Source organism: Peloplasma aerotolerans (genome assembly GCF_030012175.1).
GTDB classification, from domain to species: domain Bacteria; phylum Bacillota_I; class Bacilli_A; order Acholeplasmatales; family Acholeplasmataceae; genus Peloplasma; species Peloplasma aerotolerans.
This window is the reverse complement of the sequence record NZ_JASCXW010000003.1, coordinates 1-115,343: the sequence shown is the minus strand read 5'-3', so window position 1 is coordinate 115,343 and position 115,343 is coordinate 1. Positions and strand designations below refer to the sequence as shown.

Here is a 115,343-nt window from a genome sequence, read left to right as displayed (position 1 = left end):
TTCCCAAATCATTAACCAAAATCTTTTCCAAAAACAAATGAATTTTCTCATACTCTATAAAAAAAGAAACACGCTTGTGTTACTTTTTTTGTACCTCTGGTTTTAGTTTACCTTGTTCGATTGCTTCAGGATATGGGTATGCGTCTTCTCTCATTCTCTTGTAGAGAACATAGATCAAACCGCGTTCTTTATCGATACGCGTAATAACGCCGTGTCCTTTTTCTCCTTCAACCTTAACTTTTTCACCAATTAGATATGTTTCATTGCTCCAAGCCATGCTTTTCACCTCATCAAAAATATTATACCATATGAATGTATAATTCAGTTAGCTTTTTGGTCTATAGCTTCTCAATATGGAACCTATCAAATAAACTTTAGAATCATCGTTAGCCTGTTTTATAAATTTAAGTAATTTGGCAGCATCCTTTGGTGGGTTTAATCCAATTAACGCTGATATATCACTTTGATGAAGTGGGTGCGAATAATCATGCATATTTTTCAACAATGGTAATCCGATTTCTTCATTTTTTCTCATAAACTTATAAAATGAACTGAGCAATTTAGGAATCGGCGTATACAAGTCTTGTCCTTTTCTATTTTCCATATCTAAAGCAATAGCATAAAGTTTAGATGCTTGCAATTTACTCATATAAGTAACAATATCTTTCAACTCTTTGTCTTCTTCATCCCAATGAATTAGTTTTTCTAAAAAATCAATTCTCCATAAAAATCTATGGCTTGATTTTTCATCAATCCCATATTCTTTCATAAAGTCTTTTTTTACAACCTGTAGTTGCTCATAATTCAATGTTTCATATAAAACAAATACTTTTTCCGGAATATTAGTCTCAGTTTCCTCGTGTGTTAGATATACATAGATGTCGTTTAAAATAATATCTTTCTCATGGCGATATGCGTCAATAAGTTCTTTAAATAAAACTTCCTTACTTTTGATTTCTAAACTATTTTTATCGTAAATGTATGTTTGATAAACGAGTTTATCTTTACTTAATTGGTCTGTGTCTAAAATCGAAAAACCCATTCCACCTTCAGGATATGTACGATGCGTTGGATGCCCAACGATATCGTTCCTAATATATTTTAGTTCATGAAGAATTGGATTAGAGTTTACGTTAATATGATACTTATATTGTGTTAACCCAATTGCAAGATCATATAATGCATCGATTGCGACAAACAAAGCTTGTAACAACCCAAATACATCGAGTAGTACAGCTCCTTTTTCAGTTTGGTTCTCACTTAAATATCGATCAATCATTAATTCAACATGTTCAAGCATTCTAAAAGATGCATCAGCACGATAACCATGACTATTTCTCTCATCTTTTACTGAACTCTCAACATATTGCTTAAGATTAATCAAACTCATAGTGACTCCTTAATTTTTTTAATTAATGTTGGAGCAGGTAGTTGCTTGTATATTTGACCTTCTACATACATTATACCCAAACGCTCTAATGCTTCTTTCTGATCCTTCGTTTTAACACCTCGAATGACTAAAGCCATTTGAAACCCTTCCAACAACTCTTTGATCTTGTGTAGATAGCTATTCCATTTTAAGCTTTCTTTTTTAATATCAATATGAACAGCATGAAATGGATAACTAAGTGCCATTTCTAAAGACGTTGTGTCTAATGAAATTCCATGGTCAATGAGTTCTTGAATTTGCGTTGAATAGTGACTAGCTCTTAAATCCATATCGCATTTCAATCTAATGAACTCCGCTGGAATACCATATTGTTTAAATAATCCTAAGAGATAGGGGTTAAAAGTAGGGTCCAAAAATGTTTCTTTTGAAATTGGTATGGTTAGCTTAATTAAACGTTCTGTGCTCTTTTCTAGTTCAACTAAGAACTCGCATACCTTTTTGATATGAAATCGCTCTAAATCAACTAAACGGTTGCGCTTACGTGCGATGGTAGTTAAGTACTTGCTATCAATTGCTAAATTGAATAAAGCTAGTTCACTTTCGTATTGCCATACTCTATTTTTCTTAATATCCGTAATCTGATTGAATATTAATCCCAAATTTTTCGTTTCAATCGCAACGTTCAAGTGATCTATAACTTGTTGCTCAAAAAGTTCATCTTCATAATCACGATAAACAAAGAAAACATATTTATCTTCCTTATCTCTTTTTGCACGTTCTAATGCAATATCAAGATATCTCATCAATTTGTCTTTTTGCTTTTCAACAGTAACAACAGGGTATCTTAAAATACCCATATTCGCACTAAATTTTTCGTATTTTAAAATTTTGGATTCATATTGCTCAAGATACTTAAAATAATCTTTAACGATTTTCGTTACACTACGAATATCGTTAAACGGAATGATAACGAGAAGTTGATTAAAATCACATCGATAAGTCGTTCCATCATTAAAAAACTTTTTCGTATTTTGTGCAAACTCTTTGAAATAATGTGTGATTTTCTCGCTACCATAAATATGCTTTAAGTTCTGATCTAGTTCGATGAGTAACAAACTCGCTTTATCTTTAAGTAAGTCTTCTAAATCATTGGTTAATGCATAATCATTTGATAAACCCGTTTCAGGATCAACAGTTGCCTTTTCTATCAAGTCTTTTGTTTGATTAACTTCTTTCGTTTGATCAAAAAATAGACTCATAACAATATTTTCATCTCCTGTTTTTAAACTATACAGTTTTTCCAGGATATCTTTTTCTTGATATCGGTAGAGTATTTCCTGGGATTCACCTGATTTATTTAATAATCTTTGGACAATTTCTTTATATCTATGAACATGCTCATATGACATATCACGCAAAAACAATTCTAAATGGTGGTGTTTATCAACATGAAATAGTTCCATTGCTTCATCATTATAAGTCGATTTTGTATCTGTCAACTCTCTATATGCTATGATTGGAGCATTCAAAACTTGAGAATAATACCTATTTTGTTTCTTAAGTTTTGTTAATTTCTTTTCATCCAAAATGTGTGCATAAAGAATTGCACTCATCAATTTGAATAAATCATAGTATTTTCCAGGATCTTTTATTTCCTCTTCTAAATGTATCGTTAAAACACCTTCATCCCCTAAAGGATAAATAAATACAAAAGATATATCATTTTCAAAATCTTTTTGCGTGATGACATTTTTAGGCCAACGAATTGTTTTCGTATCTTCAATTATCTCATCACCAGAGATGAGTGTTTGATTGATTGCAGTATCTTCAAGAAATGTAGTTGCAATCGTTTTGTCATACAATCTTTCTTTTTTATAATGAAAGAAATTTGGTGATTCATCTTTTAGATAAATGACATATTCTTTGACTTGTACAAACGCATCAACATGCATGAAGAATACACGTAAATAATCCCGTAATAATAATTTATCATCAATTAGATGAGAAAACTGTAATAACTCATGACCTATTTCTAGGTGTTTAAATATGTTTTCATGAGATACTTTTTTTGACTCAACTTTTTCTACATAAACAATTTCTGGTTTTTGCTCTGGTTCTGATTTAATCTTTTTATCTATAACTTTTTGCAAACTTTTCAACTTGCGTTGATATAAATCTAGAGATGGTTTATTATCCATTTGATGATATAAATTGATAATAATTTCATATGCCTTTTTCTTTAACTCATCGCTTTCAGAATCAATTTGTTCTTCATATTCAGCTTCTAATGTTGATGCCTTATGAAAGTCATGTTTCTTTAAATATGCTTCTAATAAACATATAACTGCTTCCGTATTTTTCTTGTTGTGTTTTAGTTCTTCCAGCGACTTACTAATCGTCTCATCATAACGTTCCAATAGAAATAGTAGTCTTAATTCCTCATTTATATACATTGATTTTAGATCAAAATTATACAGCTCATAAAGGCTATTTAAAGCCATTTCATACTGATGGTCATTTTTGTATAATTTATATAATTCTTGATGACAATATATTTTCGTCTGGTCTGGTATGACATCTGTTAAAACTTTCAATACGTCATTAAGATACGGCAATTGTAAAGCTTGTTTATATTTGATTTCATCTAATATTCCTAAATATTGTTTTAAGATTGGTAAAGCTTGTTTTCTTAGTTCAATATACTTTTTAGCTTCATCATATTTTTCAAGATGAATTGCAGCATTGATTAGATGTCTTAATATTTTTTCGAAATATGGTGTTTCTGCTTGATTTGATATTTCTTTAAATATCTTTTCTCCTTCTTCAAAAACCATATCGTATAACTCAAGTTCAATCGCGATATCGAAATAATGGCTAAAAGCCGCTTGATAGTCAGTATGACTAAGCGGTTGTTCCAAAAAATCTTTAATGATTGAAAGACTGTGTGGTTGTTTGGTAAGTTTTAAGACATCACTAAGACGCATATTATCATCCTTTTATTTGTTGATATAACGTGTTTGCTAAATTCAAATATTTCAATGCTAGCACTTTGAAATCGAATTGGAGAACTTCAGATAAGCCAATCATTTCTTTTCTTAAAGCAACTTGGTGCCATTGAAGCGCTTGAAACATACGATAGAATCGAACTGAGTTTTTTTCATCTAGAGTTGCCTCTCTATTTAAGTATACATCCAAAAGAACTAAAGCATCTTCGAATTTTACATTCCCGAAACTTGCAATATCATAATAAAATTCATTAAGACCAGCATATTCCCAATCTAATAAATATATCCGATCATTTCCAACAACAATATTAGATCGTTGTGCATCATTATGACAAAATACTTTTTGTTGATTTTGATGCTTTTCCTGATATAATGAAATCCATTTTTCTTTTAACTCCTGATATAAAGGCGTTCTCATATTGGTGTAAGATTCATACAACTCTAAACGTTGAATGAGTCCATAATCAGAAGCTGGAGAAACATCTGAGTGATGTAGTTTTTTCAATGTTTTTGCTACTTCTTCTAAATAAGGGTGAAAATCGACCGTCGATAAAACAGTGCCTTCTACATATTTAGCAGCTTTTTCTCCTGTTTCGATGTCAAAATATACTGTTTCATTATTCAATTCTAAAGATTCAATTATTTTTAAATTTTGATATTCAACTTCACGATCCACAAATAGATTTCCGTCTTTGCCTATAATACGATATGTATAATCAATATCGCGAATTCGAATATGGTATGTTAAATGACTCATTCCGCCCATCAAGCGATTGATAACATTAACATCTTCTTTTTTAACATGAAATGCCTTGGCGGCTTGTGTTTTAATTAACTGCTCATATTCCACATCTTCTACCTTGTGTAAAAAGTGACCTGTTCATTTTCATAGATGGCATAACTTCTATGGTGATCACCTAATGCCCCTGGATTTATAAATAGTATTTCTTCATCAACCATCATATATCTTTCATGTGTATGACCGAAGATGCATATGTTAGCTTCATTCATTTTCGCTTTTAACTTAAGTCGGTCTAGCCCAAATTTAACATGTTCGTAATGGCCATGTGTTAATAAAATACGTTTCCCTTCAATATCTAGCAGTCTAAAATAAGGAATATCAACACCGAAATCATTGTTGCCTTTAACCGTTATGATATGGTATTTTTCATATTTTTTAGGACTCATGCACATATCTCCAGCATTGATATGATGCGTGATGTCCTGATGCTTTTTTACAATTTCATTTAAAGCTTCTTCATTGGCATGAACATCACTTGTTATTAACAATTTCATCGATATCCTCCTTTAATAGTTTTAAAGCGTTTGCTCGATGAGATATTTGATTTTTTATAGATGATTCAAGTTCTCCGAATGTCTTTTGATATTCAGGTACATAAAAAATCGAATCATATCCAAAACCATTCAAACCTCGTTCACTTTGTGCTAGGTAACCGAATACTTTGCCTTCATAACTTTTAACTCTACCATTAGGATAACATAAAACAATTACAGATACGAAGTGTGATTTTCGATTTTCCATATTTTCCATTTCTTTTAATACTTTTAAGTTATTTTCATGATCTCCACCATTTGAATAACGTGCTGAATGAATACCCGGTCTTCCATTTAATGCTTCAACAACCAAACCGGAATCATCAGATATGGTAATCATTTGATGTTTTTTCGCGAAATAGCATGCCTTTAATGTTGCATTTTCCAAAAAGGATGTACCATCCTCGATGACATCATCCTTATCATTCAAATCTTTTAATGAAACGAGTTTGATTTGTTCGTGATTTAATATTTTGTTAAACTCTTTGAGTTTATGTTCATTTTGAGTAGCCACTAACATCTTAGTCATATACATCATCCTTTTCTCTATCTACTTCTATTATATATTATCACATTTTTTAATTTAGGGTATTTTTTTAAACCTATTTACGCTATAATAAAGAAAGGTGATTAAGATGGCAAAAGAAAACGAAATAATCAAATTCGAGGACTTATTTAAAGAAGAAATTGTTGAAAGAAAAACTAAAACCAATCCAACAGAAAGAAAAAACTACGGTTATTCTATTTTGGTTTATATATTGATTATGTACATTTTTGCAACTGTACTATTTCTTGTTTTTTCTCAAATTTCCGAGTTCAAAGTAACCTATACAGAAACCGAACTCGTTTTAAATGAGGTTAGTGCAGACTTAGGTGGTTTAGCTTTTATTGACGAACAATCTTTTCACTTATATGCAAACAATTATGCAAACGAAGTTGTATCTGCTGGCATATATGAGAATTTTCACGTCATTGTTAATATACACAACGAGTATTATAAAAGTTTATTGGTAAAAAGTGATGAAACATTAAGGATTGAAACACTTGAAGGTATGATTCAAAGTAATCAAATCATAAAACAATGGTCATCTGGAATATATATCAATATCTATGTGGCTGAAAATCAAGACTTACCAGATACACTCAGTGCAGATGTTTATATATTAACTGGACCTGTTACACAAATGACTAATTTTGCAATGTCATTGATGAATTTCGTGGTTTACGCAGCATTACTTCCTTTTATTGTATACTTTTTGAAGAATGACTTAATCTATGATTTTAAAGAAGCAAAAGCAATGAAAGGTCAATTTACTGTAGCTTTAGTCATTGGTTATTTATACTTAATATTTGGTAACATCATCGCAAATTATTTATCAAGATTATTTAGTTCTTTGTTTAATTTACCAGCTGTTGAAGCTGTAAACCAAACCATTATTTCTAATGCATTAAGATCAAATGGTGCAGTTCTTATGATTATTTCAGCTGTAATTTTAGGTCCTATTGTTGAAGAACTTATTTTTAGAAAAGCAATTTTTGGTTTAATGAAGAGCGATAAATGGGCTTTATTTGTTTCAACATTTATTTTTGGATCGATACACCTTATTGGTGAGGGTTCTATATCTGCTGCATTAGTTAATGGAACTGCATATTTTGTTATGGGGTTCGTATTTGGTTATATATATATAAAGAACAATAAAAATATTTGGGTTCCAATTACAATTCATGTAATCTCAAATTTAATATCAGTTGTTGCCATCATGTTTTTCATATAAAAATTAAAGGAGATTAAATAGATGATTCCATATGCTAAAGCTATATGTTATTCAGGTTATAGAGAGGATCAAAGTCCTCATGCAGATGTTTATCCTTCTTATGAAGAAGTCTTAGAAGATTTAAATATATTATCTAAGCATTTTGATTATATTAGAATGTATGATGTTTCAGAACATCCAAGAACAGTATTAAAAGTGATATCTGAAAATAATATACCTCTAAAAGTGATGCTTGGTGTTGAACCTAAAGGTGAGATATCAAATCCAAACTGTTCATGGGGTGGTCTTCATTCTGATGAAGAAATCGAAGTGAATAAAGTTAAAAACTATGAGCAATTAGACGAATTAGCAAATTTATGTAATCGTTATAAAGATGTTGTTTTGGCTGCATCTGTAGGCAATGAAAACACATCAGACTGGCATGGTAACTTGATGCCAGTTTCTACTATAGCAATGCATGCTAAATATTTAAAGACAAAAACAGAGGTTCCTGTGACTTTTTGTGAAGGTGCTCATAATTGGGTAGATAAAGGTCATGAAATTGCTAAGGAAGTTGATTTTATCAGCATTCATTCATATCCAGTATGGTTAAAGACACCATTAAAGGATGCTTATGAGTTAACAACCAATGATTACTATAAGAACAAGAGTTTATATCCAGACAAGCAAATTATTTTCACAGAGTATGGGTGGACTACAAAAGCTAATGATAAAATGAATACGGAAGAAACCAACGAAATCAATCAAAAGATATATCTAGAACAAATGGATCTATGGAGTGAAGAAAACAAAGTCACAATGTTTATATTTGAAGCATTTGATGAGCCATGGAAGGGTTCAAAAGACCCTGATGAACCAGAAAAACATTGGGGTATCATGGATATTAAAAGAAAACCAAAATTATACGCAACCAAATATTTTAAATAAACGTTTTAATAAATGTTTTAAGGGGGTTATTATATGATATGTGAAAAATGTAAAAGTGTTATTAATGATGGTTCTATAGAGTGTCCTCATTGTGGATATATGCATGACTCTAACACGAAGAGTCAAAATCATGGTGATACTTCTTTGAGAGAAAGACGCTTAAGAGCTTTTACGCGTTACCCAAAAAGATATCCTTATAAAGGAAAAAGAGGTTTTTCTGCAATTACTCATTTATACAAAGAATCATTTAACTTTAGTGGGGAATCTGATTTAAAAGAATATTTGACACAACAGTTCTATATCATGTTTTTATTTGCTGCTTTTGCTATTCCTGGGAAATTTTTTCTAGATTCTCCAAGCAGCTTCCCAAGAATTGGGATTGTCATTTTAATTATTTTATTCATTTTAATTGTAATATCTAGTTTTTCAAGTTTATCTGCAACACAAAGAAGACTTAGAAATGCAGGATATCCTAAAAACACATATTTTTTAAGTTATATTCCAGTACTTGGAGGTATAATACTTTTACTTATGACATTTGCACCAGCTGAATAAAACATTGGAAATATTTGGAAACTAATTAGTCTTATCAAAAAAATACAAGCTCAGTTCATTTTGAACTGAGCTTTTTTTTATGCCCGTTTTGTATAAATGTAAAACTGTTGTTATGAACTACCGTTTATTTCTATATCTCTTAATAATCCGACGCATAACGATAAATTATACTCTTTTGCATAATCTAATGCAGTTTTTTGTAATCTATCTTTTTTCATTGGTGTCTCTTTTTCAATCAATTTTCGTAAATATACATGATCCCTATTCAATACTGCCAAAGCTAAAGCTTGTTTTTGTACAAGTCTTTCATATTTTGGTGTAACCATATAATCCTGCAAGTATTTCAATACATCATGTTTATCAAAAATCATTGCTGTATCGACAGGAGTTTCATACCTTCTATTATGAATATCAATATATGCATCGCTTGCAAGTAATAATCTTACGGTTTCAATGGTTCCAAAACGAACTGCATTAAATATTGGTGATTCGAATTGATCATTTAATGCATTAGGATCCAAATTCTGATTTAGCAATAAATCAAGAATTGGAACACTACTTGTTTTAGCTGCATGATGCAATAGTGTATTTCCATAAGTATCTTTGATAAACCAATTTTGTTTGCTTTCCTTAAGTAAAAACTGGATGATATCACTTCTACCACCTGCAATTGCATAATGAACAGGTAATTTATCTTCACTCGTTTTCTTATTTAAATATGAACCGGACTCAATCAAGAGTTTAATCATATCCATGTCACCTTTAAAAGCAGCAAGATGAATTGGTAACTCCCCATGTCTATTAGCAATATTGACAGTTGCAAATTTGCTGATTAGTAATTTTGCAATCTCTAGTTTACCTTTTCTTGCACAGTCAAAAAGAGGTGTCTCTCCGTGAGCATCCACCATATTAACATTGATATCCAAATCCAACAAATACTTAATCACATCCATTGCAGATCCTATAACTGCATAGTGTAACAAAGTCTTCTTTTTTTCATCTGCCATTTCCAAATGAGAAAAATGAAGTTTAACAAACTCAAGGTCATTTTCAGTAGCTTTCAAGAATATACTCATCTAATCACCACCTTCTACCCTTATTTTATCTTAAAATAGTTAAAAATAAACAAAAAAAGTACTTATCCATCGACAAGTACCTTTTCATTTGACTTATTTTACTGCTTCTTTTAATAATTTTCCTGCTCTAAATGCTGGTGATTTTTGTTCTGGAACAGTGATAAGTTCGCCAGTTCTTGGGTTCTTACCAGTTCTCTTTACACGATTTCTAACTTCAAAAGTTCCAAATCCTGTAACTACTACTTTTTCTCCACGTCTACCTAATGTTTCAGATACTGTGTCAGTGAATGCTTTTAAAACGTCTTCTGTCACTTTTTGTGTGACTCCTGCGCGATTTGCCATAACTGCTATCAATTCTGTTTTATTCATTCGATATCCTCCTTAAAGTGATTATATTTTAACAAATATTTGTCAATATTGCAAACTTTTAGCGTTTTTTCCTACTTATTGTTGGCTTAATAAAGCAAATTTATCAAAAATCCTCTGATTTCAAGTCCCTTGAGAGCAAATTTTGTAATGCTTCTTTGACTGGTAAATCGTTAAAAATGATGTCATATGCAGCATTTATCATTGGTAATTCAACATTGTATTCTTTAGCAAGATGATACATAGCTTCTATCGTTCTAATACCCTCTATGGTTTGTTTTTGTTCAGCATATATTTGATCAACTGGAATCCCTTGACCAATCTTTTTACCAGCTGTAAAGTTTCTAGAATTCTCTGATGATGCAGTAACGATTAAATCACCGATACCAGTTAATCCATAAGCTGTTTCTTTTTTACCACCCATAATCTCTACAACTCTAATAATTTCAATAATACCCCGCGTAATGACAGCAGCTCTTGCGTTCTCACCTAATCCTAGGCCTGTACAGGCTCCTGATATGACAGCTATAGCGTTTTTAACAGCTCCGCCTACCTCACAACCTATGAGATCATTAGATGTATATACCCTCAAATATTGCTCATTTGAAAAAATGAGTTGAATTTGTTCTGAAAGCTTTTGATCCTTACTTGAACTAACAAGTAAAGTAAGTTTCCTTAAAATCACTTCTTCGGCATGTGACGGCCCAGTTAAAACGACAAATCCTTCTAAATTTTTCTTATCTATTTCTTCTTCAACAATTTCACTAACACGCTTTAAAGTTTGTGGTTCAATACCTTTAGAAACGTTGATAAAAACACTTGGTTTATTCAGGACTTCGTTGATTTCCTTTAGTACTGAACGAACAGCCTTTGTAGGTACACTTAGAATGAAATAATTAGAAAAATCAATAACTTCTTTTAAACTCGTGGTTGCTACAACTTCATCTGGTAATATCGTATCAAAAAAAGGATGAAAATGATTGTTTATTTTTTCAACCGCTTTTGGATTGATATCATATATAAGCACACGATGTCCGTTATCATGTAGTGTCTGGCCTAAAGTTGTCCCCCACGCACCACCACCAATAATACTGATGTTCATATTATGCCTTCTTTCTTAATATTAATTTAATAGGTGTTCCTGTGAAATCAATTGCACTTCTAAATTGATTATTTAAATATCTTAAATATGAGAAATGGACAAAATCTGGGTTATTAACGAATAAAATAAATGTTGGTGGTTTGGTCGCAACTTGTGTTACATAATTAAATTGCGCTTTACCGTGATTAAATATTGGTGTTGGATTCATTGCAACCGCATCACTTAATAAATCATTAAGTATACTCGTTTGAACAGATTTTTTGTAATTATCAAATGCAGTATTGATTGCTGGAAATATCGTGTTTAAACGTTCGCTATACTTCGCTGAAACAAAAACGATTTGTGCATAATCAAGAAATTTAAATTCTTCTTTAATTTTCTCTTCCATTTTCTTCATCGTTTTGTCGTTTTTTTCGACTGCATCCCATTTATTAACTACGATAACAACAGCTTTACCATAATCAGAGATATAACCTGCTACGTGTTTATCTTGTTCGATAATACCTTCTACACCATCGATAATCAAGAGTGATACATCACTACGCTCAATTGCACTTAATGCTCTTAATACGCTATATTTATCTGTATTCTCATAAACTTTACCGCGTTTTTTGATGCCTGCAGTATCAATAACAACATATTGATTTCTATCTTTTTTGAATTGTGTGTCAATAGCATCAGTTGTTGTTCCTGAAATTTCACTAACAATAACTCTTTCTTCTCCTAGTATAGCATTGGTCAATGATGATTTTCCAACATTTGGTCTTCCAACAATAGAAAAAGAGATAACATCTTCTTCGTATATAACATCTTCTTCAGTCATATAACTAATTACTTTATCTAATAAATCACCAATACCAATACCATGATGACTACTAATTGCGATTGGATCACCTAAACCTAATGCATAAAACTCATATGTATTATTCATTTGATTAACATCATCAATCTTGTTAACAACTAAAATCACAGGTTTGTTCGAACTATACAGCAATTTAGCGATATAATAATCACTATCAACTAAACCATTTTTGCCATCAACGACAAAAATGATGGTATCTGCTTCATCCATCGCAACTTGTGCTTGTGCTTTGATTTGATTTAAAAAAGGAGCATCGCCGATGTCGATGCCCCCTGTGTCAATGACTCTAAAATTCTTGGTCAACCATTCAGCTCTGGCATAAATACGATCTCGTGTGACGCCAGCTTCATCATCGGTAATCGATAGTCTGGATCCAACCAAACGGTTGAATAAACTTGACTTACCGACGTTAGGACGGCCAACAATTGCTACCTTATAAGGCATAATTAAAACCTACTTTTTACTGTTCTTTTTTTTCTTTTTTCCGTCATCTTCTAACTCATCAGCAAATAAATCGCCAATAGTTGGGTTATCCGTTGATTCTTCATCTTCTAGATATTGTTCGAATGTTGCACGTTCTGCTTTTTCTAATACTCTACGAATTGACATTCTAACAAACCATTGATCTCTGTTAACATCAATAACAACTGCTTGTACTTCATCACCTTCAGCAAAATAATCTTCTACTTTTCCAATGCGTTCATTTGATAACTCATTAAATGGGATATCTCCTTCAACGCCTTGAACTTCGACTTTTAGTCCATCTTTAGAAATAGACTTGACAGTTGCTTTTACAACATCACCACGTTTAATTGATACATTCTTCCATGGGTTGTCTTCTAGAGCTTTTCTTGAAAGTGCAATTCTTTCTTTCTTTAAATCCATTTGAATAATGCTTAATGATACTTCATCACCAATTTTTACATAACTATCAAAGTTATCATTTGGATTCCATGAGAATTCATTTTTGTGGAGTAATCCTCTAACATCTTTTGCGACTTCAACAATAATACCAAAAGGTAATTTTTGGAATACTGTACCTGTTACAGTATCACCAATTTTGTGATCATGATAAAATGCTTCATAAGGTGTTTTTTCAAGTGCTTTCATTGATAAATCAAGGCGATTACCTTCTTTTTTAATGACTTTAACTTGAATTTCTTGTCCTAGAGTTAAAACATCATCAATTTTTTCGATACGATAATGACTAACTTGAGATATTCTTAAAAGACCAACAACATGATCAAAACGGATGGTTGCTGCATGAGGTTCGATTTTGTCGACCACACCAGTGACTACATCACCTGTATTGATTTGTTCTAGTTCTTCTTGTCTTGCTTGAATACGCTTTTCGTAGGCTTCTTGTCTTTCTCTTTCAAAAATTACTTTTCTAGAAGCAACTATCCTTTTGCTTCTACCACGTTGAGTTGCCTCAATGATTTGAATTTCTAATATTTTACCTTTTAAAGTCTCTTTTTCTTTAACTAAATCAAAGTCTAATAGACTATAAGGAAGGAAAACTTCGTTATCCATATAATTTAAAACGATACCTTTATCAACTATTTGTTTAACTTTAGCTTTTACAGTTTCACCTGAATCAACTAAATCTTTTATTTTCTCGAATTTTTCTTCAATTAAAAGAGGAAGACGTGATAAAAGAATTTGTGTTGGTTCATCAGTAATCTTTTGAACTTTTGCTTTTACTTTTTGGCCTTCTTTGACAAACCCTATAAAAGTTTCAGGTGCAGGTCTATCATAGTTGTCTAAATGTATTTTTCCCTCTGTTCGATCTTGGATGTCTAGATAAATCGTATTCTCTTCTACTTTGATGACGGTACCCTCTACGATTTGGCCCACCTTCAATAACTTAAACTCCATGTTAATTCTCCTTTTTGTCGGTTAATTCTATAATTTTATTAACCACTTCTTCAATGGTTAAATAAGTTGTATCTAATAATATTGCATCACTTGCTATACGCAGTGGTGATTCTTTTCTTGTTGAATCTTTTTGGTCTCGTTTCAAAATATCTTCTATGACTTTAGACATTTCTGATGTCTTTCCTTTTTTTAATTGCTCATTATGGCGACGTTGTGCACGCTCTTCAACATTTGCAGTTAAAAAAATTTTTAAATCAGCATTTGGTAGAACAACCGTTCCGATATCTCTACCATCCATGACAATGTTTCCTTTTTGAGCTGCATTTTTTTGAAGCTCAACAAGTTTTTTTCTAACATAAGGAAAACTTGATACTAAAGAAACATTATTTGTCACTGCTTCATTACGAATGGCTTCAGTAACATCTCTATCATCAATATATATGCGATTATTGTCATAATGAATATTGGAGGTTTCTAAAAAATGATACGACGCTTCATTGTTTAAATCGATATTGAGTTCAATAGCCTGAAGTGTCACCGCTCGATACATTGCTCCAGTATCGATATGCGTCCATCCCAATTTTTTAGCGATTAAAGAACTAATTGTGCTTTTGCCTGATCCTGCAGGTCCATCAATGGCTAATTTGTATCCTGGCATGTCATTCCTCCATACATCATAATTATAACATAGATTGATATGATATTATTACGATTTCCTATTTTTTTGATTGTGTATTTCCGTATAATTTTTTAACTTCATGAATACGTAATGGACGGTATGTCCCGCGCTCAACACCATCAAGTGTTAAGAAATCATATCTTACACGGGTTAGTTTTTTTACTGGATGGCCAATAGCTTCAAACATTTTTCTAACTTGTTTGTTTCTTCCTTCGGTCAAGGTTATGCTAAGTAATGTTGATTGATGAACTTTGTTCAATTCAACAAGTTGAACAGCTTTTGGTATGGCTAAATAATTGTCATCAATTCTAACACCTTTTCTTAGTTGAACGATTTTTTTACGAATAACGATGCCTTCAACGCGAGCGAGATATTCCTTTTCAACTTCATGTTCAGGATGTGTCAAACGATTGGTAAAATCACCATCATTAGTCAAAAGTAAAAGTCCAGCTGTATCAAAATCTAGGCGTCCTACTGGATACAATCTAATATTTTTGTGTTCATCATCTAAGAGATCGATGACTGTTTTTCGATTTTTCTCATCTGATGTTGTTGAGACATAACCGGTTGGCTTATTTAACAAAAAATAAAGATGTTCTGCCAATTCAATTGGTTTTCCATCTACTTCAATTTTGTCTTTTTTATCTACTTTAAAACCCAACTCACTGACAACGACACCATTGACTTTGACGCGACCTTCTAAAATGATTTCTTCAGATTTACGTCTAGATGCGATGTTTGCTTGAGCTAATACTTTTTGCAAACGTTCCATATTTATTCACCTGTATTATTATAGCATACTTTTCTAAAAGAAACATGCGTTATAAATAAGAAAAAATGAAAAAAGATATTTGAGAATGGATTTTTCTCGAAACATCTTTTTTTATTTGTGATATTGAGTTTAGTTGTTATTTATCTCTTGAAACGTATGAACCATCTTGTGTACTAACAATAATCTTTTCGCCTTCTTCAATAAACATTGGAACTTTGACTAAGAGTCCTGTTTGCATAATTGCGTCTTTCATTGCGTTTGTTTTTGTATCACCTTTAACACCTGGAACTGTTTCTCTAACTTCGAGAACAACTTTATCTGGTAATGAAACACCTAAAATTTCGGTATTGTTATAAAACATAACTTCTACTTCCATACCTTCAAAAATATAGTTTAACTCTTTTTCAAGTTGTGCACCTGGTATTTCAAGTTGTTCATAGTTTTCAGTATTCATGAAAACATGATTTTCGCCTGAAATATATAGATACTGCATTTGAATTTTATCAATTTGTGCACGTTCAATTTTGGTTCCTGCATTAAATGTATAATCTGTAACTGCTCCGGTTCTCAAATTTCTAAGTTTAGTTCTAACGAATGCTGCCCCTTTACCTGGTTTAACATGCATAAATTCGATCACTGAATAAATGTTACCTTCGTGTAATATAGTTTGTCCTGTTTTAAATTCATTTGTACTAATCATAGGTTTAACTCCTTAAGTTTTTTTGCCGTTTTTATTATACATGAAAATATTGAGATTAACAAGATTAATATGCTTAACCGAGTCATTATGTTATGAACAAAAAGAAAAGACTAACAATAATGCTAGTCTTCAAGATTAAGTAAATATTGAATGGCTTCTAAATAACTATCTATTTTTTTACCCATAAAACGTTCATTACAAACATCTTTGATATAATCAACTTTTCTAAAACTTTCTCTATTTTCAACATCAGAAATATGAACTTCAACTTTTGGTATTTCCAATAGTTCTAGTGCATCACGAATTGCTATTGAAGTATGAGAGTATGCTCCTGGATTGATGAGTAAAGCATCATATGATTCTTCAAGTGATTGTTGGATGACTTCAATGATTTCACCTTCAAAATTAGATTGAAAGAACGTAAAATTGATTTCAGGAAAATGATTCGTGGATAGTTCTTCATATAGGTGCTCCAATGTGAAAGCACCGTATAATTTAGGATCTCTTTTTCCAAGCATATTAAGATTGGGTCCATGAATGACTAAAATGTTCATTTGTTTACCTCATTTCTTAAATAATTTTTTATGACTTTGACAGTCATGTCAACATCATAATTATTAGAGACAACTGCATCTGCGAAATCTTGATATTTTAAATATCTTTCATCGAAAAGTTGTTCTAAAGTCTTTTGTTTTAATAGTGGTCTTTGATAATCTGTTTCTAATCTTTCTTTAATCATATCAAGATCAGTATCTAGGTAAAAATTGATACCATCCATTAATGCTTTGTTTGACTTTTTGATGACAATACCCCCACCACAAGCAACAACAAGATCACCTTTTGGAAGCTTAGTTAGAGCTTCAGACTCCAATTCTCTAAATTTATCTTCACCATATTTCTCAATAATATCTTCACAAAACATCTTAGCATCTTTTTCGATGATACCATCTAGATCAACATATTGATAACCAATTTCTTTCGCTAGATTTCTTGCTATTGTTGATTTGCCAGATCCTGGCATTCCAATTAGAAATATTCTCATTATTTATTAATCCTCCTTAAGAAATGCTTTGATTATGCGATAAGTATCATCTTCTAATGATGGACTTAAAGCATCAAGCATAACTGGACTCATTTGATTCTTGAAAAACGTTTTCTGTTTTTTGGCAAGACGTTTGCTTGCTTTTATAATGAGTTCTTTTGCTTCATCTAATGTTATTATACCATCAAGATATTGATTAAGTTCACGATAACCGATAGCATTTATTCTTATGTTTTGCTGATCTAGTTTTATAACTTCTTCAATAAAGCCTTCTTCGAGTTGTCGCTCTAGTCGTTTTTTCAGTCGTTCTTCTTGAAGATTTCTGTCGAGATCTAAATAAATAATAAGAGGGTTATATAATAGATTATCTTTTTTTGTTTTTGATGATCTTGGGTGACCTAAAACTGCTTGTTCTAGAGCTCTTAAAATGCGTCTTCTATTTTGAATATCAATGACGACATCAGGATCCAGATCAATCAACATTTGATATAATTCCTCATTCGAATAACTTGAATATTGGTCGTCAAAATCTTGACTTCTACCTTTTTCAATAAATTCGTATTGATATAGAGCAGCTTTAATGTATAACCCTGTTCCGCCAACAATCATTGGAACTTTAATTTGATTAATCTTTTTTCTTACATCTTTTTGAAAGTTATAGACACTATATGGTTTGCCAGGTTTAACAATGTCAAACAAATGATGCGGAATATTTTCTTTTTCATTTTCCTTGATTTTGGCAGAGCCAATATCAAGCCCTTGATAAACTTGAACTGAATCTCCATTGATTATCTCTGCATTTATTTTTTTCGCTAGACGAATTGACAAACTGGTTTTACCAGATCCCGTTGGTCCAACGATAACAATAACTTTTTTCATTAAACCACCCGCTTAAACATGCGTTCAACATCATAATGAGATAGTTTTATAACCGTAGGTCTACCATGTGGACATGTATAAGGATTCTTACATTGTCTTAAATCCTTTAATATATTATTAATTTCGTTTTGATTTAAAGATTTATTTGCCTTAATTGCACCTTTACAACTGATATCTTTTGCAAGACTATCTCTTAAAACGGCTAAATCTATTTTACTGTTTTCAGCAAGCATTGAAACCATCGTTTCAATTGCTAAGTCAACTTCTGTATCTAATATCCATACAGGAAGCCCAATCAAATCTGTATCCTCATTAAAAATAAACCCATATGATTCAAAAGATTTCGTATGTTGAGAAATAACTTCCATATCTTCTATTGTTAGATCAAGTGATCTTGGCATTAACAAACTTCTTATCGTATGATTTGGATTTGCTAATGAGTTGTAATAATGTTCATAACGAATTCTTTCGGCTGCAGCATGCTGATCCATCATAAACAAACCATCTTCATTTTGAAACAATAAATATGTTCCTGAAAAAACACCAACAAAATCAAAATCAGGTATCTTTTGAATTTTCTGATAATCATTTCCATCATTTTTCTCTTGAACTAAATTCTCTCCAAATTCTAGAGATTGAGGTGTATATTTTTCATTTTCATCTTTTCTAATTCGGTTTAATGCTTCTGGGATTTGATGAGTTTTCTTGTTTAATGCTTCCTTAATTAAAGTTTCAATATGGTATGAAAGCATCGATTCATTAACGAATTTGACTTCATACTTTTGAGGATGCACATTGACATCTAGTAGGCTTGGATCCATTTCCATATGAATTAAAGCAATCGGGTATTTACCAACCATCATATAGCTGTGATATCCATCAATTACAGCTTGAATTAATCGGTAGTTTTTTATGTATCGCCCATTGACAAAAATAGAAATATCTTTTTTTCTTGATCTTGCGATTTGAGGACTTAACAAATATCCAATAATCTTAATCTTTTGCACTGTCTCTTCAAAAATCGTCATATCTTTTGTCATTTTTGAACCATAAATTTGATCGATTAGATGATAAAAATCACTTGTACCATAAGTCTCCTTAATTGTTTTATCATCCATTTTTAAAGTAAACCGAATCTTTGGGTTCGCTAGAGCAAGCCGATCAAAAATATCTATGATTGCTGCTCTTTCTGCATAGTCAGACTTGATATATTTAAATCTTGCTGGTGTATTAAAAAATAGTTCTTTGACTTCTACAACTGTTCCTTTATTTAAAGTTGCACTACCTTCCGAGATTAGATGACTACCATGATATTCAACTTGAATACCTTCTTGATTTTCTTGTCTCGTGCGCAGTGTAACTTTAGATACAGCAGATATTGCAGCCAGTGCTTCACCTCTAAAACCTAAAGTATTGATATGACTTAAATCACTTTCATCCTTGATTTTGCTTGTTGCATGTCTATTAAATGCCAAATGAGCATCCGTAAAATCCATACCATCACCGTTATCAGTGACAATAATGGATTGCATTCCCATATCCAAAACTTCTATGGTAATGATTGTTGCATTTGCATCGATTGAATTTTCTACAAGCTCTTTGATAACGGATGCTGGTCTATCTACAACTTCTCCAGCAGCAATCATATTCGCAAGCTTGCTGTCCATTTGTTTAATAATTGACATATTTTTCCCTTTATTTTTTCGGTTTAATAAGGCTTTGATAATGTTTGAGTAATAATAATGCGTCTATCGGTGTCATTTGATCAGTATTTAACTTTTCTATCTCATCTAATACACTTGCTTTATCTGGATTAATCGTTTGAACATCCTCTGCTTCAAACTTTTCATAGTTAAATAAATCTAAAACAACTTTGTTTTCTTTATCTTCAAGTTTTTCTAAAATTTGTTTGCTTCTTGCAATCAAACTTTTAGGGAGGTGTGCAAGATTTGCAACTTGAATACCATATGACTTATCGGTTGTCCCTTTTTCAACATGATGCAAGAATACCATAGTGTCGTTTTCTTCTTTTGCCTTTACACATAGGTTTGTTAAACGCTCTAAACTGTTTTCTAATACCGTTAATTCATGATAATGGGTAGAAAATAATGTTTGTGCTTTTATTTTTTCATGAATATATTCAATCATCCCTTGAGCTAATGCCATACCATCATATGTCGCGGTTCCACGACCAATTTCATCGAACAAAATCAAACTCTTTTCAGTGGCTTTTGTTAAAGCTTCATTAGATTCAACCATCTCAACCATAAATGTTGATTTGCCCCCAGATAAATCATCTGAAGAACCGATTCTTGTGAATATAGCATCATAAACTGGAAGTCGTGCTTTTTCTGCAGGTACAAATGAACCGATTTGGGCAAGATAAACAATCATTGCATACATTCTCATATAAGTTGATTTACCACTCATATTCGGACCTGTGATAAGAAAAATTTCTCCTTCTTTCATAATAACGTCATTAGCAACAAATTTTGTGAATCTTTCAACAACGGGATGTCTACCTTGAATGACTTCTACATCTCTCCCGTTTTGAAGTGTCGGACGAACAAAATTATGTTTTTCTGAAACAATTGCTAAAGCAAGATAGACATCTACGCTTGCAATTTTAGTTGAAAGCTCTTGTAAACTGAATGTAAAGCTTTCAGCAAACTCACGTATTTCTTTAAATAATTCATATTCTAAAGTCATACTTCTTTCTTTAGCGTGAAGTAAATCGTCTTCTTTTTCTTTTAGAATCGGTGTAATATATCTTTCACTATTTGCGAGTGTTTGTTTTCTTTCATATCCAAATTCTTCTTTGACTAATGATGCATTACCTTTTGAAACTTCAATATAGTAGCCAAAAACTCGATTATAACCAACACGAAGATTTTTGATTCCAGTTCTATCTCTTTCTGTTTTTTCAAATTCAGACAGCCATGTTTTACCATGTAAATCTATATCTCTTAGTTCGTCTAGTTTTTGATGATATCCTTTTTTGATGATCCCACCATCTTTCAATGTAATCGGTGGATCATCGTGTATCGATTGCTCGAGATGATCAAATAATGTTTGATGTTCATCCATTTGGCTGACCATTTCATCTAATTTGGGATTTTGATAACGTTTAATTGTCTCTTTTAAATCAGGAACTTGTCTTAAAGTCTCCTTGAGTTGATATAAATCTCTTGCATTCACTGTTTGGAATGCAATACGACCAACGATTCTGTTGATGTCGTAGATATATCTTAAATGCCCAATCATTTGTTCTCTTGGTTGATATGGTGTAAATGCCTCTATTAAATCGTAACGCTCATTGAGAGCTTTAATGTCGTATAACGGATGATTGAGCATTGACTTTAACATGCGTGAACCCATAGCTGTTTGACACTCATTCAGCCAATGCAATAATGTAGTTTGAGAGTTGTTAACTAAAGATTCATCAATCTCTAGATGTTTTTTAACACGATAATCAATATGCATATGTCCAACTCTTTGGATAACTTTAAATGGCATTAAATGGTTAATCATTTGCTTTTGTGTATTCACTAGATAATTTAATAAGTGTGAAGCAGCTCTTTTTTGTTCTCTTTCCAAATGATTTAAATTTTTGTTATCGATAATTTGAAATTGATCACTAAATGAGACAAGCAACTCGTTATCGTTTAGGGAATTGATTATATACTCATCAAAATGCATAGGTAAAACTACTTCTTTGATACCTAAACTCAAAACAAGGTCTAATGCTTGCTTTTTTTCTAGACCGTCAGTAATAAATGATTCACCAGTTGAAATATCAACATAAGTAAGTGCATAACCTTTTTCGGTTAATAGTATTGATCCAATAAAATTATTCGTCTTTGCATCTAAAATACCATCTTCTAAGACTGTACCTGGAGTGATTAAGCGAATGACTTCTCTTTTCACTAATCCTTTACCAGCTTCTGTAACCTGTTCAACGATAGCAATCTTAAACCCTTTTTCAATTAGTTTTTGAATATATGGTTTAACTGAATGGTAAGGAACTCCGCACATTGGAACCTTAGCACCAGCATCTCTTGAAGTTAAAGCAATTTCTAGTACTTTTGATGCAACAATTGCGTCATCAAAAAACATTTCATAAAAATCGCCTAATCTAAAAAAGACTATCGCATCTGCGTAGTCTTCTTTAATTTCAAGGTATTGTTGCATCATTGGGGTGTACTTTTGTTTGTCCATGGGTGATCCCCCTAATTTATTTGAATTATCTATCCAAAGATACTTGCAAGAATATCATGTAGATGCTGCAAGATACCTTTACCAGCAATTTGAATACCATTTAGTGTGTCATTGAATCCAGCTAAGAATGGGATATCAACAAAATATGTAATCGCTCCATAAATAACGAATAAGATTATCGCAATTGAAGCTGCGATTAAGAAGACTTTGAACAAGACTTTTAGTAACTTCCATAAAAATTTGCCTAACCCTTTAAACATTTTACCAAAGAAACGGAGTTCACCGGGTAACTGCTCATCCTTGTTGATTAATCTATTATCTTTGTCAACCCCAATAGATGATGCAGCTTTTTTATCTTCAATAAATTGTTCTCTTTCATTCGCTTCATCGTCTTTTATAATCTTCTTTAATGATTTGGGTTCACCATAAAACTCTGCTGAATTAAGTATGACAGGTTCTCCAGTTGGTGATGATTCTGTTAATTTTTTTACAGCATGAAGATCTTTTTGTTCAACTTTACCATCTTGCTGCAAAGCATGCTCGACAACTTCTCTTAACATTTTGATTTCATGAACAAGTTCACTCATATCTAAGCTTTGTTGAACGTATTGAACAGTTTCTTTTTGTGGAACTTCGACTTTTGGTTCATCTTTTACTTCAACTTTTGTTTTAACTTCTTCTATAGGCTCATCAATTTTAGCATCCTCAACAACTTCAGCATGTTCTTTTTTCTCTTCAAAAATTGGTTTTGCTACCGGTTCTTCTTCAACATGTTTTTGGACTTCTTCAATTTCTTTTTCGTAAACCTCTGGTGACTCTGGTACGAAATATGATTCTTTTGTTTCTTTTGCATTTGCTAGAATATATTCAATAATTTCTTCTTTTTTAAGTTCTGTAGAAGCTTTAATGTCATGATCGATTGCAAATCTTTGCATAATTAAAACAGACATACCTCTAATTTGAGTTTCTAATTCTGGAGTATGTTCACCTCGATCTTGAAGTTCATCGATAATGATATCAGCAAGTTCAGATTTCTTTAATCGTCTTGGAACATTAACATCATATTTCGTTCCCAAATCTCTAATCTCACCTAATGTGGAACTCTTATATAAAACCGGTCTAAACTTTCCAGGCGGAACACCATCAATTCTTCCGAAACTATCAAAGAATAAATCTTTAATTTCACGATTATATTCCTTCATATCTGGAAGTTCTAAGCCAACAGATTTAACATAACTTATTGAATTATCTAAAAGCTTTTTAATATCGTTTGAAGTGACTTTCTTATCAATCATATATGATAATAAATCAGTCCAAAAATCTTCAAGAAAAACTCGATCCAACTGAGGATCATCAAAAAATACCAATAAGTTTTCTAGTTGTGTTTCTGTAAACTCAGTAAACCATGATAAACGGTAATTCAACTCATCTGCTAAAGTCAACCTTGTTTTTCTAGTTTGAATAACTTTTTCCCTGAGCGTTTCTCTTAGAACAAACATTCTTAATTCTCGTGGAATAGTTAATCCTATTTCAGTGAAAAAAGATTTAACTTGGCTACCAGGTAAATAGATGATTGTTTTTAGAATTTCTTCAATCTTTAATTCCTTATTACCCACTAGAATTTCGCTTTCACGTGTTAACCTAGGCATATAATACCTCCATTAGAACTCTTTGTATTAATAATACAATGATTTCGGTTTTTTATCAAGTTTTTTCACTTTTTTTATAGAAAAAGGCCTTATTTAGACCTTTATCATTCGAAATCCTTTTCAATACCATCTTCAATTATAGAAATTATAGACTGCATCATGTCATTGATATCGCCTTGCAAAGCCAAATAATCCGACATGAGAGGGTAGTCCTCTATTTCACTTAAACGCTCTTGATATCGTTTTTCAAACTCCTTAACAGCTTCTGTTTTTCCAATCTCTTTTGCATTAACCAACTGTTTTTGAATTGCTTTAAGTTCATTTATTTTTCTTTTTAATTCCTTGTTTTTATTAATGTGTTCTTCAATTCTTTTATATCTCTGGATTTCCTCATCTTCTAAAATCATTTGAATCAGTTTTTCTTTTTCAGTCATACTGCTTCACCTAATAAAAACCATGTTTTAGCCTGTGTTATTTTTACCTCAACGATTTGTCCAATCATATCGCGATTGCCCCTGAAATTAACAAGCTTGTTATGTTCTGAATACCCTGCTAAAACTTGATCATCATGTTTAGATACTCCATCAACTAAAACCTTGACAGTTTGATTAAGGAATCTTTGATTACCTCTTAAATATCCATCATTAATTTTCTCATTGAGTAAATATAGCCTTTGCTTCTTGATTTCTTCTGGTGTATCATCTTCAAATTTCGCTGCTGGAGTACCTTCTCTTTTTGAAAAGATAAAAGTAAAAGCTCCTTCGAAATTTGCTTGATCGACCATATCTAGAGTTTCAAAAAAATCCTCTTCATTTTCTGTTGGGAATCCAACAATGATGTCTGTAGTAATTGAAATACCTGGAACAATTTCTTTCAACTCATTCAATACTTTTAAGTACGATTCTTTTGTATAATGCCGATTCATTTTCTTAAGTACAGGATTGCTGCCCGATTGAACAGGTAAATGGAAGTGTGGCATAATATGTTTTCCATCACGCATCGCCTCCATCGTTTTTCGATCCAAATCATGAGGATGGCTTGTTGTAAAACGAATTCGTTCAATTCCTACTTTGTCCAAATCTTTTAATAAGTCACCGAACGTATATTCAACATCTTTAAAATCTTTTCCGTAAGCATTAACGTTTTGACCAAGCAATGTAACTTCTTTATATCCTTGGTCTACAAGCTCACTTACCTCTTTTATTATTTCTTCTTTCGATCTAGATCTTTCTTTACCTCTAGTGTAAGGAACGATGCAGTAAGTGCAAAACTCATCACAACCAAACATAATATTAACCCAAGCCTTAAATCGATGATTTCTAACTTTTGGGAGATTTTCTATAATGTCTCCTTCTTGTGAGTAAACCTCGATAACTCTTTCTTTGGAGAACATTGCTGTTTCAACATACTCAGGTAGTTTATAGATGTTGTGTGTACCAAAAACAAGGTCAACGTGTTGATATTTTTTCATAACTCGATCAACGACATTTACTTCTTGAGCCATACATCCTGCTAATCCTAAAATTAAATTAGGATTTTGTCTTTTAAGTTTCTTTAATCTTCCTAATTCGCCCCAAATACGATTTTCAGCGTTTTCTCTAATCGCACACGTATTAATAATAATAACATCACTATTTTCTTCTGTGCTTGAATTTGCAAAACCCATCAACTCTAAAATACCCGCCATGGTTTCACTGTCAGCTTCATTCCCCTGACATCCATACGTGTGGATTGAATATGTTTTATCGACACCTATTTTATGATGAGCGTCGCTTAGATTAAATTGTAATTCTTCAATTGTTTGCTTACTTCTTTTTCTAGCCTTGTTTAAATCAGGCTTAAAATACTTCTCAATATCTACATTGTTGTTCATAAAATCACCTGTTCTTATTATACATGAAAAAACAGTATAAACTATACTGTTTCGCTTTCAATATGAATATGTTTTATTGTTTTATTTGCAAAATCCATGATGACTGCATTGAGTTGTCTAGCGCCTGGTGCAACTTCATTTGGTGTTGAAAAACCATTTAAAAATCTATTAATCACAATCTCTTTGGTCACACCAATAACCCCATTTAAAGGTCCTGTCATGCCAACATCGGTTATATATAAAGTACCATTAGGTAATTTTCTTGAATCAGCAGTAGGTACATGTGTGTGTGTTCCAACAACAGCATCCACTCGACCATCTAGATAAAGACCAATGGCAACTTTCTCTGAGGTCGCTTCTGCGTGCATATCTACTAATACATAGTCTGCTTTTTCTTTTTCAAGAATCTTATCTATACCTGTAAATGGATCTTCCATATTTGCATTCATAAAAGTTCTCCCCAAAGCATTAATAACCATAAGGGTTGCCCCATTATAATTGATTTTTAAATATCCTTTACCAGGAGCTTCTCGATAATTAAAGGGTCTAACAATATTTGATTCATCAATGAAATCAAATAATTCTTTATTCCCCCATACCCAGTTACCCATAGTAATCATATGAATACCCATACTCATGAGTTCTTTATAAATCTTCAAACTGATACCTCTTCCATAAGAAGCATTTTCAGCATTTGCTACAATTAAATTGGGACGGTATTCCTTTTTTAAATCAGTCAAATATTCACTGACCATTTCTATTCCAGGTTTACCATAAATATCACCAATAAATAAAACTTTCATCAAATCATCTCTTTCTAAAGAAAAGAGGCAAAAGCCTCTTATTTTGCAATATCTGTTGCTCGTGTTTCTCGAATGACAGTAACCTTAATTGTTCCAGGATATGTCATCTTTTCTTCAATTTGTTCTTTGATTTCACGAGCTACCTTGAAGGTTGATAAATCATCGATTTGATCCGCTTTAACAATAACACGAATCTCACGTCCTGCTTGAATAGCATAGGATTTCTCAACTCCAGGAATTTCATTAGAAATGGCTTCTAATTGTTCTAAACGTTTGATATAATTTTCCATTGATTCGCTACGTGCACCAGGACGTGCTGCAGATAATGCATCTGCTGCTGCAACTAAGACTGCAATAACACTCTCAGCTGGTTTATCGCCATGATGTGATGCAATTGCATCTACGACTTCTTTAGGCTCCTTATAACGATTTACAATGTTAACGCCAATTTCTACATGTCCACCTTCTACTTCATGATCTACGGCTTTACCGATGTCATGTAATAATCCAGCACGACGAGTAAGAATTTCATCTTCTCCAATTTCAGCTGCTAATTTTCCTGCTAGGAATGCTGCCTCAATTGAATGCTTTAATACATTTTGTCCATAACTTGTTCTAAAACTTAAACGTCCTAATAATTTAACTAAATCTGGATGGATTTTACCAATACCAGTGGTGAAAACTGCGTCCTCACCAGCCTCGCGGATAAACATATCCACTTCGACTCTAGCTTTTTCTACGACTTCTTCGATTCTACCTGGATGAATACGACCATCAGATACTAACGTCGTTAATGCACGTTTGGCAATTTCTCTTCTAATCGGATCAAATCCACTTAATACGACTGCTTCAGGAGTATCATCAATAATTAGGTCAACACCGGTTAACGCCTCAATTGTGCGAATATTCCGACCTTCTCTACCGATAATGCGTCCTTTCATTTCATCGTTAGGTAAATCAACAACAGATACCGTTCTTTCTGTTGTTGTCTCGCTGGCATACTTTTGTATAGCCAATGACAACAATTCCTTAGAACGTGTTTGTACCTCGTCTTTTGCCTTTTCTTCTTCTTCCTTAATATAAGTTGCAATTTCATCTGACATGCTTTCTCTGACTCTGTCCATAATAATTTCTTTAGCTTGTTCAGTATTCAGACCGGAAATTTCAACTAATTTTATTTCTTGTTGTTTTAAGACTTCTTCCGCTTTGCTATTTAATTGTTCGAGTTGTTCTTTCTTTTCATCGAGCTTCTCTTCACGTAGTGCTAACGTTTCTTCACGTTTGTCTAAATGAATCACACGACGATTCAATGTGTCTTCACGTTGTGATACTTTATTTTCAAGATTAACCACAACTTGTCTACGTTCACGTATATCATTATCAAACTCTTTACGTAACGCAAATATTTCTTGCTTTGCTTCTAAAACACTTTCTCTCTTTGATTTTTCTGCTTCTTTTCTTCCATCATCAACAATTTTTTGGGCCAAATCACGACTTTCTTTAAGGTTTTTTTCGCGCTGCCAAACACGAACAAAATATCCTATGATAAAAGCTATGACGGCTAGCAAAACGGAGATGACTGCCTCAATAACATTTAATGCTACTGGTAACATTATTACACCTCCATTTTATTTTATTTTTAACAATTGATAAAATCAAATTGTCACATACTAGTTGTACTAAATCATTATACCTTATTTTTTGTTATCAAGTCAATGAAGAAACCATTAAAGATTTTGGTTTTCATTTTTATTTTTTTGATTTTAAGGTATAATAAGATGTGAAAACAAGATGAAGGAGCATTCTTATATTATGATAAAAAATAAACCAGTAGCTGCAGAATTTAATTTTTGGAAATGGCTACACAAAAATCGAATAAAAGTTGTAACATATTCTTTCTTAATTATTATACCTTTAACACTCTTATTGACTGCCTATGTAGGAACTTATACAACACATCGAAAAGTTCATTTTGATCAACAAGTAACTGATTCAACTGAGTATATCTCTAAATTCACTGATATGGATGCTATTGATGCTTTTGAACTGACTATTGATTGGAAAGAACTTAAATATCCAGTCCTTAATGATGAAGATGAGTTAACTGGTGGGTATTACATGTTTTCTATGTTTTATACAGCAAGACAAAACTATTCAGTTAGTTCTATGACTGTAACGCCAGTTCTTAAAACAGATTGGACTGATATTCGATCTATCGGCAACCCTGTTACATTAACTCAGACTGCACGAAACGTACAAATTCCATTTAATTATGAACTCCCGGTTAAACCTTTATGGTTCGTTACTGTTGAAGAACCTATTTTATATTTAAAAATAGAATATACATTTGTAACTGCGTCAAATCAAATTACAAAAACTGTTTATTTGCAATATATCTTAAGTGATATTAACCCAGATAAAGTTGTTGTATAATAAAAAAATTAGACTTTATGTCATCATGCTGATGATATCAAAGTCTTTTTTTATGATTACCCTTATATTAACTATAAATAATAACTGGGTAACTATGTTATAATTTAGGTAATAAAATTGATTAAAGGAGAAATAATCATGGGATTACTTTTTCATCAATTAACAAGTCAATTCAGTAGAGTTGCTGATGTCGTTTATAAAAAACATTTTGAGGTTGATCAAAAACTTGAAAGCGAATATGATGAATATCGAAAAAGAAAGATGTATGAGGATATTTTACATAATCTAAGTTTTTTGCAAGTTGCCTATCAACTAGATGATGAAAAAGTTTTCAAAGACTATGCATTATGGTTAATTCAACTCATGGTTAGTTTAATGCCTGAATTAACCCCAGCGAGAATTAAAGAACACATGTATCTACACTATCAATTATTAGCTGATACATTAAAAGATGTTCTAGAACCAAGTGATTTTGTAAATGTTAAGAAGCACTTAGATAACGCGTTGATCATCACCAGGGACGTGACGTTTGATAATCTAGACTCAACTTTTGACAAGGGAAAGTATGGCGTAATCCGCAAGACATATTTAGATTATTTATTGAACCATGATTCTAAAAGTGCAGTATTATATATGACTAGCATTGCTGATTTGGGTTATTCTATTGAAGAAATTTATGTTGATGTTCTTCAAGAAGTGATGAAGGAAATTGGCGAAATGTGGCATCAATGCAAAATATCTGTTGATCAAGAGCATTATATGACGTCAATTACCCAAGTAGTATTGTCACAATTTTATACAAAAATATTTGACACAGATAAAAATGGATTAAAAATTTTAGCTTGCAGCGTTGGTAGCGAACTTCATGAAATAGGCGGTAGAATGATTTCAGATTTATTTGAGTATCATGGCTGGGATAGTACCTATTTAGGTGCCTCAGTACCTAAAGCATCTATTTTAAAAAGTATCAAAATACATCAACCTGATTTGATTGCTTTATCTGTTACAATGCCCCAGCATTTAATAGAATGCAAAGATATAGTTGTGGCTATAAAAAAGGATTACCCAAAATTAAAGATTGCTGTAGGTGGTCGAGCATTTCAAATGACTAATCAAGTATGGAAAAAATGGGCAGTTGATATTTCAACCAATGATGCGAATTCTTTAATTAAATGGGCAGATCAGACATTTAGAGGTAAAACATGAAAGATTTGTTAATACGCATTAGCGAACTTGGCATCATCCAAAAAAAGTATGTTGATGAGTTTAACTGTATAGGTCCAAACAATCATTCTATTTTCAGCATGTTTGACGATAAAACAGTTGATCAATTACAAAAAACAATGAAGCAGCATAAAAAAGTTTTTGAAATGAAGTCTGATTTTTGTAACGCTCATGTTTGGTTATATTTAAGACCAGCTGGCGGACAGTTCTTTTTGTTTATGACGAATAAGTTGTTATCGAATACATCAAAAAAAACCTTTTTAAACATGTTGGATGCACTCGTTTCAGAATACTTAAAAAATACATTGACAACAGCTGATTCAACACAAAGCTTGTTTGAAAACATGCAGCGGCTGAATAATGAACTTCTGAACAAATCTAGACAAATAGAAAAAATGAACCAGCAACTTAACAAATACAATACTTTACTTAATGATCGTTTAGTCTCAGACCCGTTAACCAGCTTAGTTAGCCGTTATCAATATCGTGATGAAATTATGTTAGCTGTTAAAAATAATCCAAATAAAAAAGGTGTTTTTATGTTTATAGACATTGATGATTTTAAAGATATCAATGATTCTTATGGACATAGTATTGGTGATCAATATCTTGTTGAATTCGCCAATAGATTAAAAAGTTTGCCCTTTTCAAATTCAGTAAAAATGAGAATTGCTGGTGATGAATTTGGTATATTTTTATATAACCTTGATGAACTTGGCAAATCTTTTTATGATGACATCTGGGAAACATTTAAAACCGAGGTTATTCACCCTATAAAAATTAGTGATATTGAGCTTGATTTAGCTATTAGTTTAGGATTCGCTGAATATCCTAAAGATTCTGATGAAATCCATGTTCTCATTGATCAAGCCGATGATGCTATGTATAATGCCAAAAAATCAGGGAAAAATAGATATTTCGTTTATCGAAATCAAGAAGATTAAATATAAAAACAAAAAGATACACCAACAAATTGATTTGTTATGATGTATCTTTTTTTATTATTCAACGTTTTTGTTAAAAATTTTGAAGATTTCAGGATTTGATTTTTCAATATTTGTTGGCTTAAATTGTTCATTTAACCAAACAAGTCTTGTTTCTCCAATATGAATCAACTCGTTATCCTTGTTAAACAACTCATATCTAAAGTTCATTTGAACACCTGACAATGCAATTAATAATGTTCTTTGTGTTAGTGTTTCTCCGAATTTAGAAGGTTTTCTAAATGTAGATTTCATCTCTACCATTGCTAACCGAATATTTTGATCTTCTATTTTAGAAAATGGTATACCAATATCATCACAAAATTTAACCCTACCCATTTCATACCATATTGGATATACAGAATGATGAATAACACCCATTTGATCGGTCTCTTGATATCTTGGTTCAATTGTCATAACTGATTTCATACTCATACCTCCTATTTCTATTATAACTTATGATTCATTATTTGACTTTTTAATATCAAAGTTAATTCTTCCATCTTTAATTTCGATAATGCGATCTGCTTTCTCAGCTATATGTCTGTCATGCGTTATAATAATGAAAGTTGTTTTGTATTTTTTATTGATTTCTCTTAACAACTCGTAAACTTGTTCAGTTGTATCACTATCCAAGTTTCCTGTAGGTTCATCAGCTAGAATGATTTTAGGATTATTGATTAAACTTCTTGCAATAGCAACTCTTTGTTGCTGTCCACCAGACATGTTGATTGATAAATTATCTTTAACTTTCGTTAATCCAACAATTTCCAACAACTCAATCGCTCTATCTTGAACTTCTTTTGTAATTGGTCTTTTTGATATTCTATATGGTAATAAGACATTTTCTAATGCTGTAAACTCTGGTAAGAGATAATGAAATTGGAAGATAAAACCGATGGTTTCATTTCTTAACATTGATAGTTCGTTTTTCTTCATTTCTTGTGTATTAGTTCCATTGATGAAAACATCCCCACTCGTAGCTTTATCAAGAGTTCCCAAAATGTTTAGGAGTGTGCTCTTTCCACTACCTGACTGTCCAATAATAGAGTTAAATGTATGTTCTTCAAAGCTGAGATTTAAATCGAACAGGACTTGTGTTGGATTAGATGTTTTTGACCCATATGTTTTATTTATATTTTTTAGTTCAATAATGTTAGGCATTTCTAATCACCTCAATAACTGTCAGTTTTGATGACTTAATTGCTGGTATAAGCGCAGCTAGAGTTGATGCAATCAATGCAATTGCTGCTGATAAAGCAATAAAACCTGAATCTATATTTAAAGGTACCACAGGTGATCCATCAGGATTCAATGCAAATGTCGTAAAGGTATATGATAAACCTAATCCAATCATCACACCACCGAGAGCTCCAAAAATCCCCAAAATAAATCCTTCAAATAAAAATACATATGATGCATCTTTGTCTTGAATACCCATTGCTTTTAGTATGCCTATTTGTCTAGATTTTTGCATCACTGTAATCGCAAGCACTGAAGAAATACCTAAAACCACTGAAATGATAACAAATACTTGAATCATGAGTGACGATATACTTTGTCCTTGCAAGCCACTTAGTAGTTCTTGATTTTCATTCATCCAATTGGTCGTTGTTAGACTTCTTGATATAAGCATCTGGTCTAGTGATGTTGATATAGACACAGCTTCAAACACTTCTTGAATTTGCAGTTCAATTGAACTAACAAGACTAGTATCATTTAAGATATCTTGAAGCGTTGATAACGTGCTAATCCCCCAAGTTCTATTAATTTGAGCAACGTTAAAATCAAAGAAACCGACAACGTTTAATGTCCTAAAATCACCATTGATCTCAATGGTAATAGGATCACCAATTGACAAGTTTAATTCATCTTTTAAGCCAATACCGAGTAGTATATCATTTATATTTACTGGTAATGTGCTTCCCATAGATAACTTTGAGTTAAAATCATATATTTCATTAGCTCTATCTAAATCAAAACCTCTAAAGAATATCTCTTTTTTAACACTTTCATTCTCTAAAATGCCACCTAAGTTGATTGTTGGGGATACTGCAATGATCATCTCATTTGATGCCTCAATTTCTGATACTGTTGTCATGTAGTCATTTATGAATTCATTATCTTCTTGATGAACAACAGTAATATGTGAAGATGAACCTATTGTTGAATCTACTAAGCTTTTTTGCAACCCTAATATTAATGACCCAATAAAAACTTGAACCGAAACACCTATTGATATACCTAGAATAATAATTAAAGTCTGTCTTTTCGCAGATGTCAAAAAACGCCAAGCTATTTGTAATGCTAGTCTCATGATTTTACCTCTTTTCCAAATAACTTGATATCTTCATAACTATGTAATATGTAATCGTAGGTTAGTGACCGATTCGTCTCTTCATTTGAAAAGGCTTGACCACCCAAAATAATTTTTATCTCGGGAAAAAATCTTTTAATTTCTTCGGTAATTTGCTTTGTTATAACCAAATTATATGAGTTGGTCACTGATAGTGCTATATAATCAGGATGATAGGCACGTATAGCGGATAATATTTCATTTTTAGGGGTGTTTGCGCCAATATATGAAGCATCAAATCCTTCAAGAAGAAAATAGTGTGTATTAATGATTGCTCCAATCTCATGGTATTCAAATGTTGGTGTTAAAACAACAATTTTTTTCCCGTATTTTTTTGTTCTTTCTGTTTGTTCTATGATATACATATAACTTGATTCCAATATTGTTCTGATGATTGATGTTCGAAAGTGTTCTTTCCAAATGCAAACTTCTAGATCGTCAGTTTTACACTCAAAATGAATCAGTGATGGTGTAAGAAAATCTTGATAAAGTTCATCAATAGTTACAGTTTTCGAGTCTAACAATCCAATCGCATACCTAACAGCTTGATCTTTTTGTTCTTGTTCAAGATATTTATAAAATTCATCATATAATTGCTGTTTCATATTCTTCCCTCATTTCATTTAATACTTATAATAGATTAACATATTTATTTATATATTTTATGAGATTTGCTTATACAAAAGTATATAAAAAATGCCATACTCTCGTATGACATCTAATTTACTTTTTTGTGTATGAAATATTGTGATGATCTAAAACCTGTTGATTAACTTTTTTCATAAGGTCAGGATGATCAGTTAAGTACTGTTTCGCATTCTCTCTACCTTGACCAATTTTTTCTCCATCATAGGCAAACCATGCTCCACTTTTTTGAATAATATCAAGATCTGATGCTAAATCAACGAGTTCTCCAACTCTAGATATACCTTTACCATAAATAATATCAACACTTACAACCTTAAATGGTGGTGCTACTTTGTTTTTTACAACCTTGATATTCGCTTTGTTACCAACGATGTCGGTTGCATTTTTAATTTGCTCACTACGTCTAATTTCTAGTCTTACAGAAGAGTAGAACTTTAACGCTCTACCGCCTGGTGTTGTTTCAGGTGAACCAAACATTACACCAACTTTTTCACGAATTTGATTAATAAAAATAGCTGTAGAATTAGCTTTTGAAATAACACCTGATAGTTTTCTCATTGCTTGACTCATTAGTCTAGCTTGTAAACCTACATGAGAATCACCCATTTCACCATTGATTTCAGCTTCAGGTACTAATGCTGCAACTGAGTCAATAACAATCATATCTACAGAACCACTACGAATCAATGCTTCAGCGATTTCTAATGCTTGTTCTCCAGTGTCTGGTTGTGATAACAATAGATTATCTACATCAACACCAAGAGCTCTTGCATATTGTGGATCAAGTGCATGCTCAGCATCTATAAACGCCACATATCCACCTAATTTTTGAACTTCAGAAATTGCGTGAAGTGCCAGTGTTGTTTTACCTGAACTTTCAGGTCCATAAATTTCTATAATTCTTCCTTTTGGATATCCACCGATACCTAATGCTATATCTAACCCTAAAGATCCTGTTGGATGTGCTTCAATATGACGATCAGGTTCATCACCTAATCTCATAATTGAACCTTTACCATATTGTTTTTCAATTTGTTTCATTGCGACCTCTAGGGCCTGCGCTCTTTTATCTTTATCCATTGAGTCTACCTCCGACTTATAATAGTTGTTTTTTTATTGATTTACTTTAAATACTCTCAAATATTGTACTTCTATTTTTGATAAGATAATCCAAACCACTAATGACTGTAAAAAATATTGCTATCCAGAAAATAACATTACCTATAATTGGGTGAAACCCAAAGTCATTAAATAACAAAATAATTAATGCAACCATCGTAGAAGCGGTTTTAAACTTCCCATAAGGAGATGCAGCAATCACATTTCCTTTTTCAATGGCTAACAATCGAATACCTGTAACAGCAAACTCACGTATGATAACAATCATTACAGCCCACAAAGGTACCCTAGATGGATCTAAAGCCATTAAATATAAAAATGCTGCTAAGACCAATATTTTATCTGCTATTGGGTCTAAAAACTTTCCAAATGTTGTAATTTGATTATATTTTCTTGCAACATAACCATCTAACATATCTGTCAATGCAGCCAACACAAATAGTATCGCAAACACAAATTGATTGATATTCATAGCAAAAAAGCCAATTGGAATTTGCAAAGGCTTTAAATAAATAAAGACAATCATTATTGGAATCATCAAGACTCGAAGCATAGTAAGTTTATTTGCGGTCGTCATTTTGTTACTTCCTTTAACTTTATAAGTTTATTTTACCATAAATATGCGTTTCCTGTTGCAATTTTAATATGCATTTGATACAATGGTTATGCGCATATGGGAGGTGAAATTGTGGCAAATATTAAACAACAAATTAAACGTAATAAAACTAATGAAAAACGTCGTTTACACAACGCTTCTTTTAAATCATCCGTAAAAACTGCGATTAAAGCTGTCGAAACTGCTGTAGCAGCTAATGAAAAAGAAAAAGCAATCGAATCATTATCTTTCGCACATAAGAAGTTAGATAAAGGATTAGCTAAAGGCATCTTTCATAAGAACTTTGTCGCTAGACATAAATCAAGTTTAGCTCTTATGGTTAATAACCTAGAAAATTAGGACACGATGTGTCTTTTTTTTTTAGCTATATTCGATTTCTCTTCTTCCACCTTTTTGTGCAATATATTTTACATGTGGTAATCGAACACCAGATACACCATATTTATGGTTATATCCGATAACATTAATATACTTTTCAATATTATCTTTTTCAAGACTCATTTTCTTTAAAGCTTCAAGGGTTGCTTTTATATCGTCTAAAGCTCTATGTGTATTAGGAACATCCACTTGATAAGTCTCCACGGCTTGATCTAAGCGATGTGGATAAGGATGACGATCTTTGTAAACTGCCATGACATCCAAGATGTCATTTGTAATTTGAAAATTACGATCCCAAAACTTTTTGAAAAATTGGGTTAAAAATGATAAATCAAATTGAATGTTATAAGCAACCAATAATGTGCGATCATCTTGATACATTTTGAAAAATTGATGAAATGCTTCTTCCTGAGATAAACCATCTCTAAGCAACATTTCATCAGTAATCTTCGTTATTTCTGTTATTTTTAATGGTAATGGACGATCTGCCATCACGAGTGCAGACATTTCATCTGTAATTTTATATTTTCCATCGACTCGCTCTAATACAATCGCTCCAATTTCAATAATTTGATCACGATCTGCATAAAGTCCTGTTGTTTCAAAGTCAAATAGCAAGATTCTATCATGTATTAACATATCATGCTCCTAACAAATAAAGTTCTAATCCTAGTTTTTTGTCTATTTTTCCGGATTTAATATCATAATCAAGTTTTGACAATTTCTTCAAATGATTCTCTAAAGCTTGAAAATTGACTGATGTTGCATTTTTAACCAAATAATAAGCACGTCCACTCTTTATATGAAAATGCTCAGCAATCTGATCTTGACGATAACCTTTGTCGATTAAGAGTTTTGTATGCATTAATTCTCTAACTTTACCGACGATATTATTTAAGATGCGTAGAGGATCTTCATTACGTGCTACGAGATCATAAAAAATCTCAATCGTTTTTGTTTGATTTTTAGAAAGCAATGCATTGGTTAACTCAAAAATGTTTTCTTCTAGATTTCTACTAACTAGTAAGACAACTGCTTTTTCAGTTATTTCTTTTGTATCATAGGCAAACAACATTAACTTTTCAGCTTCTTGATTAATTAAGTTAAAATCTAGATTTGTTCTTTCTAACAATGCATCAACAGCATCATCAGTTATACTGTATTGATATTTTTTAAACATGTTCTTAATAAAGTCAGGATAATCCTTTTTGTCCATATCCTTAACTTTCTCGATAAATGCATATTTAAATAATGCTGCCCCTAAAACTGATGTATCAGGTAGAAGTTGTGCTACAGCAATAATTAATATGACATCGGGGTTTGGTTTCTCAAAATAAGAAATCCAGCTATTAATGACATATTCATCTTCTTTTTCTAACTCTTCAATGTTTCGAATAACAATGACTTTTGTTTCAGCAAAAAAAGAAACTGTTTGTAAATCCTCAAGGATATCATCACTTGGATTTTCTAATAAATCATATTTAATGATATTGAATGGATCGACATTAAATTCTTTTATTTTATCTTCAATTGTATGGTTTAATAAAAACTCATTTGTGCAATGATATAAATAAATGGCTTCGGCCATAATCATGCCCCCTGACTGTTACTATCATTATACTAAAAATCACTTTAAAATGGTAGATGAAACGACCATTTTGATTTCTTTTTTGAATCTTGATTCAAGATGGTACCATGAAGATCTGTTCGATATATCATGACTTGATATCTATGGAGTCTTTCAATAACTTCATGATTCGGAAATCCATATCTATTTTGGTGACCTAATGAAATAATTGCTAGATGGGGCATTACATAGGACAAAAAAATTTCTGATGTTGATGTAGAAGAACCGTGATGTCCAACTTTAAGGACATCACTTTTTAGTCTATATTGATAACGATTGACTAAATCGATTTCAGCATTGTATTCGATATCACCGGTAAAAAGATATGTTGTTTGATTAATTTTAGTTTGGATGACGATTGAGTTATCGTTAGGGTTATCATATTGCCTAATTGGTCCTAGTATATCAAACTGTATTTCACCACAAGATAGTTGGTCTGAAGATTTTACATATTGTATATTGGGGTGTGCTATTTGGTATTGATCATACGATGATAAAATAACAGTTTCTACATAGATATTATTTATGATATCCATCGCTTCAAGTGTATGATCAAGATGACTGTGTGTTAATATCAAATAATCCAATTGATATACACCATGATTGTTCAAGAATTGAAGAACATTTCGATAACTATCAATTGCTGCATGACAACCATTAGATGAGATGAAAATAGAGTCTCCTTGTCCAACGTCTAGAAAATATATTTTGTCTGATTGCTGAAAATCAAGAATAGCAATAAAAAAAATGGAAGGTAAAACAATGAATCTTAGAATTAAGGATTTTACGTTTCTCGATCTGAATAAAATTATAAGCATTATAAAATATGAAACTATAAAATAAGGATTTAAAGCAGGTAGTTGAATGCTGATATTTTTATCTTGAATCGCTAATAATATACCTTCAAATATTTGTGTTAACTTGAAAAAGTATAAATCAAATTCAGGAAATATCCATGTGCACAATGCAAGCAAAAATAAAGGTGATGAAATGAAAAACACTAATACTGGTAAAACTAAAATAAGCAAAAAAGATATCTGTAAATTAAACGGTAATACAACAAGATAAATAACCGTAGTCATCATCAATCTTTTAAGATATCCCTGATATCCTCTAAATCTAAATTCCATTAAATACATAAAATTGAGAATAAGATATGTGATTAAAAACCCTAAATGGTAAATCCAATGAATATGCGTAACAAGCATCATAAAAAATGCAATATTCAAAATATCCATTTTACTGAAATTAAGTTCAAGTTTATCATTTAACCACCTTATGGAGAAGACTAAAACAAGTCTTAAAACCCCCATAGAAAAAGCATTTAAGTATAAGAATAAAATGTAAATTAAACATGTTAATAAATCTTGTTTCTGCTGAGTAAGACTCAAATAAAAAAAGATTTTCTTGCAAAACAAAATAAGCGCATACAAATGTAGACCAGAAACAGTAAACAAATAAATAATGTTTAAATCTCTAAATAGGTTTTTTTGTTCAGAATTAAAGCTCTTTTCTCCAAGAATGAAACTTTTTAAATAGCTGTTAGATTGCATTGTTGAGAGATTTTGACTAATTAGATCCCTAAGTGAGTAAAAGGAGTTGTTTTCTGCAATCTTTTCAATTTCATAAACAGAAATATATCCTAAAACATTTTGAGAATAGTGAAATTGCTGCTCGTTAAACCCATATGGAATGGTCTGTTTTTTATAAGCATTTATTTTTCCATGTATATAAATGGAATCTCCTAATTGATACTGAAATTTGCTTGCTCTTAAATTGAATTTTTGATACTTATATTTTATTGTTATTTGATCATGATATTCATAGTTAATAACATGAACAACTTTAACTTCACCTTGAATAATCTCAGGTATGTTTTGAGTCGAATAATGAAAAAATAGAATTGATGTCAAACTCATAGATATAATGAGAAGCATCATTCTAATTCTTCTTCTTAGCATAAAAAAATATAAAACAAAACCAAGCCAAATCCACGGAAAAAATAAACCAAGCAGAAATAAAAACAGAGCATAACCTTCGATATATAGGTTATCCCAGTTTGATATACGGTCTAATATTTTCAAGCGTAACTACACCTATATTTTTAACATTAATCAGTTCATCAATCGTATTAAAATATCCATGAGCTTCTCGATATATAATAAGTGATGCCGCCCTTATCTCTGTCATATGGGGAATTTCTAGAAGTTCTTTAAAACTAGCTTTATTTACATTAACCATAATTTTTGAGTCTACTTGTTCAAGATGAACACTTGGGACTGTTACTTGTCTACTAGAATGTATAACTTCTGTGTACATGATGCTTGAGGTATCTGCATCATTCGACAGTGGTTTAGCTTTTTTCAAAACATCACCAATTGTTATTGGCTCAAAATACCGATATGTTCTAGGAAACTCTACTGCTCCTTTAACTTCAATATCAATAGGTGTTAAAACAACTGGACCTTGATTGATATACTCAATTTCTTCATCTTTTGGGAATAACCAGACCCATCCTAAAACCGTTAAAATAATCGTCATTATCATTGCTTGTCTCATTATAAACACTCCTCTATCTTATACTAGAGAAGTCTCTTCATTTTTACTATAAAAAAAACGCCTATTTAAAGGCGATGATTAAATGCTTTCTTGAATCGATTGAATCTTTTACTTCATATGTAAATCCTAATGTCTTTAGTTCATCTAAATAATAATCTAAAGGGTATACATATTGTTTAATGAAGTCTGTTTCATCTAAAACTTTAACCTTATGATGAAGCGTCTCACCCTTAGAAATAATCGACCACTCATATGTTATGGGTTCGGTTTCTTTTTCTTCGTACTGATGATATTCATCTAAAACTTCATACTTATATATGTCAAAAATAAATCTTCCACCTTGATTCAATGCCTGATAGATATTTTGAAATACTTTTTTTATACCTTTGAAATAATTCATCACATCAAACATTGCAAGTATAACATCGGCTGAAGTATATATTTTATTTCTTAGATCATGCTCATACAATCCTGCAGCAAACTGATTGGTTCTTAGTCTATCAAAAGCAATAGATAACATTTCAGTGTCATGGTCAAACCCAATAGCGTAATGATCATGTCTTAAAAATTCTAATAATAGATATCCAGAACCGCACCCTGCGTCAATGATTGTATCTTCTTTTTTTAAATAGAGTTTTATTTGTTGATAGATTGCATCATAATCAACATCTGACATTAAGATATCATAAACTTTTGCAAACATTATTTAATCCTTTTGATTCCCATAAGTCTTTGATCAAAGCCATAAAACTTACGGTCTTCTTCTCTAAATAAATGTACAATGACATCGTGACAGTCGATTAAGACCCAAGTTCCACCTTTGCCTTCAACATGTCTTATATCGTCAGCTAGCAAGTTTTTCTTTAAATAATTGATTGCTGCATTTGCTTGTCTTTCATTGCTTGTTGCTATGACGAAATAGTCATAAAATGGCGATGTTTTTTCAAAATCGAAAACAGCGAGATCTTTGACTTTAATGTCCTCAAGTGTCGTAATAATTTTATTAAGTTTTTCCACTATTTACCTCCTTATAGTATGCGTAAGCACCAAATTGTTCTTCACTTGGTGTTAATTGTTTTTTATAAACATGTTCAATGCTGATCTTCATGCAATGTTCAACTGCTAAATCTAAGTCTTTAGTTGCCATTTCATAAATCATATCACAATCTTTAAATTTGCGATTTGGTTCGCATGAATCACTAATAAAAATAATTTTTTCAATATCTGTCATGTTTGGTCTTCCCCATACATGATATTTGATAGCATTTAATATTTCTTTATCTCTAATCTTAAAATCGTATTCAAGCTGCGCAGCAGCAGATAGTGCATGATAAATAACCGGATAATCAACATATTCTTTAATTGATTTTAGATCCAAATATTGAATTTGTTCTTCAATTGTGTCATATTTTGAGTAATCATGATAAAGTGCAGCGATTGCAACTTTTTTTTCATCAACACCATGAATTTTTGCAAGTTTAACTGCAGTTTCATAAACTCCAAAAACATGTTGTAGTCTTTTCTTATGATGTTTTAATTTTTCTGTTACTTTTTCCTTGATTTGTTCAATCATTGAAATAGTGCCTCCGTGATACTGATATGCATATTTTTTGGAACATTCATTTTAACCGTTATGGGTCCAACAATATGAACAAAACCCATATCTGCAATTGTTAATTGGTGTTTACCCTTTGGTATTTTAAATGACTTTTCTTCATATTTATCGGTATATATTTTAAACATCTTGTCTTTGTTCAACAATAATTCTTTGACTCTTGTCTCATTTGTTTTGTGAATGTTTATATTCCTATCCACATATAAAACAACTGTAGGATCTACTCCTTGAAAAGTCATTGAGACTAAACCTTCTAAAAAGAGTGATTGGTTGTTTTTAAGTTGATAGATTTTTGGTCGAATTTCTACATCGGGAATTAACTTTTTGTAAATCTCATATGGTAATAAATGATGTAGATATCCCTCTTGGTAAAGACCTGGCATGTCCCAAATGATATGATTTTCAAATGGTGCAGATAAAGCTTCTTGTGTAAGCCCAGCTTTTTTAAATGCTAGTGCTTTTTCTTGATTGGTTAATGTTTTAAAAATGGTTGTTTTCCCACTATTTTGAACACCTAATAAATAGATGTTTTTTTGTCTAAATGTTTTTAAATATTTTTTAAGATTATCTATATCGAATTTATTTTTTGAAGACATTAAAATAATATCTATAAATGGAATGCCCATTTGTTTCGCTTTTTTGGTGACATTTTGAATTAACAAGTCTAAATTCGTATCTATAGGTAATAAATCGATTTGATTAATGATATAAACATACTTCGCATCAGGTTGATAACGATAGACTGGATAATTAAACAATAAATCTAAGTGAAGAACCGAACTAACCATAACAATCAAAGAATCTGCAGGTAAAGATGGCAAATCCTCAGGATGAAAATGCGTATTGGCTTCTCCGTAATGCAATAGTCGATAACATGCTTGACAATAATCATGATCTAATGATAGTGCATATCCCACTTTATTAATATCATCAGATTGAAGAACTGCTCCACAGCCTTGACACTTAATGGTCGTCGACATATGCTTTCAGCCTCTCTTCATAAAGATCTGGCAATTTTCTTTTAATTTTCTTTATGATAATTTTTTCGACTTTCCGATTGAATTGTGTAATCTTATGATCTGATTTCCTCTTAACTGATCGAATTAAAATAGATTTGATTCCAAATCGTGTTCCACCATAAATATCAGTCATTAATTGATCGCCAATAACAATGGTCTCTTCTTTGGTTGAATCAACCATTTTCATCGCTTTTTTAAATCCGAATTTCAATGGTTTTTTTGCGTACCAAATATAAGGAACATCTAAATTGGTTAAAGCTTTTGTTACACGTTTATAATTTGTATTTGATATGACAACAATTTGAAAATCTTTTTTCAATTTGTTGAGTAAATCAATATGTTTTTTCTTCAACTCTTGATCATCATAAGCAATAATGGTATTGTCCAAGTCAAAAAACAAGGACTTAATACCTTGTTGTTTTAGGTTTTGGTATGGTATTTCAAAAATGGATGCATGATATGCATGCGGTATGCATTTTTGATAAACCGCCATTATTTTACATCCATTATTTCAATTGAAAAAATACGTCCTGTTTCGGTTTTCACTTCAACAACTTCGCCTTCACCTTTGTTTAGCATTGCTTTGCCAATTGGTGATTCAACTGAAATCTTTCTTTGTCTTGGGTCTGCTTCAATACTTCCGACCAAATAGAATTCTTTTTCTTCTTTAGATTCTAGAAACCTAACAACTACTGTTTTACCAATATTGACGATATCATCTGTAGTCGTTTTTATAATCTTGACGTTTTTTAAGATATTCTCGATTTCAGAGATTCTTGATTCTATTCTAGCTTGTTCATTTCGTGCAGCATCGTAATCCGCATTTTCCGATAAATCCCCTTGTGCTCTAGCTTCTTTAAGAGCTTCTAGGTTTTCTCCGCGTTTCACATCTTTTAAATGCGTGAGTTCACTTTTTAAATTATCGACACCTTCTTGAGTTAATTGAAATACTTGTTTTACAGCCATTGGTGACCCTCCTTAAATTTCTTCATTATTATACAACATTTTTCAAATAATTGCTATTTTTCGTAAGTCTTTTTGATAAACTTTGTGATTCGGCATGAATTTACTTAAAAGATTATAAAAATCTTTTGAATGATTAAAAATAAGCGCATGCGCGTATTCATGATAAATAACATAAGTTAAATAGATTGGATTGAGTCTTGCTAAAAATGTATTAAGTGTTATTTCACGATGTTTTCTATGGTAACTACCAAACTTTGACTTTAAGTATTTAAGTTTATAGTCAAGTGGAGTTAACCCATGGTTTCTTAATTTCTCTTCAATACTAGATTCCATTATTTGTAAACGATTGTTTAATTCGTTTTTATAGATAAGTTGTTTGATTTTTTTGATATCATCTAAATTGGAATAAACAATAACTCGATCAATATCAATATCATATCTAAATTTTCCTTTTAAAACAATCAATTGATAATGGATGTCCCATAACATGATTTCATCATCACGCTCAATAATACATGCACTTTCTAATTTTCGGTGAAAGTGATCAAACTTTTGATCTATATAATTCATAATTGTTTCTTTAGATGTGAAATGATTTGTTGTGATAAGTAGGTGTTGATCACGAACTCTAAAGTATGTATTTTTTATTCTTTTTCTTTGGATTTGATAATTTAAAATTTTACCGTTTTTTTCGAATTGATGAATCATCTTTTTCTTAACATCGCGTATGGTTCTACACCAAACGGTATTTTTATTTTTAGAATTTGCTTAGGATGTCTTGCGATAGGCGTATCTATACCTTCTAAATCTTTCATATCATTTACGGTAAAAGTTTTTATCTCTCCATTTGGACTAAACACTTCAACTTCTGTGCCATTTTCAAAATAATTTCTTTGCTCAATGGTTGCGATTTGAGTTTTTTCATCATAATCTTGAACCAAACCAATGAATAGCTGGGTTGGTTGTTCACTGCGTTGATTGTATAATTGTTGTTCAACGCCTGGTAATCCTTCTAGATATCCATGAGATGCAAGTCTATTCTCTGCTTTTTGAAGATCAATCATATATGGCTTAAAATTCTTAATTTCATGAGCTTTTTCATATTCATCGATTAATTTTCGATATGTTGATACGACGGTTGCAATATAGTGAAGACTTTTCATTCTACCTTCAATTTTTAGAGACGAAACGCCTGAATCAATAAGATGTGGAATTTGTTCTAATGCCTCTAAATCTTTCGAAGACATTGAAAATGATAAGTCACTAACACTTTCACCTTTTACTGTCAAATCATAGTTCCATCTACATGAGTGTGCACAACCTCCACGATTTGCATCACGATCAGTCATGTTATTTGATAAACTGCATCTTCCGGAATAAGACATGCACATACCACCATGAATGAAGACTTCTAAATCTGCATCTGTTTTCTTTTTTAATTTTCTTATTTGGTGTTTGTCAAGTTCTCTAGCTAAGACAATTCGTTTAATACCTTTTTGATGCCAAAAATTCACTGATTCTGCATTACTTGCTGATTGTTGAGTCGATAAATGAACTTCTAAGCTAGTATGTTTTATTGCCATATCAATAATAAATGGAGATGCAGAAATGATTGCATCCACATTTCTTTGTTCCAAAGCCTTTAAATATTCGATCAAACCATCCATATCCTCATTGTGAGGTATGATATTGGTCGTTACATAGACTTTTTTGTTACGTTCATGTGCGAATGTGGTTGCATCCAATATGTCGTCTAAAGTGAAATTAGAAGCTCTAGCGCGTAGCGAAAAATTCTGTCCTCCAATAAAGACAGCATCAGCTCCATACATTAAAGCTATTTTCAATTTTTCTAAATCACCTGCCGGTGCGAGTAATTCAACCATCATATTATCCTTTTTGTTTATAGATTGTTTTCTTGAAGAAAAATCCTTCATCCCATATTTCTTGATAATCTTTTTGAATTTGGTCAATAACCAATTGATCAGGCTTTCTATTTTGATACATAGGAAGAATCGATAATGCGTATGCATCATCTTTGAATAAAGTATCTACAACTAAATAATCGAGATAGGGTTCTAATGTTTTAATTTGAGTTAGGCTTTGCAGCACATGACTTCTGAAAACATGAGTTCCTGCTGTATCTTCTAAAACTGGATAAGCTTCTTCTCTGGTTTCTTCAATAATTTTTAAATCTTGTCGATTATGATAGATATGATCATCTTCATTGTATTGCATAAAATTATCAATTAATTGTCTTTTAGAATAAAACATGTTCAAATGTCCATGGCCAACCATAAACATTTTATATTTTTTATTTTTAGCAATATACATAACATCATCTAGTGTTATTTCTTTAGCTACATAAACGCCTTGTATATTAAATTCTGCTAAAAAATTGAAATCATAAATATTTGTCATTAATGTCTCAGGGTTATAAATTGCCTTATCTGAAAAGCCTAGTTTTTCTATAGTTTTAAATGCTCCTAAATCAGCAACAACAATACCCGTTATATCTTGGATAGGTAACTTGTGTAAAAATTGAATTAACTCATCTAGTTGATCATCATTAAAGATTTGATTGACTTGTAAGAAAAGTTCTTTTTTTAATGTCTTAACTTCTTGGGTTATTTCTTTGATTTCTTCAATTGAAAAGCTTTTTGTTAATCTTGTTCCAAATTGATCATTCCCAACTAAAAAACCATCAGCATAAACTGATAACTTTTTAAGTTGATTTAAATCATAGATGGTTGTTAAGATCTTCATATGCGCTTCCTTTGACTAACACTCATACCATCACCTTGATCATAAAATGTTGTTTCAAAATCAGGGTTTTCAATAAGAAATGTTTTAAATGCATTAATTTTTCCAATTAATTGTCTTGTATTACGATTGACGAGTTCAGGCTTTAAATGGTGAAATGATAAATTATCACAAACCACGATACCATTAGGTTTTAGATATGGTACAAACTTTTCGAAAAAGTTTTGATATTGAGCTTTGGCAGCATCAATAAAAATCATATCATATGTCTTAAGTTCACCTTGATAGTCTAAAGCATCATAGGGGAATAGATGAATTTGATTTTTGTGATCATATTGATTGAAGTGTTCTTTTGCGTGTTCAATCATTTTTATGTTTCGCTCAAATGTATCTATCTTACAACCAAAAGAAGCCATAGCAAGTGCGCTATAGCCAATGGCAGTACCAATTTCTAAGACATCTTTAACCTGGTATTTTTTAATCGTAACATCTAAAAACAATAGACCTTCATCGCAAATAATCGGTATGTGATGGTCCATTGCATATTGCTTCAGTTGTTCCAGCATTACGCTTTTTCTTCTGTTTCTTCTTCGTCTTCGTCTTCTTCGACATCATCTTCATGCTCATCGTAATAAGCTTGAAGAACGCCATCTAACATATCCCACTCTTCATCTGTTTCGATATCTTCAAAAGATCCTTCGTCATCAGTTGCTCCTGGAACATAAATTGCTGCACTGACTTCGTGAGTATCAACGAACTCAAATACAACATAATTCTTTCCGTTTTCTTCGTGTGTAAACAGTATTTCACATACTGCTTCATCACCTTCTTCATTTGTTACAATCATTTGGTTGTCCTTTAACATAAACTTGCTCCTTTATAATCTAAATAATTTTGTAATATTATCACAGCTGCGAGCTCATCCTTTTTTTGTTTCTGTGACTTTCGACGCTCTGAGCCTTTAATCATTGTACGAATTGCTGTTTGTGTTGACATTCTTTCATCCCACAAAACAACTTCAACATCTTTTCTCTTTAAGATGTGTTCTTTGAAATCTTCACTAATTTTACCGCGAATACCAATATCGTTATTCATATGCTTAGGATAGCCTAAGACAACTACATCAATCTTGTATTCATCAATGAGTTTTACGACATAATCTGCAGCATTTTCATATTGATTTTCACTAAAACGATGTGTTGTTAAAGCATATGCAATAACACCGGATTCGCTTAGGGATACACCAATTGTTTTACTTCCTAAATCGAGACCTAAATATTTTTTCATAAACGTTCTCTTATTTTACTCAGTGCATCATCAAGACTAGTTATATCTTGAGAACCACCTTGTGCAAGATTTGGTCTTCCACCACCAGAACCATTGGTTAGCTGAGCAGCAAGTTTGATCAAATCATTTGCATTGTTTAACTCACTCTTACATACATATGTAACTTTGTCTTCTTGGATGTTAGCAATAAATAATGTTTGTGCCTTTATTTTATCATAAAGTGCATCTAATAATTGCTTTAAAACCTTTGAATCAACATCATGTGTTACAATCACTTGTTTTTTAGATGTTTCATCGGTGATGAAATCATCAAGTCTTTTTAATACATCTTGTGATTTTTGTTTGTTCAATTCTTTTTCATGATTTTTGATAAACTCTTTAAGTTCAAAAATATATTGTCTTAAATGAATAATATCTTGATAACTTCCAATAATTTTAGGTTCTTTTGGTAAATGTTTGGTTGGATCTAAGCGACTCATTTTATCTTTAAGTGTTTGGATTTCCAAGTGTAGTGGTTCAAGATATTCGTTGACTTGAGCAACTATATCCATTCCAGTAACACCTTCCATTCTAAAAATACCCGAACCAATAGATTCATATGAAGTGATTGCAAAATCAATGATTTCTTTGGTGTTATTGACATGAGTTCCACCACAAAGTTCTTTACTCCAACCCATATCTACAACACGAACAACATCACCATATTTTTCCCCAAATAATGCCATTGCTCCAATTTTTTTAGCTTCTTCTAATGGCATTTGACGAATGATTACATCTAGTGGGTTTTCTTTTATATAATGTTTGACAATTGATTCAATTTTTAATACTTTTTCATCAGATTCGGTTTCATAATGATTGAAATCGAATCTCCAGCTTTTTGGAGATACTTGCGAACCTTGTTGGTTTGCATGTTTTCCAAAAGTATCTTTAATTGCTTGATGAAATAAATGTGCAGCACTATGGTTTCTAATTGTTTTTAATCTTTGATATGCATCAACGATTGCTAAGACCTCATCACCTTCGACAAAATCACCTTCAACCTGATGGAGTGTCTGCCCGTTCGGTAATTTGGTAACATCAGTGACTTCTAGTCCATTGATTGTTCCTTGATCAGCAACTTGTCCACCAGATGTTGCATAAAATGGTGTTTGATCTAAAACAATGCCGTTATCAAAAACTTTAATAACTTTTGATTCGGTTTGTAAAGTTTCATATCCAACGAATACTGATAGCTCATTAAAGTTTAAATACGCTTCTTCTTGAGTTTTCATTGACCCATGTTTTGTGCGCGCTTTTCTTGAACGTTCTTTTTGCTCCTCGAGTGCTTCATAAAACGCTTGTTCATCTACTGAAACATATAATTCTTCAGCGATCTCAACTGTGAGTTCAATAGGAAATCCATAAGTATCATATAGTTTAAATGCTGTTTGTCCTGAAATGGTTTTTCCTTCTTTTTCGATAGCCTCATGTAGATGTTTTTCTCCTTCGTTAATCGTTTCAAGAAATTTTTGTTCTTCCTTTAAAACGATTTTTTTCACGATTGCTTTGGTCTCATGTAGGTTTGTGTAAAATACTCCCATTGTTGAAACAACATCGTCAACTAATAAATGTAAAAATGGTTCAGTTAAGCCTAGTGAACGTCCATATTTAACAGCTCTTCTAAGCAATCTTCTAAGGACGTAACCTCTACCTTCATTCGATAAAATCGCACCATCACTAATTGCAAAAGTTAAAGCCTTAATATGGTCAGCAATTACTTTGAAAGCCATTTGTCCTTCATACTTGATATGTGCTAATTGCTCAGTATGCTTAATCGTTGGATAAAATAAATCCGTTTCAAAGTTCGTTTTTGTTTCTTGAATGACACATGCCCAGCGTTCTAATCCTGCACCAGTATCAATATTTTTATTTGGTAATTCAGGATATTGTTCTCTTAACAATCCCGGTTTTGAATTAAATTGTGAGAAGACAATATTCCATATTTCAATATATCTTTCATTTTCTAAATCTTCAGCAATCAGTTCGACACCTCTTTTGTCATAGGATTCTCCTCTGTCAAAAAAGATCTCTGTGTCTGGACCACAAGGACCAGATCCGATTTCCCAAAAATTACCTTCAACAGGAATCAAATGTGAAGGATCAACGCCAACAGATAACCACAAACCTCTAGCTTCTACATCATCAGGATAATATGTCATATATAATTTTTCAGCAGGAAAACCGAACCACTTTGGATCCGTTAGAATTTCATATCCCCATTCGATTGCTTCTTTTTTAAAGTAGTCTCCAATCGAAAAATTCCCAAGCATTTCAAAAAATGTTTGGTGTCTTGCTGTTTTTCCCACATTGTCAATGTCATTGGTACGTATACATTTTTGCACATTAACAATTCTAGGACTTGCAGGCTTTTCTGTACCATCGAAATATTTCTTCAATGGTGTGACTCCTGCGTTAATCCATAGCAAAGTTGGATCATTTTGCGGAATGAGAGATGATGATGCTTCGATTTTATGATTTTTGCTTTTGAAAAAATCTAACCACATTTCTCTTATTTCTTTTGCTGACATATACTTCATAATTCATCCTCCAAATAATAAAACGCCCTTAGAATCATCTAAGGACGTAAAATATACGCGGTACCACCTTAGTTCTAGAGATAACTCTAGCACTCTTGAAGTCGTTACGGCCGACATACCTTTTGCTCCCAAAATAGCGTTCATAAGCTTCATTCTTCGTTTTCACCAACCACGAAGTCTCTATCAATGAGTGACTTACTACTCGTTTTGTTCATTGCGCTTATATTTTAGCATATACATTAAATAATGTAAAGACGTAATCAAAAGGATTATTGATTGTCATGGTACATTTCATAATGCAAAATATCTTCTTCGATATAAGGACCTTTTACAACCTTAAATCCTAATTTTTCATAATAATCTTTTAAATACGCTTGACCAGATATTCTTATGGGCTGTCCTTTGACATCATTCATGGACACTCTAATCAATTCTGTAGCAAGTCCTTTTAAACGATAATCTGGGTCTGTTGCAATTCTACTTAAGGCATATTCTTTATACTTAAACCCAGGTAAAACTAACCTTAAGTATGAGACAAGTTGATCATCTTCAAAGATCATATAATGAATACTATTTTGATCTTTAAAATCAGTGTCTAAATATAAAATTTTTTGCTCCATGACAAAAACTTTAAATCTTAGGTCAAATATACGATACAATTCTTCATTTGTCAGTTCATTAAATGATTTTTTTACGATTTTTGAAAGCATGTTTAAATACATAGGGAGCTCCAAGAGCTGCCCAAACTCCAATCAGTAAATATCTAACAAAATCAAAGAAAAGGACATCTGGAAAAATCATTTTGAATCCTTCTTTAATTGCTAAAGCAATGATTAACCCAATCACTACTTTTAAAACTTGAATCCACAAAATGTTTTTGACTTCATAACTTACATATTTTTTCTCAAGGTAATACCCGCATGCAAACCCTACAAAGCCACCAGCTGCAATATATAAATCATGATTCTTAACAAAAAATAATAAAGCTATAAAAATCGGTGCAAGCATTAATGTATAGATATGTTCATCATCACCCATTTTATCAACAAGTTTAAATACAAAGTGAGCAATAACAAAGCTTAAAACAACACCTACAATGACATCACTTAAATAATGTTGACCAAGATATACTCTTGATAGTGGCACTAAAATCAAAATCGCTATCCCGATGTACCATACCCATTTCTTCTGAGTTTTTTTGGATACATCATAAAGCGTATAACCTAAAACCCCTGCTGCTTGAGCATGTCCGCTTGGGAATGCGTAACCATCGGTATTCCAATGTGGTTCTGTTTCAACACCTGGTAAATAAAATGGTCTAACTCTTTTGAATAACTCTTTGATACCTGAATTCACAATAGCACTCACCATAAAGGTAAAAACAAATTTATGAGCAAACTTTTTATCGATGGTCCAATAAATGATGACTGCAGCCGCAATAAACACATATTGATCACCAATTTGTGTAATGATATAAAATAACCAATCAAAAACTGGGTTCCTAAATGATTGTATCCATTTTACAATATCTAAATCCATTAGTTATTCACCTCTTTTATTATTTTTTTCTCTTCATCTTTTGTTATGGAAATCAAAGTGTGTCCTTCTGGTCTATTCCAACTACCACGTTGATTAAGATATTTTAAATCAATTAATTTTTGAATCATCATATTTCCCATTTGATATCCATACTCAACTTTATTTTTCACAACTTCTGGTTTGAAGTCTAAAATATCATATGGGATGGTGTGAAATAATTTTCTGGTTTCAATATCAATTAATAATATATCTTCTTTCTTAAACTTTTTAGGATGAAATCTACCATCAATTGGAACTGCGATAATAATATCACATCCTGCATCAATTAATGGCTGGATTGGACAGTTATCGATAACACCTCCATCAACATAATGCGTATCATCTATTGTTGTAGATCCAAACAATACAGGAATTGATGCACTTGCCAGTACAGCTCTATGGGGGTCTGAAAACTTGTTTAAATGAAATGTAGTTTTCTCCATGTGATGGATCATAATTTGCTCTAATAAACTATCTTTATTAATCTTGGCTGCGGTAGCAAATCCTTGAATTTTATTTTTTCTAATTTTCGTGAGTGGAACTTCTTTTAATAATCTTTCGTGCATTTCATCTAGACTATACATTCCTAAACGATCTTTTTTAAATCGCTCAAAATTGAGTCCATATAAATCATCATTACTGATGCTTTGCCATAGGTCAATCATATGATCAAATGAAAGTTCCCCAAGAATCATTAAGGTATTGATAGCACCAATAGATGACCCCGAAATATGGCGAATATTCTTAAAAACCTTGGCATCATCAAGTGCTTTTAAGACTCCGATTTGATAACTCCCCCTTGCTCCTCCACCACCAAGTGCAAGACCAACTTTACTTTTCATTCTGTCACCTGTTTTTTAATATTTTTTTCATGCGCATCTGTTGATCTCTTTCCTTCAATGTTTCGCGCTTATCATAATCTTTTTTACCTTTAGCTAACCCTATTTCTAGTTTGCATAGTCCTTCTTTTAAATATAACTTTAAAGGGATGATAGTATATCCTTGCTCTTTTATTTTACTGAACAATTTGATAATTTCTTTTTTATGTAGTAATAGTTTTCTAGGTCTTGTTTCTTCATGATTAAAAATGCTAGAAAAATCATATTTTGCAATATGCATGTTGTGCACAAAAGCTTCGCCATCCTTGATGGTGACGAATGCATCGTTAATTTGCACTTTTCCTAAGCGAATTGATTTAATTTCACTACCGAGTAGTTTAATACCAGCTTCATATGTTTCTTCAATAAAGAAATCATGTCTTGCTTTTTTGTTTTGAACGATAATTTTCATTTCTATTTCCTTGTTTTCCTCTTGTTTTATCTACAATTCCAAAGTCCATTTTTTTTGTTGATAAATCAACGTCTAATAATTCAACTTTGACTTGATCTCCTAAACGATATTTTTTACCCCGATTACCGATAAAAGTAAGATTGTTTTCGTCATACATGTAGTAATCATCTAAAGATCTTAATGACACAAAACCTTCAATACCATTAGATAGCTTAATAAACATTCCTGAAGGCATCATTTGAGTGATAGTTGACTTGAAGTAATCTCCTATTTTATCTTGCATATATTCACAGCTCTTCAATTTAGCAACATCGCGTTCCATTTGAACGGATTTTCTTTCTTGATCAGATGTGTGCTGAGCTATTTCTGGCATCATCGATTGATAATAGTATATATCTTTTTTCATGTTTTTAGACTCACCTAAAACAAATCGATGAATTAATCGATGTAAAATAAAGTCTGGATATCTTCTTATCGGAGATGTAAAATGCGTATAATATCTAGCACCTAAACCGAAGTGTGGTGCTTGAATTTCGCTATATTTTGCTTTTTGCATTGCTCTTAATAACAGCATATGAATGATATATCCATAAGTTGTATCAGCAGTTTTATTCGTTAGCACTTGTAGTGGTTTTGGATTTCCTATTTGCTTCATATTAACAGGAAAACCTAATTTAGCTACTGTTTGGAGTGCATTTTTTAATTTAACAACATCAGGTTTTTCATGAATTCTATAGATAGATGGAAGGTCTGCGTGAAACATGTGAAATGCAACCGTTTCATTAGCAATCAACATAAATGATTCAATAAGTTCTTCTGCTACATCAGTTTTTCTTTCATAAATATCAAGAACGCGTCCAACCTTGTCAACGATAAATCCTAATTCGCTACTTTCAAACTCAATTTCTCCACGCTGTCTTCTAATAACTTTTAGTTTTTGAGAAAGTTCATTCATGTTTAATAACATTTCTTCTAGTTTAGGATCTTGAAGCGATTTGTTTTGATTTAAAAATTGATTAACTTCATCATAGTTTAATCTTTTTTTACTTTCTATAAAAGTTTTTTGGATATCATATGAGATGACTTTAGCATTTTCATCTAATACCATTTGACAAGATAAAGTTAATTTAATTTCATTGGGGTTCAATGAACACAAATCATTTGATAATAGATGTGGCAACATTGGAATTACTCGATCAGCTAAATATGAGCTTGTGCTTCTCCTATATGCTTCTTCATCTAATGGGGTTCCTTCTTTGACGTAATGACTAACATCGGCTATATGAACACCTAAATGATATTGCTTATCTTTAAAAATCAAACTAATCGCATCATCTAAATCTTTGGCATCTTTACCATCAATCGTCATGATAAATTGCTCAGTTAAATCAATTCTTTCTTTCTTTTCTTGTTCCAAATCAACTTTAATATCTTTGAGTGATGTAATCACTTCATCACTAAATGTCTGTGGCCATTGATAACTGTTAACGATTTTTAACGTGTTGATATCCGGATCGTTGATATGACCGATAATCTTCGTGACATGCGCAAACACAGCATACTGTTCGATTGCTTCGACTTCAAGCATAACAACATGACCTGCAACTAATCCATCATATGGATCAACTTCAAGTCTCCGATCCAAATATGTATCTGATTCAAAAAACAAACCAGTCTTGGTTTTCTTTGCGGTCGCGACGATAACGTTTAATGCTCTTTTAACAATCTCTATAATTTTAGGTTCAACGCCTTCTTTAACGAGTACAATATCATCGTGCATTGAATCTATTAAATATCTTTGATCGATATAGATGTCTTCTAGTTCTTGTCTTAAGAACCCAAAAGTCTTTTTATGGTCTAATCGCCCAATTAAAATATCGGGTTTTAAACAATAATATGGATCGTCAAACATAATATGAGGATATTTATCTAAATCCACATCCTTTGTTATGTCTTGATGTAATTTTCTTGTTTGTTGATTGTAAAACTCTAAATATAAATTTTCCATGTGTTTACCTCGAATATATTATAACATATAGTTAGGGCTTAAACAGATATTATAAAGCTATAAATGACATCTTTATTGATATAATTTTCAAGAAAAAGTAGCACCAGATGGTATGGTACTACTTTTCTTATTAGGGAGAAAAATGAAATACATTTCAATTTCTACATTTTTATCTTCTATTGATACCATATGTCTAATTTGATATCCCCTTCAATACTAGTCATGGTTTCACGATGAATCTTAATCCCTGATTGTCTATATTTTTGAGGATAATTTTGATATGCGAGTGGTTGACCATTTATTAAATGATTCTGTTTTCCGTAATGATAATGTATCTCAATTGGTGTTTCATCATAGTGATACTTGAAGACTAAACCATCAAGTTTTTCTGGAAGAACTGGATCAATAACCAATTGTTGATGTTCAACCCTGATGCCTAAAAAGTTGGATATAAGTTGATTTAAGTAAATACCTGGACCGCTTGAATACAATCGCCAGCCACCTTTGACTTGTATTTCACCAGACTTAACTTTATCAAAATCTCTTCTAGCTTCGTATCTATCCTTAAACCAAGCATCTGAACTACTGAAATATACATTGCTTTGTCTATAGTAAGCATTAGGTACTTGTTTTTCTATCAAAATAGGGTTGATGGTTAACAATCCTTCATATACATCTTTAGCTTTCCCAATTTTAGCCATGGCTTCGATATATCTGATATGTGCATGTACATACTGCAATCCAATTTCTCTACCGAAATTTGCAGCAGTTTCAGCTCTTGTAAAATACGTCATCTTTCCACTTCTATATTCCACTGCTGTATCCATAAGTCTAACGCCATCTGGATGTTTAAAATGCTGATTAATGATTTGAAGATATGGTTCGACTTGCGACTGATTTGATATTTCAGAGATAAGCGCTCTTGTAAATGGAAGTAAACGATACTTTAATCCAGTTTTTTGATCTCTTGGATGCAATAAATAAGTTTTATGTTCTTTATGAAAAACAACAAATCCTGAAGGGATATTATCAGCTATAATATGTTTTTCATAATCAGTTTTGACATTTTCAGCGAGTTTGTTTAAACTTCCTGAAAATTTTGCATCATAGTCTTTGATTTCAATACTGAGTTGATTTAGTGCTTCATAAAGTAATGAAACTGTCCAACCGCTTACCATAATTTTCGTTAAGTCATGGTTTGCTGGTTGTAGTGTATCGTCCCAATCTCCACCACCATATGCTGGTAGATATGTTCCTGGAATAAAAGAATCAATGATTGTATTTATTTGCAATTTTAAATGTTCTAGCAAAGACACTTTCTCTGTGAAATCATTTAGTTCTAATGACATATACGGAACACTTTCATCTAGTATTGAGAAATCGTTTGTTGCCTTCAAATAATAAGCTAATGATCTTAGTGGCCAAATAATAATATCTCCATGTGAATCATGTGCTTGAATTTGATAATATTTGTCGAACATATACCATTGAGGAAAATCTCCAGTTTCTAAAAACTGTCTTTGGTACACTTTGAGGATAATTTCTCTAACAATATCATAATGTTGTGTTGCTGAAAAAAACTCAATTGGACCTTGGCAAATGTCTCTTGTTCCCCATGCAGCTCCATTGCTTTGTTCGAGTCCATGTGGTGATGCGTAATGCGTCAATGCATTATGCGTATACCAAAGCACGATGTTATTAATCTTTCTTATATCCTCCTCATTTTCTTTATGTGCTAGACTGAAATGGTGTGCAAATGATTTGAAATATAATGTTCCTTCTTCATCAACCTCTTCATATGTCTTTATAATGATAGGTTGAAATGCTTCTTGGATTGTTGCTGAAACATGGATTGAAAAATGTGATTGCTTTTCAATCTTAATCATTAGTAGTCCAAATTGATTTGTTGTTTTGTAGACTTTATTTTCATCTACAATAGAAAATGATTTACTAATTGTAAATTTGTATTTTAAATGTGGGTATCTATGAACTGCCATTGAATCCTTAGGACACAAAACAAGAATTTCCTGATTATTGATTTCAACGGGGATATCATAAGCATACTCATTAGGTCCCATTAACAATTGATTCGTTATCATAAAATCATAATGAATGTCATTTTTAGAATATAAGTTTAGTGTCTGCTGCATGTTATTCATATGACCATAAATTTCAACAACCAAAACATCATCATTTAATACATAAACCCATTTGGTGCTGTTAACACCTATATCGTAATAACTTGGAATTCCTAGAATATAGTACATTCCTTTAATCTTTATATATATTCTTTGTCCAGAAATTTTTGTCGTATTTAAGGGGTTTCTTAAACTCCCAGTTAATTTATTAAATGTCGTATTTCCTAAAACTACATGTGAACTAAAAACACCAAACATGAAGTTTGTTGATGCCATCACATTTTCACTAACATGTTTCAAATCACCATGAAGCAACAAGTGCCCATGAGGTCTTTCTACTAATAGTTCTTTTTGTTTTAAAACCACATGGTGATTATTTGAAGTAAAAAATGAAATGAGTTCTTTTTGATGGTATTCCTCCAAAAAAAGTTCACTAAATTCTTCTTTAATCTGAGTTATATCAAGCTGATTTCCATTTAATTGTCTATTGGTACTAAGTATTGAATCTTTAGGTTTTTTGTGATTATTTTTAAACCATTTGCTATTCATTTCAAATGGTTTAACATCGATGCTTGATTCAATAGTTTTTTGATAATCATCTTGATAATGACCATAAAAAGTGTATTTTTCCTCATGATTGTCTATCACCATTTTATCGCTTTGCAAAGCCATATATGAAAACTCATATTGATAGATTTCTGAAATCAATCGATCTTGCATCATTGCTTGAGGTTGTCCTGTTTCTTTATATGATAATCCAAAAAACTGAAACCCATCGGTTGTATAAGCAACATTCTTGTGATGCGATCCTAATTGAAGATACTGTGGTCTTCCTTGATTTTGTCTTGCGCATAAAACGTAACCATTTTGATGGTTAAAAACTTTATAGTCTATGTACTGTACAGTATAAGTTTCACTACTTAAGATACTACCTTTATTTGAAATGGCAACATCTTGACCATATACTAAATCAAAGACAACTTGATCATCACTTTTGACTGATACATCATATTGCCATGTCAAGTTTTCAACTGATAAAACTACTTGATAATTTACATTCTCAAACTGACCCTGATAAACAATTTTATCAGCGTATAATTCATATGAACTTGGTGAGTGTCTTCCAATCAGTTTAGTGTAAGATATATGATGATCATGAAATATACGAAGATATATATTCGCAACTGTTCCATCAATAATATTTCCATTGAGTAAGTTGATTTGATGGTCATGATATTCAATATTAAAAATATCTCCACTCTCAAGGATGTTAAAAATTAAATCGCCATTTCTAACTGCTTTGGTTTGAACTTTGTTTTTGATAATCATGCTTAACCCCCTTCAACCAAATATCAATCTTCATTGTTTCCTGTGAATTGGATCCAACCATAATTGTAAACTTACCTGAATCATATATCTCATTTCCGTAAGCATCATAATAAGATAAATCATGTATATCTAAGCTAAACTCTACTGTTTTTGTATCTTTACTACCAAGCCATACTTTTTCAAATTTTTTAAGTTCTTTTACTGGTCTTGAAATCTGTGCAGTATGGTCTCTAATGTATAGTTGAACGACCTCATAACCAGGAATTTGGCTTTCATTTGTAACATCAATTGAAACACGTAGTTGAGTATCCACATCAAATTCTAATTGACTTATCCTCAAATTAGAATATATAAAGGATGAATATGAAAGTCCATACCCGAAATTAAATAACGGTGTATTTTCAATATCTAGGTATCTCGATAAAAACTCATTATTTTTATTGGTTTCTAATAATGGTCTTCCCGTATTTAAGTGATTGTAATAAACTGGAATTTGTCCTACGCTTCGTGGGAAACTCATTGGAAGTTTTCCTGATGGATTAGCAATACCATAAATCAAGTCAAAAATTGCATCTGCTGCACAACTACCTAAAAACCATGACTCTAGGATAGCATCTGATTCTATTATATTTGTTAAATCTAATGGTCTACCGTTGAATAAAATAACAACAACCTTTTTATTTAAGGTATGTGACATTTTTACAAGTGTTTCTTGTTGATTTGGTAATTTGATATCGCTTCTTGAACGTGCTTCACCACTTAATCTCGTGTTTTCACCTAAAGCCAATACAACCATATCAGCTTTCAATATTTGATCATAATCACTATGTTCAATCTGATTAATGCTTTCAGCTTCTGAAGTATAAACTAAATTTATTTTATGATTAACAAACACTTCTTCAAGTGATTTATTATGTTCAATGTTTCCATGCCATGACCATGGTCCGTTTGTTGACTTTGATCTCGCATATGGACCAATTAATGCTATTTTCTGTTTTTTATTTAATGGTAACACTTTTTCGTTCTTAAGCAATACGGCACTTTCTAAAGCTATTTTTTTACTTATTTCAAAATGTTTCTTTGATCGTAGTAGTTCTTTTTCTCTAACTACACTTGCTCCTTTGTAAGGATTATCAAAAAGTCCCAAATCTTTTTTTAGATTAAGTACTCGCAATACTGCTTCATCTAATTTTTGAATATCCACGATGCCTTCTTCAATTAACTTCTCAAGATAGTTAACATAACAAACGGAAGCCATTTCTATATCTAAGCCTGCCTGAATTGCTCGATAAGCAGCATCTTTCTCATTTTCAGCACAACCATGATCTAACACTTGCTTTAATGAGTCATAGTCTGAAATTGTTACAACATCAGATTTCCATAGATCTCTTAAAACTGTTCTTAACAAATATTGATTGATTGTTGCAGGGACTCCATCAAGAACGTTAAAAGCTGTCATAACCATTCTAGCTCCAGCATCTAATGCTTTTTTATAGCTTTTTAGATATGTGTTGTGTAATGCAGTTCTCGATACATCAACAGTGTTATAATCCCTTCCTGCCTCTGATGCACCATATGCAGCAAAATGTTTGACACATGCAGCTAGATTACCAACTTTCTCAATCCCATCGTTTTGATACCCTTTAACCATATTGGCAGCTAAAACACCTGCCAAATATGGATCTTCACCAAAACTTTCTACGACTCTACCCCATCTAGGGTCTCTAGATAGGTCAGCCATTGGAGAAAATGTAACATGAATACCTGCTGTTGATGCTTCAATTGCAGAAATCCTAGCAGTTTCAAATGCCATTCGGGGATTAAATGATGATGCTAATGCAATAGGTACAGGAAAAATGGTTTCATACCCATGAATAATATCAGCCATAATGATGAGTGGTATTTGATGTTTTGAGTTGTCTAGATATTTTTTTTGTATATCTAACATTTCTTCAGCATTACGGATACCTAAAACAGATCCCGATAAGAAAATACCCTCAGTGTCTATGTTTAGACTTCTTACTCTACCAGCAACTTCCGATTTTAGATCTACATTAAAATGAAACGGTGCAAGTTGGAGTAGTTGTCCTATTTTTTCTTTAGTTGATAGTTGTTTTAACAAGTTGTCTACATTCATTTATTTTCTCCCTTACCCATGTAAGCTTTATTTTTTGATGTCTTTTTCCGCCACCTTCATGGCCAGCACCTTTATATTCAACCAAATGTTTATAAGATTTAATGTTTTTATAAGCATATTTGAAATACTCTAAAGGGCATATCTCATCTTCTGAACCAGCAGATATCAAAATAGGTGACAAAATCCGTTTGGCATGAAAAACATTATCAAAATACTTTAAATTGTTTAATATTGTTTCAGCATTAACATTATTTTCATTTACGTAATCGTTGAATTCAGCACCGGAACCTGAACGATTTAAATATCTATAATAAAAGTGTGTGTTCCCAGGAACATCAGCACAAATTAAGCAAACTTGTGATAATGCACCCAGTGCAACAACAATACTCCCGCCTTGTGAAACGCCATCTAGAATAATCTCATTTTCATTAACAAAAGGAAGCGATTTAGCAACTCTTATAAGTTGATACCCATCTAAATAAGTATGTAATATATAGGATTCATTTGGATCTTCAATGCCACGAATCATTAATCGATGATCATTGTTTTTATATCCACTCTTGTATGGGTATGTGTCCTTAGACTCACCTTTTTGTCCACGAATATCCATAACGATCACTGCATATCCTTCTTGAAACCAATTTATATAATCTTGTGGTTCTCCTTTATGCCACCAATAGCCATGAAAATGGATAACAACAGGTGTTTTTTCTTGCTGATTATGTTTAATGTAGAAACCATAGAGTGTTTCATTTTGTGCACCAAAAAATTTGAAGTACGCACATAATCCTGTTTCTTGAAAACTCTCTGTTTTTATAATCTCAAATTTTGGATCGATTTGTTCTATAATCGATATTTGATGTTTCCAAAAATCACTGAAATTTTTTGGTTCTATCCAACTAACAGGTTTCTCGTTCATAAATCTCACCTACTGGTTTTTCGATTTTTTCTACAGTATGACCTGAGACTATATTAATCATTGCCTCAGCAACTTTTTCACCCCATAGGATGTGATTAATACCTATAGTCGTTAATTTGGGTTTAATATATTGTCCAAGATAAATATTATCAAAACCAGATAATGCAATCTCATCAGGTATGTTTATGTTAGCCTCATTAAGCGCTTGAATTAAGCCGATTGCTGATTCATCATTTGCACAAAAAACAAATTTTGGTCGATCTTTTCTTTTGATGATTTCTAGTCCAGCTTCATATCCAGATTGGATTGTAAAATCTCCTTGATAATATTGGTGATTGGTGATATTTTTATCCTTTAGTGCTTTTTTAAACCCTTCGTAACGCTGGTTATTATTAAATGCATCAAGTGGCCCGCTAACATATGCAAAATCATGATACCCTTTTTTTATCATTTGATTCACAAATTGATATACAAGTTTATCATTTTCGATAACACTAGAATAAATGTTTGGTCCTTCAAGTTTACGATCTAAGACGATGATTGGTACACCATGGCTTGCATATGCAGACAAATCCAAATCTGTAATTTCTGCATCAAAAATAACTGCTCCATCAACCTGTCTTTCTTGTAAAAGGTTTGTTGAGGACTTACCACTGCTTACGATAATGTTGTAATTGTTTTCCTGTAACTTGTGACGTATACCTTCCAATACATCGCTGAAAATTGGACCAGAGAATCCATAGATGAAAACACCAATATTGCCTGTTTTTCTCTTTTTTAAATTTTTAGCACTTCCATTAGGATAGTAATTGAGTTCTTCTGCTGCTAGAAATACTCTTTTTCTTGTTTCAGGGTGTACATTAGGCAAGTGATTTAAAGCATATGATGCAGTTGATATGGAAACACCAGCTTTTTTTGCAACATCTTTAATGGTTGGCATGATAATCCTCCTTTTTATAGTAAATCGCACAATAATATGGGGGTATAACTGTTTGCTTGAGATCAATTGGAGTCTCATTCGTAATTAAACATTGATATTGACTATACTCAGATAAATCGATTTCAATTCTATTTTCAGAAAACGAACCAATGACTAAGATAGCTTCATTTTTTGTTTTTCTTAGATAAATAAATAGTTCATGATGTGATGGATATATTAACTCAAATGTTCCTTGATCAAATATTCGATATTTCTTTCTTATTGTGAACAACTCTTTGAAATAATTATATATACTATCTTTTTCTGCTAAATCTTTTTTTGCATTAAGTTCTTTATAATTTGGGTTGATGTCAATCCATGGTTGTACATCTGAAAAACCAGCATTTTGTGTATCATCCCATTGGAGGGGTGTTCTTGAATTATCCCTACCTTTTGCATAAATTGAAGTCATGATATCATCATGTTTATACCCTTTTTGTAAATGATCTCTATACATATTAAGTGTCTCAATATCTTTATACTGACTTAACTCAAATTGAACACCAGTCATACCTATTTCTTCACCTTGAAATACATAAGGGGTTCCTTGCATACCATATAGAACTGTAGCAAGCATTTTTGAACTTTTTTTGCGAAATGATAGATTCCCAAATCTAGAAACAGCACGTGGTTGATCATGATTTGTTAAAAATAAACTGTTCCAACCTTTTTCAAACAAAGTTTGTTGTAATTTATTAAAAACATTTTTAAACTCAACTAAATCAAGTTTTTTGAGTGCCCATTTTCCTTGTCCTGGTATCTCATCTAGACTTATATGAGAAAACTGGAAAATCATACTTAATAACGGGTTTTTTTGATTTGTGATTTCTGAAGCTCTTTTTATGGATAGTCCAGGCATCTCTCCAACTGTCAAAATATCTCGATTTTTAAAACAATGATCATGCATTTCTTGAAGATATTGGTTTAAATAAGGACCATCACTTAAGCTCATGCTATCAATATCTTTACCTATCAAATCAATAACATCCAATCTAAAACCGTCAATACCTTTATCCAACCATTCATTGATCATTTGATAAATTTCTAATCTTAACTTAGGATTATGCCAATTTAAATCGGGTTGTTTATTGCTAAACAAGTGAAAATAGTATTGTTTTGTTGCTTCATTATAAGTCCAAGCGGGACCACTAAATACTGATTGAATTTGATTTGGTTGATCTCTCCATATGTAATAATCACGATATGGATTATCTTTTGATTTTTTGGCTTCAATAAACCATTGATGCTCATCAGATGTATGATTGACAACTAAGTCCATGATGATTTTCATACCATTTTTATGAATGTTTGAAACTAAATTTTCCATATCTTCCATCGTTCCAAATATTGGATTTATTCTTTTATAATCACTAATATCATAACCATTATCATCCATTGGAGATTGATAAACTGGACTTAACCAAATCACATCAATACCTAAGTTTTTAATATAATCAAGTTTTGAGTTGATACCATTCAAATCACCGATACCATCGTGATTTGAGTCTTTAAAGCTTAATGGATAGATTTGATAGACAATAGCGTTTTTCCACCATTCTATTTTCTTTTCCATCCAATAACCTCCATGCCGATTTGAATGCTTTGATGTGACATAAATGCTTTATAAACATCTTGAGTTAAGTAAGCATTAATCATTAACATTTCCAATCCTTTATCAATCGATATGTAATGATCGCTAATCCATAATTGATTATGCTCTAGATTAAATGCATCATAAAACCCATATGGACCCCATAGACCTTTGATCTTGCCCATTTCTTTTATAGAGGCTTTACAAATGTCAGGTGTAAATATAATTGATCCTACACATCCATAAGGTGCAACAGTACCATCGCTATCAATTCGATTCATACGGTTCGGTAATGCTCCAAAGACACGATATCCTTTTGGTGTGTCTGATGCTGTAAATCCAAAGAAATATTGATTATGGGTTCTAAATCGATGTTGATAAAAAATGGAACAAGCTTGATGTGCTAATGTCGCATTTTTAGCATTTTCAAACCAATTGATGCCATTTTGATCAACAACTTCTTTTAAATCAAGCCAAGCCATTGGAAACTGATAAACAAATAATGCGTTGCCAGGTGAATGGATATACTCAAAGTTTTGATATTTGCCTTTAATTCTTTCAAATCCCTCATACAAAGCTTTGGCGTGATGGCTATATTTACTCGCACCAATCATTACATACATCATTAATTGTTCAGCAAACATATCCCACTGATGGATAAACCCAGGTTTTTTGTCAACATAATCTCCATCTTTATCAGGGTTATAAGACATGTATAATACGGGTACATTTTCATATTGGTGAAATAGAATTTCCCAATCAATTCGGTCAAATATTATGGTTGAAAGCTGTGCTATCTCTTCATCTTGAAAATATGCATCAACAGTTAACACACCGCAAAGACATAAAGCTGTATCAATGGTTGAATACTCACATTTATGATATCTATCACCGGTTTCAATATCAAGAAAATGAGCGAAAAACCCAAATTTATGATCTACATGATTTACCAAAGTCTTTAAGGTCATTAAAGCTTTTTCATAGGCATCATGACGTGAAATATAGTTGTTTTCAACGCCAATGACTAAACTTGATAACATAAAACCAGTTGCTGCTATCGATGCTTTTTGTAGTTTATGTGTCGCATCAACAGTTAAACCAAACCCTTTAGATTCTGGATTAAAATTTGTATAATTCATAAAATAATCAAATGCTGTTTTTTGTATTTCTTTTAAGCTAATGTTCTTCATAAGATGTCCTCTTTGTTTTATGTATCTATTTGTGTGAAATCTAAAGCTTCTAATCCATCAATAACATAAGGTACTTCCATATATATTTTCCAAATCATTTGTGACATATAATTTTCAATCATTAAAATCGAAATACCTTTATCAATACCAATAATATCATTAGCAAACCATCCGTTAGATGAATAATCTAGGTTATAAGCTCCTTTGAAACCATATACGCTCCAAAAACGTTCATATGTTCGATAATTCTCCATGGCTGATATTGCTTGTTGTGGCCTAAAGACAATCGATCCTATCGCTCCGTATGCTGGGACTGTTCCATCAACAACATGAGCAGATCCTGCTGATGGTGCACTACCATAAGGACCAACATACCCTCCAGGACCATCAGATGCTGACATACCCCATGAATGCTCGTGAATTCCAATATAATCAGTTCTTGTTTTTGCGTATGCGATTGCTGCATCTACTGCGTTAACACTATTATCAAACCATGAATATCCTTGCCAATCAACATAGGATTGAAAATCTACCCATGCATGTGAATATTGATATGTAAATAATGATCCAGTCCAAGTCAAATAAAAACTGTCATAATTATCTGTTGAACTCGTTAGGGTTGATGAGAACTTCATGAATTGAAATGCGCCTTTTCCAACTTTGTAGTTTGGACTACCAGCAGCTAACACGTAAACCATTAGTTGCTCGCCATAATGATCCCAATACCCTTCAAAACCACTTTCAGGACGATAACCCATATAAAACATATTATTGACTGGGTCAAAATACCAATTCCATTCAATTTCTTCATAGAGTTGATATGCCAATTGTTGCACACGTCCACCAAAGTATCTACCTACTGTCAATGCACCATTAATAAATATAGCTGAATCAATAATAGAAACTTCCGAATTCCATTCTCTAAGACCCGTTGACATATTTACAAAATGGTACCAAAAGCCATGAGTTCTTTGCATATTTTGAAAAGTTACTAATGTGTAATATGCTCTTTCTTCAGCTTCTTGTCTTGTTACCCAATTGTTTTCTATACCAATCGGAAGTGCTGATAAACCATACCCTACAGACGCTATACTAGAAACACTTCCAGGATTGCCTGTAAACGTATTAAATCGATCTGGGATTAAACCATACCCATTAGATTCACGGTTATCATTTGCCAACTCCCAGAAAAATAGAAATCCAAGTTCAAGTTCATCTAAGACAACTTGACTAACATCACTTCTTACATCTGTTCGATAAAGTTTCGTGTTTTCATCTGGTATTTGAGTTTCTACTGGTGTTGTTGGATCAATTGGATCAGTTGGTATACTTGATTCAACAGGCTCGCTATAGGGTGTACAAGCAAAGAGTACCAATGTAAATAAGGTAAAGATGATGAAAATTAAATACCTATTTATATGTAAATCCTTGTATCTCATTTTTGTTTTCATATTATTCTCCTGTAACTCCGGTTTTTTCAACGCCTTCAACGAACCATCGTTGAATTGTAAAATATACGATCAGCATTGGCAAGATGATTAGAAGAGTTGCTGCTAAACGAACACCTTCATTAATTCTTAATAATGTATCACTTGCATAAATTTGCGAATATTCAGAAACGAAATTGGCTAATCTTAATTGCAAATTAGGATAACCGGATCCTAAAAACAATGAAGATATATATGTTTCGTTCCAATACCATACCATACCAAATAAAAACGATGTAATAAAGGCAGGAATGGCTAGTGGTACTGCGATTCTAAAAAATATGTAATAAGGACCTGCACCGTCAATTTCAGCAGCTTCATTAATGGATTTAGGAATCATTCTAAAGAATTGATAAAATATCAAAACGAATATTGCTGAATTAACACCTTGACCAAATAAAGCTGGTAAAATGATTGCCATTGGTTTTTCTAACAAGTTAAATTCAAAGAACATAACATATCTTGGAATCATATAAACTTGTACTGGAATAATAAATGTCATTAAAACTAAAACCAGCCAAACTTTCTTAAACTTAAACTCAAATTTAGCAAAGCCATATCCAATAAATGAGGTAACCAATGTTTGAATAAGTGCTGGGACTAAAGTAATAACTAAACTACCTGTTAAGGTTGGGAAAAATCTTAATACTCTAAATGCACGTTCATAATTCCCAAAGTAAAATGCAGTCGGAACCCAATTAACAATTGGATTGATAATATCAGCTTGACTCTTCATACTTGTTGATAACATATAAAGCATCGGATAAATGTATAAAAATCCTATACTAATCAGCAAAATATATATAATAATTTTCGCTAAAGGAGAGTCAGCTCCTGTATTACCTAGTATAAATTTTCTTATTTTTGTTTTCCAAGTTCTTTTAGGTTTTTGATGTATTGTTTGATTCATCGATTTCGCCCCCTTACTTTCGGATTTTTAGGGATGAAGATTAAAGCAACCAAACCAATCATTAACATCACGATGATGAAATATACCCATGCCATTGCAGATGCCATGCCATACCCTGTATTAATATTAAACATATTTGCTTTAATTCTTAAAATGACTGGATTTTCTGAGAATGTTGAAAGTAAAACAATCGTATAAATCACATTGACAAAAACTAGACTTGATAGTGATGGTAATGTAATTTTCCAAAATGATTCCCAAGGTCCTGCGCCATCAATGGATGCAGCCTCGTAGATTTGACGGTCAACTTTTTGTAGACCAGCAAGGAATATTAATATTTGCACACCAGAAAACCAGAAAATAATAATGATTTCTGAAAATACACTAATGATTGGTGCAGCTAGACTTGGATTTAACGTGTTTTCAATAATACTGATAAATCCATAACTTTCAAAAATATTAGCTCCTCCAGCACCTTGTGTAACCAATTCATTAATAACGGGTCCACTCGATATGATAACTGGAAGGAAGAAAATAGATCGAAAAACGCCTCTTCCCTTAATGGGTTGATTGAGTAAAACAGCGATTAGAACTGAGAAGACGATAATGATTGGAACTTGAAAAATGATTTCTTTTAAAAAATCTATTAAGGCTTCTATAAACGCAAAACCTTCTTCAATTCTGAATATATTTCTAAAATTTTCAAACCAAACGAACTCTAGGTCAATACCACTACCGAGGATACTAACAACACTCATACTATAAATAATCGATGACATGAAAGGATAAAACATAAAGACGAAAAACCCGACAATCCAGATGCCGATGAATGAATATCCAATTAGATTTTCTCTAAGTCTTCTTGATATTTTATGTTTTTTCTTCATGTCGTCCTCCTATCCTTCATTTAAGTCTACGATTAAATATGATTTAGCAGTAACCATTTGATCTGCATAATTATAGTTTATACTTCGGTAATTCACAATAATTTGAATATCATTATCATATGTGATTGCAACAATTCCATTTTCTAGAATTTCACGATGCGTAATTTTAGCTCCAATCACATGCTTTAATGCATTATTAACAAAATGATAATATGCAGAAATAGAATGTTGAATATCTTGATATCTAGAAGAATATATCGATTCAAGGCCTGTTTCTTGAAGTTTTATCGATGATTCGTGTGTCACTATAAATGATGGATAAACACCAAAATCAATCAATCTTAATAGTTCATCTCTTGCATATGGGTAGAAATTTGCATAAGGTCCATATAAATGAATACTTCCACTTAAAACAATTGATAAGAAGGGAACAGTATCATCGAATGTAATATATTGACTTGAATACATTGGAAATTCATAGAAACTTGAAATATTTCCCCATAAGTATTGATTCACATCATATAAAGCAATTTTCGCATCTAGTGAATCCAGTGATGACTTAAGCATTTCAATGAGTTCAGGCAAATATTTTTGTTTAGAAAAATCATCATATAATAAATTCCCCATCGATTGAATTGCCAACCCATCAATTGGATATTCTTTTAGCTCCATATAACTTTCAAACAATAATGACTCCAATTTATCATATTGAAGTAAATATTTTCGATCAGTTGAAGATATATATTGATATAGCTGATCATTTATTTTCTTAGCCAAATCAAAATACTGGTTATATCCACTAGATCTACTAGAGGCTTTCATATATTCAGTAACAAAATATAACTCGGTTAAGGATTTACTTAATGATTCTAAATCATTCATATTTCCTAAACGAGATGATGTTTTATCATACATTGGTGCGGACCATGTTACACCTTGTCTAGTAAACCCCTGATAATTACCAATAATATGATGGATGTCTTTATCATGTAAATCTAAGACAATATCGTTAAACTGATTAAACGTTGTCATCACAATCGTCTGAGGAAATAACAAACCATCTTTTCTCTCAATACCTATTGTATCTAACTTTAATGGTATATCTTCAAAATCATAACGATTTCCACTTAACTCCGATGATAAACTATCACGATATGCTTTTGCCATACCAACATAGTTCGCGTCTTCATTTTCTAATAATGTATACTCTATTTTTATTGATATCTCGTTTCCGAATTGTTGAAGAAGTGAAATGGTATTTCCGACTTTATCTATAGGTTGTCGATACGTTTTTCTAAAAACAAATTCTGCAAATACAGTTGTATAACCTCTTGTTCTTGCAGGGAAATATAAGTTTATCATGCCATAAGGTGCACCTTCTTTAATCTCTGCGAAGACTGCATTTTGATTAACACCATGAACAAATCCAAAAACTGGTGCGTAAATCTTAGTCCCTCCGCTCAAGAAGTTATTCATATTCGATTCTGTATTATAACCAATGTTACGATCATATATTTCTTTTTGATAATTTGTGCTCACTAGTGGATTTGTCGGCTTATAGTCGACAAGTGCACCTATTCCGTCTGGTAAAAATACATAACCAGGGATGTTGTTTTCTAAGACAGCTCCAAAATAAGGATACACTTTAATGCTAGATATTTTAAAAGCACCTGATTCATCAATTTCATCATCTGGTATCTCTACAGTAATTTTATTATGCCCAAATGTAACATATAATCCAATCGTGATACCTGAACGACCAAAAGTGATGGTTGAATGGAATCCGTTCGTAATGATTTGGGTTGTTATTTCCGTATTATTTGTAAACAAGTTTTCTTCGGTAATCGCAAAATTGGTTGCTTCAGTGTTATATGATTCTAAAATAATCGCACTTCTTGCACGTTCCTTAAATGTATTAGGTAAACCTGCAACATTATAATCAATTGTTGAAGACCAAATATAGCCATTACTATTGACAACTTGAAAAGCTAATGATGCTTCATCTAAATATACGATTCCAGAACTTGTAACGATTTCTAATGCGTCATCAAAGAAATATTGTTGATTAAATGCAGTTGCATCACTTTTTTTATGCGTATATCTATTTGAGTCGACATAAGGACTAATAACATCAAAACTCGGAATATCAACATCATTTAAAGTGGATCCATCAAGTGCATAAACTGTAAAAGAAATTAACATAACCATGATGATAAAGTATAATGAGCGTTTAAAAATCAAGGTTTTATACACGATAAATCACCTCCTTGATGATTGATAAAACAAACTCGATCAATTGTCCTAAGAACGAGTAAATCAACAGACCAATTAAAACAAGTATAAACATCCCAAAAATGATAATGAGTATATTCTTAATTGTTTCCCAGAAAGTGTAATTATGGACACCTTTAATAGAAATAATCATTAAAATAACTGTCCATCCAAAGATAATTTGATGATAGAACTCGAATATAAAACTTTCATTATAAGTTAAATAGTGTGATAAAAATGTCATTGGTAGTGTAAAGATAATGTATGGAACTAAAATATAACTGGTTGCTATAAATACATCTTTAAATCTTCCTTCACCATCATTTAAAGTTGATATTAAATAATTTACAATGACATATAGCATGAATACACCAATGACTGTGAAAAGTTGAACAAATACACTATTGAGATTTGTTGATCTAAATAGGAACCCTGTTCCATAAAAGTTAATTAAATAAACAGCAACAAACAATAGGAAAACAATAAGTCCAGATAAATAGCTAGCTTTTTCAGCTCGTTTTATCCCATAGAACATATCTCCAGGATGTTTAAATGTATTCATACTAAAAGCAAGTTCTTGAACAAGTTTTTTATCTCCGATTGTTTTTTTAACTTTTTCATATTTCGGATACACCATGGATTTCCTAAAAACTCTTAATCCTATTTTCATAAATATGAAAAACCCAATGATAAATAATGCCCATATTGTAAGATTTTCTTGAATTGCTACATTTCTAATTTCCCAAAAAGCATTTGAATACCCAAGATAATCTCTTGCATCATAAAACTCTTCTAATGCACGATCATACTCTCCTTCTTTCATAAGTGCAGCACCTAATGCTGAATGTGCTAATGCAAATGAAGAGTTTTGACGAATGATTTCTTCCCAAATAGGTTTTGATTCTAAATATTTTCCATCATTATACAAAGTCACTGCCTCATGTACTAAGTCAACAAAAACAGTTCTTTGATAAACATGAATCGCATTATAGCCGCGATCTAAAATATATAAATTACCACTATGATCAGTGATAACACCTTTGGCATTAGATGTTAAACCGAGTGTTTGAGTGAGTGCTTGATCTCTTGTATTAAAGTAAAATAACATGTTTCCGTTACTATCATATTCATAAACATCACCAGCTTCAGACACGAGATAAATATAATCTTCATGATTCATCCAAATATCCGATAATGTCTGTGTAGGATAAACAGTTGTTGGGAGTAATGTATTTAATCCTGATATATTTAATCTCTTAAATGTTTCATTAACGTTAACATTTGTTGTCAAAATCGATCCCTTTGATCCTAAAGCGATATTTGTTGGAGATGCAGGAAGAGATGATGCTAAATCTGGATCTTGAACGAAAATGTTATATAAGATTCTTCTTAAACTTAAAACGACTGTATTAATACCTAAGTACCCAACAAACTCTCCTGCATAGTTTAACTGAATAATGCCAGAAGTTGATCCTTCACCAACGATGTATATACTATCACTTGAATCAACTGCAACTTTTATTGGGACAAAATCATTTTTTTGTCCATAAATTGGGGATGTTGGTTTCTCGATTGTTTGTACGATTTCATTTGCTAACATATCGATTATAAACACATTTTTAGCCTGTTTATCTGCAACATATATGAGTTCATCTTTGACAAATATCCCTGTTGGTTGCATAAATTCAGGAAATGAAATGATATCGATAAGTTCACCTGTTAAACTAGAAACTACAATTCTTTTGTTACCAGTATCGGCAATATAGATTAAATTGTTTTCATAAAATATATCCTCAGGTGTGGTTAAGCCTAATTCTTTTCCGAAATTCCCAACAGGCATGTATGCGGTTTGAGTAGGTATCAATCGATTTGATGCATTTAATGTGTAAGTTTGATAAGGGATTCCATAAGATGACGGGTTAGAAGCTTTCACCTCAAAGCTGAGGGAAAGCAAGATACCCATGATTAAAATGATGGTGATTATATATTTTCTCATATGGTCACCTACTTAATTCCAGAATGAACCATTGTATTCATAACCTTACTTTGAAGGAATATGAATATAATAAGGTTCGGCATAAACATGATTAAAGATGCGACAGCATTCATCCCTTGTCCAGCTACAACATTTGATGATGATGCTAAAGTCGCCATGTAATAGGCAAATGTTTTTAATGAATCTGAGTTGATGTATGTTGCTGATATACTTGCATCATTCCAAACTGCTTGAAATGATAAAATCGCGATAGTTGCTACTGCTGGCTTAATGAGTGGAAGAATGATTTTAACGTATATCGTCCAACTACTTGCACCATCGATTTTGGCAGCATCCATAATTTCATCTGGTATTTGATCAATAAACTGCTTGACCAAAAATAAACCTACCGGAATGGCAATTACTGGAATTATATGAACAAAGAAATTATCGACTAAACCTAGATGTTCAATGATGATGTATCTTGGAATAACAACTGCTGTACCAACAAACATCATCGCTATCGTATTGATGTGTGATATCGTTCCTTTGATATGAAATTTAAGTTTGGAAAGTGCAAAACCTGTGATTGTACTTAAAAAGATTGATAAAAACACAACGATGATTGTAATAACAATACTGTTAAATAAATATCTTGAAACAGGAATACCAGTCGTGGTCGCTGTTTCGAACAATTCAAATAAGTTTTCTAATGTCGGTCTTCTAACAAAGAATCTTGGCGGATATTCTATCAATTCATCAAAAGGTTTAAATGCATGATTAAAAATATAGATTAATGGTAATACCATAAATGTTGCAATCGGTAAAACCATCAATAAAAATGGTAGTTGAGCCCAAGTGAATTTTGGAGGATTAATTTTAACTGCTTTAAAGTTTTTTATTTTTTTCATCTTGACCTCCTAGTCTTTCTCGCCAAAGAATTTCCAGCTTAGTCTACTGAAGAAATAAATAATGAGTAATAACACTAAAGATAACGCAGCTGCATATCCCATGTCATAACGAATAAACCCATAGTCTTCAATATGGTTAACAATCAAAGATCCTGCATAATTTGGAGTCGGATTGGAACCTGATAACGAAACACCTAGTGCACCTGCACTAAATGTTCCAACGATAGCCATAACGGCTCCAAAAAGCATTTGAGGTTTCATTGCAGGTATCGTAATATAGATAACTTCTTGAAAACGATTATTTAGACCATCAATATAAGCAGCTTCGTAAAGCTCTTGATCTACATTTAAAATACCAGCAAGCATCGCTAAAAATCCTACACCCATACTACCCCATAAAGCCACCACAATCATAATGGTAAATAAATAATTAGGGGATTGTAAATAAGCGATAGGTTCAACAATCATACCTAATTCCAGTAAAATAAAGTTTAAATAGCCCGATTCATCTCCAGCGAAAAAGACACGCCAAACAACGGTCATTGTAACCCCTGCGGTTAATGAAGGAGAGTATAAAACGATTGCTAAAACAGTTCTTAATTTATGTGGGAGTTGAGCTAAAGCCCATGCCATCACATATGAAAGAATATACCCACCTGGTCCAACGATAACTGCAAACTTTATCGTATTAGGCAAGATATATTTCATGAACTCCTCATCGCTTGTTAACAAATAAATATAGTTGTTAAATCCGTTAAACTTAGGAAAAGAAACCATATCAAATGTCGTAAATGATAAGACCATAGCTAAAGCGATTGGAATGACGATAAATGTAATAAACAAAATAATGTATGGTAACGTGAAAAAATATGCCGCCTTATCGTCATTTTTAAATTCTTTTTTCTCTCTATCTATGAATTTATTGATTTTGAGTTTGGCTTTACTAAATCTACTCATTATACCACCTCATGATATTTTCTACCGTTGGTAGTATAAATGGTTTTATAACATTACCACTACTGTCTAAATAACCAAACTCCATCATTTTACGTGCGAGTTCTCGATCAATTTTTATTAATGCATCACTGACTGTACTTCTTAAGTTTGCGTCATTATAAACCACACTATTCCATGTGTTGCTAATTTCTCTTTCAATAATATAACTACCTGGAATTTTGGGTACTTCTTTTAAATGCGACCATTGTTCCAGAATTATTTCTTTATGGCTTGGATCCCAACTAAACGCTTCAAAAGCTTCCATGTTTGCACTATTCCATAAGTATCGTGTTCCCAATGTGTTAACCATGGTTTGAGAAAACAGCAACTGAGTCTCTGTTGACATCCACCAGGAGATAAATCGCCAAGCTTCTGCTTTCTTCTCGCTCTTCTCAAAGATAATACTTGCTTGTTGCGCACCACCCATTGATCGATTGATGATATTTTCTGTAGTATCTGTTTGTTCATCAAAAACCTCGTGTTCAATGCCAGGCACTAAGGCAATCTCCCATAAACCGCTAATATCTGATGCTGCATTCATTAACTGCAAGTACATACCAAAATCACCAATACCTATTGGTATTTCTCCGTATCTGAAACTATTGAAAAAACTTGGAACTTGAAAAGGCATACTATATTCTCTATAAAGGTCCGTCATAAATGATAATGCTTGTATTGTGTTTTCATGGTCGATTGCAGAGGACAAACCATCTTCTGAATAAATTCGACCATTAAACTGATAAATAAAAGGTGCGGTTGAATCAAACGATTTAAGTGCACTAGATGATGATAATGGTATATAAAAACTCATACCATATCTTCTAAGTACTGGCAGCATGTTTAACACATCTTGCCAAGTGTTTGGTACAGTTAAATCAAGTTGTTCTAAAATATCTCGTCTATAAAATAAGACAAAGAAATTTTCTGTCTCTGGTAAGCCATAGAGTTTATCGTCGTATGTCATCGGAATAAGTTGTTCTGGATTAAAGACTTGTATGACATCACTAAAACCATCAGCTTGACTCATATCATAAAGCATACCACGCATTCCATATTCATTAGGTATCCATGCTGAGATACCTAAAGCAACATCGGGTTGCTGATTTGCTGAATTTGCTAAAAGTAATTTTGAATCATCATTAATTAAAGAAACTTTTACTTTAATTCCTGTTTCTACAGTAAATTGATCATCAGCTATTTTTTGAATCATATCGACATATTGACGAGAACGATTTACCCAAACTTCAAGCTCATCTTCTCTAGCTTTTTCTGAATATGATGGATCGACAAAAGATAAGAAGAATCTTGCAAAAAAGACCCATGTATTCGTTAAGAATCCTGGGTTAGGATTTGGTAAATCTTCTAGATCAGTATGGATAAAAAATGCATCAATAATTGCTGGTTGTTTCAATATATTATCAAGTTGATTTGTAATCAATTGAACTGCACTTGATGAACCTGTTGATAAAAGTGTTAATCTTCTTGGTAACTCATTAATATCGCTTTGAATCTTTTGAATTCTAGAGATACCAGCTTCGATATCACGAACAACTTGTGCATCTCTTTCGAATCCGTATAAATCTCTTAAAACGTTGTTAACTTCATTTAATTCTTCCACCCAGTTAGCGAGTGTTTCATGAAGATTAGGAAAATAATCAAGCATAACCCAATCGATACCTTTGTCGGTATTGTTTCTCGTTAGTTTGGTAACATCTAAACCAAGCGTGCTCATTTCAGATGTTATGATTCTTAATTTTTCATAGACAGCAGAAAACAATGTGCCATCAACTTCTAAAGTTATTTCGTCACCTGGTTCTAAATATATTTGTAATGGCTCTTGATTGATGTTTTGCAAAGTAATGTTCTGCCATTTTCTATCGTAAGAAAAAGGTAGATGTCTAGCTTCTTCAAAAGGTAATTCTCCATTGATATAAAGCGTTCTATAAGATGTCGTATTTTGTCTTCCTACAGATGCTTTAAATGTAATATAATACCATCCTGGATGATCAATATCAACAGCCCAAGTGACAGCATCACCTGCATTATCATATGAGTCTGTTCCTAGGACATTTAATTTAAGTTTTGTCATTGAGTAAGGTTCAACTAAAGGATCTCTACTAATTCCTCTAGAGATGGTTGAAGAATTTCTATACAAGCTTTCTTCTGCTTCAAATCTTTGAATATAGTCAATGTTTTGTTCAGTATAATTAGAAATGTATTGTTCATATGTTATATAGTTTTTCTTCGATTCAATCCGTACCTCATTTAAAAGTAATTGACCCGATATTTTCTCTATTTCAATAATGTTTTCCCCTTGTTCTAAGAAAAATGCTAATCCATCTTTATAAAGTTTTCTAGAATCTCTAATAACGACATCTTGAACAATGTCATAGGTTTCTTGAGTGACACTCACATCATTACCATATCGATCAACACCCATTTGTGCAGATGACTCTGCCCATAATGTATTGAGTGTAATTTGAGATGCCTCATAATATGGCGGAAATTCATCTCCATTTAGTTTAATTGAAAGACCAATCGGTATGTGAGATACAGATAGCGACAAGTAGTTGATATGAACATAATATAAACCTTCAAGTTCAATATCAACGTGAATAAAAATACTAGAATTATCAACCCATTCATAACTTTGTAAATCTTCTTTTAGTGTTTCACCTTCAGGTAGCACAAAATCCACTGCATCAATCTTATGAGATTGTTCAGTGTCTATTTGATGATGACCATATGTATTTAAATATTCCGAATAATAGCCTTCTAGATAGACTGATTCCAGTGAAGTTAAGATCGGTTTAGGTGTCTCTGAACTTCTAAAAACACCACTCAATCCTAATATGATAAAGGAGGAAACAATCAAAACCAATATGAGTGTTATGTATTTTTTCATTTTAACAGTTATTTTCATATGTTTCTCCGATATAATTTTTGTGAAAAGGAATCCATATAGGACTCCTTCTCACATGAGTCTTGGTTAACTATTTATTCTGTAATGCATTTTCAAAACTGTTTCTTGCCTCATTGTATAATGCGTTTGCTCTCGTGTTTAGTTGTGTCCTAATATCTGCTAATGCAACTTCTCCAGCCATCAATTTAACCAAAATATCTGACATTTTGTTTTCTGCATCATACGTGCCTGTATATCTTGCGGCAATATAACCAGGTAAATATTTAGGTGGTTCAACAATAAATGTACCTGTTTCAATAATTGTTCTTAATCCTTGAAAGTTAGGATATAGATTAAAATAAGCGTCAAGTAATTCTTCATCATTTTGAATTGGCGCAAAATTAACTTGAGATATCCCAGGTACAGTTTCTGAGAGCTCAACACGTTTCAAATAGCCATCTTTTCCAAATCCCATCCATTTAGCAAGTAAGTATGCCTCTTCAGGGTGTGATGAATTGGATGCGATTGTGTAAAAATCTGCGACAATCGGTACACGTTTGTTTCCGTTAACAACAGGAGTTCCTATAAACTCTAAATCCCATGTGTATTGACCAGAATTTATGTTTGATTGAATCCATCCAAAATCCCAAGAATAAAACCATTTAGCAAGAATATTCCCATTGTTAAACGGATCACCTTCTGGGAAGATATTTCCAATTTCAATTTGTGAATCTTCTGCACCAGCGGCATCATATAAAGCTTCTAAGACATAAGTTGTATCTGTTCTTAAAGTTCTATATAACTCCATGGTTGTTGTAAACTCAGTTGAGTTTAAGTTAAATCCATTATCTGATAATGTAAACCAGCGATAATTTTCATTGAGCTGTGCTGGATACCAGTGAATAATATGTTCGATACCTTCTAAACCGACAACACCGTTATTGTTATTACTAGCATGGTTTGCTGCTGCTTTAGTATAAGCTAAAAAATCAGTCATGTTGGTATCGATTTCTGGATAGTTTTGTCCTTGTCGATCATAAAGTGTTTCATTGACTACATATCCAGCATAATGTACTGCGTTAGGTATTGCCATAACCTTACCATCATAAGTAGCAACGCCTCTAATATCTTCACTGACATTAATATACTCATCATCAGCGTTTGCAATTGTAGTTAAATTATATGCCCAGTCATTAATGACATAAAATGGGATATTATCCGCCTGAAATACATCAGGAAGTGTTTGTGTTGATGCACGTGCTGCTAAAAACTCATTCCATCCTAAATCATCATTTGTTCCAGGTACTTTTGGACGTTCAATAATTCTTACTTTAATATTAGGGTATGCTTCTTCAAATGCTTTAATCATTAAACGTTGCATATTAGGTTCTTCTGATTCTGGTGAACCTAAATCCCAAGATGCGTATGTGATTTCTATTTGTCCTGGTAACAATGTTGGATCATCTGTATCAACTGGTGTTGTAGGATCTTCAGTAGATCCTCCACAAGCAACTAGCCCAACAGTTAAAAAGACAAATGCAAATATCATCAAAATCTTTTTCATTTTCTCCTCCTTGTTTAATATATAACACGAAACAGTGATTTGTTTGAAGAAATCATTGTTTAATCTAAAAATTGCGAGCAGTTTGATCATAAAAGCCAAAAGGAAATGCTCGCAATTTGATTAGATTTATATTTTTGTGATTCTAAATATCTTTATTCGTACGATAAAATTGCTGAAGTGATTATAAATGAACCAGTAACTGTATCAACTCCGCCTTCTGCAAACAATAGCACACTGTGAATATTAGGTGCTGTAATGGTAGCTGTGCCATTACCATCTACATCAAATGTAACCCAATTTTCAATGGCATCATTTACCTTAACTAAGACTTGTTTTCCTTCAGTACCTGTCATTGTAATTGTGAATTTATTATATCCAGATGTATCACTAGCTGTTAAAACAGCAGTTGACCACCCTTGATCCACTTTTACATAATCAACAATTAATGTGCCTTCATCTTCAGTAAATGTATAAACTGAATCACCATTGTCTGCCCAGTCCAATGTAACATCTAAATCATCTAAAACGACTGGAGCAACATAGCTTAATGTCGCTGAAACAATTGTGAACGTACCTGCTGCCACTGTATCTGGTTCAGCAAATATAAGAACTGACATAAATGATTCTGCAGTAAATGTTAACGTTACAGGGTCAGTATCAGCAAATGTAATCCATTCTTCTAATGCATTACTGTCGTTTGGTTTAACCATAATTTGCTTGCCAACAGTACCTTCAAGTACGATTGTTAATGTGTTCAGACCTGCGACTTCTTGTGCATCAAAAGTTTGTTTCATGAATGCCCAACCTGTTTTATCATAATCAACAGTAACTGATCCATCTTCTTCATATGTGAAATCATAAGTATCTAGATCATTTTCTTCCCAGTTGCTATTGACGTCTACTGTATAACTAAGTGTTGCTGATACGATTGTAAATGAATCCATTGCAACTGTATCAGGTTCAGCAAATATTAATACATTCGTAAATCCATCTGCAAAACGAACGACGAGTACATGAGGATCAGCAGTAAATGTAATCCATTGTTCAAGTGCGTTACTATCGTTTGGTTTAACCATTATTTGTTTACCAAGCGAACCTTCAAATACCATTGTTAATGTGTTCAATCCGACAACTTCTTCTGCATCAAAGGTTTGCTTCATGAATGCCCAACCACTCTTATCATAATCAACAGTAACTGATCCATCTTCTTCATATGTGAAATCATAAGTATCTAGATCATTTTCTTCCCAGTTAGCATTAACGTCTAAGACTAATGTTGGATCAAAATCAACTTCAGGCATTACATAACTTAACATAGCTGAAACGATTGTAAATGAATCCATTGCAACTGTATCTGGTTCTGCAAATATTAATACATTCATAAATCCACTTGCATTGAATACTGTCATTACATGGGAATCCTCAGTAAATGTAATCCATTGTTCTAACGCTCCACTATCATTTGGTTTAACTAAAATTTGCTTGCCGACAGTGCCTTCAAATACGATTGTCATTGTATTCATACCAGCTACTGCTTCTGCATCGAAGGTTTGCTTCATGAATGCCCAACCTGTTTTATCATAATCAACGGTAACTGTTCCATCTTCTTCATATGTGAAATCATAAGTGTCAGGATCATTTTCTTCCCAATTACTATTAATGTCTACTGAATAGCTAAGTGTTGCTGAAATAATAGTGAATGAATCCATTGCAACTGTATCTGGTTCAGCGAATATTAATAGATTTGTAAATCCATTTTCATAGAATACTGTTAACACATATGGATCTTCTGTAAATGTAATCCATTGTTCAAGAGCATTACTATCATTTGGTTTAACCATAATTTGCTTGCCAACAGTACCTTCAAATACGATTGTCATTGTATTTAAACCAGCAACTTCTTGTGCATTAAAGGTTTGCTTCATGAAAGCCCAACCTGTTTTATCATAATCAACAGTAACTGATCCATCTTCTTCATATGTGAAATCATATGTGTCAGGATCATTTTCTTCCCAGTTATTATTGATATCTAATATCAAGGTTGGATCAAAGTCAGCTTCAGGTATCACATAACTTAGCGTTACTGAGATAATCTCAAATGTTCCTGTAGCAGGTGCAACATTTGGTTCAGCAAATAAGATAATAGATACAAATGTTTCTGCTTTAAATGTTAATGTAACTGGATCAGTATCAATGAATGTAATAGATTGCTCTATTGCTCCATCATCATTTGGTTTGATTAGAATTTCTTTTCCAACTTCACCTTTAATAACGATTGTTAGTGTATTCAGTCCTGCAACATCTTCAGCATCAAATAGTGCTCTCATGTGAGCCCATTCTTGAGTAGCTACTTTTGTATATGCTACGGTAGTCGTTTCTCCAAATGTAATATCATAAGTGTCTGCATCGACTTCTTCCCATAAACCATTAGCATCATAATCGGATGTCAAAAATTTAACACTATGAATTGTAAATTCACCAGCACCGATACCACCAGGAGCAGCAAATATTACAAGCTTGTTAAGTGCATCAAGTTGTGTAGGTGTCATTGTCATTAAGTCGAAAACAATAACTTGTCTAGTTCCATCAAATGTAACTGGTACTTCCTTAACGCCTTGAGTTCCCTCAACTTTGAGTAAAACTGTTTTTGCATTTTGTCCTGTTATTTCAAACTCTATCTTAGCAAAGTTACTAAAGTCACCTTCAATAAGAGCTTGCATATTTGCATATTCTAGACCACCATCAAGTTTTGAATATTCTACATGATACTCAGTATCTGCTTCAGTAATGGTATATACAACATCTCCACCATCAAACCAGTGACCAACTGCAAACTCTGAATCAATGCCATTATAGATATTCTTTACGAATACAGGTGCTTCATAGTCATAATCATCAATCATAAATGCTTCATGAATTGTAAATGAACCTGATCCTACTCTACCTGCATTACCAAAAATTAAGATAGCTTGAATAGCATTTTTTTGAGCAACAGCCATCTCTGATATGTCAACGACTACTTCTTGGATTTCTCCACTCAATATAATTCTTGTTTCAACGCCATCAGCTGCTTTCACAATGATTGGTTGTCCTGCTGTACCTGATACTTTTACAACAACAAAGTTAAAGTCAGTGAATGTTCCTTGTACTTTTGATTGCATTGCAGACCATTCAAATCCTGCACCTTTTGTAAAGTCAACATTAAACACATCGCCATCTTTGACAATTGTATATGTCTCTTCAGCAAAGTTTTCCCATTTATCATTGAAATTGAATATTTCATCAGTTCCATTGTATTCATTGACGTTTGTAGGAATATTATTAAATCCATCGTTAATGATAAACCCATCAGCAACTGATTCTTGGAACATCAATTTAGTTAAACTAATAACACCAATTGAATCTTCTTTATCAGGAGCAGCAATAATAGTTATCTTGTTAACTTTTTCTAAAAAGCTAGCTGCATTGATTAAGTTCCACTCATAAGTTCCTTGAATACCTGTAACATTTAACCCAACTTCTCTAGTTGGTGTTGAGTCACTTGTTTCAAGTCTTAACAACATAGTCCCTGCACCTTCAACTGTGATAACCAGCTTTTTATAAACTGATAAATCTTCAGTAATAAGTGCACTACTCATTGATGCATTAGGGAATGTACCTTTTGCATATGAGAACTCAAGTTCTGCTGCTGTATTTGTGGTTATCGTATAGACACCATCACCATCATCAGCCCAATTACCTAATACATTGAAATCTACAATCACTGGGTCATCTGTAGGCGTAGGATCAACAGTAGGTGTTGGTTCAGATGGTGTTGGATCATCTTGCTTACAGGCAGCTATTGTAAATAACAGTCCCATAACTAAAAATAAAGTTAAATATTTTACAGCGTTCTTCATTTCTTTCCTCCTATTTTTTGTTTCTTGTTCCATGCAAAAAAAGTTCAATCGAAACGTTTCGAGTTTTGTCTAAAATATAATCCAGACTCACGTATCCATTTGAAATCGCTTACATCATCGTTGTAGCAAGGACTTTTCTTGGTGTTACTGAAACTGGGTTAAGTTAGAAAATCATCTGCAGTCACGTTCGATATCTTAATCGAAACGTTTCAGTTACATTATAATGCAACCGCTTTCTTTTTTCAATAGAAATGAATTATTTTATATTTTATTTTTTTTATGGATTAATATTTCGATGAAAGTATTATAATGTTTCTAGTATGATAGATGAGGTATATATGTTTAAAACAGCACGCTATTTTTTTAGAGATAAAGTTTTTATAATCGCAACCATTCTTGCAGTGTTATCAATGTTTATTATTTCGCCATCTACAGCATATTTAACATACATCAACTGGAGAGTTTTGATAATCATGTTTACATTGATGATAGCTGTTCAAGGGTTTTATGAAACGCATTTTTTTGATTTTGTAGCAACGAAACTCATTATGCATTTTAAAAGCATTAGGTGGATAGGGTTCTTTATTATACTAGCAACCTTTTTTTTAGCAATGTTTTTGACAAACGATGCTGTCTTGTTAACTCTTGTCCCCTTTACAATATTTATCACGAGACACACGAAACAAGAAAAACATGTCATTATCATCATTATTTTACAAACATTTGCTGCAAATTTGGGTAGTGCATTAACACCGATGGGGGATCCACAAAATATCTATTTATATGCATTTTATGATATTCCTTTTTTTGAGTTTATTTTGACTACGTTACCAATAGCAATTGTTGGACTTATTTTAATATCAATCACTACTATGATAAAAATTCCTAACACTGTTTGCCAGCTCAGCATTATTGCACCAACAGTATTATGGAAAAAGTTAGGCTTATGTAGTCTAATCCTCTTCAATGGACTTTTGTGTGTGCTTAACATTTTACCTGAGTGGTATACATTAGGAATCACTTTGTTTTTGGCTTTATTGTATGGGAATCATCTTTTTAAACGCGTGGATTATACGTTGTTATTAACTTTTGTATCATTCTTTATATTCACGGGCAATTTAGGGCAAATGAATCTAATCAATTCTCAGATCATTGGGTTACTTGATTCGAAATTTTCGGTTTATTTTACTGGTCTTCTAACAAGTCAATTGATTAGTAATGTTCCTGCAGCAGTTTTATTATCGACATTTACCGCAAAAGCATATTGGCAACAGCTTCTTTTAGGTGTAAATGTTGGCTCAATGGGAACAATTATCGCATCATTGGCAAGTTTAATAACCTTTAAGTATATGCTTAAAGATTATCCGAGTGAAACAAAAAAATACTTGATAACGTATACTGTACTTTCGCTTATTTTTATGGTGGTAATTTCTATTGTTGTTTTGATGCTACCTTTGATGTTTTAGAAAATGTTAAAATAATTCCTAAAGCAATTGATAAATAAGCAGCCATTAAAACTCTATAATTTTCTGGTAACAAGAATGTAATTGTATGTGCTGGAATCCAAAATAACGGTATCGTTTTGATGACGACAAATCCGAAGAAAAATTTCCAATCAATTCGATCAATGACTAGTGAAAACTTCACTTTTAATATCTGCTTTGGATTTCCCATACCTAGTTCTATATAATTATCTGTAATTCTATGCAAAATCATAAATGATGGTGCAAAGAATAAATTCATAAAGAAACTTATTAAAAACGCAGTTAAAAGATTGGATAGAAAGTTATTATCACTTATGGATGGTAAAAGGCTTACAGTTTGTGCAGCGACGATACCAGATGCAAAGACTTTAAATATTAAGACGAAAACCATTCCCAAAAAACCCCAAACAATAAATTTTGCTATGATTCCTTTTTCAGAAAAATAACTTCCCTTTTTGATTCGATTGACCAAAATCTCACCCATACTTGCAAGGATAGCTGTTTTAATGAATCCCATGAAATAAGGATAGTTATTTGTTGCTGTTTCAAATAAAGATCTCGTTAGTGGAAAAGCAACGAATGCTGTGATTCCCAAAATAACAAAAACCCATATTAAATCTTTTAGTTTCATGATTCACCTTGTGTTCTAGAATATCTTTTAGTTTTAGTATACAATGATAAATGTTTTAATTCAATACAAAATAAAAAGGCAAGACTTCAAATGAAATCTTGCCTTATCTTTTTGTTTATTTTTTTAGATTGTAAAATGTTTTTAATCCAAGATATTGTGCGCTACCACCCAATTGATCTTCAATTCTTAACAATTGATTGTACTTAGCAATTCTATCAGTTCTTGATGCACTACCAGTTTTAATTTGACCAGAGTTAGTAGCAACAGCGATATCAGCAATTGTAGTATCTTCTGTTTCACCACTTCTATGAGAAATAACTGCTGTATATCCAGCACGTTTAGCCATCTCAATAGCATCAAATGTTTCAGTTAATGTACCAATTTGGTTTACTTTAACTAAAATTGAGTTTGCAATACCCATTTCAATACCTTTAGCTAATTTTTCAGTGTTTGTAACGAATAAGTCGTCACCAACCAATTGGATTTTTTTACCAAGTTTTTGACTTAAGTAAACCCAACCTTCCCAATCATTTTCATCTAAACCATCTTCGATTGAAATAATTGGATATTTTTCTACAAGTGTTGCATAGAAGTCACTTAGCTCATTACTTGTGAATTCTTTTCCACCTTCACCAGCTAATACATAAGTTTTCTTTTCTTTGTTGTAAAATTCTGATGAAGCAACATCCATAGCTAGTAAAATATCTTTACCAGGTACATAACCTGCTTTTTCAATCGCTTCAATAATCACCTGAAGTGCTTCTTCGTTTGAGCCTAAGTTCGGTGCGAATCCACCTTCATCACCTACTGCTGTGTTATAATTCTTAGCTTTTAATACAGCTTTTAGATTGTGGAAAATTTCCGTACCCATTCTAATGCCTTCTTTGAAAGTTTTAGCGCCAACTGGCAATATCATAAATTCTTGGAAGTCAACATTGTTGTCTGCATGCGATCCACCGTTGATGATGTTCATCATAGGTACTGGTAATTGTTTCGTGTTAAATCCGCCTAGATATTGGTATAATTCAACACCTAAGAAATCTGATGCTGCTCTTGCAACAGCCATAGATACACCTAAAATTGCATTTGCACCTAATTTAGATTTGTTTTTTGTGCCGTCTAACTCAATCATTGTTTGGTCAATACCAACTTGATTTGTTACATCAAATCCTACTAACTCAGGTGCAATAATTTCATTCACATTGTGAACTGCTGTTAATACCCCTTTACCTAGATAACGTTTCTTATCACCGTCTCTAAGTTCTACTGCTTCGTGTTCTCCTGTTGATGCTCCTGATGGAACAATTGCGCGTCCAAAAGCTCCTGAATCTGTATAAACCTCAACTTCAATCGTTGGATTTCCTCTTGAATCAAGCACTTCGCGTGCGTAAATATCGCTTATAAATGGCATATTTTCACTCCTTTATTTAGTTTTTTCTGCCTGTTTGTTTACTACTATTAATTATACACAAAATGTCTGTGTATTGAAAGAACTTAAACAATAAAAACGTTTACTTACTGTGTCTATATGCATAAATCGTCCCAATGATGAAGAATAACAGTTCAAACAAATTTTCAACTGCAAAAAAATATCCTGTAAATGGATTTAAAAATTCAAAATGGATCAATGGATTGAATAAAGATACATAGTGTCTGAACTCAGTTATACCAGATAAAAAATATAATCCGCCATATAGTGTGATAGACATAAAGTAATACGCTAGAAAAAAGAAAAATACAGTTAATATAGAATAAAGTATATGATACTGAATATAAGCTCCTTTAATTCTTTTAGCCGTTAGGAAAGCTAAAATAAAAAGCATTAACCACGTCAGTGAAAAGTTGAATAAATAGGTGAATAACAAATGTAATGATCCAATTAATAACCCACCCATTAAAGACATAAAAATGCCCTGTCTGATGACGGGCATTATGTCACCTTTTTGGATTGGTTCTTTCAACATTTCACTAAATTTCATATTGTATCATCCTCATGGTATATTATAACATATTAAAGTTCTAAATATTTAAGTCTTGGTTTCAACATTAAGAACACAACACTTACTAATATACCTTTTGTTATGTTAAATGGCATATAGATTACAAAAAGTGCCCAAAAATATTCTAAATATGAGAACGGTGAATCGGGAATAAATGAAAAGACATGGAAATGCAATCTACCGCTAATACTCAAAACAGGAACATATGGGTTCGGTATTGTGTAATATATTGGTGTTGTAATGAAGAAATTTAGTGCAAATAAAACTGTTGTGAGTAATAATGTAATCGTTAAAGTCGTCACAATAAACTCTTTTTTGCTAACATGATTATTGTTAACACTAACTTCATAAATTAATGGTTTTTCTTTATTTTTCAAAATCTTCTTAGCAATATTGTAACCAATAATAATTGCAAATGATGCGAACATTGCAATCATTTCACCAACAATACCTGCTAAATCAAACCCGTTAAATAGTCTTCTAGAAAAACTTCTAATCAACACAACAACAACTGTTTCTTTATTCCCTAATACTAGTAAAGATACCAAAATTGCAACTTCACTAAAATCAAGCTTTAAGAAACTCGCACCTGGGATTGGCCAGGTAATCTCTACTAATCCCAAAACAATGGAAACAGCAGCTAAAGATACGATATAAAGCATCTTTTTTAAACGTAAGTAATTTGACATGAATTTAACCTCCTAGTTAATAAAAATATCGCCAAATTACTTCGGCGACAAAAAGGAAACGTCAAATTGACATCATCTTCTTCCATCCAGACTTTACTGTCGGTCCATGAGTTACACACGGTCTGCCCTAAGGCTCGCGGACTATTACCGCCGGTCGGGAATTTCACCCTGCCCCGAAGTATTCAATTACAGCAATATTTTAACATATTTATTTTAAAAAGCAATAACCCTCTATTGAAAACGTTTTTTTAGCATAGATTCGAGCATGTTTTTGTTTTTGAAGTATAATAGAGTTGACAAAAACGTTAGAAGGAGTATATATATGAATAAAAAATTTGCAGGATTAATTATCATGGACGGTTATGGGCTTGCTCCTGATAGTCCAAGCAATGCAGTATCAATTGCTAAAAAACCATTTCTAGACTATTTATTTAAAGAATATCCTAACAATGTTCTTCAAGCAAGTGGAGAGTATGTTGGTCTACCTGATGGTCAAATGGGTAATAGTGAAGTAGGACATCTAAATTTAGGTGCTGGACGTATTGTTTATCAATCATTGACTAGAATCAATGTTGCTATAAAGGATGGTTCATTCTTCAAGAACGAGGCTTTTTTACAAGCTATTGAACATGCTAAAAAGAATAATTCAAAAATCCATATTTTCGGATTAGTTAGTGATGGTGGGGTACACGCATACCCAACACATATTAAAGCATTGCATGATTTAGCTGTTTCTCACGGGTTAACACCTTATTTACATGCCTTTATGGATGGAAGAGATACAGCTCAAACCTCTGGTAAAGGATTTTTAAAAGATTTAATTGACCACGGCATGAAAGTTGCAACAGTATCTGGTAGATACTATGCGATGGATAGAGATAACAACTGGGATCGCATTCAAAAAGCTTTTGATAATATGGTTTTAGGTACCGGAAAACATTATAAAGATGCTTTAGATGGTATACAAGCTTCATATGATGAAAATGTGACAGATGAATTTATTATTCCATTCGTGGCTGATGAAAAAGGATTAGTTCAAGACCACGATGCGATTTTATTCGCAAACTTTAGACCTGACCGTGCGATTCGTTTAGCAACTGCTTTTTCCAACCCAACAGCAACCAAAGAGTATCAAACACCAGGAAAACCAAATTTTGATCTTAAAAATGTTCCAACCGACATCTTCTTAGTTTCGATGATGCACTATAATGAAACTGTTAAGGGTCCATTAGCGTATGAACTACAAACTCTAGATAATTTATATGGCGATGTAATCGCTAAAGCAGGTTTAAAGCAATTAAGACTTGCAGAAACTGAAAAATATGCACACGTTACTTTCTTCTTTGATGGCGGTAGTGAAAAAACTATGGAAGGGTCTACAAGAATCCTTGTAGAATCTCCAAAAGTTGCTACATATGATTTAAAGCCTGAAATGAGTGCTTTTGAAGTTAAAGATAAAGCAGTTGAAGCGATTTTATCAGGAAATTTTGACACAATGATATTAAACTTTGCGAACCCTGATATGGTAGGTCACACTGGTTCAATTGAAGCAGCTAGAATCGCTGTTGAAACTGTGGACCAATGTACGAAGGAAGTTGTTGAGGCGATTCAAAAAATCGGTGGAACAGCGATTGTTATTGCTGACCATGGAAACGCAGAAAAAATGCGTGATGAAAATGGAAACACGCATACAGCTCATACTACAAATCTCGTCCCAGTCATTATTACTCAAAAAGATATTGAAGTTAATACTGGTGCATTATGTGATGTTGCTCCAACACTTCTTGATTTATTGGGTGTTGAAAAACCTAAAGAAATGACAGGAAAGAGTTTAATTGTTAGAAAATAATAATTGATTAAATAAAAATAAAAGTGGTCTAGCAATATGATATGCTAACCACTTTTTTGTCGTTATGATTTGATTTCTTCTATGGATTCAACTTCTAAATATCTTTTCTCCAAGATTTCCATAATTTCCTCAATGGATATGTTATCTTCTTGATAAACCACTTTTGCTTTTTTTTCTACCAAGTCATACTGAAAACTGTCAATTCCTTTGACATATAAAGCATGTTGCGCTGATGTAATTCTTCCACAAAGGCAAAATTTACTCAAACCTAAATAGACAGTAGGCATAAAAACACCTCCTCTACCTTTGTTTTACATCATTTTTGATTAAAAGTCTTTAATTATGCTTGTTGACTAACATTCCTCAATTTCCATAACATCTAAGTCATAACCAACTCTATGAATTGCATCAGCTATTTGAATCAAGCTAACATCTTCATCCTCATAGTAAATTTTTGCAAAATGTGAAACTACATCGTATTGAAAATGTTTGATGCCTGCTTGATATAGCGCATACTCGATGGAACTTACACATTCTGGGCAATGCATGCCTTTCAAATTCAAACATACTCTTGGCATTTTAAACCTCCGAATTTAATTATTTTACATCATTTTCTGCAAATAATATTCGATAATACTTTGTGTTCCTTGTTCACTAAAACCATGATCTAATATTGTTTGATATGCTTGTGTTACTTTCTCTAGTACAACTAAAGGTAGTTCACCTTTCTCTTCCATTGCTAATTTTAGGTCCTTTAGAAAATGTTTCACAAAAAATCCTGGTTTATAATCATTTTCTATCATCTTAGGCCCATTATTAGCTGCTTGCCATGAACTAGCTGATCCTCCAACAATAACACTTAACATTTTGTTGACATCCAGATTTTTCTCTTTTGCATAAACTAACGCTTCAGCAATTCCCATAATGTTACCAGCAATAACTGTTTGATTCGCTAATTTAGCATGCATTCCAGATCCAGCAGATCCCATATATGTAATGGTTGTCCCCATCAGTTTAAACAATGGTAAGACTTTGTTAAACACTTCTTCATCGCCACCAACCATAATTGAAAGTGTACCTTTGATTGCTCCTAAATCACCACCAGTGACTGGAGCATCTAACATTTTCAATCCTTTTTCTAAGGCTTTTTGGTATAGATTAAATGCTAAAGTTGGTGATGACGTTGTCATATCAACCAATATTGTTCCTTTTTTAGCTTTTTGTATGATTACTTCATATACTTCTTTTACATCACTGGGGTAACCAACAATAGTAAAAATAACTTCTGCATTTTTGATACATGCTTCGATAGTATCAAATGCTTTAATCTTAGGTTCTAAAGCCTTCGCTTTTTCAAATGTTCTGTTATATGCAAAAACTTCGTGTCCTGCGTCACTTAAATGGAGTGCCATAGGTCTACCCATAACTCCAGTTCCTATCCATGCTACTTTCAAGTTAAAATCATTCCCTTCTTTTTAAGTTCTTTCATCTAGCCATTGAATTACATCTTTAAAAGCTTGATCTCTATCAATTTCGTTGAATATTTCATGATATGCATCAGGATATATAATTAATTTCTTGTCCTCAACCGGAATCAATTCTAAAAGTCTTTGACTAAATTCTTTTGGGACAACAGTATCTTTTTCTCCGTGAAGGATCAAAATTGGCAATTGAAATTGGTTGATATTTTTATTTAAGTATCTAACACCGCTCACAAACATATTTCCAGCTAATGAAAAATAAAATTTTTTTAGATTAAGAGGATCTTCTGCATAATTACTTTCTACCTCAGTTATTCTAGAAAGTTGATTTTCAAAATTTGTTTTTCTCGTAAGACTTCCTAACCATTTGTATCCAATGAATCTAAATGGTAAAACATCCTTAATAAAATAAGATGGTGCAGCACTAGAAATGATACCATCAACATCTTTATATTTAATTGCATACATATCGACAATAAGTCCACCCATGCTATGTCCAATTAAAAATATTTTTTTGGGGTTTCTTTTTTTCTCATCGTTGACAATGACATGAAGATCATCAATGGTTTGATGATAAGTACGAAGTGCCCCACGTTTTCCTTGGCTTTGACCATGCCCTCTAATATCGTAGCGGATAACCGTATAATTCGCTTCATTTAACCGCTCAGTAATCTCATCATATCTTCCAGAATGCTCAGCAATTCCGTGCGTGATGATTACACTAGCTTTAGGTGCTTCAACATCATTTCTTTTAACATGTAATAAAATATTATTAACCAGCATTGATATAACCCCTTTTATTTTATTATACATCGAAAATTGCATTGCTAGAAACAATTTTTATGTTTTACATAAGCAATAGTTTAGGTGCTATTTTTTTATTCTTAAAAATATTATAATCTTTTCGTACGAAACACTTTGAAATTAAAAATAATGTTGTATAATGAAATTAGAAAACGCTTTTAGGAGATGACAAATGAAAACAACTGCTTTATATGATAAACACCTAGCGTTGAACGCAAAAATGATTGAGTATGCTGGATTTAATATGCCAGTGTCCTATACCGGAATTATTGAAGAGCATTTAGCTGTTCGTCAAGGTATGGGCATTTTTGATGTATCACATATGGGTGAATTCTTAATTGACGGGAAAGAATCATTAAATTTTGTTAATTATTTAGTGACAAACACAGTTCCTCTTGATACTTCTAAAGTTACTTACGCTTTGATGTGTGATGAGAAAGGATTTGTTGTTGATGATTTACTTGTTTACGTGATTAAACCTGAACAAGTTCTTCTAGTCGTCAATGCTGGCAATATTGAAAAGGATTTTGCATGGGTCGAAAAACAAAGTCAAGCATTTGATGTTAAAGTTAGAAATGTATCAGAAAATTATAGTCAAATTGCTATTCAAGGTCCAGATGCAATCGATGCAGTAAAAGATATTCTTAATCACGATGTGCATCAACTAACATTTATGACTTATGCAGTTGTTCCATATAAACAAGGATATGTGATTTGCTCTAGAACAGGGTATACAGGTGAAGATGGATTTGAAATATATGCTGAACATGAGTTAATTCAACCGTTGTGGGATTTAGCAATTGAAAAAGGTGCAATACCTTGTGGGCTAGGTGCAAGAGATACGCTTCGTTTTGAAGCAAACCTTCCGCTATATGATCATGAGATTAGTGAATCAATTAATCCTGTTGAAGCTGGCTTAAACTTTGCCATTAAGCTTGAAAAAGACTTTATAGGGCGAGATGCACTTGTACAATATAAAGAAAATCCAAAAAGAAAAGTTGTGGGTCTTGAATTACTTGAAAGAAATATTCCAAGACACGGATATGAAGTATATCATAATGATCAACTGATTGGCCATATCACAACAGGATATTTACTACCAAATGTGGAAAAACCACTTGCATATGCCTTAATAGATATTGAGCATTCTGCAATTGGAACAGAACTTTATGTTCAAATTAGAAAAAATCAAGTTTTAGCTAAAGTAAGAAATAAAAAATTTTATACAAAGAATTATAAAAAATAGGAGGGTTCACATGGTATTAGAAGGATTGTTATACAGCCCTAGTCATGAATGGGTAAAAGTTGAAGGTAACGAAGCGTATGTTGGTATTTCAGACCATGCACAAGAAAGTTTGGGAGCTGTTGTGTTTATCGAGTTACCAAAAGTTGGTGCAACTATAAAAAAAGGTGAAACTTTTGGTGCTGTTGAAAGTGTAAAAGCTGCATCAGATTTATATTTACCTGTTACAGGAAAAGTAATCGAAGTTAATTCTACACTTGAAGATGCTCCTGAAACAATTAATGATGATCCATATGGCAGTTGGATATTAAAAATTGAGTTATTAGATGATTCCGAGCTAGAAGATTTATTAAGCGGTAAAGAATACGAAACTAGTATAGAGGAGTAGGTGTTCATATGCACAAATATCTTCCGCATACCAGTAAAGATATAGAAGAAATGTTAAAGGTCACAGGTGCTAAATCCCTTGATGACCTATTTTCTTCTATACCTAAAAGTTTAAAACTTACCAAGCCATATAATATTCCAAATGTTTTATCAGATGATGATTTGACAAAACATATGCAAAAACTCTCTAGTCTCAATAAGGAACTTGTTGTATTTAGAGGTGCTGGAGCATATGATCATTACAGCCCAAGTATTATTAGAAGCTTAATTAGTCGTCAAGAGTTTTTAACATCTTACACACCTTATCAACCTGAAGTTGCACAAGGTACTTTGCAATACATTTTTGAATACCAATCTATGGTATGTGAATTAACAGGTATGGAAGTATCTAATGCATCAATGTATGATGGAGCTACTGCTACTGCTGAAGCAATGTTTATGGCATATGCATTGACCAATCAATCAAAAGTCATGGTAAGTGAAACATTGAATCCAAGAATTATTGATGTCATCAAGACTTATGCTAAATATCGTGATATTGATGTCATCGTTGTGCCACAAAAAGACGGAGTCACCGATTTAGATTTCATCAAAGAAAATGGTAAAGATACGATGGGGTTAATCGCTCAAAATCCAAATTACTATGGCATAATCGAAGATTATAATGGGTTCGCAGATGTCATTCATGAACAAGGTGGATTATTTATTTTAAATGGTGAAGGTCAAGCACTGGCCTTAATTAAAACACCTGGTGAGTATGGTGCTGATATTGCTTGTGGTGATTTGCAATCATTTGGACTTCCTTTATCTTATGGTGGGTCATACGTTGGTTATATGGCTACCAAAATGACATATGTTAGAAAAATGCCTGGACGTATTTGTGGGATTACTACTGATGTTGATGGAAAACGTGCATTCGTTTTAACATTACAAGCAAGAGAACAACACATTAGACGTGCAAAAGCTAATTCAAATATATGTTCAAATCAATCTTTAATGGCATTAGCTGTTACCATTTATTTATCAACAATGGGTAAACATGGTTTAGTTGAAGTTGCAAATGAATCGATGAATGCTGCTCATTACTTATACAATGAACTCCTAAAAACGAAGAAATTTGAAGTTGTTTATGATCAACCATTTTATAAAGAATTTGTTTTAAAAGCTCTTTTTGATGTTGAAAAATTTGAAAAAGAATTAATAGAAGATGGTATATTAGGACCACTTCATATAGGTGATCATCAACTCATGTTTGCTGTTACCGAAAAGCGTAGTAAAGCTGAGATTGATCTACTTGTTGAAAAGGTGGTGAACCAAAAATGAAATATTATGATAAACTCATTTTTGAACTGTCTAGAGATGAACGAAAAGGTTATAATTTTACGAAAAAAGATTTCCCAAAAATCTCATTACCAAAAAACATAATCCGTTCTGAAAAAGCTGAGTTACCTCAGGTATCAGAGTTCGATGTCGTTAGACATTACACCAATGTCAGTCAAAAAAACTTTGGTGTTGAAACTGGATTCTATCCACTTGGCTCATGTACGATGAAATATAATCCTAAGATTAATGATGAATTAGCTACCCTACCGGGATTTGCTAATATTCATCCATTACAACCCGTTCATACTGCGCAAGGTGTTTTAAAAATTTATTATGAGACACAACGCATTTTATCTGAAATATCAGGTTTAGCAGAATATTCATTAAATCCTTTCGCTGGAGCACATGGCGAATTGGCAGGATTAATGATTATCAAAGCTTATCATGAAAAAAATAAAGATCAAAAAAGAACGAAGATTATCGTTCCCGATAGTGCGCATGGGACTAACCCTGCAAGTGCAACCGTTTGTGGATTTGATGTTGTTGAAATAAAATCAAATCTTGACGGAACTGTCAACATTGAATCTTTAAAAGCAGTCTTAAATGATGAAACTGCAGGATTAATGTTAACAAACCCTAATACTGCAGGTGTTTTTGAGAAAGACATTCTAGAAATATCTAAACTTGTCCATGAAGCTGGTGGTTTACTTTACTATGATGGAGCAAACCTAAATGCACTTCTTGGAAAAGCTAAACCTGGTGATATGGGATTTGATATTACTCATATAAATCTCCATAAAACATTCTCTACACCTCATGGTGGTGGTGGTCCAGGTTCTGGTCCAGTTGGTGTTTGTGAGAAATTAAAAGAGTTCCTTCCAAATCCAATCGTTAGAAAAAAAGATGATTTCTACTTCTTTGAAGACTCAAAAAATTCAATTGGTGCTTTAGGCCAATTCTATGGTAATGCAAGTGTTTATTTAAGAGCCTATGTTTACCTGATGACCTTTGGCAAAGAGCATATGAGCGAAATTGGACCGCTTGCTGTCTTAAATGCGAACTATGTCAAAGATTCATTAAAAGATTTATTTGAGTTACCAATCAAAGGTTATTGTATGCATGAATTTGTGTTTGATGGATTACTTGATAAATCGACAGGAGTAAAGACACTAGACGTAGCAAAAAGATTACTCGATTATGGTTATCATGCACCAACGGTTTATTTCCCACTTATATTCTCACAGTCAATGATGATTGAACCTACTGAAGTGGAGTCAAAAGAAACGCTTGATGATTTTATCCAAATTATGCGTGTAGTTGCTAAAGAAGCAAAGGAAAATCCTGAACTAGTAAAAACTGCTCCACACAATACTATAGTTAGAAGACTTGATGAAGCAAAAGCAGCTAGAAAACCTATTTTAAAATTTAGAGATATTGCATAATTTTTTGAATAAAACATATATAAATTATAAATGGTTGCTTAACCAAGCAACCATTTATTTGTTTATTTTTAGACTATTATAATGACTTAAGTTGTTTTTGAATATTTCTAGCAAAATATGTTGATATTATTGAAATTAGAATAAAGGGCATTATATAAATAATCATTTCAAAGCTGTTCAACTGGTATTCAAAAACAATTTGAGCTATACTTTGACCAACAACAACAAATCCTAAATATATTGCAAACACAAATATACAAATACTCATGATGATTCCGATACTTTGTTTTCTTTTCAATTGAATAATTGCATAAATCGTCAAAGGCATGATAATTGCTAAATCTAATACAAAACTAATCTCTGTTGCTTGAAAACCAATGATGTCAGAAGGTCTATTATGTAAGAAAGCATTGGTTATTTCAAACATCCATATCATGGTTGAAGCAGCAAAAACAACTAAAAACACATACATTCCTTTGGTAATATTTATTTGTCTAAATAATTTATCTGGTTCAAATTGTTTTATATTTGAAATTTCAAAGATGAGAAAGAAAATAGATAGTGACAAAGCTGTAATATAAATTATAAATAGACGATTCATCATCGCTCCAAAAGCTAAAGTTGAACTATAATATGCAGTAATAAAACCCAGAGCTATCAATGTTAATTGATTAAATAATGTGTGGTTTTTATTGATGAATTTCAAATAGATAATTGTGGGTATTATTGTTAACAAAATCGCTCCATCAGTTCCAACATAAATAATACCCTTTAAAACACTCTCATAGGCATAAATCCCTCTACCAAACATTTCAACTTCGTCTCCATAAACATTATTTATTACTCCACTAACAATAATTTGATTATAAAAGACGCCAATTGAACTCATTAGTAAAAGAGATAGAATCAAGAAAATTGCTATAATTTTATCGTTGCGCATTTCATATACCTCAATTTAAAGAACTGATCATTTTATTATACTTTCTAAGTATTTTGGGAACTATGTTAAATGGAACTGGAGCTTTTGTTACTTGATCCACAGTACCACATAATATTAACTTTAGTTTCTTACAATAGAAAAGCCAAGAACCAGTCGCACCTGTATGCCCAATAAAACTTGGTGTTTTCTTAAACCACGTAAAAAGTCGTGGTATTTCTACTTTCATCATTCCACTGCCATACTGTATAGGCCATCCAGGAGCTAGCAAACTTACTCCAAAATCGAAAGTTTGCCATGAACTCATCATCATATTCTTTGCATTTTTATCTTTAAAAACTTTGTCATCGATAATAGATTCCATGAAGATTACTAAATCATCGAGTGTACTGTATAAATCATTAAAAGATTTTAATGCTTTTGGTTTATTACTAAATTCAACTTGTCCAATCCAAGGAAAAGTAATTTGTTTCTCTTTATGATTTTTGCCATGAGGTAAAAATGTGTTTTTCATTCCAAGTGGATTGATAATATATTTCTCATATGCATCTTCTATTGATAGATCCGTAATCGATTCTATAATAGCAATAAGTAACTGGTAATTTGTATCAGAATATCTTATTCGATACTTAGGCTTTGAAATGTCTTGTGGCTCAAAATGAGGTTTACCTGAGTTTTTTACAATTTTTAATATTTCATTTATTCCCCATGCCATATCATCTTTCTCAATAACTTCGTCTATAATACTCTTTTTATTTTGCTTTATTTCTAAATAATCTGGTATTCCAGATGCATGCTTAAGTAGATGATGAATTGTAAGTTGATCAAAGTAATCAATGCCATTGATAACATGCACATCTTTTATTAATTTTTCGGGTAGATATCTTATAATTTGGTCGTTTAATGTCAATTTGCCCTCTTCCATCAATAGCAAAACAATTGATGAAATAAACATTTTCGTTATGCTAGCAATCCAAAATGGTGTGTCAGTACTTAATGATTCTCCGTATGTGTTTTTCCAGCAAAATGAGTTATCTGTAGATTTCACTAACATTAAAGTATGATTTATATCTTTTTTTCTAGATAATTTATTTAATTCGCTTTCTAGAAACTCGATGAATATTTTATTTTTCATAACTTTCCTCCCATTAATCGTATAATATTTATTAATATTTTATCAAATTTGTGATCTATGTTAAATACTTTTATCGATAAAAATTAACGAAAAGGGACAAAATTTTGTCCCTTTTATCATTCCATTTCCATCTCTTTCATAACTTGTACTGCTATTTCATCATAGATTTTACCTGCTGAATCTTTTTCTGTGTATAAGTAATCACCATTTTGAGGTTGTCCAATTGGAACTTGTCCAAAAACTTTAACCCCTAATTTTTTAGCAACTTCTTCTCCTCCACCAGATCCGAAGATAAATTCTCTTTTATTGTTACATGTATTTAAGTAGTAACTCATGTTTTCAACTACACCAATGACTTCATGACCAATGGTTTGTGCACCAATTCCAGCTTTTACTGCAACATGTGATGCATTTCTATGCGGTGTTGTTACGACTAAAACTTTACTTCTTGGAACATATGTTTTAACATCTAATGCGACATCACCGGTTCCTGGTGGTAAATCAATTAAGATTAAGTCAACATCATCTTGCCACTTAACACCACTGAAAAAATGAACAAGCATTTTGCCTAACATCGGTCCACGCCACATCAAAGGTTTTTCAGGTGGCATAAAGAATTCTGTGGAAATCACTTCGATACCATCTTTAACTAGTGGTATCATTTTTTCATCCTCTGTCGAAGATAACGGTTTAACATCTATTTTCAAAATGTTTGGAATGCTGGCACCATAAACATCAGCATCAATAATCCCAACCTTTTTACCTTTACGTATCATTGCTGCTGCTAAATTTGCAGTGACAGTTGATTTACCAACACCACCTTTACCTGAGGCTATAGCTAAATAACGAATTAGCTTTTCACCTTCTGGTACAAACTCTGATTCAAAAAAGTCTATTTTGATACCTGGAAAACCTAATTCTATTTTGACTAATTTAATAATCTCTATTTTAACTTGTTGCTCATGTTTTGATTTATCTTTAAGATATATCTCTAACTCAGCAACACCAGTAGGTCCGATCACTAATTTTTTTATACCATTAACTTCTTTAAATGGTTTATCAAAACCAGGGTCTTTAATTTGTTCAATTCTTTTCTTTAAATCTTCATATGTCATACTCGATTCACCTCTAAACTATTATAACAATAAAAACATAATAACCCAACAAATACGATAATCATTTTAATCGATGTGATTTTGTTAAACGCTTTCACACATCCATCATGAATATAGAATAGATTCTTGTGGTAAAATATAATTAATATACTACTAAACATTAATTAAAAATTTGAAGGATGTGGTCTCATGCTAAAAGGAATTCCTGTTAGTGAAGGATATGCAGTTGCTCGAGTTTTAAAGATTGAAGAAGTTCAAATCGATTATCGAAAAGTAACTGTAGACAACCCATTAGAAGAAATTAGCATTTTTCGTCAAGCAATTGATCAGACCGTTACTCAACTAGAACAACTGAAGTCAGAGACAGAAAAAAAATTTGATCATGAAACTTCAAAGATATTCGAGGCACAATTAATGATTGCTACTGACCCTGAAGTCAATGATGCTGTTGAATCTAAAATAAGAGCTGAATCATGTAATTTAGTTTATGCAATCAAATATGTTGTTGACAGATTCGTGGATTTATTTGATCATTTAGACGATGAATACTTAAAAGATCGTGCTTTTGATTTAAGAGATGTAACCAATAGAACGATCAAAAACGCGCTAAATATAGAAATCGTGGATCTATCCCATATCAACGAAAAAGTTATTTTACTAACTACAGAATTGACTCCATCTCAAACCGCACAGATTGATCCTAATTTTGTTTGTGGTTTTGTGACTGAAATTGGTGGGAAAACTTCTCATAGTGCGATTATTGCTAGATTGCTTCAAATTCCAGCTATTGTTGGTGTTGAACATTTGATGCAAAAATTAAAAAATCATCAAGAAATTATCCTTGATGGTTTTCATGGAGAAATCATCACCGATTTTGACGATAAAATAAAACAAGATTATCAAAACAAAATTGAAAGATATGAGAAAAAGAAATCAGCATTGAAAACAATGATTGGTAAGCAAAGTCAATCCAAAGACGGGCATGTATATGAATTGTTTGGGAATATTGCTTCATCAAAAGATATCAATCATATTATCAATTTTGATGCTGATGGTATTGGTTTGTATAGAACAGAATTTTTATTTTTGGATCACTTAGTTCTACCTACTGAAGATGAGCAGTTTGAAGAATATAAAAAAGTATTAGAAAGTGTTTATCCTAAACCTGTAGTCATCCGAACTCTAGATATAGGTGGAGATAAACATTTGCCTTACCTTAATTTAGAAAAAGAACTCAATCCTTTTTTAGGCAAGCGTGCAATTCGTTTATCATTCGATCACATCGATGTATTTAAAACCCAATTAAGAGCATTATTGAGAGCAAGTGCATATGGTCATTTAAAAATTATGTTCCCAATGATTGCTGTTAAAGAAGAGTTTATTAAAGCAAAAGCTATTGTTGAAGAAGTTAAACAAGCATTAAGAAAAGAAAAAACTAAAGTTGCTGATTTTGAATTAGGTATTATGATTGAAATACCATCAGCTGCTCTTATGGCTGATCAACTTGCTCAAGTTGTTGATTTCATATCAATAGGAACCAACGATTTGATTCAATACACGATGGCAGCTGATCGCACGCATCAAAGTTTAACCTATTTATATCAACCATTAAATCCTGCAATCCTAAAATTAATTGATATGGTCGCACAAGCTGGTAAAAAACATCAGATAAAAGTTAGTGTATGTGGAGAGATGGCATCAGATATTTATGCTGGACCTCTTCTTCTTGGACTTGGAGTTGAAGAGTTGAGCATGACACCTTCTCATATTTTAAAAATAAGAAAGATTTTATCGAAACTTAATCATAGCGATTTAGAAAAATTATCGAAAAGTGTGCTAAAATTAGATAATGAAGAACAAGTTTTGTCAGAACTTAAAAAGTTGATTAAAGTCTAAGGAGTTATTATGGAAAAAAAATTCACGCTCAAAGCGGAAAATGGGTTACATGCAAGACCTGCTACAAATTTTGTCAAATTCGTCTCATCAATACCTGCCAAGGTTGAACTCATTTATAAAGAGTTTGCTGCTGATGCAAAATCAATAATGGCTATTATGAGCTTAGGGTTGCCTAAAGATTCGGTTTTTACAATACGTGTTGAATCCGATAAAAACGAATATTTAGATAATATCGAGAAGTATTTAAAAGAACATAATATGATATAAATAATAATGGCCATCGGATTGATGGCCATTATTTTATACTTTTTTACTTTTGGTAAAAGCTTTTTTGAAATATCCTTTGATTCTTGAGAAGAATTTTGTTTGATCATAACTTAGAATTGCTACTTTATATACTGGAGCAACCATGTATAATGATAATACTAAGAATACTGCTAATCCTAATAGCGCTATGATTGACTCCCAAATGGACAATACCCCTGATGCGAATGCAATTGGAGCAACAATTGGTGTAAAAATAGGAATAAATGCCATCACCTTTAAGAATCCCATCCCTCCAGCCATTGGTGCGAATATCCCAATATAAAATCCACCAACTAAAATCAACATAAGAGGTGATTGAAACTGTTGATAATCTTCTTGTGTTACTGCCATTGATGCGAATAATGCAGCTAACACCAAATAAAATAATGTTCCAAGTAACATAAACATTAAAGAAAATAGAATAATTATTGGCCAATTTGGCATCATTTCTGCAAGATAGGCTAATAGCGATTCTCCACCTGTTGGTAGATTAAGACCTGGCGATGCTGCAGCAACCCCACCAATCAATGATGCTATAGCCCCATAAGTAAATATTAACAACCCTTGTATGATTACAAATAAGATGCTTGCTGTAATTTTCGACAAGAAATGTATTTTTGCTGGCACACTAGCAATGACTGTTTCAATAGCTTTTGTTGACTTTTCTTCAATAATATCAACACCAACAAACTGTGTAGCCATTGTAATTAAAATAAACATTGGTAATACGAGTAAACTTGTAATTGAACTAATAAACATCTCTTGATTTGGATCTTCATAATCTGGCGCGTAAATTGTTTCAAAGCTAGGACCCGTGTAATCGCCTATTTGATAATTAATAATTTGAAGTTCAATTTGTCCCATCAATGCTGGATTCATTTCAGGGTATTTACTATAAATTTTCACATCAGGAGACTCAATGTCTCCAGTAAAATGAAAGGTTATATCAACTTCCGAATTAACCCAAAAAGCTTCAACATCAAATTGATTGACTGCTAAGTCCGATAAAACATAAAATTCATATCCTTCAAATGGTTGATTGAAAAGTTGTGATAAATCGGATACTAAATTTGTTTCTTGAGTCTCATTGACGACGTGAATGTTGATGTTTTCAACTAGATCATCATCTCCGCCAAAGAAACTAATAATTGCTGGGATATTAACAATAATAATCATTAATAATGCAATTACTATATTTGCGATAAGGAACGCTTTTCTTCCAACGCGTTTTTTTAGGCCATATTTAACTAGAAATTTAAACTTTTTCAACTTTATGTCCCACCTTTGCAATAAATATTTCGCTCAAGCTTGCTTGTTCGACATCGTATTTCATAATATGATCACACGTTTTAATATAATCAAACACATGTTTTGCAACAAGCTCTGACTCTATTTTTACGATGATTTCATTAGAATTTTCGATAACTCTATCAACACCAGGTATAGCTTCAAGTTTTTTTATATCGACATCTCCTATAATTCTGATGTTTTGCTTCTTAAAATCGATTTTGACTTGATCAAGTCTTCCTTCAATAACAGCTTTACCTTTTTCTAAAACGATAACTTCCTCACAAAATGATTCTACATGGTCAAGTTGGTGTGATGAAAAAACAACCATCGCACCTTGTTTTTGGAAATCTCTAATAACTTCAACAAACAATTCAGTATTAATAGGATCTAAGCCACTAAATGGTTCATCTAAAACTAGCAATTTTGGATTATTGATAATTGCTGAAATGAATTGGATTTTTTGCTGATTACCTTTTGATAACTCTTTTATTTTTTTATCTTTATAATCAACAATGTCAAAACGTTCAAGCCAATAATCAAGTCTTTCTAAAATAGCCTTAGGTTCCATATCTTTAAGTTGACCAAAATATAACATGAGTTCTTTTACAGTTATTTTAGTCAGTAGAGATCTTTCTTCAATCATATAACCAATTTCATTAACATTATGATATCCAACCTTCTCACCGTTATACAATATTTCTCCTTCTGTTGGATCTAGTAAACCCATAATCATTCTAAATGTTGTTGTTTTACCCGCACCGTTGGTACCGAGCAAGCCAAAAATATCACCTGGTTTGATGATAAAGCTTAGTCTGTCAACAGCAACAAGATCACCATAAAGCATTCTTGCATTTTTAACTTCTAGCATAAATTGCTACCTTCCTTATGTCATTGTTATTTGTTTCTATTTTTATATCTGTTTTCTCTTTCACGCTTTTCGATTTTTCTATCGAATTTTTCCCAAACGTCTTCAATATCACCATAGACTTCATCTTTTTGTACTTTCCATGGATTTTGATGTTTTTCACGTAAGCCATGTTCTTCAAGTGCGTTCGATTTAGCTCTAAAAAGCCAAACAATGAAATTCATCATTAAAATGAAAAATGCAAATCCACTAGCGATATAGATAATAAGCATACCCACGATAACACTCCCTTCCTGGTTTTAGTCATCTTCTTTAAATGACATTCATTATGGAGTTTCTCGAAACATTGTCTGATAAAAACAATGAAGCTGGAGTTGAATAAGCGACATATGAAAGTCAATTTCAAATGGTTCGCTTGTATCTCCAGCATCATTATATCATCTTATTATTATTTTTTCAACAAAATTATTTTTAATTATTTTTAGTCTCTTTCATAAGTAATTCCAAGAATTGCTCAATGGAGACAGTGACTTGTTCTTGTGATCCATACTTTCTATATGTTACAAGTCCTTCATCTTTTTCTTTATCACCAAGTACTAAAGAATATGGTATTTTTTGAGTTTGAACCTCTCTAATTTTATAACCTAGTTTCTCTTCTCTTAAGTCGGTTTCAACTCTAAATCCACTTGCTTTTAGCATCTCATAGACATCCATTACATAGTTTTGATGATGAACTACATTAACCGGCAATATCTTTACTTGAACAGGTGCCAACCATAACGGAAATGCTCCTTTATACTCTTCAGTTAAAAAGGCAACAAAGCGTTCCATTGTAGATACAATACCACGGTGAATAACTACGGGTCTATAGATATTTTTGCCATCTTCACCAACGTAAGTTAAGTCAAAACGTTCCGGTAATAAGAAGTCTAGTTGAATAGTTGATAAAGTTTCAGCATTACCTAAAGCGGTTTTTACTTGAACGTCGAGTTTTGGACCGTAAAATGCAGCCTCACCAACAGCTTCATAATAATCTAATTCCATTTCATCCATTGCTTCTTTTAATAATTTTTCAGCTTTATTCCACATATCATCATTTGGAAAATATTTCTCGGAATCTTTTGGATCTCTGTAACTTAATCTCAACTCATAATCAGTAATATTAAAATCATTATATACCTTGAATAGTAATTGCATCGTTCTCTTAAGTTCTTCTTTAATCTGATCAGGACGTACAAAAATGTGTGCATCGTTTAATGTCATTTCTCTAACACGTTGAAGTCCTGATAATGCACCACTTTTCTCATAACGATGCATCATACCTAATTCAGCAATTCTAAGTGGTAGTTCACGGTAAGAATGAACATCATTTTTATAAATCAACATGTGATGTGGACAATTCATAGGTCTTAAGACCAATAATTCTCCATCTCCCATATCCATTGGTGGGAACATGTTTTCTTGATAGTGATCCCAGTGACCAGAAATTTTATATAATTCAGTGTTTGCCATGATAGGTGTATAAACATGCATGTAACCTAAACTTATTTCTACATCAGTAATATATCTTTCAATAGTTCTTCTAATGGTTGCTCCTTTATGAAGCCAGAATGGAAGTCCAGATCCAACTTCCTTTGAGATCATAAATAAATCGAGTTCTTTACCAATTTTTCTATGATCTCTTTGCTTTCTTTCTTCTAAAAGATTTAGATAAGACTCTAGGTCTTTTTTACTAAAAAAACTAGTTCCATAAATTCTAACAAGCATTTTATTGTCAGAATCACCTCTCCAATAAGCACCAGCAAGACTTAATAGTTTAAAGTTTTTTATAAACTTAGTGTTGGGAACATGACCACCACGGCATAAATCAGTAAACTCACCTTGTGAATAGACAGTGAGTCCTTCACCTTTATGTTCTTCTATGAGTTCAAGTTTATAAGGATCATTTTTAAAAATATTTTTAGCTTCTTTATACGAAACTTCATGTCTTACGATTTCGTATCCTTGTTCAGAAAGCCTATTCATTTCAGCTTCAATTTTTAATAAATCTTCATCATTAACTTTATCATCTTTGAAATCAACATCATAATAAAAACCTTCATCAATAGCCGGTCCAACACCAAAACAAGCACCAGGGTACAATGTTGTGATTGCTTGAGCCATTAAGTGTGCTGTACTATGATTCAAAACATCCAAGGTTCTTGGATCTTTTTCTGTTAAAATTTCAATTGTTCCATCTTCCTTCAATTTTCTTGAAAGCTCTACATATTCCTTGTTATAAACAGCTGCTATAGCTTTTTTAGCAAGGCTCATTGAAATGCTTTCTGCTACTCGTTGTGCAGAAATTCCATCTTCGAAAGCTTTTACACTTCCATCTGGAAAAGTAATATTAATCATTTTATATCTCTCCTTTGAAATAAAAAAAGTCCTTAGAAATTTCTAAGGACGAGAAGTTCGCGGTACCACCTTAGTTCTAGCATAGCTAGCACTTAGCATATGGATAACGGCATGACCCGGGCTATTTTTTTTAGCCAACTCCAAGGTAGTAATTTAGATTGTTCGCAGCTTTCACCATTCTGCGTCGCTAAGTTTAATCTAAATATTGTCCTTTTCATCGTTGATGTCTATATTATAACACTTGTCATTATATTTTCAAGTGTTTTTTTCTTTAAATTGTTCCTTAACCAATCGAATTGGCGTCATTAAATCTTTGATTCTTTGAATGAGTCTTGCTGCCTTCATTAAACTTGCTTCATCTTTATTCACAGCTAAAAAGTCAATAAGTCTTTCAAAGTCATAATTTGAACTCATAAAGACTGGTAATTTTGCTGATAAACGGTATTGCATGATAGGAACAAGTATCTCATCTCTAAACCATGGTGTCATGTTTTCCCCACCAACATCATCAAGCATTAAGACATCAGCTTGTTTCAGTTGATTAATACGTTCTTCAAGATTACCTTCATTCATACCTTGTTTTATACTTCTCACTAAGTCGGGCATGTAAACAAAGAGTACAGAAATGTTTTTTTCAGCAAGTTCTTGAGCGATCGCTGATAAAAGATAACTTTTGCCTGTCCAGTTTTTCCCATAGAAGAAAATACCTTTAGAGTATCTATCTTTTCGGTATTCATTGATAAATGCTAGTGATTCCTCATAGGCATGTTGTCGTTCATCGTTAAATACTTCAAACCTTGATAAGCTGGCATCTTGTATGTAGACTTCACTGTCGTAGAACTTCAGGTGTTGTCTTATTTTTTCTCTTTTAATTTCAATTGCCTTTTCTTTTGTTGGTCGATAGATTATTTCAATATATGGATCGGTCATCAATACGGGTTCATAACCATTTTTAGCACCTTTTTGATCGCGTTCTAAAAGGTATTGATATACTTTATATATATCAACTTCTGGAACTTCTATATTTCTGGTTTCTGGATCTTTGGAAATAACTTTTTTCATTTCTTCTAATGTCATGTTATTCCTCCATTTTGACTAGGTCTTTAATATAATCATCTAACCAGTCAGGTTTGCTGACATTTTGCTTTTGTCCAGCCTTCTTTTGTACCCATTGTGTTTCTAAACTTGCTGAATGATTTATAGCATCCTCAGTTGTTTGAACACCTTTATTCAACCAATCTAATAACACTTTTTCTAAATAATTGATATTAGGTAGTATACCATCTTTATGCTTAAGTACCAACATTAAGATAACATTTATAATTCCAGGTTCAACATGATTTCTTTCGAGAAGTGCTGTTGCCGTTGATAACGCAATCCCTTGTTGATCCGTTTTTGCATATTTTTGAATAATGACTTGAGGTGAGACTTGGTCAATTAATACATTATTAGATAAATCTTTCTTTTTTATGGTTAAAAGCTTGTGTTTTTGGTCATAATGTTGTTTAGCTTTAAAATTGAGTTGTTGGAAGTTGACAACTTGTTTCGATTTTGCTGCTGCTTCATAAATTTGGACCATATCTCCAACATCAAATTGATATACAAATGAAATTTTATTAATTTGTTCTCTAAATTTTTCAGTTAATATTTGTGAGTTTTTTAGTCTTTCTGGTAAGTGTTCGACAAATGCATCATAATTGAATTTATGATTGATATGGCTACCACCGTTTTGTTGTCTTCCTTGAAGAGGATGTGCGACATTAAGTAAATTTAAGCTCTTAAACTCATATAATGAATCAAATGATTTGGTTACATTTTCATAACCCTCTGTAGATGGGATTTCCATTTTAAACATTTCTGTTAATAGATTTAAGTTTTTCTCACCTATTTCGCTTTGTAAATAGCTACCAAACACCGTATCTAGTAAAAACTGTTTAGCTGTTAATGGTGCTTTCATAAAATAGATAAAATGATCTTCTTTTTGATAGACAACTAAAAGATTTAATGCTTCTAGTTTATTTCTAATTTTTAAAAATTCTAGGTTTTTCAAGTTTAATAAGTCAAACAATTCGGTATGTTGATATGTATCGCGACCTGTTTTATTTACCAATTGATAAAAAGTCGTGTAAATAGCCTGTCCTTCAAGACCCATAAGAGGTTGATATAAAAGTGCCAACACTTTAAAATCTGCAGCGCTTAGATCAGATTGACTTTGTATTTGAAAAGTACTACTGTTCTTCATTTCGCATCTCCTCTATAAATAGATCAATTTGATGACATAATGCTTCTTTTGTTTTTCCATTATCCAAAATATAATCTGCATATTGCCTTTTTTTATTCAGAGACATTTGTGAATGAATTCTTTTCATTGCTTCATTTTGCGATATTTGGTCGCGATTCATTAATCGTTCGACTTGCATATCAAAATCAACATAAATTAAGACAACATAATCCACTTTTCTTTGATAATCGACTTCGATTAAAAGTGGCATATCAATAATAATGATTTTGTGTTCACGCAAACTTCTCTTTTGCTTTTCAACTTCTTGGTATACAAAAGGATGAACAATCAAATTAAGTTGTTCTCTTTTTTCTTTGTTATTGAAAATAATGTTGGCTAATTTTTTTCGATCCTCTTTTGTTTTTATTGGGAATTTGAAAAACGATTCAACCTCTTTTTTCATTTGTTTATTGCTTTTCCATAGCTCCTGAACAATCTCGTCACAATCAATAACTGGAATGTTTAAACTTTTAAAATATTGAGAAGCTGTTGTTTTTCCACTTCCAATACCACCGGTAAGTCCGATTAAAATTGGATTATTTTTGACAATTTGGACAGACATATGTTCCACGTCCTTTGACTTTCATTTTAATGATATTGGTTTGACATCGTGGACATGGTTCGTTTTCCTTCATGTGAACATTCAGCTCATTTTGGAAACGTCCATGTACACCAAGACTAGATGTATAAGAACGAATGGTTGTTCCACCTAATTGTGTCGCTTTATCTAAGACTTGTATCGCTGCTTGTATAATCCATTTTGTCTCATCGTAAGTAATATTTGATGCCAATCGAGTTGGATGTATGTGGCTTAGAAATAATGTTTCATCTACATAAATATTACCTAATCCTGCAATAATATGTTGATCTAGTAATACAGCTTTAATTTCAATATTTTTCTTGTTTAATACAGTATAAAAATAATCAACATCTATATCTTTTGGTTCTTTCCCTAGTTGATTGAGTGGGTAAGTATTTAAATAATCACTCAGTGGTATCAATGTGATCGTTCCAAATTTTCTAACATCGTGGTATCTTAAATTTCTTCCTGATTTAAAATGAAATACAACATGCTCATGTTTTTCTATAGGTTCATCGTGCTTGATGAAAAACTTGCCTTCCATCCTTAAGTGAATTATTAATGCATCTCGATCTAAAATAAATATCAAGTATTTCCCCATACGGTCAATTCTATTGATTTTCTGATTCGAGATTTTTTGCTTGAATTCACTAGTTTCATTGGTTATTATTTTTTGATAATACGCATCAACACCAATAATTTTTTCATTGGATATTTCATTTTCAAGTGTTACCCTAACTGTTTCAACCTCAGGAAGTTCTGGCATATTTTCACCTCTATTTTAATTCATACCAATTTGTACCAACATCACACGATGTTTCAAGCTCTACTTTTAGCTGAATAGCTTTTGACATCATCTTAGGCACAACCTCTTTCATTTCTTCTAATTCAGATTCAGGAACCTCTAAGATTAACTCATCATGAACCTGTAGGATTAATTTAGATTGCTTTTTATTTTTCTTTAGGTATTGATATAAATCCACCATTGCCTTTTTAAGTATATCTGCAGCACTACCTTGAATTGGTGCATTCAGTGCTGTTCTTTCACCAAATGACCTTTGAGTATAGACAGGAGACTCCAATTCTGGAATATATCTTCTGCGCTTCATAATCGTTTCTACATATTTATTTTCTTTAGCGAAATTAACTATATTTTCCATATAATCTTTGATTTCAGGATAGATGGAAAGATATTGATCAATAAATGCTTGTGCTTCTTTTGGTGTTACATTAATGTCTTCGCTTAGGCTCCATGCTCCTATACCGTAAATGATACCGAAGTTAACAGCTTTTGCTGCTCTTCTTTGTTCACTATTGACTTCATCCACATGAAATACTTCTTGTGCTGTTTTTGTATGAATATCTTCGTGATGGTTAAATGCTTCGATAAGACCTTTTACGTTTGCCATATCAGCAAGCACTCTAAGTTCTATTTGAGAGTAATCCGAACCTAATAAATATTTATTTTCTTCTGGAATAAATAATTTTCTAATTTTTCTTCCTTCTTCAGTACGAATCGGAATATTTTGCAAATTTGGATCTAAAGACGATAAACGGCCGGTTGTTGTCAAAGCTTGCATATATATTGTGTGTACTTTTCCGTCTTCAAATAGGTTTTGTCTGACACCTTCAATATATGTTGAATGTAATTTTGAAAGTTGTCTGTAATCAAGGATTTTCTCAATGATTGGATGGTGTTTTTGAAGATCATTTAGAACTTCTACATTGGTCGAATAACCCGTCTTAGTCTTTTTTCCATGAGGTAGTTCAAGTTTTTCAAACAGTATTTCACCAAGTTGCTTTGGACTTGAGACGTTAAATGTAATACCTGCTAACTCATGTATTTCTTTTTCTAATGTTTCTAATCTCTCTTTTAAATCTTTGCCTTGTATTTTAAGTTCATTTTGATCAACTAAAAGTCCACTATATTCCATTTCCGCTAATACTTCAGATAATGGAATTTCAAGGTCATTTAATAAATGAAGTTGTTCTTGTTCTTTCAATTGTTTTAATAAAGGATCTCTGAGTTCAAATATAGCTTTTGCTTTCGATGCAATATGTCTTTCATATATTTCTTTTTCTGGTAAACCTTTTTTTGCACCTTTTCCATAAATGACATCATCATACAAAATATCTTCATAATCAAAGTTTGAGACAATGCGTTTAAATTCTTCTTTTCCTAAATGCGAGTTGATTAGGTAAGCAGATAAAAGTAAATCGAATACTACGTTATTAAATTCCATATTTTGCCATAATAGAAATACTTTTGCCGCTTTATAGTCATATGTAAATTTTTTAATAGATTCATCACTTAAATACATTTGGAAATTAATGGATGTTAAAGCAAAATCAGGCGATAAAAAGTAATGATGTTTTCCATCGGTTATTCCAACACCCCAAAGTTCAGCTTTATGGTAATTGTAATCACTTAGTTCAAAATGAATAGCAAGCTCAGGTTTTAGTATTTTTCCTAACTCATGCTCATCTTCAATGACTTTGTATTCCCAACTTTCCATTTTTGCAGTTGGTTCTTCCATTTTCTTAACAAAAACGTGTAATTCAAGATTTTGAAAAAAGGTAATGAGTTCGCTTGTCTTCACTTCACCTTTTTCTAAATCGGATATTTGACATTCGATATCAGCATCAACATCAATTGTAACGAGTTGTTTGCTGAGTTTTGCAAGTTCTTCATGCTCTTTAATACGTTCACCTAATTTGCCTTTGATTTCATCTTTGTGTTCAAGAACGTTTTCTAAAGTCTCATATTCCTGAAGAAGCTTTACCGCAGTTTTTTCACCAACCCCAGGGATTCCTGGAATATTATCAGAAGTATCACCCATTAATGCTTTTAAATCAATCATTTGTTCATGGGTCAATTGATAAGTTTCAAACAAAGTTTTTGGATCAAATCTTGCAACTTCTCTCATACCTTTTTTGAGTAAGTTCACAGTAATGCGATCATCAACAAGCTGAAGCAAATCACGATCACTTGAATATATTTCTACATGATATCCATCTTTAGCACAGCGTTTGGCCATTGTTCCGATAATGTCATCTGCTTCATAGCCTGCTTTGCTATAGATTGGGACACCAGTTAACTCAATATATTGATTGATTAAAGGAATCTGCATCGCTAACTCTTCTGGCATTTTGATGCGTCCTGCTTTGTATTCTTTATATACTTCGTGTCTCTTTGTTGGTTCTTTAGTATCAAAAGCAACAAGTGCGTTTGTTGTGTCTTCAGTTATGATTTTTTCGAACATACCAACAAATGCAAAAAGAGCATTCGTATAAATGCCTTGTCCTGTTTGCATGAGTTTAGCGCCTGGATAAGCAGTTGCGTAATAGGCTCTAAACATAATGGAGTTCCCATCAATAAGTATCATTTTCTTCATAGTGTCTCCCCTTTTCCTTCATTGTATCATAGATACATAGATTAATTTTCCACAACTTTTGTGGAGAAAAAAAGGGTCAACGAATCCTAAATTGACCCTTTCCTTTGCCTTTACCTTTTTTAGTTTTTGTGTTCTGCATCATCTGAGATGGATTTTTTGATAAACTCTCTAGTTGTCTTTCATCCATATTCATCATTTGCTTCATCATTTTCTTTTGTGTTTCTAAAGCTTGTCTTAGTTTATTTAAGTCTGCTACCTTCATACCAGACCCTTTAGCAATCCGTTCTCTTCTTCGACTACTTTTGTCGATTAGAGTTGGATCTTTACGCTCTGCTTCAGTCATGCTATGGATTAATACACCCATTTGCTCAAACTGTTTATCATCTACTTGAGAAGCAGCATTTTTGAGTTGTCCCATACCTGGGATAAATCCCAGGATTTTACTCATTGATCCCATTTTTTTAATCATTTTAAACTGCTTGAGTAAATCGTTATAGTTAAATGTGTTAGACATTAACTTTTCCATCATGTTTTTTGCTTCATCTTCATCTATCGATTCAGTAGCTTTTTCAATGAGAGTTAACACATCACCCATACCAAGTATACGAGAAGCCATTCTCTCTGGATGAAACATTTCAAAACTATCCATTTTTTCGCCACTTGATGCGAACTTAATTGGAATACCTGATACTTCTTTAATCGATAATGCTGCACCACCACGAGTATCTCCATCGAGTTTCGTAAGAATAGCACCAGTCGCATTTAACTGTTCATGAAAACTTTTTGCAATGTTTGCTGCATCTTGTCCAGTCATTGCATCAACTGTTAAAAGAATTTCATTAGGTTGTGCAATTTGCTTAACATCAATAAGTTCTTGCATCATTTTTTCGTCAATATGTAAACGTCCTGCAGTATCGATGATAACAACGTCATAATCGTTTTCTCTTGCGTATTTTAAGCCGTTTTTAACGATATCTCTAGCATCAATCAATCCTTGCTCAAAAACCTCTATATCGATTTGTTTACCTATCGTATTCAATTGTTCTATCGCAGCTGGACGATAAACGTCTGCAGCAATGAACATGACTTTTTTCTTTTCTGCTTTCCGAATATACGCACCTAATTTACCGATGGCTGTTGTTTTACCAGATCCTTGTAGACCGATTGTCATAATCGTTGTGATACCGTTGATATTATATCGAATACCTTCAGCATCTTGCCCCATAACTCTTTTTAGTTCATCGTGGACGATTTTTACGACTTGTTGACCTGGGTTTAATCCTTTTAAGATCTTTTCTCCTACAGCTTGTTCTTTGATGTTTGCTATGAAAGTTTTAACAACCTTAAAGTTTACGTCTGCTTCTAATAAAGAAAGACGCACTTCGCGCATCATTTCATCAATATCGTTTTCATTTAGATAGCCTTTTCCGGTGAGGCGACGCATCGCCATCTGAAGACGTGAACTTAAACTATTTTCTGCCATTACTCATCCAACTTTCTTAATTGTTCCAATAATTTCAAATCATTTGTTTTTAGTATTTTTTCTATCAATTTTTCTCTTTCAGTTTGTAAATAATATAACTTCAATTTTTCTTCATAAGAAAATAAATGTTCTTCAACTTTTTTAAGTTGATCAAACACAGCATTTCTACTGACATGATTGAGTTCTGATATTTCTTGAAGTGAATAATCTTCATGATAATAGAGGTCAAAATAATGGATTTGCTTCTCTGTTAATAGAGGCTTATAAAAATCAAAAAGTTGATTTAATATTTCTTTTTTTTCTAACGTTTCCATCTT

General features: G+C 32.2%; 105 protein-coding genes, 1 riboswitch and 1 other annotated feature. Of the genes, 15 read left to right on the top strand and 90 right to left on the bottom strand.

The window, feature by feature from the left end:
- Window positions 1–79 precede the first annotated feature (79 nt).
- The 6 genes from QJ521_RS02140 to rdgB are packed head-to-tail and all read right to left on the bottom strand — an operon-like array spanning window position 80 to window position 6,259.
- Window positions 80–277 (bottom strand): hypothetical protein, encoded by a 198-nt coding sequence (locus QJ521_RS02140; protein WP_282838767.1) that lies wholly within the window; start codon window positions 275–277, stop codon window positions 80–82.
- 48 nt (window positions 278–325) lie between these two features.
- Window positions 326–1,390, bottom strand: coding sequence for a hypothetical protein (locus QJ521_RS02135; protein WP_282838766.1), 1,065 nt, complete (start codon window positions 1,388–1,390; stop codon window positions 326–328).
- A complete protein-coding gene (locus QJ521_RS02130) occupies window positions 1,387–4,374 on the bottom strand; it encodes a GGDEF domain-containing protein (protein WP_282838765.1) in 2,988 nt (995 codons plus the stop codon). The genes QJ521_RS02135 and QJ521_RS02130 overlap by 4 nt, the downstream gene beginning before the upstream one ends.
- Before the next feature lie 4 nt (window positions 4,375–4,378).
- Window positions 4,379–5,245: a choline/ethanolamine kinase family protein gene (locus QJ521_RS02125; RefSeq protein WP_282838764.1), complete on the bottom strand. Its 867-nt coding sequence runs from the start codon at window positions 5,243–5,245 to the stop codon at window positions 4,379–4,381.
- A 5-nt stretch (window positions 5,246–5,250) separates the two neighbouring features.
- Window positions 5,251–5,691, bottom strand: a complete 441-nt coding sequence (locus QJ521_RS02120; RefSeq protein WP_282838763.1) for a metallophosphoesterase family protein — start codon at window positions 5,689–5,691, stop codon at window positions 5,251–5,253.
- Window positions 5,669–6,259, bottom strand: coding sequence for an RdgB/HAM1 family non-canonical purine NTP pyrophosphatase (rdgB, locus tag QJ521_RS02115; protein WP_282838762.1), 591 nt, complete (start codon window positions 6,257–6,259; stop codon window positions 5,669–5,671). The genes QJ521_RS02120 and rdgB overlap by 23 nt, the downstream gene beginning before the upstream one ends.
- A 106-nt stretch (window positions 6,260–6,365) precedes the next feature.
- Here rdgB and QJ521_RS02110 point away from each other — a divergent pair, with 106 nt between their 5' ends.
- From QJ521_RS02110 to QJ521_RS02100, 3 genes are read left to right on the top strand one after another with little or no spacing between them, the layout of a single operon-like run.
- Window positions 6,366–7,505, top strand: a complete 1,140-nt coding sequence (locus QJ521_RS02110; protein ID WP_282838761.1) for a CPBP family intramembrane glutamic endopeptidase — start codon at window positions 6,366–6,368, stop codon at window positions 7,503–7,505.
- A gap of 21 nt (window positions 7,506–7,526) precedes the next feature.
- The gene (locus QJ521_RS02105) at window positions 7,527–8,432 is read left to right on the top strand and encodes a glycoside hydrolase family 17 protein (protein WP_282838760.1); all 906 of its coding nucleotides are present in this window, start codon (window positions 7,527–7,529) and stop codon (window positions 8,430–8,432) included.
- A 33-nt stretch (window positions 8,433–8,465) separates the two neighbouring features.
- On the top strand, window positions 8,466–8,987 hold the full coding sequence (locus tag QJ521_RS02100) for a DUF805 domain-containing protein (RefSeq protein WP_282838759.1): 522 nt from the start codon (window positions 8,466–8,468) through the stop codon (window positions 8,985–8,987).
- Between the two features lie 110 nt (window positions 8,988–9,097).
- On the opposite strand, the gene QJ521_RS02095 is transcribed toward QJ521_RS02100, so the two are convergent.
- The 18 genes from QJ521_RS02095 to rny form a co-directional block, all read right to left on the bottom strand.
- On the bottom strand, window positions 9,098–10,063 hold the full coding sequence (locus QJ521_RS02095; protein WP_282838758.1) for an ankyrin repeat domain-containing protein: 966 nt from the start codon (window positions 10,061–10,063) through the stop codon (window positions 9,098–9,100).
- Window positions 10,064–10,156: 93 nt separating this feature from the next.
- On the bottom strand, window positions 10,157–10,432 hold the full coding sequence (locus QJ521_RS02090; protein ID WP_282838757.1) for an HU family DNA-binding protein: 276 nt from the start codon (window positions 10,430–10,432) through the stop codon (window positions 10,157–10,159).
- Between the two features lie 103 nt (window positions 10,433–10,535).
- Complete coding sequence (locus QJ521_RS02085) at window positions 10,536–11,531, bottom strand: NAD(P)H-dependent glycerol-3-phosphate dehydrogenase (protein WP_282838756.1); 996 nt, start codon at window positions 11,529–11,531, stop codon at window positions 10,536–10,538.
- Between the two features lies 1 nt (window position 11,532).
- Window positions 11,533–12,837, bottom strand: a complete 1,305-nt coding sequence (der, locus tag QJ521_RS02080) for a ribosome biogenesis GTPase Der (RefSeq protein WP_282838755.1) — start codon at window positions 12,835–12,837, stop codon at window positions 11,533–11,535.
- Between the two features lie 9 nt (window positions 12,838–12,846).
- Entirely contained in the window at window positions 12,847–14,271 is a 1,425-nt protein-coding gene (locus tag QJ521_RS02075; RefSeq protein WP_282838754.1) for a S1 RNA-binding domain-containing protein, read from the bottom strand.
- Between the two features lies 1 nt (window position 14,272).
- Window positions 14,273–14,929 carry a (d)CMP kinase gene (gene cmk / locus QJ521_RS02070; RefSeq protein WP_282838753.1) on the bottom strand — a complete coding sequence of 219 codons (657 nt, stop codon included), beginning with the start codon at window positions 14,927–14,929 and terminating at the stop codon, window positions 14,273–14,275.
- Window positions 14,930–14,987: 58 nt separating this feature from the next.
- Window positions 14,988–15,722, bottom strand: a complete 735-nt coding sequence (locus tag QJ521_RS02065; protein WP_282838752.1) for a pseudouridine synthase — start codon at window positions 15,720–15,722, stop codon at window positions 14,988–14,990.
- Between the two features lie 136 nt (window positions 15,723–15,858).
- Complete coding sequence (gene efp / locus QJ521_RS02060; RefSeq protein WP_282838751.1) at window positions 15,859–16,422, bottom strand: elongation factor P; 564 nt, start codon at window positions 16,420–16,422, stop codon at window positions 15,859–15,861.
- Between the two features lie 122 nt (window positions 16,423–16,544).
- The gene (locus QJ521_RS02055; protein WP_282838750.1) at window positions 16,545–16,976 is read right to left on the bottom strand and encodes a type II 3-dehydroquinate dehydratase; all 432 of its coding nucleotides are present in this window, start codon (window positions 16,974–16,976) and stop codon (window positions 16,545–16,547) included.
- Window positions 16,973–17,464: a shikimate kinase gene (locus QJ521_RS02050; RefSeq protein ID WP_282838749.1), complete on the bottom strand. Its 492-nt coding sequence runs from the start codon at window positions 17,462–17,464 to the stop codon at window positions 16,973–16,975. Before QJ521_RS02050 ends, QJ521_RS02055 begins: the two co-directional genes overlap by 4 nt.
- 6 nt (window positions 17,465–17,470) lie before the next feature.
- On the bottom strand, window positions 17,471–18,343 hold the full coding sequence (miaA, locus tag QJ521_RS02045) for a tRNA (adenosine(37)-N6)-dimethylallyltransferase MiaA (RefSeq protein WP_282838748.1): 873 nt from the start codon (window positions 18,341–18,343) through the stop codon (window positions 17,471–17,473).
- Entirely contained in the window at window positions 18,343–20,028 is a 1,686-nt protein-coding gene (mutL, locus tag QJ521_RS02040; protein ID WP_282838747.1) for a DNA mismatch repair endonuclease MutL, read from the bottom strand. Before mutL ends, miaA begins: the two co-directional genes overlap by 1 nt.
- 10 nt (window positions 20,029–20,038) lie before the next feature.
- Window positions 20,039–22,561 (bottom strand): DNA mismatch repair protein MutS, encoded by a 2,523-nt coding sequence (gene mutS / locus QJ521_RS02035; RefSeq protein WP_282838746.1) that lies wholly within the window; start codon window positions 22,559–22,561, stop codon window positions 20,039–20,041.
- Between the two features lie 29 nt (window positions 22,562–22,590).
- Complete coding sequence (locus QJ521_RS02030) at window positions 22,591–24,210, bottom strand: hypothetical protein (RefSeq protein ID WP_282838745.1); 1,620 nt, start codon at window positions 24,208–24,210, stop codon at window positions 22,591–22,593.
- Between the two features lie 104 nt (window positions 24,211–24,314).
- The gene (locus QJ521_RS02025; protein ID WP_282838744.1) at window positions 24,315–24,644 is read right to left on the bottom strand and encodes a YlbF family regulator; all 330 of its coding nucleotides are present in this window, start codon (window positions 24,642–24,644) and stop codon (window positions 24,315–24,317) included.
- Window positions 24,641–26,083 (bottom strand): tRNA (N6-isopentenyl adenosine(37)-C2)-methylthiotransferase MiaB, encoded by a 1,443-nt coding sequence (miaB, locus tag QJ521_RS02020; RefSeq protein WP_282838743.1) that lies wholly within the window; start codon window positions 26,081–26,083, stop codon window positions 24,641–24,643. Before miaB ends, QJ521_RS02025 begins: the two co-directional genes overlap by 4 nt.
- A 41-nt stretch (window positions 26,084–26,124) precedes the next feature.
- Window positions 26,125–26,886, bottom strand: coding sequence for a TIGR00282 family metallophosphoesterase (locus tag QJ521_RS02015; RefSeq protein ID WP_282838742.1), 762 nt, complete (start codon window positions 26,884–26,886; stop codon window positions 26,125–26,127).
- A 38-nt stretch (window positions 26,887–26,924) separates the two neighbouring features.
- The gene (rny, locus tag QJ521_RS02010) at window positions 26,925–28,499 is read right to left on the bottom strand and encodes a ribonuclease Y (RefSeq protein WP_282838741.1); all 1,575 of its coding nucleotides are present in this window, start codon (window positions 28,497–28,499) and stop codon (window positions 26,925–26,927) included.
- Window positions 28,500–28,698: 199 nt separating this feature from the next.
- Between rny and QJ521_RS02005 the strand changes: the two genes are divergently transcribed.
- The 3 genes from QJ521_RS02005 (at window position 28,699) to QJ521_RS01995 (ending at window position 31,487) form a co-directional block, all read left to right on the top strand.
- A complete protein-coding gene (locus tag QJ521_RS02005; protein WP_282838740.1) occupies window positions 28,699–29,319 on the top strand; it encodes a hypothetical protein in 621 nt (206 codons plus the stop codon).
- A 138-nt stretch (window positions 29,320–29,457) separates the two neighbouring features.
- On the top strand, window positions 29,458–30,525 hold the full coding sequence (locus QJ521_RS02000; RefSeq protein WP_282838739.1) for a cobalamin B12-binding domain-containing protein: 1,068 nt from the start codon (window positions 29,458–29,460) through the stop codon (window positions 30,523–30,525).
- A complete protein-coding gene (locus QJ521_RS01995; RefSeq protein ID WP_282838738.1) occupies window positions 30,522–31,487 on the top strand; it encodes a GGDEF domain-containing protein in 966 nt (321 codons plus the stop codon). The genes QJ521_RS02000 and QJ521_RS01995 overlap by 4 nt, the downstream gene beginning before the upstream one ends.
- A 57-nt stretch (window positions 31,488–31,544) precedes the next feature.
- On the opposite strand, the gene QJ521_RS01990 is transcribed toward QJ521_RS01995, so the two are convergent.
- The 6 genes from QJ521_RS01990 to pgsA all read right to left on the bottom strand — a co-directional run bounded on the left by QJ521_RS01990 (window position 31,545) and on the right by pgsA (window position 36,226).
- On the bottom strand, window positions 31,545–31,955 hold the full coding sequence (locus tag QJ521_RS01990; protein WP_282838737.1) for an acyl-CoA thioesterase: 411 nt from the start codon (window positions 31,953–31,955) through the stop codon (window positions 31,545–31,547).
- A gap of 27 nt (window positions 31,956–31,982) precedes the next feature.
- Entirely contained in the window at window positions 31,983–32,690 is a 708-nt protein-coding gene (locus QJ521_RS01985; protein WP_282838736.1) for an ABC transporter ATP-binding protein, read from the bottom strand.
- On the bottom strand, window positions 32,683–33,843 hold the full coding sequence (locus tag QJ521_RS01980) for an ABC transporter permease (protein WP_282838735.1): 1,161 nt from the start codon (window positions 33,841–33,843) through the stop codon (window positions 32,683–32,685). Before QJ521_RS01980 ends, QJ521_RS01985 begins: the two co-directional genes overlap by 8 nt.
- Complete coding sequence (locus QJ521_RS01975) at window positions 33,840–34,487, bottom strand: cobalamin B12-binding domain-containing protein (RefSeq protein WP_282838734.1); 648 nt, start codon at window positions 34,485–34,487, stop codon at window positions 33,840–33,842. The genes QJ521_RS01980 and QJ521_RS01975 overlap by 4 nt, the downstream gene beginning before the upstream one ends.
- A gap of 118 nt (window positions 34,488–34,605) precedes the next feature.
- A complete protein-coding gene (gene recA, locus QJ521_RS01970) occupies window positions 34,606–35,610 on the bottom strand; it encodes a recombinase RecA (protein ID WP_282838733.1) in 1,005 nt (334 codons plus the stop codon).
- A 46-nt stretch (window positions 35,611–35,656) separates the two neighbouring features.
- Entirely contained in the window at window positions 35,657–36,226 is a 570-nt protein-coding gene (gene pgsA / locus QJ521_RS01965; RefSeq protein WP_282838732.1) for a CDP-diacylglycerol--glycerol-3-phosphate 3-phosphatidyltransferase, read from the bottom strand.
- A 111-nt stretch (window positions 36,227–36,337) separates the two neighbouring features.
- On the opposite strand from pgsA, the gene rpsT reads away from it, so the two are divergent.
- Window positions 36,338–36,604 carry a 30S ribosomal protein S20 gene (gene rpsT, locus QJ521_RS01960; RefSeq protein WP_282838731.1) on the top strand — a complete coding sequence of 89 codons (267 nt, stop codon included), beginning with the start codon at window positions 36,338–36,340 and terminating at the stop codon, window positions 36,602–36,604.
- Between the two features lie 21 nt (window positions 36,605–36,625).
- Here rpsT and QJ521_RS01955 read toward each other — a convergent pair whose 3' ends face one another.
- From QJ521_RS01955 to QJ521_RS01770, 38 genes are all read right to left on the bottom strand, one after another.
- Window positions 36,626–37,282, bottom strand: coding sequence for a 3'-5' exonuclease (locus QJ521_RS01955; RefSeq protein ID WP_282838730.1), 657 nt, complete (start codon window positions 37,280–37,282; stop codon window positions 36,626–36,628).
- 1 nt (window position 37,283) lies between these two features.
- The gene (gene holA / locus QJ521_RS01950; protein ID WP_282838729.1) at window positions 37,284–38,231 is read right to left on the bottom strand and encodes a DNA polymerase III subunit delta; all 948 of its coding nucleotides are present in this window, start codon (window positions 38,229–38,231) and stop codon (window positions 37,284–37,286) included.
- A 44-nt stretch (window positions 38,232–38,275) separates the two neighbouring features.
- Window positions 38,276–40,354 carry a DNA internalization-related competence protein ComEC/Rec2 gene (locus QJ521_RS01945; RefSeq protein WP_282838728.1) on the bottom strand — a complete coding sequence of 693 codons (2,079 nt, stop codon included), beginning with the start codon at window positions 40,352–40,354 and terminating at the stop codon, window positions 38,276–38,278.
- The gene (locus QJ521_RS01940) at window positions 40,320–40,829 is read right to left on the bottom strand and encodes a ComEA family DNA-binding protein (RefSeq protein ID WP_282838727.1); all 510 of its coding nucleotides are present in this window, start codon (window positions 40,827–40,829) and stop codon (window positions 40,320–40,322) included. Before QJ521_RS01940 ends, QJ521_RS01945 begins: the two co-directional genes overlap by 35 nt.
- Before the next feature lie 61 nt (window positions 40,830–40,890).
- Entirely contained in the window at window positions 40,891–41,532 is a 642-nt protein-coding gene (locus QJ521_RS01935) for a class I SAM-dependent DNA methyltransferase (protein ID WP_282838726.1), read from the bottom strand.
- A complete protein-coding gene (gene rsfS / locus QJ521_RS01930; RefSeq protein WP_282838725.1) occupies window positions 41,532–41,846 on the bottom strand; it encodes a ribosome silencing factor in 315 nt (104 codons plus the stop codon). Before rsfS ends, QJ521_RS01935 begins: the two co-directional genes overlap by 1 nt.
- Window positions 41,833–42,402 (bottom strand): bis(5'-nucleosyl)-tetraphosphatase (symmetrical) YqeK, encoded by a 570-nt coding sequence (gene yqeK, locus QJ521_RS01925; protein WP_282838724.1) that lies wholly within the window; start codon window positions 42,400–42,402, stop codon window positions 41,833–41,835. The genes rsfS and yqeK overlap by 14 nt, the downstream gene beginning before the upstream one ends.
- Window positions 42,399–43,424 (bottom strand): GTPase, encoded by a 1,026-nt coding sequence (locus QJ521_RS01920; RefSeq protein WP_282838723.1) that lies wholly within the window; start codon window positions 43,422–43,424, stop codon window positions 42,399–42,401. The genes yqeK and QJ521_RS01920 overlap by 4 nt, the downstream gene beginning before the upstream one ends.
- Window positions 43,408–43,956, bottom strand: a complete 549-nt coding sequence (locus tag QJ521_RS01915) for a YqeG family HAD IIIA-type phosphatase (protein ID WP_282838722.1) — start codon at window positions 43,954–43,956, stop codon at window positions 43,408–43,410. Before QJ521_RS01915 ends, QJ521_RS01920 begins: the two co-directional genes overlap by 17 nt.
- Window positions 43,956–44,429: a transcription elongation factor GreA gene (greA, locus tag QJ521_RS01910; RefSeq protein WP_282838721.1), complete on the bottom strand. Its 474-nt coding sequence runs from the start codon at window positions 44,427–44,429 to the stop codon at window positions 43,956–43,958. The genes QJ521_RS01915 and greA overlap by 1 nt, the downstream gene beginning before the upstream one ends.
- A gap of 42 nt (window positions 44,430–44,471) precedes the next feature.
- A complete protein-coding gene (locus QJ521_RS01905; RefSeq protein WP_282838720.1) occupies window positions 44,472–45,137 on the bottom strand; it encodes a M48 family metallopeptidase in 666 nt (221 codons plus the stop codon).
- Window positions 45,134–46,363: a peptidase U32 family protein gene (locus tag QJ521_RS01900; protein WP_430757346.1), complete on the bottom strand. Its 1,230-nt coding sequence runs from the start codon at window positions 46,361–46,363 to the stop codon at window positions 45,134–45,136. Before QJ521_RS01900 ends, QJ521_RS01905 begins: the two co-directional genes overlap by 4 nt.
- Window positions 46,317–47,192 carry a peptidase U32 family protein gene (locus QJ521_RS01895; protein WP_282838718.1) on the bottom strand — a complete coding sequence of 292 codons (876 nt, stop codon included), beginning with the start codon at window positions 47,190–47,192 and terminating at the stop codon, window positions 46,317–46,319. Before QJ521_RS01895 ends, QJ521_RS01900 begins: the two co-directional genes overlap by 47 nt.
- The gene (locus tag QJ521_RS01890; protein WP_282838717.1) at window positions 47,189–47,755 is read right to left on the bottom strand and encodes an O-methyltransferase; all 567 of its coding nucleotides are present in this window, start codon (window positions 47,753–47,755) and stop codon (window positions 47,189–47,191) included. Before QJ521_RS01890 ends, QJ521_RS01895 begins: the two co-directional genes overlap by 4 nt.
- The gene (locus QJ521_RS01885) at window positions 47,755–48,054 is read right to left on the bottom strand and encodes a DUF1292 domain-containing protein (protein ID WP_282838716.1); all 300 of its coding nucleotides are present in this window, start codon (window positions 48,052–48,054) and stop codon (window positions 47,755–47,757) included. The genes QJ521_RS01890 and QJ521_RS01885 overlap by 1 nt, the downstream gene beginning before the upstream one ends.
- Complete coding sequence (gene ruvX, locus QJ521_RS01880; protein WP_282838715.1) at window positions 48,048–48,476, bottom strand: Holliday junction resolvase RuvX; 429 nt, start codon at window positions 48,474–48,476, stop codon at window positions 48,048–48,050. Before ruvX ends, QJ521_RS01885 begins: the two co-directional genes overlap by 7 nt.
- On the bottom strand, window positions 48,473–51,052 hold the full coding sequence (gene alaS, locus QJ521_RS01875; RefSeq protein ID WP_282838714.1) for an alanine--tRNA ligase: 2,580 nt from the start codon (window positions 51,050–51,052) through the stop codon (window positions 48,473–48,475). Before alaS ends, ruvX begins: the two co-directional genes overlap by 4 nt.
- A gap of 37 nt (window positions 51,053–51,089) precedes the next feature.
- Window positions 51,090–51,276, bottom strand: a binding site (T-box leader).
- Window positions 51,277–51,321: 45 nt separating this feature from the next.
- Window positions 51,322–51,774 carry a GNAT family N-acetyltransferase gene (locus QJ521_RS01870; RefSeq protein WP_282838713.1) on the bottom strand — a complete coding sequence of 151 codons (453 nt, stop codon included), beginning with the start codon at window positions 51,772–51,774 and terminating at the stop codon, window positions 51,322–51,324.
- Entirely contained in the window at window positions 51,731–52,591 is an 861-nt protein-coding gene (locus tag QJ521_RS01865; RefSeq protein ID WP_282838712.1) for a phosphatase PAP2 family protein, read from the bottom strand. Before QJ521_RS01865 ends, QJ521_RS01870 begins: the two co-directional genes overlap by 44 nt.
- Window positions 52,591–53,472 carry a patatin-like phospholipase family protein gene (locus QJ521_RS01860; RefSeq protein WP_282838711.1) on the bottom strand — a complete coding sequence of 294 codons (882 nt, stop codon included), beginning with the start codon at window positions 53,470–53,472 and terminating at the stop codon, window positions 52,591–52,593. Before QJ521_RS01860 ends, QJ521_RS01865 begins: the two co-directional genes overlap by 1 nt.
- Before the next feature lie 4 nt (window positions 53,473–53,476).
- Window positions 53,477–53,926 (bottom strand): SsrA-binding protein SmpB, encoded by a 450-nt coding sequence (gene smpB, locus QJ521_RS01855; RefSeq protein WP_347568070.1) that lies wholly within the window; start codon window positions 53,924–53,926, stop codon window positions 53,477–53,479.
- Window positions 53,883–55,928, bottom strand: a complete 2,046-nt coding sequence (gene rnr / locus QJ521_RS01850; protein ID WP_282838709.1) for a ribonuclease R — start codon at window positions 55,926–55,928, stop codon at window positions 53,883–53,885. Before rnr ends, smpB begins: the two co-directional genes overlap by 44 nt.
- 176 nt (window positions 55,929–56,104) lie before the next feature.
- Window positions 56,105–59,395, bottom strand: coding sequence for a GH36-type glycosyl hydrolase domain-containing protein (locus QJ521_RS01845; protein ID WP_282838708.1), 3,291 nt, complete (start codon window positions 59,393–59,395; stop codon window positions 56,105–56,107).
- Entirely contained in the window at window positions 59,358–61,532 is a 2,175-nt protein-coding gene (locus QJ521_RS01840; RefSeq protein ID WP_282838707.1) for a glycoside hydrolase family 3 N-terminal domain-containing protein, read from the bottom strand. Before QJ521_RS01840 ends, QJ521_RS01845 begins: the two co-directional genes overlap by 38 nt.
- On the bottom strand, window positions 61,495–62,451 hold the full coding sequence (locus tag QJ521_RS01835; RefSeq protein WP_282838706.1) for an acetylxylan esterase: 957 nt from the start codon (window positions 62,449–62,451) through the stop codon (window positions 61,495–61,497). Before QJ521_RS01835 ends, QJ521_RS01840 begins: the two co-directional genes overlap by 38 nt.
- Entirely contained in the window at window positions 62,432–63,391 is a 960-nt protein-coding gene (locus QJ521_RS01830; protein ID WP_282838705.1) for a LacI family DNA-binding transcriptional regulator, read from the bottom strand. Before QJ521_RS01830 ends, QJ521_RS01835 begins: the two co-directional genes overlap by 20 nt.
- Entirely contained in the window at window positions 63,378–65,003 is a 1,626-nt protein-coding gene (locus QJ521_RS01825; protein ID WP_282838704.1) for a glycoside hydrolase family 13 protein, read from the bottom strand. The genes QJ521_RS01830 and QJ521_RS01825 overlap by 14 nt, the downstream gene beginning before the upstream one ends.
- On the bottom strand, window positions 64,988–66,211 hold the full coding sequence (locus QJ521_RS01820) for a glucoamylase family protein (protein ID WP_282838703.1): 1,224 nt from the start codon (window positions 66,209–66,211) through the stop codon (window positions 64,988–64,990). The genes QJ521_RS01825 and QJ521_RS01820 overlap by 16 nt, the downstream gene beginning before the upstream one ends.
- Window positions 66,212–66,228: 17 nt before the next feature.
- Window positions 66,229–67,662, bottom strand: a complete 1,434-nt coding sequence (locus tag QJ521_RS01815; protein WP_282838702.1) for a glucoamylase family protein — start codon at window positions 67,660–67,662, stop codon at window positions 66,229–66,231.
- A gap of 1 nt (window position 67,663) precedes the next feature.
- The gene (locus QJ521_RS01810; RefSeq protein ID WP_282838701.1) at window positions 67,664–68,608 is read right to left on the bottom strand and encodes a carbohydrate ABC transporter permease; all 945 of its coding nucleotides are present in this window, start codon (window positions 68,606–68,608) and stop codon (window positions 67,664–67,666) included.
- Window positions 68,605–69,495 (bottom strand): carbohydrate ABC transporter permease, encoded by an 891-nt coding sequence (locus QJ521_RS01805; RefSeq protein WP_282838700.1) that lies wholly within the window; start codon window positions 69,493–69,495, stop codon window positions 68,605–68,607. Before QJ521_RS01805 ends, QJ521_RS01810 begins: the two co-directional genes overlap by 4 nt.
- A 9-nt stretch (window positions 69,496–69,504) precedes the next feature.
- A complete protein-coding gene (locus tag QJ521_RS01800) occupies window positions 69,505–71,748 on the bottom strand; it encodes a DUF5696 domain-containing protein (RefSeq protein WP_282838699.1) in 2,244 nt (747 codons plus the stop codon).
- Window positions 71,741–73,762, bottom strand: a complete 2,022-nt coding sequence (locus QJ521_RS01795) for a YIP1 family protein (protein ID WP_282838698.1) — start codon at window positions 73,760–73,762, stop codon at window positions 71,741–71,743. The genes QJ521_RS01800 and QJ521_RS01795 overlap by 8 nt, the downstream gene beginning before the upstream one ends.
- Before the next feature lie 8 nt (window positions 73,763–73,770).
- Window positions 73,771–74,652 carry a carbohydrate ABC transporter permease gene (locus QJ521_RS01790; RefSeq protein WP_282838697.1) on the bottom strand — a complete coding sequence of 294 codons (882 nt, stop codon included), beginning with the start codon at window positions 74,650–74,652 and terminating at the stop codon, window positions 73,771–73,773.
- Window positions 74,653–74,661: 9 nt separating this feature from the next.
- Window positions 74,662–75,609: a carbohydrate ABC transporter permease gene (locus QJ521_RS01785; RefSeq protein WP_282838696.1), complete on the bottom strand. Its 948-nt coding sequence runs from the start codon at window positions 75,607–75,609 to the stop codon at window positions 74,662–74,664.
- Window positions 75,602–78,571, bottom strand: a complete 2,970-nt coding sequence (locus tag QJ521_RS01780; protein ID WP_282838695.1) for an extracellular solute-binding protein — start codon at window positions 78,569–78,571, stop codon at window positions 75,602–75,604. Before QJ521_RS01780 ends, QJ521_RS01785 begins: the two co-directional genes overlap by 8 nt.
- A gap of 70 nt (window positions 78,572–78,641) precedes the next feature.
- Window positions 78,642–80,114: an ABC transporter substrate-binding protein gene (locus QJ521_RS01775; protein ID WP_282838694.1), complete on the bottom strand. Its 1,473-nt coding sequence runs from the start codon at window positions 80,112–80,114 to the stop codon at window positions 78,642–78,644.
- A 152-nt stretch (window positions 80,115–80,266) separates the two neighbouring features.
- Entirely contained in the window at window positions 80,267–84,013 is a 3,747-nt protein-coding gene (locus QJ521_RS01770) for a hypothetical protein (RefSeq protein WP_282838693.1), read from the bottom strand.
- A 338-nt stretch (window positions 84,014–84,351) separates the two neighbouring features.
- Between QJ521_RS01770 and QJ521_RS01765 the strand changes: the two genes are divergently transcribed.
- A complete protein-coding gene (locus QJ521_RS01765) occupies window positions 84,352–85,479 on the top strand; it encodes an SLC13 family permease (RefSeq protein WP_282838692.1) in 1,128 nt (375 codons plus the stop codon).
- On the opposite strand, the gene QJ521_RS01760 is transcribed toward QJ521_RS01765, so the two are convergent.
- The 4 genes from QJ521_RS01760 to QJ521_RS01745 all read right to left on the bottom strand — a co-directional run bounded on the left by QJ521_RS01760 (window position 85,445) and on the right by QJ521_RS01745 (window position 88,817).
- Complete coding sequence (locus QJ521_RS01760) at window positions 85,445–86,128, bottom strand: hypothetical protein (protein ID WP_282838691.1); 684 nt, start codon at window positions 86,126–86,128, stop codon at window positions 85,445–85,447. The two genes, QJ521_RS01765 and QJ521_RS01760, sit on opposite strands and share 35 nt — an antisense overlap.
- A gap of 115 nt (window positions 86,129–86,243) precedes the next feature.
- Window positions 86,244–87,539: a phosphopyruvate hydratase gene (gene eno, locus QJ521_RS01755; RefSeq protein WP_282838690.1), complete on the bottom strand. Its 1,296-nt coding sequence runs from the start codon at window positions 87,537–87,539 to the stop codon at window positions 86,244–86,246.
- A gap of 100 nt (window positions 87,540–87,639) precedes the next feature.
- Window positions 87,640–88,107: a hypothetical protein gene (locus QJ521_RS01750; protein WP_282838689.1), complete on the bottom strand. Its 468-nt coding sequence runs from the start codon at window positions 88,105–88,107 to the stop codon at window positions 87,640–87,642.
- 32 nt (window positions 88,108–88,139) lie between these two features.
- The gene (locus tag QJ521_RS01745) at window positions 88,140–88,817 is read right to left on the bottom strand and encodes an ECF transporter S component (protein WP_282838688.1); all 678 of its coding nucleotides are present in this window, start codon (window positions 88,815–88,817) and stop codon (window positions 88,140–88,142) included.
- A 70-nt stretch (window positions 88,818–88,887) separates the two neighbouring features.
- A riboswitch (FMN riboswitch) is annotated at window positions 88,888–89,002 on the bottom strand.
- A gap of 137 nt (window positions 89,003–89,139) precedes the next feature.
- Between QJ521_RS01745 and gpmI the strand changes: the two genes are divergently transcribed.
- Window positions 89,140–90,666 (top strand): 2,3-bisphosphoglycerate-independent phosphoglycerate mutase, encoded by a 1,527-nt coding sequence (gene gpmI, locus QJ521_RS01740; protein WP_282838687.1) that lies wholly within the window; start codon window positions 89,140–89,142, stop codon window positions 90,664–90,666.
- Window positions 90,667–90,728: 62 nt separating this feature from the next.
- Here gpmI and QJ521_RS01735 read toward each other — a convergent pair whose 3' ends face one another.
- The 4 genes from QJ521_RS01735 to QJ521_RS01720 form a co-directional block, all read right to left on the bottom strand.
- Complete coding sequence (locus QJ521_RS01735; protein ID WP_282838686.1) at window positions 90,729–90,953, bottom strand: hypothetical protein; 225 nt, start codon at window positions 90,951–90,953, stop codon at window positions 90,729–90,731.
- A 66-nt stretch (window positions 90,954–91,019) separates the two neighbouring features.
- Entirely contained in the window at window positions 91,020–91,244 is a 225-nt protein-coding gene (locus tag QJ521_RS01730; protein WP_282838685.1) for a heavy-metal-associated domain-containing protein, read from the bottom strand.
- 24 nt (window positions 91,245–91,268) lie between these two features.
- Window positions 91,269–92,120, bottom strand: coding sequence for an NAD(P)-dependent oxidoreductase (locus tag QJ521_RS01725; RefSeq protein WP_282838684.1), 852 nt, complete (start codon window positions 92,118–92,120; stop codon window positions 91,269–91,271).
- A gap of 21 nt (window positions 92,121–92,141) precedes the next feature.
- Complete coding sequence (locus tag QJ521_RS01720; RefSeq protein ID WP_282838683.1) at window positions 92,142–92,930, bottom strand: alpha/beta hydrolase; 789 nt, start codon at window positions 92,928–92,930, stop codon at window positions 92,142–92,144.
- Between the two features lie 193 nt (window positions 92,931–93,123).
- Here QJ521_RS01720 and gcvT point away from each other — a divergent pair, with 193 nt between their 5' ends.
- The 4 genes from gcvT to gcvPB are packed head-to-tail and all read left to right on the top strand — an operon-like array spanning window position 93,124 to window position 97,346.
- The gene (gcvT, locus tag QJ521_RS01715) at window positions 93,124–94,197 is read left to right on the top strand and encodes a glycine cleavage system aminomethyltransferase GcvT (protein WP_282838682.1); all 1,074 of its coding nucleotides are present in this window, start codon (window positions 93,124–93,126) and stop codon (window positions 94,195–94,197) included.
- Between the two features lie 10 nt (window positions 94,198–94,207).
- Window positions 94,208–94,582, top strand: a complete 375-nt coding sequence (gene gcvH / locus QJ521_RS01710) for a glycine cleavage system protein GcvH (RefSeq protein ID WP_282838681.1) — start codon at window positions 94,208–94,210, stop codon at window positions 94,580–94,582.
- A gap of 8 nt (window positions 94,583–94,590) precedes the next feature.
- Window positions 94,591–95,904 carry an aminomethyl-transferring glycine dehydrogenase subunit GcvPA gene (gene gcvPA / locus QJ521_RS01705; protein WP_282838680.1) on the top strand — a complete coding sequence of 438 codons (1,314 nt, stop codon included), beginning with the start codon at window positions 94,591–94,593 and terminating at the stop codon, window positions 95,902–95,904.
- Entirely contained in the window at window positions 95,901–97,346 is a 1,446-nt protein-coding gene (gene gcvPB / locus QJ521_RS01700) for an aminomethyl-transferring glycine dehydrogenase subunit GcvPB (protein WP_282838679.1), read from the top strand. The genes gcvPA and gcvPB overlap by 4 nt, the downstream gene beginning before the upstream one ends.
- Window positions 97,347–97,422: 76 nt before the next feature.
- Here gcvPB and QJ521_RS01695 read toward each other — a convergent pair whose 3' ends face one another.
- The 3 genes from QJ521_RS01695 to QJ521_RS01685 all read right to left on the bottom strand — a co-directional run bounded on the left by QJ521_RS01695 (window position 97,423) and on the right by QJ521_RS01685 (window position 100,533).
- Entirely contained in the window at window positions 97,423–98,286 is an 864-nt protein-coding gene (locus tag QJ521_RS01695; protein WP_282838678.1) for a hypothetical protein, read from the bottom strand.
- A 10-nt stretch (window positions 98,287–98,296) separates the two neighbouring features.
- A complete protein-coding gene (locus QJ521_RS01690; RefSeq protein ID WP_282838677.1) occupies window positions 98,297–99,418 on the bottom strand; it encodes a serine hydrolase domain-containing protein in 1,122 nt (373 codons plus the stop codon).
- 116 nt (window positions 99,419–99,534) lie between these two features.
- Entirely contained in the window at window positions 99,535–100,533 is a 999-nt protein-coding gene (locus tag QJ521_RS01685) for a P-loop NTPase (protein WP_282838676.1), read from the bottom strand.
- A gap of 189 nt (window positions 100,534–100,722) precedes the next feature.
- Between QJ521_RS01685 and ptsP the strand changes: the two genes are divergently transcribed.
- The gene (gene ptsP / locus QJ521_RS01680) at window positions 100,723–102,429 is read left to right on the top strand and encodes a phosphoenolpyruvate--protein phosphotransferase (RefSeq protein ID WP_282838675.1); all 1,707 of its coding nucleotides are present in this window, start codon (window positions 100,723–100,725) and stop codon (window positions 102,427–102,429) included.
- Between the two features lie 9 nt (window positions 102,430–102,438).
- The gene (locus tag QJ521_RS01675; protein WP_282838674.1) at window positions 102,439–102,696 is read left to right on the top strand and encodes an HPr family phosphocarrier protein; all 258 of its coding nucleotides are present in this window, start codon (window positions 102,439–102,441) and stop codon (window positions 102,694–102,696) included.
- 33 nt (window positions 102,697–102,729) lie between these two features.
- On the opposite strand, the gene QJ521_RS01670 is transcribed toward QJ521_RS01675, so the two are convergent.
- The 11 genes from QJ521_RS01670 to ylxM form a co-directional block, all read right to left on the bottom strand.
- A complete protein-coding gene (locus QJ521_RS01670; protein ID WP_282838673.1) occupies window positions 102,730–104,004 on the bottom strand; it encodes an ABC transporter permease in 1,275 nt (424 codons plus the stop codon).
- Entirely contained in the window at window positions 103,991–104,893 is a 903-nt protein-coding gene (locus QJ521_RS01665) for an ABC transporter ATP-binding protein (RefSeq protein ID WP_282838672.1), read from the bottom strand. Before QJ521_RS01665 ends, QJ521_RS01670 begins: the two co-directional genes overlap by 14 nt.
- A 26-nt stretch (window positions 104,894–104,919) precedes the next feature.
- Complete coding sequence (locus QJ521_RS01660; RefSeq protein ID WP_282838671.1) at window positions 104,920–105,168, bottom strand: hypothetical protein; 249 nt, start codon at window positions 105,166–105,168, stop codon at window positions 104,920–104,922.
- 193 nt (window positions 105,169–105,361) lie between these two features.
- A complete protein-coding gene (gene thrS / locus QJ521_RS01655; protein WP_282838670.1) occupies window positions 105,362–107,287 on the bottom strand; it encodes a threonine--tRNA ligase in 1,926 nt (641 codons plus the stop codon).
- Between the two features lie 255 nt (window positions 107,288–107,542).
- The gene (locus tag QJ521_RS01650) at window positions 107,543–108,364 is read right to left on the bottom strand and encodes an ATP-binding protein (RefSeq protein WP_282838669.1); all 822 of its coding nucleotides are present in this window, start codon (window positions 108,362–108,364) and stop codon (window positions 107,543–107,545) included.
- Between the two features lies 1 nt (window position 108,365).
- Entirely contained in the window at window positions 108,366–109,529 is a 1,164-nt protein-coding gene (locus QJ521_RS01645) for a DnaD domain protein (protein ID WP_282838668.1), read from the bottom strand.
- A complete protein-coding gene (gene coaE / locus QJ521_RS01640) occupies window positions 109,516–110,130 on the bottom strand; it encodes a dephospho-CoA kinase (protein WP_282838667.1) in 615 nt (204 codons plus the stop codon). Before coaE ends, QJ521_RS01645 begins: the two co-directional genes overlap by 14 nt.
- Entirely contained in the window at window positions 110,105–110,914 is an 810-nt protein-coding gene (gene mutM, locus QJ521_RS01635; RefSeq protein WP_282838666.1) for a DNA-formamidopyrimidine glycosylase, read from the bottom strand. Before mutM ends, coaE begins: the two co-directional genes overlap by 26 nt.
- Before the next feature lie 10 nt (window positions 110,915–110,924).
- A complete protein-coding gene (gene polA, locus QJ521_RS01630) occupies window positions 110,925–113,543 on the bottom strand; it encodes a DNA polymerase I (protein ID WP_282838665.1) in 2,619 nt (872 codons plus the stop codon).
- Between the two features lie 76 nt (window positions 113,544–113,619).
- Window positions 113,620–115,026 (bottom strand): signal recognition particle protein, encoded by a 1,407-nt coding sequence (gene ffh / locus QJ521_RS01625; RefSeq protein ID WP_282838664.1) that lies wholly within the window; start codon window positions 115,024–115,026, stop codon window positions 113,620–113,622.
- A partial coding sequence (gene ylxM / locus QJ521_RS01620) for a YlxM family DNA-binding protein (RefSeq protein WP_282838663.1) occupies window positions 115,026–115,343 on the bottom strand: 318 nt, incomplete at its 5' end. The genes ffh and ylxM, both read right to left, overlap by 1 nt.

Bases quoted from the DNA above. Each gene is read 5' to 3' on its own strand.
- QJ521_RS02140 (WP_282838767.1), bottom strand. From the start codon at position 277: ATGGCTTGGAGCAATGAAACATATCTAATTGGTGAAAAAGTTAAGGTT.
- QJ521_RS02135 (WP_282838766.1), bottom strand. From the start codon at position 1,390: ATGAGTTTGATTAATCTTAAGCAATATGTTGAGAGTTCAGTAAAAGAT.
- QJ521_RS02130 (WP_282838765.1), bottom strand. From the start codon at position 4,374: ATGCGTCTTAGTGATGTCTTAAAACTTACCAAACAACCACACAGTCTT.
- QJ521_RS02120 (WP_282838763.1), bottom strand. From the start codon at position 5,691: ATGAAATTGTTAATAACAAGTGATGTTCATGCCAATGAAGAAGCTTTA.
- rdgB (WP_282838762.1), bottom strand. From the start codon at position 6,259: ATGACTAAGATGTTAGTGGCTACTCAAAATGAACATAAACTCAAAGAG.
- QJ521_RS02110 (WP_282838761.1), top strand. From the start codon at position 6,366: ATGGCAAAAGAAAACGAAATAATCAAATTCGAGGACTTATTTAAAGAA.
- QJ521_RS02105 (WP_282838760.1), top strand. From the start codon at position 7,527: ATGATTCCATATGCTAAAGCTATATGTTATTCAGGTTATAGAGAGGAT.
- QJ521_RS02100 (WP_282838759.1), top strand. From the start codon at position 8,466: ATGATATGTGAAAAATGTAAAAGTGTTATTAATGATGGTTCTATAGAG.
- QJ521_RS02095 (WP_282838758.1), bottom strand. From the start codon at position 10,063: ATGAGTATATTCTTGAAAGCTACTGAAAATGACCTTGAGTTTGTTAAA.
- QJ521_RS02090 (WP_282838757.1), bottom strand. From the start codon at position 10,432: ATGAATAAAACAGAATTGATAGCAGTTATGGCAAATCGCGCAGGAGTC.
- QJ521_RS02085 (WP_282838756.1), bottom strand. From the start codon at position 11,531: ATGAACATCAGTATTATTGGTGGTGGTGCGTGGGGGACAACTTTAGGC.
- der (WP_282838755.1), bottom strand. From the start codon at position 12,837: ATGCCTTATAAGGTAGCAATTGTTGGCCGTCCTAACGTCGGTAAGTCA.
- QJ521_RS02075 (WP_282838754.1), bottom strand. From the start codon at position 14,271: ATGGAGTTTAAGTTATTGAAGGTGGGCCAAATCGTAGAGGGTACCGTC.
- cmk (WP_282838753.1), bottom strand. From the start codon at position 14,929: ATGCCAGGATACAAATTAGCCATTGATGGACCTGCAGGATCAGGCAAA.
- QJ521_RS02065 (WP_282838752.1), bottom strand. From the start codon at position 15,722: ATGGAACGTTTGCAAAAAGTATTAGCTCAAGCAAACATCGCATCTAGA.
- efp (WP_282838751.1), bottom strand. From the start codon at position 16,422: ATGATTAGTACAAATGAATTTAAAACAGGACAAACTATATTACACGAA.
- QJ521_RS02055 (WP_282838750.1), bottom strand. From the start codon at position 16,976: ATGAACATTTTAGTCATTCATGGACCCAATCTTAATATGCTTGGAAAA.
- QJ521_RS02050 (WP_282838749.1), bottom strand. From the start codon at position 17,464: ATGAGAATATTTCTAATTGGAATGCCAGGATCTGGCAAATCAACAATA.
- miaA (WP_282838748.1), bottom strand. From the start codon at position 18,343: ATGAAAAAAGTTATTGTTATCGTTGGACCAACGGGATCTGGTAAAACC.
- mutL (WP_282838747.1), bottom strand. From the start codon at position 20,028: ATGTCAATTATTAAACAAATGGACAGCAAGCTTGCGAATATGATTGCT.
- mutS (WP_282838746.1), bottom strand. From the start codon at position 22,561: ATGGACAAACAAAAGTACACCCCAATGATGCAACAATACCTTGAAATT.
- QJ521_RS02030 (WP_282838745.1), bottom strand. From the start codon at position 24,210: ATGCCTAGGTTAACACGTGAAAGCGAAATTCTAGTGGGTAATAAGGAA.
- QJ521_RS02025 (WP_282838744.1), bottom strand. From the start codon at position 24,644: ATGACTGAAAAAGAAAAACTGATTCAAATGATTTTAGAAGATGAGGAA.
- miaB (WP_282838743.1), bottom strand. From the start codon at position 26,083: ATGAACAACAATGTAGATATTGAGAAGTATTTTAAGCCTGATTTAAAC.
- QJ521_RS02015 (WP_282838742.1), bottom strand. From the start codon at position 26,886: ATGAAAGTTTTATTTATTGGTGATATTTATGGTAAACCTGGAATAGAA.
- rny (WP_282838741.1), bottom strand. From the start codon at position 28,499: ATGTTACCAGTAGCATTAAATGTTATTGAGGCAGTCATCTCCGTTTTG.
- QJ521_RS02005 (WP_282838740.1), top strand. From the start codon at position 28,699: ATGATAAAAAATAAACCAGTAGCTGCAGAATTTAATTTTTGGAAATGG.
- QJ521_RS02000 (WP_282838739.1), top strand. From the start codon at position 29,458: ATGGGATTACTTTTTCATCAATTAACAAGTCAATTCAGTAGAGTTGCT.
- QJ521_RS01995 (WP_282838738.1), top strand. From the start codon at position 30,522: ATGAAAGATTTGTTAATACGCATTAGCGAACTTGGCATCATCCAAAAA.
- QJ521_RS01990 (WP_282838737.1), bottom strand. From the start codon at position 31,955: ATGAAATCAGTTATGACAATTGAACCAAGATATCAAGAGACCGATCAA.
- QJ521_RS01985 (WP_282838736.1), bottom strand. From the start codon at position 32,690: ATGCCTAACATTATTGAACTAAAAAATATAAATAAAACATATGGGTCA.
- QJ521_RS01980 (WP_282838735.1), bottom strand. From the start codon at position 33,843: ATGAGACTAGCATTACAAATAGCTTGGCGTTTTTTGACATCTGCGAAA.
- QJ521_RS01975 (WP_282838734.1), bottom strand. From the start codon at position 34,487: ATGAAACAGCAATTATATGATGAATTTTATAAATATCTTGAACAAGAA.
- recA (WP_282838733.1), bottom strand. From the start codon at position 35,610: ATGGATAAAGATAAAAGAGCGCAGGCCCTAGAGGTCGCAATGAAACAA.
- pgsA (WP_282838732.1), bottom strand. From the start codon at position 36,226: ATGACGACCGCAAATAAACTTACTATGCTTCGAGTCTTGATGATTCCA.
- QJ521_RS01955 (WP_282838730.1), bottom strand. From the start codon at position 37,282: ATGTTAATACATGATAGAATCTTGCTATTTGACTTTGAAACAACAGGA.
- holA (WP_282838729.1), bottom strand. From the start codon at position 38,231: ATGGCCGAAGCCATTTATTTATATCATTGCACAAATGAGTTTTTATTA.
- QJ521_RS01940 (WP_282838727.1), bottom strand. From the start codon at position 40,829: ATGAGACAAGCAATGATAATGACGATTATTTTAACGGTTTTAGGATGG.
- QJ521_RS01935 (WP_282838726.1), bottom strand. From the start codon at position 41,532: ATGTTTGCAAAAGTTTATGATATCTTAATGTCAGATGTTGATTATGAT.
- yqeK (WP_282838724.1), bottom strand. From the start codon at position 42,402: ATGATTGAACAAATCAAGGAAAAAGTAACAGAAAAATTAAAACATCAT.
- QJ521_RS01920 (WP_282838723.1), bottom strand. From the start codon at position 43,424: ATGTCGACGACCATTAAGTGTCAAGGCTGTGGAGCAGTTCTTCAATCT.
- QJ521_RS01915 (WP_282838722.1), bottom strand. From the start codon at position 43,956: ATGGCGGTTTATCAAAAATGCATACCGCATGCATATCATGCATCCATT.
- greA (WP_282838721.1), bottom strand. From the start codon at position 44,429: ATGGCTGTAAAACAAGTATTTCAATTAACTCAAGAAGGTGTCGATAAT.
- QJ521_RS01905 (WP_282838720.1), bottom strand. From the start codon at position 45,137: ATGATTCATCAATTCGAAAAAAACGGTAAAATTTTAAATTATCAAATC.
- QJ521_RS01900 (WP_430757346.1), bottom strand. From the start codon at position 46,363: ATGAAGGATTTTTCTTCAAGAAAACAATCTATAAACAAAAAGGATAAT.
- QJ521_RS01895 (WP_282838718.1), bottom strand. From the start codon at position 47,192: ATGAAGATCTTAACAACCATCTATGATTTAAATCAACTTAAAAAGTTA.
- QJ521_RS01890 (WP_282838717.1), bottom strand. From the start codon at position 47,755: ATGCTGGAACAACTGAAGCAATATGCAATGGACCATCACATACCGATT.
- QJ521_RS01885 (WP_282838716.1), bottom strand. From the start codon at position 48,054: ATGTTAAAGGACAACCAAATGATTGTAACAAATGAAGAAGGTGATGAA.
- ruvX (WP_282838715.1), bottom strand. From the start codon at position 48,476: ATGAAAAAATATTTAGGTCTCGATTTAGGAAGTAAAACAATTGGTGTA.
- alaS (WP_282838714.1), bottom strand. From the start codon at position 51,052: ATGAAGTATATGTCAGCAAAAGAAATAAGAGAAATGTGGTTAGATTTT.
- QJ521_RS01870 (WP_282838713.1), bottom strand. From the start codon at position 51,774: ATGTATTTAAACATGCTTTCAAAAATCGTAAAAAAATCATTTAATGAA.
- QJ521_RS01865 (WP_282838712.1), bottom strand. From the start codon at position 52,591: ATGGATTTAGATATTGTAAAATGGATACAATCATTTAGGAACCCAGTT.
- QJ521_RS01860 (WP_282838711.1), bottom strand. From the start codon at position 53,472: ATGAAAAGTAAAGTTGGTCTTGCACTTGGTGGTGGAGGAGCAAGGGGG.
- rnr (WP_282838709.1), bottom strand. From the start codon at position 55,928: ATGGAAAATTTATATTTAGAGTTTTACAATCAACAAACAAGAAAATTA.
- QJ521_RS01845 (WP_282838708.1), bottom strand. From the start codon at position 59,395: ATGATTATCAAAAACAAAGTTCAAACCAAAGCAGTTAGAAATGGCGAT.
- QJ521_RS01840 (WP_282838707.1), bottom strand. From the start codon at position 61,532: ATGAATGTAGACAACTTGTTAAAACAACTATCAACTAAAGAAAAAATA.
- QJ521_RS01835 (WP_282838706.1), bottom strand. From the start codon at position 62,451: ATGAACGAGAAACCTGTTAGTTGGATAGAACCAAAAAATTTCAGTGAT.
- QJ521_RS01830 (WP_282838705.1), bottom strand. From the start codon at position 63,391: ATGCCAACCATTAAAGATGTTGCAAAAAAAGCTGGTGTTTCCATATCA.
- QJ521_RS01825 (WP_282838704.1), bottom strand. From the start codon at position 65,003: ATGGAAAAGAAAATAGAATGGTGGAAAAACGCTATTGTCTATCAAATC.
- QJ521_RS01820 (WP_282838703.1), bottom strand. From the start codon at position 66,211: ATGAAGAACATTAGCTTAAAAGAAATACAAAAAACAGCATTTGATTAT.
- QJ521_RS01815 (WP_282838702.1), bottom strand. From the start codon at position 67,662: ATGAAAACAAAAATGAGATACAAGGATTTACATATAAATAGGTATTTA.
- QJ521_RS01810 (WP_282838701.1), bottom strand. From the start codon at position 68,608: ATGAATCAAACAATACATCAAAAACCTAAAAGAACTTGGAAAACAAAA.
- QJ521_RS01805 (WP_282838700.1), bottom strand. From the start codon at position 69,495: ATGAAGAAAAAACATAAAATATCAAGAAGACTTAGAGAAAATCTAATT.
- QJ521_RS01795 (WP_282838698.1), bottom strand. From the start codon at position 73,762: ATGAGAAAATATATAATCACCATCATTTTAATCATGGGTATCTTGCTT.
- QJ521_RS01790 (WP_282838697.1), bottom strand. From the start codon at position 74,652: ATGAAAAAAATAAAAAACTTTAAAGCAGTTAAAATTAATCCTCCAAAA.
- QJ521_RS01785 (WP_282838696.1), bottom strand. From the start codon at position 75,609: ATGAGTAGATTTAGTAAAGCCAAACTCAAAATCAATAAATTCATAGAT.
- QJ521_RS01780 (WP_282838695.1), bottom strand. From the start codon at position 78,571: ATGAAAATAACTGTTAAAATGAAAAAATACATAACACTCATATTGGTT.
- QJ521_RS01775 (WP_282838694.1), bottom strand. From the start codon at position 80,114: ATGAAAAAGATTTTGATGATATTTGCATTTGTCTTTTTAACTGTTGGG.
- QJ521_RS01770 (WP_282838693.1), bottom strand. From the start codon at position 84,013: ATGAAGAACGCTGTAAAATATTTAACTTTATTTTTAGTTATGGGACTG.
- QJ521_RS01765 (WP_282838692.1), top strand. From the start codon at position 84,352: ATGTTTAAAACAGCACGCTATTTTTTTAGAGATAAAGTTTTTATAATC.
- QJ521_RS01760 (WP_282838691.1), bottom strand. From the start codon at position 86,128: ATGAAACTAAAAGATTTAATATGGGTTTTTGTTATTTTGGGAATCACA.
- eno (WP_282838690.1), bottom strand. From the start codon at position 87,539: ATGCCATTTATAAGCGATATTTACGCACGCGAAGTGCTTGATTCAAGA.
- QJ521_RS01750 (WP_282838689.1), bottom strand. From the start codon at position 88,107: ATGAAATTTAGTGAAATGTTGAAAGAACCAATCCAAAAAGGTGACATA.
- QJ521_RS01745 (WP_282838688.1), bottom strand. From the start codon at position 88,817: ATGTCAAATTACTTACGTTTAAAAAAGATGCTTTATATCGTATCTTTA.
- gpmI (WP_282838687.1), top strand. From the start codon at position 89,140: ATGAATAAAAAATTTGCAGGATTAATTATCATGGACGGTTATGGGCTT.
- QJ521_RS01735 (WP_282838686.1), bottom strand. From the start codon at position 90,953: ATGCCTACTGTCTATTTAGGTTTGAGTAAATTTTGCCTTTGTGGAAGA.
- QJ521_RS01730 (WP_282838685.1), bottom strand. From the start codon at position 91,244: ATGCCAAGAGTATGTTTGAATTTGAAAGGCATGCATTGCCCAGAATGT.
- QJ521_RS01720 (WP_282838683.1), bottom strand. From the start codon at position 92,930: ATGCTGGTTAATAATATTTTATTACATGTTAAAAGAAATGATGTTGAA.
- gcvT (WP_282838682.1), top strand. From the start codon at position 93,124: ATGAAAACAACTGCTTTATATGATAAACACCTAGCGTTGAACGCAAAA.
- gcvH (WP_282838681.1), top strand. From the start codon at position 94,208: ATGGTATTAGAAGGATTGTTATACAGCCCTAGTCATGAATGGGTAAAA.
- gcvPA (WP_282838680.1), top strand. From the start codon at position 94,591: ATGCACAAATATCTTCCGCATACCAGTAAAGATATAGAAGAAATGTTA.
- gcvPB (WP_282838679.1), top strand. From the start codon at position 95,901: ATGAAATATTATGATAAACTCATTTTTGAACTGTCTAGAGATGAACGA.
- QJ521_RS01695 (WP_282838678.1), bottom strand. From the start codon at position 98,286: ATGCGCAACGATAAAATTATAGCAATTTTCTTGATTCTATCTCTTTTA.
- QJ521_RS01690 (WP_282838677.1), bottom strand. From the start codon at position 99,418: ATGAAAAATAAAATATTCATCGAGTTTCTAGAAAGCGAATTAAATAAA.
- QJ521_RS01685 (WP_282838676.1), bottom strand. From the start codon at position 100,533: ATGACATATGAAGATTTAAAGAAAAGAATTGAACAAATTAAAGACCCT.
- ptsP (WP_282838675.1), top strand. From the start codon at position 100,723: ATGCTAAAAGGAATTCCTGTTAGTGAAGGATATGCAGTTGCTCGAGTT.
- QJ521_RS01675 (WP_282838674.1), top strand. From the start codon at position 102,439: ATGGAAAAAAAATTCACGCTCAAAGCGGAAAATGGGTTACATGCAAGA.
- QJ521_RS01665 (WP_282838672.1), bottom strand. From the start codon at position 104,893: ATGCTAGAAGTTAAAAATGCAAGAATGCTTTATGGTGATCTTGTTGCT.
- thrS (WP_282838670.1), bottom strand. From the start codon at position 107,287: ATGATTAATATTACTTTTCCAGATGGAAGTGTAAAAGCTTTCGAAGAT.
- QJ521_RS01650 (WP_282838669.1), bottom strand. From the start codon at position 108,364: ATGACATTAGAAGAAATGAAAAAAGTTATTTCCAAAGATCCAGAAACC.
- QJ521_RS01645 (WP_282838668.1), bottom strand. From the start codon at position 109,529: ATGAAGAACAGTAGTACTTTTCAAATACAAAGTCAATCTGATCTAAGC.
- coaE (WP_282838667.1), bottom strand. From the start codon at position 110,130: ATGTCTGTCCAAATTGTCAAAAATAATCCAATTTTAATCGGACTTACC.
- mutM (WP_282838666.1), bottom strand. From the start codon at position 110,914: ATGCCAGAACTTCCTGAGGTTGAAACAGTTAGGGTAACACTTGAAAAT.
- polA (WP_282838665.1), bottom strand. From the start codon at position 113,543: ATGAAGAAAATGATACTTATTGATGGGAACTCCATTATGTTTAGAGCC.
- ffh (WP_282838664.1), bottom strand. From the start codon at position 115,026: ATGGCAGAAAATAGTTTAAGTTCACGTCTTCAGATGGCGATGCGTCGC.